Annotated in this window: 117 protein-coding genes and 2 tRNA genes (1 of these 119 only partly in view); 66 read left to right on the top strand and 53 right to left on the bottom strand. The window is 33.0% G+C overall.

Going from position 1 to position 115,343, the window contains the following annotated elements; genetic code table 11:
- Positions 1 to 93: 93 nt before the first annotated feature.
- From ABD940_RS09325 to ABD940_RS09335, 3 genes are all read left to right on the top strand, one after another.
- Positions 94 to 240: a bacteriocin-like protein gene (locus tag ABD940_RS09325; protein ID WP_156062499.1), complete on the top strand. Its 147-nt coding sequence runs from the start codon at positions 94 to 96 to the stop codon at positions 238 to 240.
- A 140-nt stretch (positions 241 to 380) separates the two neighbouring features.
- The gene (locus tag ABD940_RS09330) at positions 381 to 809 is read left to right on the top strand and encodes an energy transducer TonB (RefSeq protein WP_345202798.1); all 429 of its coding nucleotides are present in this window, start codon (positions 381 to 383) and stop codon (positions 807 to 809) included.
- A 40-nt stretch (positions 810 to 849) separates the two neighbouring features.
- Positions 850 to 1,278 (top strand): energy transducer TonB, encoded by a 429-nt coding sequence (locus tag ABD940_RS09335; protein WP_345202800.1) that lies wholly within the window; start codon positions 850 to 852, stop codon positions 1,276 to 1,278.
- A gap of 18 nt (positions 1,279 to 1,296) precedes the next feature.
- On the opposite strand, the gene mutS is transcribed toward ABD940_RS09335, so the two are convergent.
- The 4 genes from mutS to ABD940_RS09355 all read right to left on the bottom strand — a co-directional run bounded on the left by mutS (position 1,297) and on the right by ABD940_RS09355 (position 5,705).
- On the bottom strand, positions 1,297 to 3,894 hold the full coding sequence (gene mutS / locus ABD940_RS09340) for a DNA mismatch repair protein MutS (RefSeq protein WP_345202803.1): 2,598 nt from the start codon (positions 3,892 to 3,894) through the stop codon (positions 1,297 to 1,299).
- Between the two features lie 120 nt (positions 3,895 to 4,014).
- Complete coding sequence (locus ABD940_RS09345) at positions 4,015 to 4,503, bottom strand: hypothetical protein (protein WP_345202806.1); 489 nt, start codon at positions 4,501 to 4,503, stop codon at positions 4,015 to 4,017.
- A 45-nt stretch (positions 4,504 to 4,548) separates the two neighbouring features.
- The gene (locus ABD940_RS09350; RefSeq protein WP_345202809.1) at positions 4,549 to 5,433 is read right to left on the bottom strand and encodes a cupin-like domain-containing protein; all 885 of its coding nucleotides are present in this window, start codon (positions 5,431 to 5,433) and stop codon (positions 4,549 to 4,551) included.
- A 107-nt stretch (positions 5,434 to 5,540) separates the two neighbouring features.
- Positions 5,541 to 5,705: a hypothetical protein gene (locus tag ABD940_RS09355; protein WP_345202812.1), complete on the bottom strand. Its 165-nt coding sequence runs from the start codon at positions 5,703 to 5,705 to the stop codon at positions 5,541 to 5,543.
- Positions 5,706 to 5,814: 109 nt separating this feature from the next.
- Between ABD940_RS09355 and ABD940_RS09360 the strand changes: the two genes are divergently transcribed.
- Positions 5,815 to 6,696, top strand: a complete 882-nt coding sequence (locus tag ABD940_RS09360; RefSeq protein ID WP_345202815.1) for a bestrophin family protein — start codon at positions 5,815 to 5,817, stop codon at positions 6,694 to 6,696.
- A gap of 11 nt (positions 6,697 to 6,707) precedes the next feature.
- Here ABD940_RS09360 and ABD940_RS09365 read toward each other — a convergent pair whose 3' ends face one another.
- Complete coding sequence (locus ABD940_RS09365) at positions 6,708 to 7,307, bottom strand: hypothetical protein (protein WP_345202817.1); 600 nt, start codon at positions 7,305 to 7,307, stop codon at positions 6,708 to 6,710.
- 55 nt (positions 7,308 to 7,362) lie between these two features.
- Here ABD940_RS09365 and ABD940_RS09370 point away from each other — a divergent pair, with 55 nt between their 5' ends.
- The 11 genes from ABD940_RS09370 (at position 7,363) to ABD940_RS09420 (ending at position 15,676) form a co-directional block, all read left to right on the top strand.
- A complete protein-coding gene (locus tag ABD940_RS09370) occupies positions 7,363 to 7,983 on the top strand; it encodes a toxin-antitoxin system YwqK family antitoxin (protein ID WP_345202819.1) in 621 nt (206 codons plus the stop codon).
- A gap of 4 nt (positions 7,984 to 7,987) precedes the next feature.
- Entirely contained in the window at positions 7,988 to 8,518 is a 531-nt protein-coding gene (locus tag ABD940_RS09375) for an RNA methyltransferase (protein ID WP_345202822.1), read from the top strand.
- A gap of 185 nt (positions 8,519 to 8,703) precedes the next feature.
- Positions 8,704 to 9,354 (top strand): CBS domain-containing protein, encoded by a 651-nt coding sequence (locus ABD940_RS09380; RefSeq protein WP_345202824.1) that lies wholly within the window; start codon positions 8,704 to 8,706, stop codon positions 9,352 to 9,354.
- A gap of 6 nt (positions 9,355 to 9,360) precedes the next feature.
- Positions 9,361 to 10,227, top strand: a complete 867-nt coding sequence (locus ABD940_RS09385; RefSeq protein ID WP_345202826.1) for an NAD kinase — start codon at positions 9,361 to 9,363, stop codon at positions 10,225 to 10,227.
- A gap of 72 nt (positions 10,228 to 10,299) precedes the next feature.
- On the top strand, positions 10,300 to 11,370 hold the full coding sequence (gene fbaA / locus ABD940_RS09390) for a class II fructose-bisphosphate aldolase (protein ID WP_345202828.1): 1,071 nt from the start codon (positions 10,300 to 10,302) through the stop codon (positions 11,368 to 11,370).
- A 91-nt stretch (positions 11,371 to 11,461) separates the two neighbouring features.
- Positions 11,462 to 12,316, top strand: coding sequence for an acetyl-CoA carboxylase, carboxyltransferase subunit beta (gene accD, locus ABD940_RS09395; RefSeq protein ID WP_345202831.1), 855 nt, complete (start codon positions 11,462 to 11,464; stop codon positions 12,314 to 12,316).
- A gap of 53 nt (positions 12,317 to 12,369) precedes the next feature.
- Positions 12,370 to 12,882, top strand: a complete 513-nt coding sequence (locus ABD940_RS09400) for a DUF6973 domain-containing protein (RefSeq protein ID WP_345202834.1) — start codon at positions 12,370 to 12,372, stop codon at positions 12,880 to 12,882.
- Between the two features lie 242 nt (positions 12,883 to 13,124).
- Complete coding sequence (locus tag ABD940_RS09405) at positions 13,125 to 14,528, top strand: nucleoside recognition domain-containing protein (protein ID WP_345202837.1); 1,404 nt, start codon at positions 13,125 to 13,127, stop codon at positions 14,526 to 14,528.
- Between the two features lie 9 nt (positions 14,529 to 14,537).
- Complete coding sequence (locus ABD940_RS09410) at positions 14,538 to 14,684, top strand: hypothetical protein (protein ID WP_345202840.1); 147 nt, start codon at positions 14,538 to 14,540, stop codon at positions 14,682 to 14,684.
- 68 nt (positions 14,685 to 14,752) lie between these two features.
- Complete coding sequence (locus ABD940_RS09415; RefSeq protein ID WP_345204700.1) at positions 14,753 to 15,274, top strand: ATP-grasp domain-containing protein; 522 nt, start codon at positions 14,753 to 14,755, stop codon at positions 15,272 to 15,274.
- A 9-nt stretch (positions 15,275 to 15,283) separates the two neighbouring features.
- Positions 15,284 to 15,676 (top strand): hypothetical protein, encoded by a 393-nt coding sequence (locus ABD940_RS09420; protein WP_345202844.1) that lies wholly within the window; start codon positions 15,284 to 15,286, stop codon positions 15,674 to 15,676.
- A 15-nt stretch (positions 15,677 to 15,691) separates the two neighbouring features.
- Here the strand turns inward: ABD940_RS09420 and ABD940_RS09425 are convergent, their stop codons facing one another.
- The 4 genes from ABD940_RS09425 to ABD940_RS09440 form a co-directional block, all read right to left on the bottom strand.
- Entirely contained in the window at positions 15,692 to 16,576 is an 885-nt protein-coding gene (locus tag ABD940_RS09425) for a ferric siderophore ABC transporter substrate-binding protein (RefSeq protein ID WP_345202847.1), read from the bottom strand.
- A 34-nt stretch (positions 16,577 to 16,610) separates the two neighbouring features.
- Positions 16,611 to 17,009 (bottom strand): ExbD/TolR family protein, encoded by a 399-nt coding sequence (locus tag ABD940_RS09430; protein WP_345202850.1) that lies wholly within the window; start codon positions 17,007 to 17,009, stop codon positions 16,611 to 16,613.
- 9 nt (positions 17,010 to 17,018) lie between these two features.
- Entirely contained in the window at positions 17,019 to 17,723 is a 705-nt protein-coding gene (locus ABD940_RS09435) for a MotA/TolQ/ExbB proton channel family protein (protein WP_345202852.1), read from the bottom strand.
- A gap of 173 nt (positions 17,724 to 17,896) precedes the next feature.
- A complete protein-coding gene (locus ABD940_RS09440; RefSeq protein ID WP_345202855.1) occupies positions 17,897 to 18,358 on the bottom strand; it encodes a hypothetical protein in 462 nt (153 codons plus the stop codon).
- 337 nt (positions 18,359 to 18,695) lie between these two features.
- Here ABD940_RS09440 and ABD940_RS09445 point away from each other — a divergent pair, with 337 nt between their 5' ends.
- The 4 genes from ABD940_RS09445 (at position 18,696) to ABD940_RS09460 (ending at position 22,164) form a co-directional block, all read left to right on the top strand.
- Positions 18,696 to 20,492, top strand: coding sequence for a DUF885 domain-containing protein (locus tag ABD940_RS09445; RefSeq protein WP_345202857.1), 1,797 nt, complete (start codon positions 18,696 to 18,698; stop codon positions 20,490 to 20,492).
- A 164-nt stretch (positions 20,493 to 20,656) separates the two neighbouring features.
- Complete coding sequence (locus ABD940_RS09450; protein WP_345202860.1) at positions 20,657 to 21,046, top strand: DUF1398 domain-containing protein; 390 nt, start codon at positions 20,657 to 20,659, stop codon at positions 21,044 to 21,046.
- A gap of 63 nt (positions 21,047 to 21,109) precedes the next feature.
- A complete protein-coding gene (locus tag ABD940_RS09455) occupies positions 21,110 to 21,715 on the top strand; it encodes a hypothetical protein (RefSeq protein WP_345202862.1) in 606 nt (201 codons plus the stop codon).
- 5 nt (positions 21,716 to 21,720) lie between these two features.
- Positions 21,721 to 22,164: a DinB family protein gene (locus tag ABD940_RS09460; RefSeq protein ID WP_345202865.1), complete on the top strand. Its 444-nt coding sequence runs from the start codon at positions 21,721 to 21,723 to the stop codon at positions 22,162 to 22,164.
- A 42-nt stretch (positions 22,165 to 22,206) separates the two neighbouring features.
- Here the strand turns inward: ABD940_RS09460 and ABD940_RS22895 are convergent, their stop codons facing one another.
- From ABD940_RS22895 to ABD940_RS09470, 3 genes are read right to left on the bottom strand one after another with little or no spacing between them, the layout of a single operon-like run.
- Positions 22,207 to 22,290: an SDR family oxidoreductase gene (locus ABD940_RS22895; RefSeq protein ID WP_425550367.1), complete on the bottom strand. Its 84-nt coding sequence runs from the start codon at positions 22,288 to 22,290 to the stop codon at positions 22,207 to 22,209.
- Positions 22,281 to 22,946, bottom strand: a complete 666-nt coding sequence (locus ABD940_RS09465) for an SDR family NAD(P)-dependent oxidoreductase (RefSeq protein WP_345202867.1) — start codon at positions 22,944 to 22,946, stop codon at positions 22,281 to 22,283. Before ABD940_RS09465 ends, ABD940_RS22895 begins: the two co-directional genes overlap by 10 nt.
- 22 nt (positions 22,947 to 22,968) lie before the next feature.
- Positions 22,969 to 23,952 carry a quinone oxidoreductase family protein gene (locus ABD940_RS09470; RefSeq protein ID WP_345202870.1) on the bottom strand — a complete coding sequence of 328 codons (984 nt, stop codon included), beginning with the start codon at positions 23,950 to 23,952 and terminating at the stop codon, positions 22,969 to 22,971.
- Positions 23,953 to 24,114: 162 nt separating this feature from the next.
- Here ABD940_RS09470 and ABD940_RS09475 point away from each other — a divergent pair, with 162 nt between their 5' ends.
- The gene (locus ABD940_RS09475; RefSeq protein WP_345202872.1) at positions 24,115 to 24,711 is read left to right on the top strand and encodes a Crp/Fnr family transcriptional regulator; all 597 of its coding nucleotides are present in this window, start codon (positions 24,115 to 24,117) and stop codon (positions 24,709 to 24,711) included.
- A 137-nt stretch (positions 24,712 to 24,848) separates the two neighbouring features.
- Complete coding sequence (locus tag ABD940_RS09480; RefSeq protein WP_345202875.1) at positions 24,849 to 25,205, top strand: hypothetical protein; 357 nt, start codon at positions 24,849 to 24,851, stop codon at positions 25,203 to 25,205.
- Positions 25,206 to 25,224: 19 nt separating this feature from the next.
- On the opposite strand, the gene ABD940_RS09485 is transcribed toward ABD940_RS09480, so the two are convergent.
- Positions 25,225 to 25,848, bottom strand: a complete 624-nt coding sequence (locus tag ABD940_RS09485) for an endonuclease III domain-containing protein (protein ID WP_345202877.1) — start codon at positions 25,846 to 25,848, stop codon at positions 25,225 to 25,227.
- Between the two features lie 33 nt (positions 25,849 to 25,881).
- Here ABD940_RS09485 and bcp point away from each other — a divergent pair, with 33 nt between their 5' ends.
- Positions 25,882 to 26,331: a thioredoxin-dependent thiol peroxidase gene (gene bcp, locus ABD940_RS09490; protein ID WP_345202879.1), complete on the top strand. Its 450-nt coding sequence runs from the start codon at positions 25,882 to 25,884 to the stop codon at positions 26,329 to 26,331.
- An 87-nt stretch (positions 26,332 to 26,418) separates the two neighbouring features.
- Here the strand turns inward: bcp and ABD940_RS09495 are convergent, their stop codons facing one another.
- From ABD940_RS09495 to ABD940_RS09515, 5 genes are read right to left on the bottom strand one after another with little or no spacing between them, the layout of a single operon-like run.
- Positions 26,419 to 26,964 carry a GNAT family N-acetyltransferase gene (locus ABD940_RS09495; RefSeq protein WP_345202881.1) on the bottom strand — a complete coding sequence of 182 codons (546 nt, stop codon included), beginning with the start codon at positions 26,962 to 26,964 and terminating at the stop codon, positions 26,419 to 26,421.
- Positions 26,924 to 27,598: a hypothetical protein gene (locus ABD940_RS09500; protein ID WP_345202883.1), complete on the bottom strand. Its 675-nt coding sequence runs from the start codon at positions 27,596 to 27,598 to the stop codon at positions 26,924 to 26,926. Before ABD940_RS09500 ends, ABD940_RS09495 begins: the two co-directional genes overlap by 41 nt.
- Before the next feature lie 33 nt (positions 27,599 to 27,631).
- Complete coding sequence (locus ABD940_RS09505) at positions 27,632 to 28,717, bottom strand: mannose-1-phosphate guanylyltransferase (protein ID WP_345202885.1); 1,086 nt, start codon at positions 28,715 to 28,717, stop codon at positions 27,632 to 27,634.
- 2 nt (positions 28,718 to 28,719) lie between these two features.
- Positions 28,720 to 29,310, bottom strand: a complete 591-nt coding sequence (locus ABD940_RS09510; RefSeq protein ID WP_345202886.1) for a SprT-like domain-containing protein — start codon at positions 29,308 to 29,310, stop codon at positions 28,720 to 28,722.
- 1 nt (position 29,311) lies between these two features.
- Positions 29,312 to 30,634, bottom strand: a complete 1,323-nt coding sequence (locus tag ABD940_RS09515) for a TolC family protein (RefSeq protein WP_345202888.1) — start codon at positions 30,632 to 30,634, stop codon at positions 29,312 to 29,314.
- Between the two features lie 98 nt (positions 30,635 to 30,732).
- On the opposite strand from ABD940_RS09515, the gene ABD940_RS09520 reads away from it, so the two are divergent.
- The 7 genes from ABD940_RS09520 (at position 30,733) to ABD940_RS09550 (ending at position 37,730) form a co-directional block, all read left to right on the top strand.
- Positions 30,733 to 31,977, top strand: coding sequence for a bifunctional folylpolyglutamate synthase/dihydrofolate synthase (locus tag ABD940_RS09520; protein ID WP_345202890.1), 1,245 nt, complete (start codon positions 30,733 to 30,735; stop codon positions 31,975 to 31,977).
- Positions 31,978 to 32,024: 47 nt separating this feature from the next.
- Positions 32,025 to 32,099: transfer RNA gene (locus ABD940_RS09525), tRNA-Val, on the top strand.
- 33 nt (positions 32,100 to 32,132) lie between these two features.
- Positions 32,133 to 32,207 (top strand) — tRNA-Val (locus tag ABD940_RS09530).
- 327 nt (positions 32,208 to 32,534) lie between these two features.
- Entirely contained in the window at positions 32,535 to 33,728 is a 1,194-nt protein-coding gene (locus ABD940_RS09535) for a site-specific integrase (protein ID WP_345202892.1), read from the top strand.
- A gap of 52 nt (positions 33,729 to 33,780) precedes the next feature.
- Positions 33,781 to 36,249 carry a DEAD/DEAH box helicase family protein gene (locus ABD940_RS09540; RefSeq protein WP_345202894.1) on the top strand — a complete coding sequence of 823 codons (2,469 nt, stop codon included), beginning with the start codon at positions 33,781 to 33,783 and terminating at the stop codon, positions 36,247 to 36,249.
- Between the two features lie 51 nt (positions 36,250 to 36,300).
- Positions 36,301 to 37,173: an AAA family ATPase gene (locus ABD940_RS09545; protein ID WP_345202895.1), complete on the top strand. Its 873-nt coding sequence runs from the start codon at positions 36,301 to 36,303 to the stop codon at positions 37,171 to 37,173.
- A 197-nt stretch (positions 37,174 to 37,370) separates the two neighbouring features.
- Positions 37,371 to 37,730, top strand: a complete 360-nt coding sequence (locus ABD940_RS09550; RefSeq protein ID WP_345202896.1) for a hypothetical protein — start codon at positions 37,371 to 37,373, stop codon at positions 37,728 to 37,730.
- 295 nt (positions 37,731 to 38,025) lie between these two features.
- Here ABD940_RS09550 and ABD940_RS09555 read toward each other — a convergent pair whose 3' ends face one another.
- Positions 38,026 to 38,259, bottom strand: coding sequence for a helix-turn-helix domain-containing protein (locus ABD940_RS09555; protein ID WP_345202898.1), 234 nt, complete (start codon positions 38,257 to 38,259; stop codon positions 38,026 to 38,028).
- A 96-nt stretch (positions 38,260 to 38,355) separates the two neighbouring features.
- Here ABD940_RS09555 and ABD940_RS09560 point away from each other — a divergent pair, with 96 nt between their 5' ends.
- The 3 genes from ABD940_RS09560 (at position 38,356) to ABD940_RS09570 (ending at position 39,995) form a co-directional block, all read left to right on the top strand.
- A complete protein-coding gene (locus ABD940_RS09560; RefSeq protein ID WP_345202900.1) occupies positions 38,356 to 39,099 on the top strand; it encodes a hypothetical protein in 744 nt (247 codons plus the stop codon).
- Between the two features lie 72 nt (positions 39,100 to 39,171).
- Complete coding sequence (locus ABD940_RS09565; RefSeq protein WP_345202902.1) at positions 39,172 to 39,549, top strand: hypothetical protein; 378 nt, start codon at positions 39,172 to 39,174, stop codon at positions 39,547 to 39,549.
- On the top strand, positions 39,546 to 39,995 hold the full coding sequence (locus ABD940_RS09570; protein ID WP_345202904.1) for a JAB domain-containing protein: 450 nt from the start codon (positions 39,546 to 39,548) through the stop codon (positions 39,993 to 39,995). The genes ABD940_RS09565 and ABD940_RS09570 overlap by 4 nt, the downstream gene beginning before the upstream one ends.
- Positions 39,996 to 40,207: 212 nt before the next feature.
- On the opposite strand, the gene ABD940_RS09575 is transcribed toward ABD940_RS09570, so the two are convergent.
- The 4 genes from ABD940_RS09575 to ABD940_RS09590 are packed head-to-tail and all read right to left on the bottom strand — an operon-like array spanning position 40,208 to position 42,976.
- Complete coding sequence (locus tag ABD940_RS09575) at positions 40,208 to 41,176, bottom strand: glycosyltransferase family 9 protein (RefSeq protein ID WP_345202908.1); 969 nt, start codon at positions 41,174 to 41,176, stop codon at positions 40,208 to 40,210.
- Positions 41,177 to 41,178: 2 nt separating this feature from the next.
- Entirely contained in the window at positions 41,179 to 41,598 is a 420-nt protein-coding gene (locus ABD940_RS09580) for a SufE family protein (protein WP_345202910.1), read from the bottom strand.
- A 47-nt stretch (positions 41,599 to 41,645) separates the two neighbouring features.
- Positions 41,646 to 42,752 (bottom strand): glycosyltransferase, encoded by a 1,107-nt coding sequence (locus ABD940_RS09585; protein WP_345202912.1) that lies wholly within the window; start codon positions 42,750 to 42,752, stop codon positions 41,646 to 41,648.
- The gene (locus tag ABD940_RS09590) at positions 42,752 to 42,976 is read right to left on the bottom strand and encodes a uroporphyrinogen decarboxylase (RefSeq protein ID WP_345202915.1); all 225 of its coding nucleotides are present in this window, start codon (positions 42,974 to 42,976) and stop codon (positions 42,752 to 42,754) included. The genes ABD940_RS09585 and ABD940_RS09590 overlap by 1 nt, the downstream gene beginning before the upstream one ends.
- A gap of 152 nt (positions 42,977 to 43,128) precedes the next feature.
- Here ABD940_RS09590 and ABD940_RS09595 point away from each other — a divergent pair, with 152 nt between their 5' ends.
- Positions 43,129 to 45,666 (top strand): ATP-dependent Clp protease ATP-binding subunit, encoded by a 2,538-nt coding sequence (locus ABD940_RS09595; RefSeq protein ID WP_345202918.1) that lies wholly within the window; start codon positions 43,129 to 43,131, stop codon positions 45,664 to 45,666.
- A gap of 177 nt (positions 45,667 to 45,843) precedes the next feature.
- Here ABD940_RS09595 and ABD940_RS09600 read toward each other — a convergent pair whose 3' ends face one another.
- Positions 45,844 to 46,371 (bottom strand): hypothetical protein, encoded by a 528-nt coding sequence (locus tag ABD940_RS09600; RefSeq protein WP_345202921.1) that lies wholly within the window; start codon positions 46,369 to 46,371, stop codon positions 45,844 to 45,846.
- A 116-nt stretch (positions 46,372 to 46,487) separates the two neighbouring features.
- Here ABD940_RS09600 and mnmA point away from each other — a divergent pair, with 116 nt between their 5' ends.
- Together mnmA and ABD940_RS09610 are read left to right on the top strand one after the other, a co-directional pair.
- Positions 46,488 to 47,675 (top strand): tRNA 2-thiouridine(34) synthase MnmA, encoded by a 1,188-nt coding sequence (gene mnmA, locus ABD940_RS09605; RefSeq protein ID WP_345202924.1) that lies wholly within the window; start codon positions 46,488 to 46,490, stop codon positions 47,673 to 47,675.
- Positions 47,676 to 47,974: 299 nt separating this feature from the next.
- Positions 47,975 to 48,280 (top strand): hypothetical protein, encoded by a 306-nt coding sequence (locus tag ABD940_RS09610; RefSeq protein WP_345202926.1) that lies wholly within the window; start codon positions 47,975 to 47,977, stop codon positions 48,278 to 48,280.
- 58 nt (positions 48,281 to 48,338) lie between these two features.
- Here ABD940_RS09610 and ABD940_RS09615 read toward each other — a convergent pair whose 3' ends face one another.
- Together ABD940_RS09615 and ABD940_RS09620 are read right to left on the bottom strand one after the other, a co-directional pair.
- Positions 48,339 to 48,689 carry a hypothetical protein gene (locus ABD940_RS09615; protein ID WP_345202928.1) on the bottom strand — a complete coding sequence of 117 codons (351 nt, stop codon included), beginning with the start codon at positions 48,687 to 48,689 and terminating at the stop codon, positions 48,339 to 48,341.
- A gap of 13 nt (positions 48,690 to 48,702) precedes the next feature.
- Complete coding sequence (locus ABD940_RS09620) at positions 48,703 to 49,461, bottom strand: glycine-rich domain-containing protein (RefSeq protein ID WP_345202930.1); 759 nt, start codon at positions 49,459 to 49,461, stop codon at positions 48,703 to 48,705.
- Between the two features lie 114 nt (positions 49,462 to 49,575).
- Between ABD940_RS09620 and ABD940_RS09625 the strand changes: the two genes are divergently transcribed.
- Positions 49,576 to 50,472 (top strand): hypothetical protein, encoded by an 897-nt coding sequence (locus tag ABD940_RS09625; protein WP_345202933.1) that lies wholly within the window; start codon positions 49,576 to 49,578, stop codon positions 50,470 to 50,472.
- 40 nt (positions 50,473 to 50,512) lie between these two features.
- Here ABD940_RS09625 and ABD940_RS09630 read toward each other — a convergent pair whose 3' ends face one another.
- From ABD940_RS09630 to ABD940_RS09670, 9 genes are all read right to left on the bottom strand, one after another.
- On the bottom strand, positions 50,513 to 51,256 hold the full coding sequence (locus ABD940_RS09630) for a LytR/AlgR family response regulator transcription factor (RefSeq protein WP_345202936.1): 744 nt from the start codon (positions 51,254 to 51,256) through the stop codon (positions 50,513 to 50,515).
- Positions 51,257 to 51,313: 57 nt separating this feature from the next.
- Positions 51,314 to 51,589, bottom strand: a complete 276-nt coding sequence (locus ABD940_RS09635; protein WP_345202938.1) for a 2TM domain-containing protein — start codon at positions 51,587 to 51,589, stop codon at positions 51,314 to 51,316.
- Between the two features lie 27 nt (positions 51,590 to 51,616).
- Complete coding sequence (locus ABD940_RS09640; protein ID WP_345202940.1) at positions 51,617 to 51,910, bottom strand: 2TM domain-containing protein; 294 nt, start codon at positions 51,908 to 51,910, stop codon at positions 51,617 to 51,619.
- A 383-nt stretch (positions 51,911 to 52,293) separates the two neighbouring features.
- On the bottom strand, positions 52,294 to 52,863 hold the full coding sequence (locus tag ABD940_RS09645; protein WP_345202943.1) for a methyltransferase family protein: 570 nt from the start codon (positions 52,861 to 52,863) through the stop codon (positions 52,294 to 52,296).
- A gap of 22 nt (positions 52,864 to 52,885) precedes the next feature.
- Positions 52,886 to 53,191, bottom strand: coding sequence for a 2TM domain-containing protein (locus tag ABD940_RS09650; protein WP_345202945.1), 306 nt, complete (start codon positions 53,189 to 53,191; stop codon positions 52,886 to 52,888).
- Between the two features lie 5 nt (positions 53,192 to 53,196).
- Entirely contained in the window at positions 53,197 to 54,519 is a 1,323-nt protein-coding gene (locus tag ABD940_RS09655) for a 2TM domain-containing protein (RefSeq protein ID WP_345202948.1), read from the bottom strand.
- A gap of 135 nt (positions 54,520 to 54,654) precedes the next feature.
- Positions 54,655 to 55,308 (bottom strand): tetratricopeptide repeat protein, encoded by a 654-nt coding sequence (locus ABD940_RS09660; protein ID WP_345202950.1) that lies wholly within the window; start codon positions 55,306 to 55,308, stop codon positions 54,655 to 54,657.
- Positions 55,309 to 55,379: 71 nt separating this feature from the next.
- The gene (locus ABD940_RS09665; RefSeq protein ID WP_345202953.1) at positions 55,380 to 57,617 is read right to left on the bottom strand and encodes a TonB-dependent receptor; all 2,238 of its coding nucleotides are present in this window, start codon (positions 57,615 to 57,617) and stop codon (positions 55,380 to 55,382) included.
- 206 nt (positions 57,618 to 57,823) lie between these two features.
- Positions 57,824 to 58,726, bottom strand: a complete 903-nt coding sequence (locus ABD940_RS09670) for an AraC family transcriptional regulator (protein ID WP_345202956.1) — start codon at positions 58,724 to 58,726, stop codon at positions 57,824 to 57,826.
- Between the two features lie 145 nt (positions 58,727 to 58,871).
- Between ABD940_RS09670 and ABD940_RS09675 the strand changes: the two genes are divergently transcribed.
- A complete protein-coding gene (locus ABD940_RS09675) occupies positions 58,872 to 59,375 on the top strand; it encodes a superoxide dismutase family protein (RefSeq protein WP_345202958.1) in 504 nt (167 codons plus the stop codon).
- Positions 59,376 to 59,450: 75 nt separating this feature from the next.
- Here the strand turns inward: ABD940_RS09675 and ABD940_RS09680 are convergent, their stop codons facing one another.
- Positions 59,451 to 61,580: a carboxy terminal-processing peptidase gene (locus ABD940_RS09680; protein ID WP_345202960.1), complete on the bottom strand. Its 2,130-nt coding sequence runs from the start codon at positions 61,578 to 61,580 to the stop codon at positions 59,451 to 59,453.
- Between the two features lie 874 nt (positions 61,581 to 62,454).
- Between ABD940_RS09680 and surE the strand changes: the two genes are divergently transcribed.
- A complete protein-coding gene (gene surE / locus ABD940_RS09685) occupies positions 62,455 to 63,225 on the top strand; it encodes a 5'/3'-nucleotidase SurE (protein WP_345202962.1) in 771 nt (256 codons plus the stop codon).
- Between the two features lie 162 nt (positions 63,226 to 63,387).
- Here surE and ABD940_RS09690 read toward each other — a convergent pair whose 3' ends face one another.
- The 3 genes from ABD940_RS09690 to ABD940_RS09700 are packed head-to-tail and all read right to left on the bottom strand — an operon-like array spanning position 63,388 to position 65,900.
- Positions 63,388 to 64,791, bottom strand: a complete 1,404-nt coding sequence (locus tag ABD940_RS09690) for a radical SAM protein (RefSeq protein WP_345202964.1) — start codon at positions 64,789 to 64,791, stop codon at positions 63,388 to 63,390.
- A gap of 9 nt (positions 64,792 to 64,800) precedes the next feature.
- Positions 64,801 to 65,037 carry a hypothetical protein gene (locus ABD940_RS09695; protein ID WP_345202967.1) on the bottom strand — a complete coding sequence of 79 codons (237 nt, stop codon included), beginning with the start codon at positions 65,035 to 65,037 and terminating at the stop codon, positions 64,801 to 64,803.
- A gap of 2 nt (positions 65,038 to 65,039) precedes the next feature.
- Positions 65,040 to 65,900 carry a prolipoprotein diacylglyceryl transferase gene (locus ABD940_RS09700; RefSeq protein WP_345202970.1) on the bottom strand — a complete coding sequence of 287 codons (861 nt, stop codon included), beginning with the start codon at positions 65,898 to 65,900 and terminating at the stop codon, positions 65,040 to 65,042.
- A gap of 339 nt (positions 65,901 to 66,239) precedes the next feature.
- On the opposite strand from ABD940_RS09700, the gene ABD940_RS09705 reads away from it, so the two are divergent.
- Both ABD940_RS09705 and ABD940_RS09710 read left to right on the top strand, forming a co-directional pair.
- Positions 66,240 to 67,280 carry a GMP reductase gene (locus tag ABD940_RS09705; protein ID WP_345202972.1) on the top strand — a complete coding sequence of 347 codons (1,041 nt, stop codon included), beginning with the start codon at positions 66,240 to 66,242 and terminating at the stop codon, positions 67,278 to 67,280.
- 3 nt (positions 67,281 to 67,283) lie between these two features.
- The gene (locus ABD940_RS09710) at positions 67,284 to 68,018 is read left to right on the top strand and encodes a DUF1835 domain-containing protein (protein ID WP_345202974.1); all 735 of its coding nucleotides are present in this window, start codon (positions 67,284 to 67,286) and stop codon (positions 68,016 to 68,018) included.
- Between the two features lie 16 nt (positions 68,019 to 68,034).
- Here ABD940_RS09710 and ABD940_RS09715 read toward each other — a convergent pair whose 3' ends face one another.
- The 5 genes from ABD940_RS09715 to ABD940_RS09735 form a co-directional block, all read right to left on the bottom strand.
- The gene (locus tag ABD940_RS09715) at positions 68,035 to 69,354 is read right to left on the bottom strand and encodes a DUF6056 family protein (RefSeq protein WP_345202977.1); all 1,320 of its coding nucleotides are present in this window, start codon (positions 69,352 to 69,354) and stop codon (positions 68,035 to 68,037) included.
- Positions 69,355 to 69,359: 5 nt separating this feature from the next.
- Entirely contained in the window at positions 69,360 to 70,103 is a 744-nt protein-coding gene (gene fabG / locus ABD940_RS09720; RefSeq protein WP_345202979.1) for a 3-oxoacyl-[acyl-carrier-protein] reductase, read from the bottom strand.
- 187 nt (positions 70,104 to 70,290) lie between these two features.
- On the bottom strand, positions 70,291 to 71,766 hold the full coding sequence (locus tag ABD940_RS09725) for a WG repeat-containing protein (RefSeq protein WP_345202982.1): 1,476 nt from the start codon (positions 71,764 to 71,766) through the stop codon (positions 70,291 to 70,293).
- On the bottom strand, positions 71,767 to 72,441 hold the full coding sequence (rsmI, locus tag ABD940_RS09730) for a 16S rRNA (cytidine(1402)-2'-O)-methyltransferase (RefSeq protein ID WP_345202984.1): 675 nt from the start codon (positions 72,439 to 72,441) through the stop codon (positions 71,767 to 71,769).
- 8 nt (positions 72,442 to 72,449) lie between these two features.
- Complete coding sequence (locus tag ABD940_RS09735; protein WP_345202986.1) at positions 72,450 to 73,964, bottom strand: hypothetical protein; 1,515 nt, start codon at positions 73,962 to 73,964, stop codon at positions 72,450 to 72,452.
- Between the two features lie 61 nt (positions 73,965 to 74,025).
- On the opposite strand from ABD940_RS09735, the gene ABD940_RS09740 reads away from it, so the two are divergent.
- The 6 genes from ABD940_RS09740 to ABD940_RS09765 all read left to right on the top strand — a co-directional run bounded on the left by ABD940_RS09740 (position 74,026) and on the right by ABD940_RS09765 (position 82,744).
- A complete protein-coding gene (locus ABD940_RS09740) occupies positions 74,026 to 74,616 on the top strand; it encodes a thymidine kinase (RefSeq protein WP_345202988.1) in 591 nt (196 codons plus the stop codon).
- Between the two features lie 51 nt (positions 74,617 to 74,667).
- Positions 74,668 to 77,115 (top strand): bifunctional UDP-N-acetylmuramoyl-tripeptide:D-alanyl-D-alanine ligase/alanine racemase, encoded by a 2,448-nt coding sequence (locus tag ABD940_RS09745; RefSeq protein ID WP_345202991.1) that lies wholly within the window; start codon positions 74,668 to 74,670, stop codon positions 77,113 to 77,115.
- A 2-nt stretch (positions 77,116 to 77,117) separates the two neighbouring features.
- Positions 77,118 to 79,277: a patatin-like phospholipase family protein gene (locus tag ABD940_RS09750; RefSeq protein WP_345202993.1), complete on the top strand. Its 2,160-nt coding sequence runs from the start codon at positions 77,118 to 77,120 to the stop codon at positions 79,275 to 79,277.
- Positions 79,278 to 79,281: 4 nt separating this feature from the next.
- Positions 79,282 to 79,689 carry an rRNA maturation RNase YbeY gene (gene ybeY, locus ABD940_RS09755; protein ID WP_345202996.1) on the top strand — a complete coding sequence of 136 codons (408 nt, stop codon included), beginning with the start codon at positions 79,282 to 79,284 and terminating at the stop codon, positions 79,687 to 79,689.
- Positions 79,690 to 79,946: 257 nt separating this feature from the next.
- Positions 79,947 to 81,809, top strand: coding sequence for a tRNA uridine-5-carboxymethylaminomethyl(34) synthesis enzyme MnmG (mnmG, locus tag ABD940_RS09760; protein WP_345202998.1), 1,863 nt, complete (start codon positions 79,947 to 79,949; stop codon positions 81,807 to 81,809).
- 113 nt (positions 81,810 to 81,922) lie between these two features.
- The gene (locus tag ABD940_RS09765; protein ID WP_345203001.1) at positions 81,923 to 82,744 is read left to right on the top strand and encodes a class I SAM-dependent methyltransferase; all 822 of its coding nucleotides are present in this window, start codon (positions 81,923 to 81,925) and stop codon (positions 82,742 to 82,744) included.
- 620 nt (positions 82,745 to 83,364) lie between these two features.
- Here ABD940_RS09765 and ABD940_RS09770 read toward each other — a convergent pair.
- Positions 83,365 to 84,555, bottom strand: coding sequence for a phosphoglycerate kinase (locus ABD940_RS09770; RefSeq protein WP_345203003.1), 1,191 nt, complete (start codon positions 84,553 to 84,555; stop codon positions 83,365 to 83,367).
- Positions 84,556 to 85,110: 555 nt separating this feature from the next.
- Here ABD940_RS09770 and rpiB point away from each other — a divergent pair.
- The 11 genes from rpiB (at position 85,111) to tsaB (ending at position 93,994) form a co-directional block, all read left to right on the top strand.
- Positions 85,111 to 85,545, top strand: coding sequence for a ribose 5-phosphate isomerase B (gene rpiB, locus ABD940_RS09775; RefSeq protein ID WP_345203006.1), 435 nt, complete (start codon positions 85,111 to 85,113; stop codon positions 85,543 to 85,545).
- 334 nt (positions 85,546 to 85,879) lie between these two features.
- Complete coding sequence (rnr, locus tag ABD940_RS09780; protein ID WP_345203008.1) at positions 85,880 to 88,030, top strand: ribonuclease R; 2,151 nt, start codon at positions 85,880 to 85,882, stop codon at positions 88,028 to 88,030.
- Complete coding sequence (locus ABD940_RS09785; RefSeq protein WP_345203010.1) at positions 88,030 to 88,548, top strand: hypothetical protein; 519 nt, start codon at positions 88,030 to 88,032, stop codon at positions 88,546 to 88,548. The genes rnr and ABD940_RS09785 overlap by 1 nt, the downstream gene beginning before the upstream one ends.
- A 158-nt stretch (positions 88,549 to 88,706) precedes the next feature.
- Positions 88,707 to 89,393 carry a LysE family translocator gene (locus ABD940_RS09790; RefSeq protein WP_345203013.1) on the top strand — a complete coding sequence of 229 codons (687 nt, stop codon included), beginning with the start codon at positions 88,707 to 88,709 and terminating at the stop codon, positions 89,391 to 89,393.
- Complete coding sequence (locus ABD940_RS09795; protein ID WP_345203015.1) at positions 89,390 to 90,319, top strand: S66 peptidase family protein; 930 nt, start codon at positions 89,390 to 89,392, stop codon at positions 90,317 to 90,319. The genes ABD940_RS09790 and ABD940_RS09795 overlap by 4 nt, the downstream gene beginning before the upstream one ends.
- Before the next feature lie 2 nt (positions 90,320 to 90,321).
- The gene (locus tag ABD940_RS09800) at positions 90,322 to 90,819 is read left to right on the top strand and encodes a hypothetical protein (RefSeq protein WP_345203016.1); all 498 of its coding nucleotides are present in this window, start codon (positions 90,322 to 90,324) and stop codon (positions 90,817 to 90,819) included.
- Between the two features lie 23 nt (positions 90,820 to 90,842).
- Positions 90,843 to 91,214, top strand: a complete 372-nt coding sequence (locus ABD940_RS09805) for a YraN family protein (RefSeq protein WP_345203018.1) — start codon at positions 90,843 to 90,845, stop codon at positions 91,212 to 91,214.
- Between the two features lie 2 nt (positions 91,215 to 91,216).
- Positions 91,217 to 92,047 (top strand): hypothetical protein, encoded by an 831-nt coding sequence (locus tag ABD940_RS09810; RefSeq protein WP_345203021.1) that lies wholly within the window; start codon positions 91,217 to 91,219, stop codon positions 92,045 to 92,047.
- A gap of 8 nt (positions 92,048 to 92,055) precedes the next feature.
- Positions 92,056 to 92,805 carry an SDR family NAD(P)-dependent oxidoreductase gene (locus ABD940_RS09815; protein ID WP_345203023.1) on the top strand — a complete coding sequence of 250 codons (750 nt, stop codon included), beginning with the start codon at positions 92,056 to 92,058 and terminating at the stop codon, positions 92,803 to 92,805.
- A gap of 1 nt (position 92,806) precedes the next feature.
- Entirely contained in the window at positions 92,807 to 93,247 is a 441-nt protein-coding gene (locus ABD940_RS09820) for a nuclear transport factor 2 family protein (protein ID WP_345203025.1), read from the top strand.
- Between the two features lie 66 nt (positions 93,248 to 93,313).
- Positions 93,314 to 93,994, top strand: a complete 681-nt coding sequence (tsaB, locus tag ABD940_RS09825) for a tRNA (adenosine(37)-N6)-threonylcarbamoyltransferase complex dimerization subunit type 1 TsaB (RefSeq protein ID WP_345203027.1) — start codon at positions 93,314 to 93,316, stop codon at positions 93,992 to 93,994.
- A 16-nt stretch (positions 93,995 to 94,010) separates the two neighbouring features.
- Here tsaB and porW read toward each other — a convergent pair whose 3' ends face one another.
- From porW to ABD940_RS09845, 4 genes are all read right to left on the bottom strand, one after another.
- Positions 94,011 to 96,602, bottom strand: coding sequence for a type IX secretion system periplasmic lipoprotein PorW/SprE (gene porW, locus ABD940_RS09830; protein ID WP_345203030.1), 2,592 nt, complete (start codon positions 96,600 to 96,602; stop codon positions 94,011 to 94,013).
- A gap of 87 nt (positions 96,603 to 96,689) precedes the next feature.
- Positions 96,690 to 97,244: a Maf family protein gene (locus ABD940_RS09835; protein ID WP_345203032.1), complete on the bottom strand. Its 555-nt coding sequence runs from the start codon at positions 97,242 to 97,244 to the stop codon at positions 96,690 to 96,692.
- A gap of 10 nt (positions 97,245 to 97,254) precedes the next feature.
- Positions 97,255 to 97,773, bottom strand: a complete 519-nt coding sequence (locus tag ABD940_RS09840) for a KdsC family phosphatase (RefSeq protein ID WP_345203034.1) — start codon at positions 97,771 to 97,773, stop codon at positions 97,255 to 97,257.
- Positions 97,763 to 98,512: a Rossmann-like and DUF2520 domain-containing protein gene (locus ABD940_RS09845; protein ID WP_345203037.1), complete on the bottom strand. Its 750-nt coding sequence runs from the start codon at positions 98,510 to 98,512 to the stop codon at positions 97,763 to 97,765. Before ABD940_RS09845 ends, ABD940_RS09840 begins: the two co-directional genes overlap by 11 nt.
- Positions 98,513 to 98,872: 360 nt before the next feature.
- Between ABD940_RS09845 and ABD940_RS09850 the strand changes: the two genes are divergently transcribed.
- The 7 genes from ABD940_RS09850 to ABD940_RS09880 all read left to right on the top strand — a co-directional run bounded on the left by ABD940_RS09850 (position 98,873) and on the right by ABD940_RS09880 (position 104,948).
- Complete coding sequence (locus ABD940_RS09850) at positions 98,873 to 99,424, top strand: RNA polymerase sigma factor (protein WP_345203040.1); 552 nt, start codon at positions 98,873 to 98,875, stop codon at positions 99,422 to 99,424.
- Positions 99,425 to 99,442: 18 nt separating this feature from the next.
- Entirely contained in the window at positions 99,443 to 100,069 is a 627-nt protein-coding gene (locus tag ABD940_RS09855) for a hypothetical protein (RefSeq protein WP_345203042.1), read from the top strand.
- A gap of 5 nt (positions 100,070 to 100,074) precedes the next feature.
- Positions 100,075 to 100,593, top strand: coding sequence for a hypothetical protein (locus ABD940_RS09860; protein ID WP_345203045.1), 519 nt, complete (start codon positions 100,075 to 100,077; stop codon positions 100,591 to 100,593).
- 97 nt (positions 100,594 to 100,690) lie between these two features.
- The gene (locus ABD940_RS09865) at positions 100,691 to 101,725 is read left to right on the top strand and encodes a hypothetical protein (RefSeq protein ID WP_345203047.1); all 1,035 of its coding nucleotides are present in this window, start codon (positions 100,691 to 100,693) and stop codon (positions 101,723 to 101,725) included.
- A 96-nt stretch (positions 101,726 to 101,821) separates the two neighbouring features.
- Complete coding sequence (locus ABD940_RS09870) at positions 101,822 to 102,820, top strand: hypothetical protein (RefSeq protein ID WP_345203050.1); 999 nt, start codon at positions 101,822 to 101,824, stop codon at positions 102,818 to 102,820.
- 51 nt (positions 102,821 to 102,871) lie between these two features.
- Positions 102,872 to 103,918, top strand: coding sequence for a hypothetical protein (locus ABD940_RS09875; protein ID WP_345203052.1), 1,047 nt, complete (start codon positions 102,872 to 102,874; stop codon positions 103,916 to 103,918).
- Positions 103,919 to 103,931: 13 nt separating this feature from the next.
- Positions 103,932 to 104,948: a hypothetical protein gene (locus tag ABD940_RS09880; protein WP_345203054.1), complete on the top strand. Its 1,017-nt coding sequence runs from the start codon at positions 103,932 to 103,934 to the stop codon at positions 104,946 to 104,948.
- Between the two features lie 35 nt (positions 104,949 to 104,983).
- On the opposite strand, the gene ABD940_RS09885 is transcribed toward ABD940_RS09880, so the two are convergent.
- Complete coding sequence (locus ABD940_RS09885; protein ID WP_345203056.1) at positions 104,984 to 107,272, bottom strand: GH92 family glycosyl hydrolase; 2,289 nt, start codon at positions 107,270 to 107,272, stop codon at positions 104,984 to 104,986.
- Positions 107,273 to 107,462: 190 nt separating this feature from the next.
- Between ABD940_RS09885 and ABD940_RS09890 the strand changes: the two genes are divergently transcribed.
- Together ABD940_RS09890 and lepA are read left to right on the top strand one after the other, a co-directional pair.
- On the top strand, positions 107,463 to 109,262 hold the full coding sequence (locus ABD940_RS09890; protein ID WP_345203059.1) for a hypothetical protein: 1,800 nt from the start codon (positions 107,463 to 107,465) through the stop codon (positions 109,260 to 109,262).
- A gap of 137 nt (positions 109,263 to 109,399) precedes the next feature.
- The gene (gene lepA / locus ABD940_RS09895) at positions 109,400 to 111,196 is read left to right on the top strand and encodes a translation elongation factor 4 (RefSeq protein WP_345203062.1); all 1,797 of its coding nucleotides are present in this window, start codon (positions 109,400 to 109,402) and stop codon (positions 111,194 to 111,196) included.
- 75 nt (positions 111,197 to 111,271) lie between these two features.
- Here lepA and ABD940_RS09900 read toward each other — a convergent pair whose 3' ends face one another.
- The 3 genes from ABD940_RS09900 to ABD940_RS09910 all read right to left on the bottom strand — a co-directional run.
- Complete coding sequence (locus ABD940_RS09900; RefSeq protein WP_345203064.1) at positions 111,272 to 113,131, bottom strand: transthyretin-like family protein; 1,860 nt, start codon at positions 113,129 to 113,131, stop codon at positions 111,272 to 111,274.
- A gap of 173 nt (positions 113,132 to 113,304) precedes the next feature.
- The gene (locus ABD940_RS09905; protein WP_345203067.1) at positions 113,305 to 113,946 is read right to left on the bottom strand and encodes a DUF1579 domain-containing protein; all 642 of its coding nucleotides are present in this window, start codon (positions 113,944 to 113,946) and stop codon (positions 113,305 to 113,307) included.
- A 140-nt stretch (positions 113,947 to 114,086) separates the two neighbouring features.
- Positions 114,087 to 115,343, bottom strand: partial view of a glycosyl hydrolase family 28-related protein gene (locus ABD940_RS09910; protein WP_345203069.1) — the 3' portion only. The gene runs 867 nt beyond the window's last position; 1,257 of the gene's 2,124 nt are visible here — the last part of the coding sequence; its start codon lies beyond the right edge, outside the window; it ends in the stop codon at positions 114,087 to 114,089.

Raw genomic sequence — 115,343 nt, forward strand, 5'->3', positions numbered from 1 at the left:
GTTAAAAAAATATAAATTAAATATTTTATTCACATAAAAAGGATTTATTAAAATAAATATGTATTTTAGCTCAACAAATTAAAATATATTATCATGAAAAATCTAAAAAAATTAACGAAAAAAGACTTGAAAGAAATCAACGGAGGATCGGGAAATGATTGTGTTGTAGAATGTTTCTGTTTTGATCCAAATTCAGAGCCGTATATCGGAGTTTGCACGATCAAAGGAGCTTGCTGCTAAACAATTTTTCCAATAAAAATCACCTGACATCAATTTATTTGATGTCTTTTTTATATAAACTTTCTTTAAACTTATCTAATATAAATGAGCTTCGGCTTTCTTTTTGCTTTCCAAAGAAACATATCCTATTTTTGTAAAATATGAAGAAGATAATATTTTTTTTAAGCTTGTTTTTAAGCATTTCTTTATTTGCACAAACTGATTTCAGTTCGGTTTCAGAACTTCCTGATTATGCAATTTTAAAAACAAAAATGAAATTGGATGACGTCTATACCAAAGCAGATACTCCTGCAGAATTTCCCGGCGGAATGGAAACTTTTAAAAGAAAATTCGCTGAAAGTATGGATGTAATTGACGTAAAATCTAAAAAAATCAATACCCGTGTTTATTTCATCGTTGAAAAAACAGGATATGTACGATATGTAACTGCAACAGGAGACGATATAAAACATTCAAAAGCTGCAGAAGTTGCCGTCAGAAGGCTTTTTGTGAAGTGGAAACCGGCTACAATCAATGGAGAGCCCGTTCGTTATCTTTATACTTTCCCTTTGACTTTGAAAAAGTTTTAATGATTGTATGATTAAAGCTTATTTTTATTAAACGTTATTTGTGAAAATACTATTATTACTTTGTTTAGCATTGAGCGGATTGCTTTTCGGGAAAAATCTTCTTTCAGTTCCATCAATACAGAAAGAAGTTGAAAAAGTGCCAACAGCTACAATATGCTATGATTCTCCCGATCACGAAGCCTATTTTCCAAATGGTATGAAAGTTTTCACAAAAAAAATTGAAAATTATATTACACTCAAATCTTTGAAAGTCAAAAAAGACGAAAAAATTCTTACTGCGATGCTCAATTTTATCATAGAAAGAGATGGAAGTATTATAGAAATTCAGGTTTTGGGTTCAAATGTAAGCTTTAATAAGTCCGTAGAAAAAGCCACAAAGTATATCAATAGTAAATGGATTCCAGCAAAACAGAATGGTTATTTTGTAAGAAGTAAAGTTCAAATTCCTTTAAGCATGAATCTTAAATAATTTATGAACAAATTACACTTATTTTCCAATCATCTTTTTTATCGAATTCAGCTTCATTAGAGCTTCAATCGGCGTTAATGTATTAATATCAATTTTCGTCAGTTCCTCACGGATATTTTCCAAAACAGGATCATCTAACTGGAAAAAAGATAATTGCATATTTTCTTCCGTCACTCTTTTAATGGTATCAGTTGCACCAGTACCTTGTCCACGACTTGCTTCCAACGTTTTTAGAATTTCATTCGCTCTGTTGACTACTTTCGAAGGCATTCCAGCCAATTTCGCTACATGAATACCAAAACTGTGTTCACTTCCACCCGGAATTAGTTTTCGTAAAAAAATAATATTTCCCTTATTCTCCTGAATGGAAACATGGAAATTTTTCACCCTTTCGAAGTTCACCGTCATTTCATTCAGTTCGTGATAATGCGTTGCAAACAAAGTCTTTGCCTGAGTCGGATGTTGGTGAAGATATTCTGCAATCGCCCAAGCTATTGAAACCCCGTCGTAAGTGGAAGTTCCACGCCCAATTTCGTCTAATAAAATCAAACTACGCTCAGAAATATTATTCAGAATATTTGCAGCTTCATTCATTTCCACCATAAAAGTCGATTCTCCGGCAGAAATATTATCTGTTGCTCCAACTCTTGTAAAAATTTTATCTAAAACTCCGATTTCAGCATGTTTTGCAGGAACAAAACTTCCGATTTGTGCTAAAAGGCAAACAATCGCAGTCTGACGAAGAATAGCCGATTTACCCGCCATGTTCGGTCCCGTAACCATGATAATCTGTTGAGAATCTTTATCTAAAAAAATATCGTTTGGGATATATTTTTCACCTAAAGGCAATGCATTTTCTATAATCGGATGTCTCGCTTCTTTTAAATCAATCGAAAAAGTTTCGGTCAAAACAGGTTTTGTATAGCTCTCAGAAACAGCCAGTTCTGATAAACCAACAGCAACATCCAATTGCGCAATAATATTTGAGTTTTCCTGAATTTGATCAATATAAATCATTGTTTCAGCACAAACATTTCTATACAACTGATTCTCTAGTACCCCGATTTTCTCTTCGGCTCCAAGAATCTGACTTTCGTATTCTTTTAATTCCTCCGTGATGTAACGTTCTGCATTTACCAACGTCTGCTTTCTCAGCCAATCACTCGGAACTTTATCTTTATGTGTATTTCGAACTTCAATATAATATCCGAAAACATTATTAAAATCAATTTTAAGACTTGTAATTCCCGTTCTTTCGATTTCTCTTTGGCACATTTCGTCTAAGAAACCACGACCTTTCGATTGTAGCCCCCTTAATCTGTCTAATTCCTCAGAAATACCTTCTTTAATGACATTTCCTTTTGCAAGACTGACAGGAAGTTCATCATTTAAATGATTTTGAAGGCATTTAATCAGTTCATCCTGATCGTACAAAGGTTCCAACCAAGCCAGAACATCGGCATGAGGATGAAGTAATGCTTTGATTTTATGAATATTAATCAAACTCTGACGCAGATATCCCAATTCTTTTGGTGAAATTTTTTCCGCCGCCAGTTTTCCCATCAATCGATCCAGATCGGAAATTGATTTTAAAAGTTGGGAAATTTCATATTTAAGATGATCATTTTCGTTTAAGAAATCAATTAAAGAAAGTCTTCTTCCAATTTCGCTGACTGACTTTAACGGCAAAATAATTCTTCTTCTCAACAATCTTCCGCCCATCGGAGTTGAAGTTTTGTCAATTATATCGAGTAAAGATTTCCCTTGTGGATTGCTTGGATAAACAATTTCAAGATTTCTCAGCGTAAAATTATCCATCATCAGAAAATCCTCCTGCGGAATAATCTGAATTTTGGTAATGTGAGCCAATAAATTATGATGTGTATCTTCAACCAGATAAGCAAAAATTGCTCCCGCTGCAGTAATTGCCAACGGTTGATTTTCAACTCCAAAACCTTTTAATGAATTGGTTTTAAAATGATTGGTTAGTTTATCGTAAGCAAAATTATATTGATATGCCCAATCTTCAAGTTTAAAAGCATTTTTATTTTTAATCTGCTCCGGAATCTGAACACTTCTCTGATAAATAATTTCACTTGGATCAAAAGTGTTGACGATATGAAGCAATTTTTCTAAATTTCCTTCACTCACCAAAAATTCTCCCGTAGAAATATCCACCAAAGCAATCCCGAATTTCTCTTTTTCTTTATGTAGAGAAAGCAGGAAATTATTCTTTTTTGAATTTAAAACCTGATCGTTGAATGTAACTCCGGGTGTCACCAGTTCCGTAACTCCCCTTTTTACAATTCCTTTGACCATTTTTGGATCTTCCAACTGGTCACAAATCGCAACTCTCATTCCGGCTCTCACCAATTTTGGCAAATAAGAATCTACAGAATGATGTGGAAATCCAGCCAATTCAATATGACCTTCACCGTTTGCTCTTTTCGTCAGAACAATTCCTAAAATCTGAGACGTTCTTACTGCATCCTGCCCGAAAGTTTCGTAAAAATCTCCCACTCTGAAAAGCAAAAGCGCATCAGGATATTTCGCCTTGATGGTATTGTACTGCGTCATTAACGGGGTTTCTTTCTTTTCTTTCGTCGCCTTTGCCATTAAAATCTTTCTTAAGAATTAGGTCGGTAAAAGTATGAAATAAAATAGAAGCAGTAAAATGCTCGTTTATTTTCTCACAGATACATCCAAATTTTCAATAAAATTACTTTAAATAAAAAATTACAATACGATGATTTGTAAATTACTTTCTACTACTTGAGTTTTAGTTTTATATTGAGTTTCATTTACAATTTCATTAAGATTATTAATTAATTCTGTTTCATCCTCCAAAGTCATTATTATTTTGGTCGCTGATTTATTATTGGCTTCCAAATTATTAATCATAATTCGCATTATTTCTAAACCAAATTTATCTTCAACTTTCTGAAACTCTTCAAAAACAAAAAGGCAATTGTTTTCGGAAATCCAATCAATATGAAAATCTAAAATTTGATTTAAATTATATTTTCTTTTGGTTTCGTAAAATGGGGAAAAAAGTTTTTTAGACTGAATTATATGCAGGTAATCAGAAAATGACTGCATAGATGTAGGAAATCTAATACATTCAAGATTAGAATATTCAAGCATGTGAACCAAATTTTTTTGTCTTTCTATTTGCGTCTTTCCAACAATCAGAATATGTTTCTGAAAAGTAAAATTCTTATCCATTATTTTTTATAAATCTTCAGTATCCGTAAATCTTTATAAATGACATTAAATTTTCTTTTTCCTCCTCTCAAATTTCTCCAGTGCTTCCGTCGCTTTCTCATATGCCCATTTCTGCTTATAATTTACCCATTTAGCTTTAAAAATCTTTCGCATTAATTTATCTGTATATCTCATAATAAAAACGTGATACAGCATATTCGCAAAAACATTCGGTTTATTAGGAAGCGCACGAAGCGACATCGAAAATCCCGGTTCTAAATATCTGTTAAAATGCCAAAAAGCACCCGGAATAAAAAGTGCATCACCATGCTCCATGAAAATTTCAAAACCTTTGGCATATTTCAAAGCCGGAAATTTTTCATAATCAGGATTTTCGTAATCTAAATCGTAAATGGTGTGAACCGATAATGGAACTTTATATAAAAATGCAGACTGTTTTTGGTCAAACAATAAAATTCTCTTTTTTCCTTCAAAATGAATATGAAGAAAATCCCCAAGATCAACATCGTAATGCATCAAAACATGAGCTTCGCTTCCTCCGAAAAATAAAGTTGGGAGACGTTTAAAAAATTTCATTCCCAAGTCAGGATAGGTGAAATTTTTCAACAATTCCGGAAGTCGGTCGGTGATGATGTAAAAGAAAATTCGAAGATCTGAAGGTTTACTTTTAATAGTATCAATATATTCCTTCATTTTCATTTTGGTAACCGGAGCATCCGTACTTTTATTGGCATCGGCTGGTTTATTATCGTATAACGGAACTTCCTGTTCGCCGGCTTTTTCCTTAATGAAGTCAAAATTCCATTTGTCGAAAGCTTCCCATCGGCTCGCAAAATTTTTTATCAGAAGAGGCTTATGTGTTTTGAAATAATTTTTCTGAAAATCTTCCTTATTAATATCTGTTACAACATCTACTTTTTCGAGAATCATTTTGTTTTGGTATTTAAAATGCGAAATAAAAATAGTGTTTTTTTGAAATTCAGAAAAATTTCAGCATTAATATTAATCTCATCCTATAAAAAGTAAACTGTAAATTTTTAACTCAAAAGATATATTAACATTGAAATGAGTCCCCCGAAAATAATTACAACACAACCTTGCGGATTTTTAGATTTTCTTTTACCGCCCCCAAATGTACTCACATAATGTCCGCTTACCCAAGTTCCGTCTTTTTTATAGTGACCTTTTCTATAATAGCCCATTTTGATTATTTTTTTAACAAAGAAAGAATGAACACAGCAGAAAAATTTATGGTTTCCCGTAAAGTCAGGATAAAATGAAAAAATTATATTTGTAAGACCAACGAAATTTATGAGAGTTTACAACACCAAACATTTCCTGAAAATCCTTTTCAGCTTACATAAAAGTGATACATTAAAGATCTTGTTCCCAAGTATGATTCTTGTCGGACTATATTCTTGGGGAGTTGAATATCTGGAACTTGAATATTTTCATTTAACTTCAAAATCAGGAATCAGCAATGTTGGGTTATTTCACACCTTACTCGGTTTTGTTCTTTCTTTGTTATTGGTTTTCAGGACAAATACTGCTTACGACAGATGGTGGGAAGGAAGAAAATTGTGGGGGAAATTAGTTAATGATACTCGAAATTTTGCCATTAAAATCAATACAATTTTAGGCGATGACAGACAAACTGCCGAACAAATTGCAAGATATTTAAAATTCTTTCCTCACTTTTTAGCAAAACATTTATCTAAAGAATCAACAAGATTGGCACTGGATGAAGATTATTCCGAAATTGAAAAAGAATTGAAACATCACGGTCCAAGTGAAATTGTAATTCTGATGAGCCATAAATTAAATCAATTAAAAAAAGAAGGAAAAATTTCTGATATCGAAATGCTGTATTTGGATAATCAATTGTCCGGTTTTCTGGAAGTTTGCGGAGGATGTGAAAGAATTAAAAACACTCCGATTCCATATTCTTATTCTTCTTTCATTAAAAAATTCATCATTCTTTATGTTTTTGCCTTACCAATCGCTTATGTGATTAATATTGGAAATTTCATCATTCCGTTGACGGTCTTCATCTATTATGTTCTCATGAGTCTTGAATTGATTGCAGAAGAAATTGAAGATCCTTTTAATAATGACGAAAACGATATTCCGATGGAAACTATCGCTCAGAATATTGAGAAAAATGTTCATCAGATCATGGGAATAAAAAAATAAAAATCAACCTGTTACAGATTGATTTCTTTTAATTCGCCGTCTTGTTTTATTTCTACAAACTTACTTTCACGGTTTCCGGAAGAATAGCCGTAGAAAAATGTTTGATATATTGGTGTCGAATACAAATATCCTCCATAAGCGTTATAAGCATCCGATTGTCCGGTTTGTTGTTGATAACTTGCTGTTGCTGTGAAATTAACGATGGTTTCCAAATAATATTTTCCGGGTTTTAATTTCTCAAATTTAAATCTTCCGTGATCATCTGTTAAGGCTTCAATTCTGTATTTGAAGGCTTCCTCAGACATATAAACCGTGGTTTTTTTGTTTTCATACTTCTTTCTCATTTTGTAAAACTCATCAAAATAAGGCGTTACAGGAAAAAGCATGACTACAGTTCCTTTTGGAGCATAATGTTTTTCTGCAAGAAGAGGTTTTATTCCCCAATTGTTTTTTTGTTTTGTGGAAGCTACTCCTTCAATATTGGATTTTCCGTACCCGATCATGTCCTGAGCAAGTTTTTTATCAAAGAAAGCTTGTGGATAGTAGGTGTTTTGCGCTTTAGAAAAAGTAAAAGCTGATACCATTGTCATTAAAACGAGTGCATTTTTCATAGCTAATATTTTAGCCAAATATAAGTATTTTGCTATTTTTGAGGTAAAAATTTCTATGAAAAACATTTTTTGTCTATTAATATTCTCTTCTTCATTCATTTTCGCTCAAAAACCTTGCGGATTTAAAGACGGATTACAGGAAGGAACCTGCAAACAATTTTACGAAAACGGACAGGTAAAAGAAATCGCTGACTGGAAAAAAGGAAAACTGGAAGGTGACGCTGTTTTTTATTTTGATAATGGAAAAATTCAGGCAAAAGGGGAATATAAAAAAGATTATAAAGTAAAAGAATGGCAATATTTTGACAAAAACGGAGTTCTAACATCAAAAGAAGATTTCAGAAACGGTGATAAAAACATTTATGATAATAGCATGACCGCAACTTTTTATAATCCTTCAGGTGTAATTACAGAGGTTTCAAATTATAAATTTGGTAAATTGCAGGGCGAAAGTAAACTTTTCTACGAAAACGGAAAATCTGTAAAGCAGATTGGAAACTATGACAACGGAATTGCTATAGGAAAATGGAAAGCCCTTTATCCATCAGGAAAAATCCAAAGAGAAACGGAATTCGTAAATGATAAATGGAACGGAACCAGAGTGCATTACCGAGAAGACGGAAGCGTAGAGAAAACAGAAGTTTACAGAGACGGAAAATTAATCTCAACAAAATAAGACATTGGTACACAAATTAAAACTGGAAGAACTCAACAGAATTGACGTAGAAACTTTTAAATCGGTTGAAAAAATTCCTTTGATCGTGGTTTTAGATAATATAAGAAGCATGCACAATGTTGGTGCGACTTTCAGAACGGCGGATGCATTTTTGGTTCAGAAGATTATTCTTTGCGGCATTACTCCACAACCTCCGCACCGTGAAATTCATAAAGCTGCATTGGGTGCTACAGAAAGTGTTGACTGGAGCCATGAAAGAGATATTAATGTAACAATTAATGATTTAAAGGAACAAGGATTTGAAATTATTGGGATCGAACAGACTTCAAACAGTGAGATGATCTCAGATTTTACGATTGATAAATCTAAAAAATATGCTGTAATTTTAGGAAATGAAGTGGAAGGAATCAGCGATGAAGCTTTGCCTAATATCGATACTTTCTTAGAAATTCCTCAATTAGGAACAAAGCATTCTTTGAATGTAAGTGTTTGTGGAGGAATCGTAATGTGGGAGTTTGCAAAAGCCCTAAAATAAAAAAACTGCATGTGTCTAAAAGACAGTGCAGTTTGAAATAAATCTAATAAAAAGTAAAAATGAAAGGCGACAAAGGTACTTTTTTTTTCGACACAAACAAATTTTTGACCCTACTTTTTATTTTTTAAGAAAAAAAACTTCGGTTTTCAGAAAAAGTTTCGTTTAATTTTTTATAAATTAGCACAATGTTTATCAAGGACTATATCTCAAAAGATTTTCCGTGTTTCCATCTTACTGACTCGATAGAATCAGCAAGAGAGACCTTAGAAGCATTTGGATATTCTCATATTTTCATTAAAAAATCCCATCATTTTCATGGTGCAATTGCCAAAGATTTCCTTTATGAAGAAGAAGGAACTCTGAAAGATCTGGAACATCAGATCGAGCGATTTGCGATTCTTGAGGATAACAATATTATGGACAGCATCCGATTGTTTTATACATTCAATTCCAATGTTGTTCCTGTAATCAATAAGGCGGAAAAATATTTGGGATATATAAGTTGTGAGGATATTTTCCAGGATTTATCTAAATATCCGTTGTTTTCGGAATCGGGAGCTATTCTTACTGTAGAAGTTCCTTCCAGAAAATATTCAATGACGGAAATTGCCAATATCGTGGAAAGCAATAATTCTAAATTTTACGGAGCATTTATCAGCCTCATGTCAGATGAAGCGATTCATGTTACCATAAAGATCAGCAATGAAAATCTGAGTTCCATAGATGAAACATTCGACCGATACGATTATAGAATTGTTCAGAAGTATTATTCTGATGAAAAATCAGATTTGTTTCAGGACAGATTCGGATTTTTCCAAAAATTCATAGAAATATAAAAACTAATGAAGGCAGCCATATATTCTCAGAAAAAAGATCTTGATACTTTTTTATATTTAAGCAAATTTATTTCCGAACTGGAAAACAGAGGCGTAAAATCTGTTTTGTATGATGAGATGGCTGAAGCACTTCAGTTTTCAAAAATTTTCGAAACCTTTAATAACAAACAGGATCTTCTAGATAAAGAAGTCGATCTTTTCTTTACTTTCGGAGGTGACGGAACAATCGTAAATTCTTTAACCTTTATCGAAGATCTTGAAATCCCGATTGTTGGTGTAAACACAGGAAGATTAGGATTTTTGGCGAGTTTTACGAAAGAAGAAGCTTTTAAAGAATTGGATTCTATCTTAAAAGGTGATGTTAAAACAAGCCGTCGTTCTGTAATTCAGGTTGTTTCACCAGAACTGGAAGATTTTTTTCCGTATGCCTTAAATGATGTTACCGTTTCAAGAAAAGAAACGACATCGATGGTAACGGTGGATTCTTATATTAATGATGAATTTTTAAATGTTTTTTGGGGAGACGGCGTTATCGTTTCGACTCCGACAGGTTCTACCGCTTATTCTTTAAGTTGTGGCGGACCGATCATTTCTCCGAACAACGAAAATTTCGTCATCACTCCTATCGCTCCTCACAATTTAAATGTAAGACCTTTGGTTGTGAACGACAGCGTGGAAATTAAATTTAAAGTTGAAAGCCGAGTTTCACAATATTCGCTTTCATTAGACTCCCGATTGATACATATAGAAACAGATAAAGAAATTGTTGTAAGAAAGGCAGATTTCCAGATTTTGCTGGTTCAGCCAAATAATTTAAGTTTTTATGAAACCATCCGCCAGAAGCTACTTTGGGGAAGGGACAAAAGAAATTAAGAATATCTTAAAAATTATTACCTTTACAGGAATTTTAGAAACACCCTAATAATTTATACTAAAAAGTAAAACATGAGCAGAATTTTCCCGGCAGGAGTTGCCACAGGTCAATTAGTTACTGATATTTTTCAGCATGCTAAAGAAAACAAATATGCATTACCAGCAGTAAACGTAATTGGTTCTAGCAACGTAAATGCGGTTTTGGAAACTGCAGCAAAACTAAACTCACCTGTTATTATTCAGTTCTCTAATGGTGGAGCTGCTTACAACGCAGGAAAAGGATTAAGCAATGACGGACAAAAAGCTGCTATTTTGGGAGCAATTGCCGGAGCAAAACATATTCATACTTTGGCAGAAGCTTACGGAGCAACTGTAATTCTTCACACAGACCACGCTGCAAAGAAATTATTGCCTTGGATCGACGGTTTGATGGATGCTAACGAAGAATTCTACAAGCAGACAGGAAAATCTCTTTACTCTTCTCACATGCTTGATCTTTCTGAAGAATCTTTGGAGGAAAACTTAGAAATTTCTGCTAAATATTTTGAAAGAATGGCTAAAATCGGAATGACTCTTGAAGTAGAAATCGGAGTTACAGGAGGGGAAGAAGACGGTGTTGATAATTCAGATGTTGATAATTCTAAATTATATACTCAACCGGAAGATATCGCTTACACGTATGAAAAATTGAAAGCTATTTCTGACAATTTCACAATTGCAGCAGCTTTCGGAAACGTACACGGAGTTTACAAGCCAGGAAACGTGGTTCTTACACCAAAAATTCTTGACAATTCTCAGAAATACGTTCAGGAGAAATTCGGAACTGCTGAAAAGCCAATCAACTTCGTATTCCACGGAGGTTCTGGATCTACTTTGGAAGAAATCAGAGAAGCGATCGATTACGGTGTAATTAAAATGAACATTGATACTGACCTTCAGTTTGCTTATACAGAAGGAATCAGAGATTATATGGTAAACAATATCGATTATTTAAGAACTCAGATCGGAAACCCTGAAGGAGAAGAAAAACCGAATAAAAAATTCTATGACCCAAGAGTTTGGGTAAGAAAAGGTGAAGAAACTTTCTCTGCAAGATTGGTTCAGGCATTTGAAGATTTAAATAACGTAAATACTTTAAAATAAAATTATAAATGATAAAAGATGAATGATAAGTGATTTTTATAATCCGCTGTCTTCATCTTTTATCGTTTATCACACATCAATTATATACAATATGGCATTCGAGTGGTTTAAGAGAAAAGCACAAAATATTACGACATCTACTGATGAGAAAAAAGACGTTCCAAAAGGTCTTTGGCATCAGACTCCGTCAGGAAAAGTAGTGGAACATGACGAATTAAAGAGAAACAACTACGTTTCTCCTGAAGACGGATTTCATGTAAGAATAGGAAGTGCAGAATTTTTTGACATCCTTTTTGATGAAGGTAAATTCACCGAACTGGATGCTAATGTTGAAAGTATAGATATCCTAAACTTCAAAGATACAAAGGCTTACGCAGACCGTCTGAAAGAAGTAAAAGCAAAAACAAAGCTTACTGATTCTATCAGAAACGCTGTAGGAAACGTAAAAGGAACTGAAATGGTGGTTTCTTGTATGGATTTTGCATTTATTGGAGGATCTTTGGGTTCTGTGATGGGTGAAAAAATCAGAAGAGCGATTGATTATTGTATTGAAAAGAAACTTCCTTATATGATTATCTGTCAGTCTGGTGGTGCGAGAATGCAGGAAGCAACATATTCTTTGATGCAGTTGGCTAAAGTTCAGGCTAAATTGGCTCAGCTTTCAGAAGCAGGACTTTTATACATCGCTTATCTATGTGATCCTACATTTGGAGGAATTACAGCTTCTTTTGCAATGACAGCAGATATCATCATGGCTGAACCAAAAGCGTTAATCGGTTTTGCAGGACCAAGAGTTATCCGTGAAACGATCGGAAGAGATTTACCGGAAGGTTTCCAGACATCTGAATTCTTGCAGGAAAAAGGATTCGTGGATTTCATCGTGAAAAGAACAGAAATTAAAGATACAGTTTCTAAAACAGTAAACTTATTGGCTGTAAAAGCTTAGTAATTTTAATAAAAAACAACAATCTCTCTCTAATTCGGGAGAGATTTTTATTTATGAGAACTTTCAGAATATTTTTTAATACGATCCGAAGCATGAGCTTTAAAAAGATAATGCGTCTTTTATCGCTTGTTCTCCCACATCCTATTTTCTCTTTATTAAGTTTTCATGCTACAGCTCAGGCTTTTACCATCGCTCAGAAAAAGTTCCCTGAAACAGCTTCCAACAACGGTATTGGAAATGCTTTCAGACATGCATTATGGTGTTGTTTTATCTCTATGTATTGCTCTAAAGTTTCATCTCCCGAAAAAGCCCTTGATTTCTGCAAAAGAATCACGGATCTGCACGAAGAACTCTTCCCAAACAAACCTTTAGAAACCAAAATGGATCTTCATAATAATAAATTCGGAATGGATTATTTTAAAGAATTATTACCTGGAATTCATCGTCAGTTTTTTGAGAAAAGCTTTTTCATTGATGGTTTAGAGAAAAAAATGAAGGATGCTAAAGTTTTGAAAAATCTGGATGATGATTTTGATGGATTTTTAGTTTACCTTGATGAAAAATAATAATTTTCTTTAAAAATTAATCATTTTTCAACGCTCATTTGTCATTCTGTACGAAGCAAAAGCGGAGTGAAGAATCTATAAAAACAGATTTCTCCTACGTCAAAATGACAAACTTCTGTTATGATTCATTATTGTTTCCTAGATTGCTTCGTCATTTCATTCCTCGCAATGACTTAAAAACCTTCTGCTTCTTTGTAATCTGAACTTTTTTTGATAAGTTTAAACAATTATAAATTAATCAAATGGTTCTCAGCAGAATTTGGTCGGCATTTATCATTGTTGCCATTGCGATTGCAAGTATAAAATACGTTTCATCAAGTCATTACAAAACCATATTCAACGATATGGTGGTTGGAAAAGGTGGTGATACAGTGCAGATTGCAACACAAAAAATGAATACTCTCGCTCCGATTGTCCGAGACAGTTTGATGAAAAAACCAAATTTTGAAGACAGCCGAATTTATTATAAAACAGATTCTTTACGACAAGATGTAAAAGTTTACCGCGTTCAGGAAGCAGACGGTGTGATCGGAACTTCCGAAACGGCAGTAAAAATATGTCTGGGTTTAATCGGAATTATGGCTCTATTCATGGGATTCATGAGTATTGCGGAAAAAGCAGGAGGAATCAATCTTTTAAGCCGATTAATTCAACCTTTTTTCTCGAAATTATTTCCTGAGATTCCTAAAAACCATCCCGCTTTCGGACATATGTTGATGAATTTCAGCGCCAATCTTTTAGGTTTGGACAACGCTGCAACACCTTTTGGTTTAAAAGCAATGGAAAGTCTTCAAACTTTAAATCCAAATAAAGATACAGCAAGCAATTCTCAGATCATGTTCCTTTGTCTTCATGCAGGAGGAATGACTTTAATCCCGGTTTCTATTATTGCCTTGAGATCTTCTGCGGGTTCTAAAAATCCAACAGATATTTTCCTTTATTGTATGATCGCAACATTTGCGGCAACTTTAGCGGCAATGATCATCGTCTCTTTATATCAGAAAATCAATCTCTTAAAGCCAATTGTTTTAGCTTATGTTGGTGGAATTTCTGTACTTGTCGGACTTCTTGTATGGTATTTGACTGGTCTTAGTAAAGAAGCTTTGGATACTTTTAGTCAGGTTTTGAGTAACGGCTTGATTCTCTTTATTTTCTTTGCTATTGTTGTGGGTGCAGTTTATAAAAAAATCAATGTTTTTGAGGCGTTTGTTGAAGGTGCAAAAGAAGGCTTTACAACGTGCGTGAAGATTATTCCTTATTTAGTCGGAATGTTGATTGCCATTTCTTTATTAAGAACTTCAGGAGTTTTTGATGTTATTATTGATGGAATGAAATGGGTCGCCTATGCTGCAAATCTCGATGCACGATTTGTTGACGGACTTCCGACAGCTTTAATCAAACCTTTATCCGGTTCCGGAGCAAGAGGAATGATGGTGGACACAATGGCAACTTTCGGTCCGGACAGTTTTCAGGGGAAATTAGCGGCGGTTCTTCAGGGAAGCTCAGATACTACGTTTTATGTGATCGCAGTTTATTTTGGAGCCGTAGCCGTGAAGAATACAAGATATACGGTAATTGCCATGCTTTTGGCGGATTTGGTGGGGATTATCATTTCTATTTTGTTGGCTTATTGGTTTTTTGCTTAATCAGAAGTAATGAAAGCTTATATCCAAACTGATAAAGACGGAGAATTTTATAATGTAAATGCTTTTATAGCTTATGAAGGTTTCAAAAACTTTGGCTATGAAATAGAAAGTTTTTTGATGCAGATAAAATTTCAGAATATAATCCAGAACACATAATTGTCGGGGGAATTGGGAATGTAAGGAAGAGATTAAAAAATTTAAATATCATTCGCCCCAATAAAGAAATTGACTATCCTGAAGAACTACAACCTTTTTTAAAAAGAAAAATTTGGGAATCATCCATTAATGAAGTTTTCAATAAAAAAGAATGGAATATTTTCATTAAACCTAAAACTGAAACAAAATTATTCACTGGAAAGGTCATCAAAAACGAAATGGATCTTTTAGGATTACTTTATGAAGAAGATGACATAAAAATCTGGTGTTCTGAAATGATTGATTTTAAAACAGAATGGAGATGTTTCATTCGGTACAAAGAAATTTTAGATATCAGAAGATATAAAGGAGATTGGGATACAAAAATAGATGTAAAAGTTGTAGAAAACGCGATTGATTCTTTTATCTCTCAGCCGAATTCTTATGCTTTGGATTTTGGTATTAACAAAAGTGGAGAAACAATATTGGTAGAAGTAAATGATGGTCATTCATTAGGAACTTACGGACTTTCATCGGCTCATTATGCCAAATTCCTTTCAGCAAGATGGAGCGAATTAACCCAAACAGAAGATTATTTAAACTTTAATTAAAATAAAGATATGATAACAGATAAAGAATTTACACTAAGATTAATACGTCAGTTAACTCAAGCATTAGAAAAACTGATTTTAGACAAACCTGAAGAAAGTTTAATGCAGAAAGAACTGGATTTTGATACGTTGATGAAAGATATTTTCAAATTCGATTTTACGACACTTTCATCTAAATCAAAAGAAGAAATCATCGAAATCGTCAACGAAAGACAGGAAAGAGATCACAAAGATTATTACGAAATGCTGGGAAATCTTTTCTATTTTAATGGTAAGGCACATCAGAATAATGATTTTTTAGACAAAGCAAAAACTTTCTACGAACTGTATCTCCAAACCAGCGGAATTTTTGCACTTCCGGTAATCAACAGAATTTCAGAAATAAAAAAAGCACTTGAATAAAGTGCTTTTGTATTTTTAGAATGTGATTTTATAAGTTCCGGTGGAAGAAACACTCGCTTTTTCAGCTTTTACATATTTCTTAACCCAAGATACAGCATTTGAACTGATACAAGGATCAGAAGTTCCGCCTGATCGTCTTGCAGAAACCACATTTCCGGCTTTATCAACTGTATAAGCAACTGTAATCGTTCCACTTGCGGTACAACTGTTTGCTGGTTGCGATCCGCCTCTTCCCATCGTTCCCGGAATAAATCGGACTAATCTTCTGTCGATTCCGACTTTACTGTCTCCATTTCCATCTCCGCCTAAAGGATCTCCATTATTTCCGATTCCTTCACCATCGCCTTGGCTTCCTGCTTTTGTTCCACGACCTCTAATAAGGTTTCCGATCGCTGCAGTTCCTTTTCCATCACCATTTCCGGTTTTTGAATTGGCAGTCGTTGCTCCCGATTTTTTAGTATTTTTTGTTGCGCTTGTACTTGCAGCTGTAGCTTTATCAGATTTTTTGGATTCTTCTTTTTTAGGAACAGAAACTTTAGCGTTATTTCCTGTGATAATTTTCTCCTTTGCTTCCGATTTTTTGGTTTCAGGTTGTGGCTCAGGTTTTATCACTGTTTTTGTTTCAGGAACTGCTGTTTCTACAGGTTCAGGAGTTACTTCTTCTGTCGGTGCAGCTAAACTTCCCGGCTGATCGGCTGGTTCTTCTACTCCATTTCCGTTTCTATTGTCGCCGAAATTCACCAACATTGTGGTGACAACTTCAGGTTCTGTCTCAACTTCGGGTTTTAATTTATATAAAAAAACAAATAACAAGATCGCAGACCAAATCAGGATCGAAAGCAATGCGCTTTTTACCCTGTCTCTGTTTTCCTCGTCTTTGTTTACAATATAGCTTCTCATCTTAAAATGATCTTTTCCGATATTTTCGGAGGTACTATTTATCTTTAACCGTTGCAATGGCGATATTGAATTTATTTTTTTCAGCAATTTCCATTACAAAAACCACATCTTTATGCATTGTGTTTTCATCTGCCCTGATTGTAAAAGATTTATTAGCCTGATTGGTTAATTTATTCACAATCACTTGTTCCAGCTCACCTTTGTTTACCGGATTATCGTCTACAAAATACGATCCGTCAGGTTTTATGCTTACCGTCAAAGGATTCGGAATATTATCATCCACCGCTCCGGCTTTTGGTAACTTTACATCAATAGCGCTTTGATTTGCTGCCGATGAAGTTATCATAAAGAATATCAGCATCAGCAAGATAACGTCTGTCATCGCCGCCAAACTGAATTCCGGATTTGCTTTATTTCTTCTCTGAATTTTCATAAGAAAAAATTATAATGGTTTATTGATAAGATCTAAAAATTCTCCTGACATATTCTGAGCCTTTAATACAAATTTATCAATTCTCGTTAACAAAATATTGTAAAAAAAGTTTGCCGGAATCGCTACCGCAAGACCAACCGCAGTTTGTCCTAATGCCGTATAAATACCTTCAGATAACGTTTTTGGAGAGAAAGATCCACTTGCGTGAGATAAATTAAAGAACGCAATAATCATCCCGATAACCGTTCCCAACAATCCCAACATCGGAGCAATACTCGGAACAACCGCCAAAAGGTTTAAGTTTTTCTCCATGTTTGCCACCTCAACCTGAGCCTGAGATTCCATTGCGCTTACAATATCAGAAACAGGACGACCCAGTCTTGAAATTCCTTTTTCTAAAATTCTTCCTTCCGGTGAATTCTGTCTTTTACAATAATCTGCAGCGGACTCGATTTTACCTTCTTTGATAAAATCTTCAATATTATCCATGAAATTAGAATCTGTTTTAGAGGTTAATCTTTTAATAAAGAAAAAACGCTCAAAGAAAAGATAGACGGAAAATACACCAAGAGCCAACACAGTTACCATCACTATCTTAGCGAAAGCCCCTCCGTGGAACATGATCTTCCAAAATGAAAATTCTAAATCTTCTGCAGCAACTGTAGGTGCAGCTACCTGTGCAAATAACATCTGAGTAAGTTCCGTTAACAGCATTAATGTTTATTTTATAAAAGTTTTAACGACAAAAGTAGTGGAATATTATTAATCCCTATCTTAAAAATTGCTTAAAAACAACTTAAATTTTGTTATTTTTCATAAACAGCAAATTTCTCTCCAAAAATATTTGAAAAGAAATTTACTTATAAAATCGAAAGGTGAAGATCTTATTAATCCTCGTCTATCTCAATATCGTCTTGCTTGAATTCGCATTTAAGCCTAAAAGGAATCGGGGTTTCAGATCCTGTATAGAAATCATCGATGGTTCCTTTCCAGATGACCTGCAGCTCACCGTCTTCACTTTTCTCGAATAAAAGCTCATTATCATAGATAAACGCCTCTTCATCGTCGAAAAGATCTACTTCCGTGTAGGTATCTTCATCAGAATCGTTGATTGTAATGGTTTTTCCTTCTATTTCTGCAGAATCGATAGGAAAATCGAAAATCTCCAGTGAGAGTTGCGGAAAATTGTATTGTAATGAATCATCATCTACGTGATCCAAACTGTCATCCGTAATGATTTCAACCTCTAAAAAATGCTGCTGGTTGCTGTAAACTGCTTTACAATAAGTATTTCTAATATTGTACTTTAGCGTTTCCTCCGGATGGTAAATTTTTAAAATCCCTTTCATTATTTCTTAAAAAAAGAACTGTAATAATATGATTGTTAAACGTTTTCAACAAAGATAAAAAATAGATTGGTTGTGTAAAATTTTTTGAAAATTATTTTTAAAAAATTGTCAATAATTAATAATGACTTTGTCTAAAAACCATATTTTCATGATGAAATAAGGGGAAATTTTGAAATGTTAGAAAGATTGAGATTATTATTTGATTTAATTTTTCGAAAAACTATGATCAAAAAACCCGACTGTTACTATTTTAAGAAATTATTCTTTCAAAAAACAATCTTTTGCCACTATTCTACTTTTAATATTTACATTTGTTTTTATATAAGAATTCTGGAAAATGAAAAACATTTTATCGAAAAGTATTTTGGGAGTTGGTCTCATGATAAGCCTCGCTTCCTGCAAAAAATCTGATTCTCCATTAACGAAAGTAACGCCGTCAAATATGGATTCCATTGCCGCAAATTATTACGAGCAATATTTGAAATTATATCCTTTGGATGCGACTTCACAAGGAGATCTAAGGTACAACGATCAGCTTCCTATTAATATTGACAAAGATTTTATTTCCGGAGAAGTTGCCTTTTATAATTCGGTGGAAAAACAACTGGAAAATGTTGATTATAAAAATCTTTCCGACGAAGATAAGGTAGTTTTTGATGTGTTGGATTATACTTTAAAAGATAAAATTCAGGCATATGCTTATCATCCGGAATATATTCCTTTTACACAATTTGGCGGTCTTCCACTGAATTTCCCTTTGTATGGAAGCGGAGAAGGAAGTCAGCCTTTTAAAACAGAAAAAGATTATACCGACTGGCTGAAAAGAATGGAGAAATTTCCGGACTGGATGAATGCTGCAACTGATAATTTCCGCGAAGGAATTAACAATAAAATGGTTTTGCCTAAAAAACTTGTTGTAAAAATGATTCCTCAAATGAGAGCGGAAGAAATTACAACGGTAGATTTAGATAAAAACATTTTCTACGGACCGATAAGAAAATTCCCGAAAAACTTCACAAAAGAGCAAAAAGATAGATTTTCAGCACTTTACAAAGACGCCATTATACAAAAAATCATTCCGGCTTATACTAAAATGGGCAATTTCTTAGAAAAAGAGTACCTGCCAAAAGCCAGAGATACAGATGGCTACAACAGTTTACCAAATGGAAAAGAAATCTATCAATACTACGCAAAAAGCTGGACGACAACCAATAAAACTCCCGAAGAAATCAATAAAATCGGACTTCAACAGGTTGCGATGCTTCGCGGAGAAATGGAGAAAGTAAAACAAGAAGTTGGTTTCACAGGAACGTTGGAAGAATTCATCAATTTTGTAAAAACAGATCCGAAAGCAATGCCTTACAAGACTTCAAAAGAAGTTTTGGCTGCATTTAATGGAATTTTAACGAAAATTACTCCAAAGCTGAAAACCATGTTCTCTGTAACGCCGAAAACAGGATTTGAGATCAGACAAACTGAAAAATTCAGGGAAGCGAGCGCGAGTGCAGAATATATTCAGGGAACACCGGACGGAAAAAGACCGGGAATTTTCTATGTTCCGCTTCCGGATCCGTCGAAATTTAATGTGACTTCAGGAATGGAATCTTTGTTTTTACACGAAGCAATTCCGGGGCATCATTATCAGGTTTCTCTTCAACAGGAAAATACAAAACTTCCGAAATTCATGAGGTTCGGCTGGTTTGGAGCTTATGGTGAAGGTTGGGCACATTATTGTGAAACTTTAGGTCCTGAATTCGGATTGTATACGGATCCTTACCAAAAAATGGGGTATCTGAGTGATCAAATGTTAAGAGCCGTGAGATTGGTTGTAGATACAGGTTTGCACACAGGAAAAATGACGAGAGAAGAAGCTATCAAATATTTCCTAAGCAACATTTCTTACGACGAAGCGGGAGCAACTGCCGAAGTGGAAAGATATATGGCGATGCCGGGACAAGCTTTAGGATACAAAATCGGTTCTTTGAGAATTCGTGAATTGAGAGAAAAGTATCAGAAAGAATTGGGCAATAAATTTAGTCTGGCGAAATTCCATGATGAAATTTTAAGTCAGGGATGCCTTCCTTTGGATGTTCTGAACAGAAAAATGGAACTTTGGGCGAAGAAACAGAAATAATATTTTAACCGCAAAAGAGGCAAAAGATTTAGATAAATTTTTAAAGATAATGAAAGAAGGCATAGGCTTTTGAAAACTTTTTTAATCCTTTTTTTATTTATTTAAAATGATCTTTTGTTCCTTTTGTAGTTAAAATTTAAATTAATAAAAAATACAACGAAAAAATGTTTACAGTAGAACAAATCGAAAACGCTCACAGCAAAGTACAATCGGGCGCAGATTTTCCGAATTATATTCAGGAAATTAAAAAACTAGGGGTAAAATCTTTTGAAACCTGGGTGAAAGACAGTCACACAGAATATTTTGGAGAAAATGGTTTCACCACGAATTCCCAACCTAAATATGATGATTTACTCATTGAAAATCAAACCGATAAAGATAAATTCAGTCAACAGCTGAAAAGTCATCAAAGAGGAGAAACGGATTATATTAAGTTTTGTAAAGATTGTGCAGAAACAGGAATAGAAAAATGGATTGTTGATCTGGATAAATTCAGTTGTACATATTATGATAAAGCCGGAAATGAAATTCTGGTGGAAGAAATTCCTCATTAAAATAATGAAGTCACAAATTAATTTTTGTGGCTTTTTTGTTAGCTTTATACTTTAAATCAAACCATGATAAAAGCGCTGCGTTTCATTATAATTTTCATTGTAGGGTTATGTTTTTTAAGCTGTAGATCCGAAAGCAAGAAAGTCGAACAGTTTGAAAAAATTACGGTTGATAAAAATTTAAGTAAAAACAAGACATTTAAGCTTCTTTCAAAATATCCTGAACTGCAATTATTTAAAAGTGAGAAAGTTGAAAGCTCAACGAGAACAGCAAATATCATTCAGGAAGCTGGATTTTATACTAGATTTTACGGAGGATTTTATTCTTTGGAAAAAAAATACAGATTTTTTCAGTTCGATGATTATAAATGTAAAACGATATACAATGGAGATACCATCAACATTTGGCTTAATAATCACAATGGATATTTTGGAAACGGTGTTTTGGTAAAGGTTTTTAATAATCAGTTTTTAATTAAAGATATTGATCCGAAAACGTTAAAGGGTGAAATTAAATTTATTAAAACTCATCCCAATTCTCAGAAACTGGTTCTTAATGGTACTAAATTTCAGAAGAATGACAGCATTTATGGATTTATAGATTATAACACAGATCTGGATTCCTTAGTCACGAAAAATTTTAAAGGATATTTTAAAACAAAAATTAAATAGAAAAAATGGTAGAAAGTATAAAATCACTTTTCACAAGAGATTTAAACAAATTAAAAACAGAAATAGAATCGTATCAGAGCGAAGAAATTATCTGGAAAATCGATAAAAATATTCTGAATTCTGCAGGGAATTTAACGCTTCATCTTGTGGGAAATATCAGTCATTTTATTGGTGCAATTTTGGGGGAAACAGGTTATGTAAGAAACAGAGAACTTGAATTTTCTTTAAAAGACATTCCAAGACAAGAACTTATCCTACAAATAGAAAAAACCATTGAGGTGGTGAATTCTTCCGTTGAAAAATTATCCGAAGAAGACCTGAAAAAAGAATATCCTCTTGAACCTTTGGGATATACAATGACAACCGAATATTTTTTAATTCATTTGATTGGGCATTTGGAATATCATTTGGGACAGATCAATTATCACAGAAGATTATTAGACATTTAAAATCAATAAAAACCGAAGAAATTTCTCCGGTTTTTATTTTAATTATGTTGTTTGTCCTCCGTCAACGTTTAAAGTTACACCAGTAATATAACGCGCTTCATCACTTGCCAGAAAAGCTACAGCCATTCCGATATCTTTTGGCTCTCCATAATGTCCCACGCCACAGATTGAAGCATTTGCGAACTGAAAGGTCCATCAGAAGGATTCATGTCTGTATCGATAAGACCCGGCTGAATAATATTAACCGTAATATTCCTGGCTCCCAAATCTCTTGCCCAACTTCTGGTATAAGCTGCTAAAGCCGCTTTAGTTGCCGCATAATCGCCAATTCCGGGATAAGGTGAGCGAGTTCCGCCCGTAGAACCAATTGAAATGATACGACCTCCGTTTTTCATGAAGGGCAAAACGTTTCGTACTGTATGTGCAACACCGTGTACATTAACTTCCCACTGAAGTTTCAACGCAGGCAAATCGCTTTCTTTATTATCAATCTCTCCTGTTACAAATAATCCTGCATTATTCACTAAAATGTCAATTCCCCATTCAGAAGCTTTTTTGATGGCTTCGTTTATATCTTCTTCATTTCCTGTATCTGCTTTTATGGCCATACTTTTTACTCCTAAGGCTTCTATTTCCCGAACAAGATCTTCTGCTTTCTGTTCTGAATTCACATAAGTGAAAATAACATTAGCGCCTTCTGAAGCAAGCTGTCTTACAATTCCCGCTCCAATTCCACGACTTCCACCCGTTACAAACGCTGTTTTATTTTTTAATTTTGACATAACTATTTTGATTTTTTACTTATTAAATATGAAATATGATTGAACCTTTTGTATTTCCCGATTCAATATCCTGATGAGCTTTTGAAGCATCTGATAAGGAATAGACTGTAGGATTGATCTCTCCTAATATTCCGTTTCTCAGTGCATCAAACATTTCTTTTGCAGCCAATTGTACACTTACTTTATGCGGGAAATAACTTCCAAGATTAGGGCGAATCAAATTGATTTTTCCGGCATTCAACACTTTATCATCAAGATTGGGAGCTCCAGAAGACGAACCGAATAATATAATTGTTCCTCCTTTTTTAATGACATTGAGAGACTCATTAAAAGTTGCCTTTCCGACACCATCAAAAACGGCATCTACTCCATTTCCTTCGGTAAAAATCTTTACATATTCAGTTAAATTTTCAGTATCCAGCGAAATAACATGGTCAATTCCGTGGCTTAGAGCATACGATTTTTTACTGCTGTTTCCCACTGTTCCGATCACATTTGCTCCCAAAGCTTTTGCCCATCTGCTTACTAATGAGCCAACTCCTCCTGCGGCGGCATGAACTAAAATTGTATCGCCCTTTTTCACAGGATAAGCTTGCTTGATGAGCATTCTTGCGGTAAGACCTTTCGCCATAATTGCCGCAGCCTGATCAAAAGAAACATCATCTGGAATTTTTATAAGTTCGGAAGCTTCTATTAACCTGCGTTCTGTATAAGCTCCAAGAGCGAAAAAATATCCTACTCTGTCTCCTGTGGTAAATTCATTCACATTTTCTCCAACAGATTCTACAATACCCGCAGCCTCCACCCCAATGGTCACTGGAAAATTATTAAGCGGAAAAGTTCCGTTTCGGAACATCACATCTACAAAATTTAAGGCAATTGCTTTTTGATTAAGCACAACTTGATTTGCACTTGGTTTTCCGATGGTCTCTAAACTATATTCAAGAACTGAAGGTGCACCTTGTCTGCTCATTCGGATCACTCCGGTTTCACTATTTTTTTCCATTTTCTTTTAGATTTTGGTTAAACTTTTTGATGTGACAAAGTTGCGACAGTGTAAAAACATACACATTGACAAATGCAGTAACTTATTCTTGACATTTATCAAGTGATTTGGAAAATATTCTGTACTTTCACGTTATTATTTAACTTTTAATACAATTTTCCGGTGGCTTCCGTTCCATTTGAACCTCTTTTTAAGTATATTGAATCCAAATCGGCACTTACATTGAGTGATGATGAGAAAATTTTTGTTCAGACTGCATTTAAAGCAAAACATTTACGCAAAAGACAATATCTTTTACAGGAAGGAGACGTTTGTAAGTATATGTCTTTCATTGTAAAAGGTTCCGGACGAATGTATTCGGTAAGTGAAAAAGGACAGGAACATATCATTCGTTTTGCCATTGAAAACTGGTGGTTGGGCGACTATGAAAGTTACAATTTCAACACGCCTTCTGTTTATAATATTGAAGTATTGGAAGATTCTGATGTACTTATGATCGAACATGATCAGATTCAGGAACTGATGGCTAAAATTCCCGCAATAGATTTAATGGTAAAAGAAATTGACAGAAAAGGAACCGTGGCAACTCAAAAACGTATTCATTCCTCGATCAGCTTAAGTGCGGAAGAACGTTATGATAATCTTGTGAAATCGTACCCTGAATTTTTAAACCGTTTTCCTCAAAGTATGATTGCTTCTTATCTGGGAATTTCTCCTGAAACTTTAAGCCGACTCCGAAAAAACATTTTAAGGAAATAATTAGCTGAAAATTTTCTCTTGATAAAAGTCAATATTATTTCTTAATAAATATCATCGTTTAGGATTTCAGATAATTATAATTTTACCAATGTAATCTTAAGGTTACAATTTAAAATTAAAATTAAAAATTAATTATTATGAACTCATCAATTCTTTTACAAGACAGCTTATTGCTAATCTGGAACAACCGTAATGCAGCAGAAAGACTTGCATTAATGGAGAAAATCTATTCTTCAGACATCAAATTTTATGAAAGTGACAATAGTGAGCCTTTCGTGGGATTGGAATCGATTAATAACCTTATCCAAAAACTACAACAGGACTGGGCTCCGGATTTTGAATTTGTTCTTACAGAAAATCCAAAATCCAACCATAACATTCAGCATATCAGTTGGAAACTAGGATCAAAAGATCACACTGTTGCTACAGGATCTGATGTTGCAATTATTGAAGAAGAAAAAATAAAAGCCTTGTATCTGTTTTTAAATAACTAAATAGCGCTTTGCTATTTAGTTATTTTTTCTCAAACATCATTTTTGTAATAAAATCTTTCTCGCCATTTCCTCTTGCCGGAGAATATTCTCTTCCGTAGAAAATGATCTGAAGGTGAAGCTTGTTCCAAACTTCTTCTTTCCAGATATTTTTGGCATCTTTTTCTGTTTCTACGACGTTTTTTCCGGAAGTGAGCTTCCATTGCGTCATGAGTCTGTGAATATGTGTATCGACAGGAAAAGCGGGAAATCCAAAAGCCTGACTCATCACGACTGAAGCCGTTTTGTGACCAACACCAGGAAGTGCTTCCAATTCCTCGTAGGTTTGCGGCACCACTCCATTGTGTCTTTCCAGGAGAAGTTCTGCCATTCTTTTCAGGTTTTTGGCTTTTGTATTTGCTAACCCGATTTCTTTAATCAGTTCTTTGATTTCAAATACTTCCAGTTTTGCCATTCTTTGCGGAGTTCCTGCAACAGCAAAAAGATCCGGAGTCACCTGATTCACTTTTTTATCCGTTGTTTGTGCAGACAATGCCACCGCAACCATTAAAGTATAGGGATCGGTATGATCCAAAGGAATCGGAACTTGAGGATATAGTTTTTCTAATTCTGCCTGAACGAGCTCTGCTCTTTGTTTTTTTGTCATTTAACAACTAAATTTGAACAAAATTAAATCATTATGTTGAAAGTCGGAGATAAATTACCACAATTTGAAGGAACAAATCAGGATGGAGAAACAGTAAATTCTGAAAAATTAATCGGGAAAAAGCTGGTTATCTTCTTTTATCCTCAAGCAAATACACCAACTTGTACGGTAGAAGCGTGTAATTTGAGTGATAACTACTCGCAATTAGAAAAAGCAGGATTTCAATTGTTGGGAATCAGTGGAGACACTATAAAAAAACAGAAAAATTTTCATAGCAAATTTGCTTTTCCTTATGATCTTATTGCCGATGAAAGTCATGAAGTTCTTGAAAAATTCGGAGTTTGGCAGGAGAAAAAGACTTTCGGGAAAACGTATATGGGAATTGTAAGAACTACCTTTATTTTCGATGAAAACGGAGTTTGCACAAGAGTCATTGAAAAAGTAACTTCTAAGACTGCGGCTGAACAGATTTTGGAAGGGTAATTTTTAACACAAAAACACGAATATTTTCACAAATGACACGAATTATGGAGTGTTTGTTATTCGTGAAAATATTCGTGATATTAATGTTTAGTCTTCCGTTTCATAATACATCAACTCTTCGGGATCTCCCGGAATATTGACAAATTTCTGGAACGTCAATCCTAACTTTTCAATTAATCTTTGAGAAGAAAAATTATCTTTCGTGGTAATCGCAGAGATTTTCTTTAAGCCAAAATCATCCATTCCAATAGATTTTACCTTTATAGCAGCTTCATAAGCGTAGCCTTTTCCTTCGAATTCATCCAACAGAGAAAAGCCAATATCAACAACATCAAGACCTTCCCTTTCGAAGATTCCGACAGCTCCTACTTTTTGATTTTCATCTTTTGTAATCATCAGATAATTTCCAAAACCAAGTTTTTCCATCTGTGGAAGAAACCTGTTTTGAATATAGTTTTCTGCATCGGTAATCGTTTTTAAATTACGATCTCCAATAAATTGAATGAATTTCGGTCTATTATAAAGATCAAGAATAAATTCGCCATCTTCCAAAGACATTGGACGAAGGATCAAGCGTTCTGTTTCGTAAAAATTATTTTCGCTTTGTAGATCTTGCTGGTTTCTTTTTATCATCTTTTGGTTCTTCTTTTTTCTCGATTTTTAGAAGCCTCGGATTATTCGCACATTTTTTATTATAAAGCTCAATATAAGCTCCGTTATCTTTAACATTTGTAATTGTACCCGTTGACTTACTGATCGTTAAAGTAAAATGTTTTTTCTGATAAGGACATTCAGTAGAGGTTAGTTTCCCTAAATCCAAATAATAATTAGCTTTATCTTCATAATAATTTCCTGCCATATCTCTGAATTCCTCATCAATAATATATCCTTCAGTCGCAGCAAAAATTGCAGCATCCTGAATATCATCTACTTTTCCGACAAACTTTTTCAAACCATCAAGGGTCGTAATATAGTCCGTTTTTCCTCCTGAAGAATACACGATGTAATAGAACTCATCTTCTTCAGCAATTCCAATGTTAAATCCTGAAGATTGAGAAACATAGTCTTTTACAGCTCCCGATTGTTTTATAATATTATCTTTTCCGTAGCTTTTATGAATTAAAACCCAATTATCTGTTTTAATATTTGGAATAATATTCTGCAAAATACTAGAAACATTAGAAAACTGTTTCTTCTCCTGAGAATATGAAAATATTCCTAAAAATATGAAAATGAATACACTGAATTTATATGTAAATTTTACCATAGTTCAAAGAACGCAGAAAGCATACCAATTATTTTACATGAATTTGTCTCCCTTTTTGAAGCTTTTAAGGTCAAGAACGTAATCTTTTATCAACTGATCATGATCTCTCGGGCAAATTAATAATGCCTTATCTGTATCAACGATAATATAATTTTCCAAACCATCAATCACAACAGCCTTATTATTATTCTTCATACGGATTACATTTCCTTTTGAATTATATGTAAGAATTGGCTGCTTGGATTTTACTGCATTTTGATTTTCATCTTTATCTGCATTTTCATAAACAGAAGTCCATGTTCCAAGATCGCTCCATCCAAGATCGGCAGGAATAACATAGACGTTTTTTGCCTTTTCTAAAATTCCGTTATCAATAGAAATTTTCTGAACTTTAGGATAAATAAGTTCGATACAGCTTTTTTCACTATCCGCATTGTATTCGCAAGCCATAAAATGCTGTGTCATTTCCGGAAGATAAGCCTCAAAAGCATGATGAATACTTTTCGCACTCCAAATAAAAATTCCGGCATTCCAAAGGAAATCGCCGCTTTCAAGGAAGCTTTTTGCAATTTCAAGAATCGGTTTTTCTGTAAATGTTTTTACTTTATAATAATCTGAATCATGCTTATTTACAAACTGAATATAGCCATAACCCGTATCTGGTCTTGTTGGTGTAATCCCCAAAGTGACAAGATATTCGTTTTTAGAAGCAATATCAAAAGCCAACTCTACCTTTTCCAGAAAAGTTTGTTCTTTTAAAATAAGATGATCCGCCGGCAACACAATCATTGTAGCATTGGGATCTATCTCTGCAATTTTGTTGGCCATATAAAGATTACACGGAGCTGTGTTTTTCAACAACGGTTCACCCACAATATTCTCCTGTGGGATTTCCGGTAACTGTTGATGAGAAAGCTCAATATATTCTTTATTTGTAATTATAAATATATTTTCACGAGGAATGATCTTGCTGATTCTGTCATAGGTTTGCTGAATCATGGTACGTCCAACTCCTAAAATATCCTGAAATTGTTTTGGAAATTTCTGCGTGCTCATAGGCCAGAATCTACTACCGATTCCTCCTGCCATAATTACACAATATCTATCTGATTTTGACATTCTTATGTATATTTTTCCACCCGCGCTAAAGGCTTGAAAGAATACTTCCTTCCTGTAGCCAGGTTCTTACAAAGATAGTTTTTTTTAATTAGACCTTCTAATAGATACTTTTCATTTCTGTAAATAAAAAAGTCTCCTTTTTGAAGCTTTTCAATAAATACAAGTTTATCATCCTGTTTTTCAATATGAAAATATTTTACCAGATCCGGACTTGCCATAAAATTGGCTTTCGGAGATTTCGAAAATTTAACAATGATCGGCTTTAAATTTTCTTCATATACATCAAGACTCTGTAACAACATTTGCCTGAAAGTTTCTTTCCATTCATTTCCATGTGGCGAAATTCTCCTGCCATATTTTTCAAAAGCAATAAGATGTGCCAATTCATGAGTAAGCACAAAGAAAAATAACTGCGGTACTAAAGTAGAATTAATCGTAATTTCATGAGACTTATCAGAAAGTTTACGATAATCTCCTAACTTAGAATCCCTATTGCGAGTAATTTTTATATGAATATAATAATCTGCAAACCAGATTTTTAAATATTGAAGTGTATTTTGCGGTAAATATTTTTCTAATGATTGGATAGACATTTTATAAACTCAACGGAATTCCTGCGTAGAAATTCAATAATTTAAGACTAAAAACATAATTAAATTTAGCCTGAGCTACAGAACCCTGCGCATTAGCATAATTATTTCTGGCAACGTTTACATCGTAGATCGTAGATCTTCCTGCTGCGTAGCTTTTATCTGCAAAATCCAAAGCCAGTTTTGTACTTTTTTCTGCCTGAAGTGAAGATAAATAAATTTCATAATTGGCATCTACATCAAACTGAGCTTTCTGAACATTTTGTCTCACAGTCTGCTTCTGCTGCTCTAAAGTCGTTTTAGCAATCGTTTCATTTAATTTTGACTGCTCAACTTGGATTTTAGTAATTCCTTTATTAAAAATCGGAATATTTACAGAAAGTCCAACATTTTGTCCAAACTGATCTTTATATTGCTCAAAAAAAGTTCCTTGTACAACTCCAGGAAGAACGTTAAATGATTTATTGTAAAAAGTATTAAGACCAGCACTGGCTGTTAATGTAGGCCAAAACGCAGTTTTACTAACCTCAGTCTGTGCTTCGGCAGATCTTATTCTACTTTCAGCTGCTTTTACCTGTGGCTGAGTTTCGTAAGCCGTTGTTAAAACCTCATCAACAGACTTCAACTGTGGGGCTAATTGATCCGGAACGTCCACATTTTCAACATCAAAGTCTTTATACTCTTCAAGTTGTAAAAGCTGAGCCAGAGCAAATAAGCTTCTTCCGACATTAATTTCAGCTGTTTTTAAATTTTGTTTTTCTCTTGCCAGACCCGATTCAGCTTCAGCCAAAACTGTTTGTGCAGTAGTTCCTACATTTGTTGTGATTTTTGATCTGTCGTATTGTTTTTGAGCATTTTCAACAGCAGCTTCAGAGATTTTTACAATTTCTTTATTTAATAACGTTGTTAAATATTGTTGTGCAATCTGAAGAGAAATATCGTTTTTAATTGTTTCTATATCGTACTGGCTTGCTTCTACATCAAATTCGGTTTTTCTAATGGTTTTTTCCAGTCTTCCATTGTTATAAACCAAGATATCTGCTCCAAGATTGGGACTGTTATTGAACCTATCGTTTCTATAACTTCCTGCTCCTAATGATCCCTGTCCGAAGCTCACGCTGTTTCCAATACTTGCAGATACAGACGGAAGATAGTTTCTCTTCGCAGTTTTCAGGTTCAGATCCTGCATTTGTTTCGAGTATTCATTTTGGATAACCTGAAGATTATGTTTGGTCGCATAATCCACACATTCTCTCAAAGACCATTTTTTCTGGGCATTGACAGCCAGGCAAGATAATCCCAAAACAATAGTCAAAACTTTTTTCATATAAATATTTTTCCCTATTAGACGAAGCAAATATAAAAAAGTTACAGTTTTAAAAAATTATTGTTTCATTTTAATCAAACTTTTGAGAATTTTGTACCATGACAAACGAACAATATCAGGAAGCCGTTGATTGGCTCTTTGTACAGGCTCCTAATTATCAGATCGATGGGCAAAAAGCCTACAAACCGGGCTTGGATAATATCACAAAGCTTTGCGAATTTTTTGGAAATCCCCAGGAAAAAATAAAATGTATTCACATCGGAGGAACCAACGGAAAAGGCTCTTCAAGCAATATGCTGGCTTCCGTTTTACAAGAATCAGGTTACAAAGTGGGTTTATACAATTCTCCGCATCTTATAGATTTTACAGAAAGAATTAAAGTAAATTGTAAAAATTGTGATAAAGAATTTGTTTTTAATTTTATTCAAAAACTGAAAAATCTTCCGGAAGATATTCGTCCTTCATTTTTCGAATTTACCACAATCATGGCTTTTGAATATTTTTATCAAAAGAATGTTGATTTTGCGATCATTGAAGTTGGATTGGGTGGAAGATTGGATTCGACAAATATTATTAAACCTTTGATTTCTGCGATTACAAATGTCCAGTTGGATCATCAGAACATTTTGGGAGACACTATTGAAGAAATTGCGGCTGAAAAAGCAGGAATTATTAAAACTCATATTCCAATCATTTCCGGAGATGAAAATGAGGTTGTAAAAAATATTATTAAAAATAAAGCCGAAGATGAAAATGCTACTTTTGTTGATGCTACTTTATTAAAAACAGATTTAAAATCTGACTTAAAAGGAAATTATCAAGCAAAAAATATCAAAGTTGTTTTAAGTTTGATTGAGGAATTAAAAAAATTAAATTTCACTATTTCTGATGAAAATATTGAAAAAGGACTTTTAAACGTTTATCAAAATACTGGATTTATCGGTCGCTGGTTTGAATTTTCAAAAAATCCACTTATAATTTGTGATACAGGACATAATCAGGCTGGTTTAGAATACGTTTTTGCTCAACTAAATTCAATTGATAAACATAAACATATCATTTTAGGTTTCGTCAATGACAAAAAAATCGATGAAGTAATGAAAATTTTGCCTGAAAATTCTGAATTTTATTTTACAAAACCAGCCATTCATCGAGGAAGACACCCTGAAGAGTATGAAAATCTGCTAATCGCGGCAAAAATTTCTTATAAAATTTTTAATTCTGTACAGGAAGCGTATCTTTCTGCAAAAGAGCAATCTACAAACGAAGAAATGATTTTTATTGGCGGAAGTAACTTTGTTGTTGGAGAATTTTTAGAAAAAAATTTGGAGATTTATAAATAAGTCGTATATTTGCACCACTCTAATCGAGGAAACAATAACGATAAAGAGGGTTCTTAGCTCAGTTGGTTCAGAGCATCTGGTTTACACCCAGAGGGTCGGGGGTTCGAATCCCTCAGGACCCACAAAAAAGGAAACGAAACCTTTCAAAAAAATTAGGGCTCTTAGCTCAGTTGGTTCAGAGCATCTGGTTTACACCCAGAGGGTCGGGGGTTCGAATCCCTCAGGGCCCACAAAATCTCTCTTTTTAAAGGGAGATTTTTTTTGTTATATACTACATCTATCCTATTCATGGTCTTTCTAAGTGTTTTGATCATTCTTTCAGAAACTTAATTTTAATCATCATTTTCCAATTTTAAGGCAGACTTTTAGGTTACCCACTTTTAATCTAGGTTACCCATTTATGTTTTTAAACAGTTTGCATTCATTTTTATCTTAAAATTAAGGTTAAAAAAGAGGAAAACCCTACTTCCAAAAATCACAAAACAAATTAGACTCAGGTTACCCATTAGGTTACCCACTTCTAGTCTAGGTTACCCACTCAATCCCCCATTAATACTATGAAATTATCAATACTATTTTTACTAAGAAGAAACAAAGCTAACATAAAAGGACTTTGTCCTATTGAGTGTAGAATCACTTTAGATAGCCAAAGAAAACCTTTTTCAACTGGCATATTTATAAATCCAGATTATTGGAATGCTTCAAAACAGAAAGCACATCCTCCCAATAAAGGAAACACTCAAATCAACACCCAACTAAGCCTGATTAAACAAGACATTAATCAGGCTTTTTTGTTCCTACAAGTTCAGGAAAAGGATTTTGATGTAGATGATATCTACAGACAATTCAAAGGAGAGAATATCAAGCAGGATAAGTCCATTAATGAAATGTTTCATTTACATATCTCTAAACAGGAAAAACTGATTGGTATTTCTACCACTAAAGTATCAGTAGCTAAATTTTATCAGACACAGACTCATGTAAAGTCTTTCATAAAACATCAGTATAAAAAATCTGATTATCTTCTGAAAGATATGACTATGGCATTTATCACAGAGTTTGAGTTTTATTTAAAGGCAGAAAAGCAGTTTAAACAGAATACAATCTACAAGACCATACAAAGGTTTAAACAAATAGTTAAATTGTCTGTAGGATTAGATTACTTAGCCAAAGACCCTTTCCTACTCTACAGGAACAGGAAACCTAAAAAGCAAGTTGTATTCCTATCTAAAGAAGAACTTGAGGCATTAGAGAAACATAATTTTGCTTCTGAAAGACTACAACAAGTAGCTGATATGTTTATTTTCTGCTGTTACACTGGATTAGCTTATACAGAAATGTCAAAACTTAAAGAAAGTGACATTCAAAAAGGCTTTGACACCAATAAGTGGATACACATTCACAGGCAGAAAACTAATAAGAGTTATGAAATTCCTCTACTATTAAAAGCTTCAACTATTTTGAATAAATACAGAACTGAAAACCTGTTATTACCTATAGTTTCAAACCAAAGATTTAACTCCTACCTAAAGGAGATAGCAGAGATTGTAGGAATCAACAAAGTTCTCACTCATCATATAGCCAGAAAGACCTTTGCTTCTACTATCCTACTTTATAATGATGTACCTATGGAGATAGTTTCAGAATTACTTGGGCATTCTGAGATAGGAATAACTCAACAACATTATGCTAAGGTTGTAAAGGAAAAGGTTAGTACGGAGATGAGTAAGCTAAATTCTAAACTGAAATAATATCTATTTAACTGCTTTGTATTAATTTTACAGAGCAGTTAATATAATGCTAATGAAAAAAAAACATGTTACACCATTTAATAATACCCCTATAAACTTTAAACAAATAAATGCCTCAGATTTTGAGGGATTTTATGTCGAAGGTAATGGGAAAACTATAATTGAGCCTCGAAATGGATATATCTCAGAGCCACTACTTGAAAATATTGATTTGGGCAAAAAGGATACTACTATAATTAATGCAAGTGTTGGTCAAGGAAAAACAACAGCAGTAATAAAGTTTGTTGAATGGTATTACAAAACTCAAGATTATATTATCGTTATAGCTGCACCATTCAAGTCTCTTATAGAACAATATGAGTCTAAAATAAAAAAAGAAAGTGGCTTAGACAATATTATTTTTAATTATCAAAACTTTGAAGATGGTTTGGTAAATAGAAAAAACTTCAACTCTCTCCATCAGAAACCTATACAGATACTTACAATAAACAGCTTATTGGGAAATCCTGGTAAAATTGCTCTGAAGCAATCTGACATAAAGAGAGAATACTTTGAATCTTTAATTAATTATGCTGAAGATAATGGAAAAAAGATAGTATTAATTTTAGATGAGATTCATGAATCAATTCATAATTTCAAAGAAACTCTAATATTTAATTTATTTAAATGGAATTCTGTTGTTCACAAAACTATTGTATTAAGTGCAACATTTAACGAAGCCTCAAAAGTTGTTATAAAATATCTTGCAGAAATGACAGATAAAAAGATTAAAATAATTGAATCTGCAAGACATCATGTAGAAGATGAAAGGTTAAGTGATTTGCATTTATGCATATATGATAGTTATCATTACAAAGCTAATTCTCAAATTTTTGAATCACTTTTTATTGATGAGGGAAAAAAGTTTGATAAAATACATATTTTGTCATACTCTCAAAGTTTAGCTGAAGATATACACAAATCAGATTTAGGTAATAAGCTGAATGAAACATTTGGTGAGTTTAACCTCTGCATAAGTAAAAACAATCAGCCATTTGATGAGACAATTTGTAATATTGGAACTGTTTTTAAAACAGGAATCAGTATAGAAGATGAAAATTGTGGTTATTTTATAATTTTACCTCCCAAATCAGCACAAATAAATAATAATAACACGGGGAGGTTTGGTATTTTCACTGAAGGCATATTTAACATCATTCAAGCTGTTGCCAGACCAAGGGTTAAGGCAAATATTTATATAATAATGCCATCACCACAAAAGCTTATAAAAGTCCCTAAAATTCCTGAAAATTATATTAAGGTTACCAGTTTAGATTATTTGCCTTTTGATGATGAAAATAACCATTCACCCTACTATGACATCAATTCTCAAGATGCTTTGCTAAAATCTTTTTATTTTAATTTAAGAGAAAATCAGGATAGCGGAGAACAATTTGTTAATTCAAAAACACTGGATATTGTTCCCATTTTTCCAGAATATGAAAAATACAAGCTAACCGAGGGAGAAAAATACTATAGAAACTACTATGAAATATTTGGCAAAAACCTTTCAGACTATGTCTATTGGGCAGCTTGGAATAATCAGTTTGTAAACTGTAAATTAAGAACTATATCCAAAGTATCACTATTATTATTTTCATATGGTAATGTTCAAAATATGCTAAACAATTATTATGGCAAGACATTTTCAAAGAGCAGTTTTTTTGTTTTAAATTCTGACAAAGATTGTTATATAAAATTCAGATCATCCCTCTATTCTAATAATATAATCTATAAGCCAGAGGGGGAAACAGAATACAAATCAATCACACCGTACAGAAATTCAAATTTTGAACAACAAATAATTGCTTTTATACAAAGAAATAAGAGAGTGTTTAACTTTGATTTTAGAAAAAAGATTTATCCTCCTGATGGCGATATGGCAATTTACAAAAATGGTTCATTTATAGCTTGGAAAACACCTATTGATATTGATTCTATGCATAAAGAAACTTACCTCAGATTAGCGATGCTTTATTCAATTCAGTTAGAATATATCCCAAAAATCCTAACAACAGAAGAAACAGCCCTTATTAATGCTTATAAAATTTTATATAGTTATAAGGATATTCTTCTTTCTCAATATACTATTAAGAGTAAAAAAGGTGACTTACATTTACCAATAGATAGTAAAATAGATTTTAGAATAGAACATCAAATAGAATTGAATGCAACAATAGAAAATCTAAGAAAATATGACAAAAACCTCAAGATATTTAGTTTTTTACAAAAAAGTAAAAACTTAGTTCCTATTTATAAATTACTTAAAGATTTATTTTTTGTGCCTAAAACTACTACAATTACACCAGAAAATAGTACTAAAAAAATTAAAGTCAATGGTATAGAACTTATAGATTTTCCTAAAAAAAATGATTATATCAATCTTATATATTCTATTGATGATGCATGGATTTTACAATCAGGAAATGGAAATGTTACAGAAGAACATTCTAATGATCCATTATATTGGAATTTTGAATAATAATCCAATTTTTAAGAAATATCATATATGATCTAACAGTAAAATTTGGATATGAAAAACCAATCTTATTTCTATAAGGTTGGTTTTTTTGTTTTTAGTAAACCACCAGTAACAGAGTTATATTCATTTTCAAAATTAAATAGTAAACCAAAAATATTAACAATTAAATTTAAAATAATGAAATTAAAACAATCACAAAGACAACAAGTAAAGCTTAGATTAGGATTATCTGGAGCATCTGGATTTGGAAAGACGAAATCAGCCTTATTATTAGGCTATGGAATGACACAGGACTGGAGCAAAATTGCAGTTATAGATACTGAAAACTCTTCTGCTTCTCTGTATTCAGATTTAGGAAATTATAATGTTCTGGATTTACAAGCACCTTACTCACCTGAAAGATATATTCAAGCAATTGAGTTATGTGAAAAATCTGGAATTGAAGTAATTATTATTGACTCTGCAAGTCATGAGTGGAATGGTACCGGTGGGTGTCTTGACATTCATGAAAAAATGGGAGGCAGATTTCAAGACTGGGCTAATGTTACTCCAAGACATCAATCCTTTATCAATAAGATATTGCAGTCAACTTGCCATGTTATTACCACTACCAGAAGGAAGATGGATTATTCATTAGATATTGGTAGTAGAGGTGTCTCTTCCAGATGCTATATTATCATCCCCTTCAATTTCTATATCCTTCATCTTGTAACATTTGAATCTCTTCCTGAGGTTATGTTTTTGTCACCTTTAACCGTTTGTTTACTGTTAATCTTATTTTCAATTTTAGTGACTTTAGCTAAAACTATAAGTGATAATATGAATGATCCAATTGTAGCAAAAGCAGCAATAATGTTTAAAATTTCCATAGTTTTTAATTTAACCACTAAAAATAAGAAATTTTTTCAGAAAAAAAATTTTTAGACTATGAAAATTTATTCACTTTCAAATCCCCCTGTAAAAACCCTCACCCATCCTTGGGAATGGAAAATATCCCCCCACCAGTAATAATAAAGAGAAAAATTTTGCAGACAGTAATACAATCAAGGTGATAGTTGATGTACTATTGCTCCCAATTCTTTTGTTTCAGGTGCTTTTATCTAACTCAAAAATCAAAAACAATGGTAACAATTATCAACTACAAAAAAAGAGAAAAAGAAGATGGAACAAACTTCTTTGTTTTGGAAGTTCAAGGAGGAATTGAAATGGTTATGAGCCAAACCACCAATCAGTTCTATGCTACATCTAAAAAGGCTTCAATCACATCCACATTTGATGAAATTACATGTCAAGCATTAATTGGTACTCAAATGCAAGGTAGTATCATTAAGCAGCAATGTGAGCCTTATGAATATACTATTAAAGATACTGGAGAAATTGTAATTCTTCAACATAGGTTTATCTATGTACCTCAAGAGCAAGAAGGAATTAATGTACATCAACAAGAATCAGTAAAGAATAATCTTGTTACTGGTAATTGATAAAACTAAAGCAAAATATCCAAATTTTACTGTAATATCTTATATAGATTAGGGTGCAATTTGGATTTTTTTTTGCACAGTTTTTCCTTTTACTTATATACACACAAAGAAAATCTGTGAATTTTTGGTTAAGTTCATCAAACAGTAGAAATGTTCATTACTGGTGGTCAGAAGAATTTTGCAAAAAATTGAGAATCACCAGTAAGTGTGTAAGTTTAACTATGGTTTAATTAACAGATATTTAAAGTTTTTCTGAGCTTTAAAATAAGAATAGATTAGTATTAATAGCCAAATTCTAAGTTAGGCTGTTACTATTAAAGTTTAGTATTTCAAAGACTTCAACTTCTAACTTTTGAGCAATAATATATAATGTGTAGGCTGTAGGATTGGTATTGCCAGCTTCAAGTCTACTCATGTTAGATTTTTCAAAGTTACATAGTGCAGCCAATTCAACTTGTGATATTTTCTTATTCTCACGAAGTTGTTTAATTCTTTTACCAACAGCAATTTGAAACTCCTTTTTATCCACACTTTTAGATTAGTGACCAAAAGTGGTCATTTATGATAATTAAATGGTTATCATAAATGATACATTGATTATATTTGAACTTTAAAAACTATAAATATGAATGATATTAACAAATTAGGAAAAATGACAGAGATTATTGGTAAGTTTTTATTTGGCTTACTGGTAGCTATAATTATTGTAGTTGCTTTTGCAATGCAGTTAACAAAATATCAGAACAATGGGTTGTCTGAAAAGATAGCAGTTATGATTGGTACATTACTTTGTATGGTAATTTTGATTTTTATTTTAAGATTAATATTTAAACCAATATATAATTTAAACAGTGAGATACAGCTAATAAAAGAAGGCAAGTTAGACCCTCAAAGCTTTAAAACAAAATGGTTAATAAGTTTGATTTGTTCAGCTATTGTAAGCATTTTGCCTATTCTACCAAGTTTTGGATTGTCAATAATTATTATGTTACCACAGTTTTTATTACTGTACAAGTCAAATAAAAGTCTAAATCAGCAAAGTAATCTATCTTATTTTAAAGATGCAAGTAATCAAGCTGGTAGATTTATTCATAATAAAAGTTCATTCAGAGTTAATTTTAAAAATATGACAAAACAAGAATATTTAGTACTAATCCTTATAGTTGGTATAGTGATAGGTCTCTTTTTGGGATACATAACAGGGGAAAATCAATATTTTAATGCAATAGGAAACAGAATTAATGTTAGCAATGTAAATGATAATTCTGTAAAGGTTTTCAAATTTAATTATTTGCTTTTTTTCTGTGGATTTATCATTAGTAGTGGTTTAAGCTATCTTTTAATTTCAATAAAATCTAAAAAACAATAAAATATTACCTATCAATTTCTTAAATAAGACCATTGACCACCTTGTGTGGTTTTTTTTATAACTATAAACTAAATGAAAAAAGACATATATGACTTCTTAATTTTTAAACTCAACAGTGAACATTCAGATTATGAATTTGATTTAATTGCTATACCACCTTATGAAATTATTGAACAAGGATTATCATTAGAACCTTATGAGTATTTTGGTACTATAGTTGAGATTCTACATCAAAAAACAAAGCACATATTATTATATTTTAATGCTGATGTTTTAATGAGAGTGGAATTTCTGTTTAAAGGAGATTTGATAAACTCCCTAAAACAACAATTAGACAGTATCAATGTAGAGCTACCAGATTATTTAATGTTAATACTAAGGAAGAACAGAAAATACACAATCTTAATGTATCAGAATAAAGTATTAAATAAACCTCTTAAATTAAAATGAACAATATTAATCAGCAAGTTTCTGAAATAACAGTTTCTTATAAACCTGTTAGAAATACCAATAATCAAATAACTTCAAGTTTTGATGCTGTTAAATTAGTAAGGAAAGTTTGGAATGAAGATACAATAGAAATGCAGGAAGAAGTAAAAGTGATTTTATTGAATCAGTCTAACTTGGTATTAGGAGTTTATAGCTTATCCATAGGAGGAATGACAGCTTGTTTAGTTGATGTAAGACTGGTTTTATCAGTTGCATTAAAATGTTTGGCTACTGGTATTATATTAGTCCACAATCATCCAAGTGGAAATATAAAGCCAAGCTCCTCAGATCTAAGTATTGTACAGAAATTAAAAGAATGTTGTAAACTTTTGGAGATAGCTCTTCTTGACAATCTCATCATCACGAAGTATAATTATACAAGTTTTGCTGATGATGGACTATTATAGATTCCTATCAAAAAGGCATACTTTTAGGCAAACTCAAAATCAATAAAGCTTTGAAACCACTATGAATAAAGATAAATTAAAGGTTATGGAGAATCCCTCAGGGCCCACAAAATCTCTCTTTTTTAAGGGAGATTTTTTTTGTCTTAAATTTCTTGGGTTATATTTTCAAGATAGATTCCAAAAAAAAATCTCTCAAACTGAGAGACCATATATTATAAAATTTTTTCTACAATTTTTTGAATATTAAGCTCTTCCAAACAAGCCCAATCCCCACGATAACATTCTTTATCACCAAAAACAGAGCATGGTCTGCAGGTAAGATCATTTACCTGAACAACATCATTTTCACTTTGTCCGAAGCCTAAAAATCCAGCATAAGGATGCGTCGAACCCCAAACAGAAACACATCGTGTCCCCATTAGACTTGCCAAATGCATATTGGCAGAATCCATGGAGATCATCAATTCCAGTTCAGAGATTTTATTTAATTCCTCTGTAAGATTTAATTTTCCAGATAAGCTTTTTGTATTCGGAATTTCGTTTTCCCACTTTTCAAGAGTTTCTGTTTCCTGTTTTCCTCCTCCAAAAAAGTAAATTTTATGTTTCTGAGCTAAAATTCTTACTAATTCATATGATTTTTCTAAAGGAAGCATTTTTCCCTGATGTTGGGCAAAAGGAGCAAAACCAATTCCTGATTTATTAGAAGAAGTTGGTCTCAATTGATGTGACAATTCCACTTTAAAATCCATTTCACGGAAAACATCGGCATAACGCTCCACTGTTCTCCTCAATTGAACTTTATTAAGATTCCAAACATCTGTCAGGTGCTCTTTTTCCTCTTTTCCTTTATTGATTTTGAATACTTTAAGTCCTTTTCTCCTGTAAATTTTATCTAAAATTTTTGTTCTGATCACATCATGAAGATTAGCAACCAGATCCGGATGAAACTCCTTAATTAATTCATTCGCTAATCTTGTTAATCCAAAAAAGCCTTTATAATCATCAAGGTTAATTCCTTTGAATATAACATTCGGAATATCAGCAAATAAAGCCTCAAAATTACTTCTGGAAACCATCACGATCTCCACATCAGGATTTTGTTCCAAAAACTCACGGAAAACCGGCGCTGTCATCGCAACATCACCAAAGGCAGAAAAACGATATGCTAAAATTCTTGTCAAACCTAAGACTTAAGTTGATATGCGACTGCGTAAAATTTAATTTGCTTTGTCATCGCCATCAATCCGTTGGCTCTTGACGGAGAAAGAAACTCCTGTAAACCAATTTCTGAGATAAATTCGAAATCAGAATCCAAAATTTCCTGCGTAGAATGACCGCTGTAAATACTTACCAATAGAGAAACGATTCCTTTTGGCAAAATACCGTCAGAATCTGCATCGAAAAACAATTTTCCATCCTTAAATTCAGCGTCGATCCAAACTTTACTTTGGCAGCCTTTGATCAGATTTTCTTCAGTTTTTTTATCCTCAGAAATTCCCTTCAGCTCTTTTCCAAGATCGATAATATATTCATATTTCTGTTCCCAATCTTCAAGAAACGCAAATTCGTCGATAAGCTCCTGCTGTTTTTCTTTAATGGTCATTTTAAACTAATTTCTTTCTGCAAAGATACTAAATTATGCTTTAGACTTTAGGCAGTAGTAGAATTTGCCTTTTCAAAGACCTGCAACAATTTCACTTCTTCATTTTCCCAACAAAGAACGTTCGCCGCTTTTTCAAGTTCAGGTTGGTAATTTTTTCTTCCTTTATCTAAAATTGACTGAATTGCTCCAGCAATATCTTCAGGTTTGTGGCTTTTAATAATTTCGCCAATGTCAAATTGTCGCTTAATATTCTGCATTTCAGGAAGATTTGACAGAATTATCGGAACTCGTGCCTGAATACAATCCAAGACTTTATTAGGCAAAGAATAAAAGTAGCTTTCTCCCCCATTCTCTTCAATGCTCATTCCGCAATCGACAGTTGGAGTAATTTTTCTTAAATCTTCCGGCAATAATTTTCCTAGAAACTGAACTTTATCTTGAAGGTTTTCTTTCAAAACCAATTCTTCATATTCTTTTTTCATAGGACCGTCACCTGCAATTTTAAAAATAACATTTTCTAAATGATGCATTGCTAAAATCGCTTTATCGATTCCACGAAAAGGATTAATTACTCCTTGATATAAAATAATTTTCGGTGAATTTTCAGGAATTTCAAGGTTGAAATCTAATTTTCTGGGTGAATTTTGAACAACAACCGGATCAATTTTATATTTATTTTTAAACCAATTGGCATATCCCGAACTTGCCGTAATCATGAATTTAATATTCGGAATTAATTTTTTTTCAAGATAACGCCATAATTTTTGTGACATTTTGCCCTGAATTGCAGGCATTTCGGAAAAAATTTCATGGCTGTCAAAAATTAACGGGATATTTAATTTTTTAGCTATTAAATAGTTCGGCAGTAAAGCATCCAAATCATTGGCATGAAGAATCGTGTTTTTATCAGCTTTTTTCTTTAATTCATGGTATAATTTCCAGTTGAATTCGAAATAAGCGGTTTTTAAACTTGTCGAATTTAATTTAATTCTGGAAAAAGAATAAGGTCTCGACATTTCTTCGGCTCCATTCCAATCATTTCCAATTAATTCAATATCAAAACCGTTTTTATATAAAGTCCTGCAAACCTTTTCTATACGCTGATCCGTGTATAAATTGCTGAATGCAGAAACAATGATTTTTTTCTTCTGCATTATTTCTTTTTATCTACTAAAAGATAGTAAATTTGTATAAGACAGATCATTCCGTTTGGAATAATTACCGGCCAAAGCATTCCGCTGAATATCCCGTAGATGACAAAACAGATACATCCTATCATATTTACGACCCTTATTTTTCTTATATCTTTCAATATAAAACTCAATACAATGAAAAGTGAGGCGGAATATCCGATATAAGTAGCAAATTCGGGATTCATGAAAAAAAATTTGAGGATAACAAACTTAATCATTTTCAATAAGATAATAAAATTTTTTCTGCCATAAAGTCATTTATTGATTTTTGGTAAAATATTTGTAATTTAGATAATGGATAAATGGCAATGTTGCTTTTATTCTAATGAGATATATTATGGATTATAAGTTTTCACAAGGTTTGAGCCAAGTGTTCAAACAAAGCAAAAGCGAAGCTAAACGGCTGAAAAGTGAATTTCTTAATACAGAACATCTACTTTTAGGTATTATAAAAACGGAAAACTCTGCAAAAGAAATCCTTCAAAACCTTAATGCGGATTTAACACAAATCAGAAGAAAAATTGAAACTCTAAATACAGCAAGTCTTAATCCTATTTCTGAGGAGGTTACTAATATTTCTTTCACGAAGATGGCGGATCACGCGATCAAACGTGCAGAGTTAGAATGCAGACAATATAAAAGTAATGAGATTAATACCGTTCATTTGCTTTTAGGCATTCTTTATAAATATGAGGACCCTACTTCAAGTATTTTAGGAGCTTACGATATCGACTACGAAGGTGTTTCAAAAGAATATCAAACTATGCTTAAAAATTCTGGACAGGCGCCACAAATGAGTGCTTATGACGACGACGACGAAAGAGAGGATTTTGAGCAAATGAGAAAGCCTACAGGAAATTTAGGCTCTGCAAAAAGTAAAACTCCGACTTTGGACAACTTTGGTAGAGACTTAACTTCTTTGGCAAGAGACGGAAAATTGGATCCTGTCATCGGTCGTGAAAAAGAAATTGAGAGAGTTTCTCAAATCTTATCAAGAAGAAAGAAAAACAATCCGTTGCTTATCGGTGAACCTGGAGTTGGTAAATCTGCCATCGCTGAAGGTTTGGCTTTAAGAATTCAACAGAAGAAAGTTTCAAGAGTTCTTTATGGTAAAAGAGTGATCACTTTGGATTTGGCGAGTTTAGTTGCCGGAACAAAATACCGTGGTCAGTTTGAGGAAAGAATGAAGGCGATCATGACGGAACTGGAAAAAAACAGAGATGTCATCTTATTTATTGATGAGCTTCACACTATTGTTGGTGCAGGAAGCTCAACAGGAAGTTTGGATGCATCAAATATGTTTAAACCGGCTTTAGCAAGAGGAGAAATTCAATGTATTGGTGCAACAACTCTTGATGAGTACCGTCAGTATATTGAAAAAGATGGAGCTCTAGAAAGAAGATTCCAGAAAGTAATGGTGGAACCGACTAACATCGAAGAAACCGTTCAGATTTTGAATCAGATTAAAGATAAATACGAAGAGCATCATAATGTAGTGTATACAGATGAAGCAATTTTAGCTTGTGTCAATTTGACATCAAGATATATTACAGACCGTTTCTTACCAGACAAAGCGATTGACGCGATGGACGAAGCCGGATCTCGTGTTTATATTAAAAATATGAAAGTTCCTACTGAGATCATTGATTTTGAAAAGAAAATCGAAGACATCAAAGAAATGAAGCAGAAAGCCGTAAAAGCTCAGGATTATCTTGAAGCAAGAAAGTTGAAAGATGAAGAAGAAAGACTTCAGATGGAACTGAATTCGGCTCAGGATAAATGGGACAAAGATGTAAAAGAGAAGAAAGAAACCGTAACTGAAGAAAATGTAGCTGAAGTAGTTTCTATGATGAGTGGCGTTCCTGTAACGAAAGTTGGTAAGAACGAGCTTGATAAATTGGCTCAGATGGATGAAAAACTGAACGGAAAAGTGATCGGTCAGGAAGACGCTGTGAAAAAAGTTGTTAAGGCAATTCAAAGAAACAGAGCAGGTCTTAAAGATCCAAACCGTCCAATCGGTACATTCATCTTCTTGGGAACAACTGGAGTTGGTAAAACCGAGCTGGCTAAAGTAATGGCAAGAGAATTATTCGAATCTGATGAATCTTTGATCAGAATCGATATGAGTGAATATATGGAAAAATTCGCAGTTTCAAGATTGGTTGGTGCGCCTCCGGGATACGTTGGATACGAAGAAGGTGGACAATTAACTGAAGCTGTAAGAAGAAAACCTTATGCTGTGGTTCTTTTGGATGAGATTGAAAAAGCTCACCCGGATGTATTCAATATCTTGTTGCAGATTTTAGATGAAGGTCACGTTACGGACAGTTTAGGAAGAAAAATTGATTTTAGAAATACAATCATTATCCTTACTTCAAACATCGGTACGAGAGATCTTAAAGATTTCGGAGACGGTGTAGGATTCGGAACTTCGGCTAAGAAAACAAATACAGATTCTAGAGCAAGAAGCACAATTGAAAATGCCCTTAAAAAAGCATTTGCACCTGAATTCTTAAACAGAATTGATGATATTGTAATCTTCAACTCTCTTGAAAAAGAAGATATCAAGAAAATTATTGATCTTGAATTGAACAAACTTTACAGCAGACTTGAAAAATTAGGATATAAAGTTGAATTGACTGAAGAAGCAAAAGACTTTATTTCTGAAAAAGGATGGGATAAAGATTTCGGAGCAAGACCATTGAAACGAGCTATCCAGAAATATATTGAAGATTTATTGGCAGAAATGTTGGTAAACAAACAATTAAATGAAGGAGAAACTGTAGTTCTTGACGTGAATGAAGCGAAAGACGGTTTGACAGGAAAAACTTCAAAGCCAAAGAAATCAGCGGCTGAAAAGTCTTCTCAATCATAAATAAATAATTTTGTCATATAAAAAAGCATCGGGAATTTTCTCGATGCTTTTTTGTTTTTTATAATTTAAAAATCAACATATGTCATTCCGACGAAGGAGGAATCTAATTAACGGAATAGATTCTTCACTACGCTCCAGCTTCGTTCTGAATGACAAATGACTGTTAATTATAAACCCTTAAAGCCCAACCACAAATCCAATATTCGGAACCAGTCCACTCGAAAAAATACTGGAATTCTCTTTCCAAAGAACATTATACATCAAGCCGATCTGCATGTAAGAATTATTACCGATTCTTTGCATATAACCTCCTCCAAGATACAAAGCATCTTCGTCCGCATTTGCTTTAAAATCATAAAATTTATCTTTATAATTGATGAAATAATGCTGATAATTAGCACTTATAAAAAACGTTCTTGCAATATAATAATTCAGAAAAGGACCAACTCCAAACATTGTTGAACTATAAGAATTTGATTTCTGCCACGAAACACTTCCCAAAACTCCGCCTTCAAGATCATCAGTAAGCCTGTATCCTACTCTTGGAGCTGCTGAAATATTAAAATAATTATTGCTTCCGAAGCCAAAGCCAATTCCGCCACCGAAAGTCCAGCGGTTGTTATTTTCTGGAGAAGCCCCGACTGTAACTTGCGAAAACACCGCTCCAGAAATCATTAAAAATAAAGGAATAATAAATTTTTTCATATTAAATTGTTTTTATCGATGTTTAAAATTATGGTTTTTTTGCGAATATATTTAGTTGTATTTTTGCCGCGTCAAACTAAGAACTCCCGTTAAGAGTTTCGTAAAATTGAAATAAAATGAAAGTAGTAGTAGGATTATCCGGAGGCGTAGATTCCAGTGTTACAGCACATTTGCTGCAACAGCAAGGTCATGAAGTTGTGGCTTTGTTTATGAGAAACTGGAATGATGCGTCGGTGACGCTGGAAGATGAATGTCCTTGGATTGAGGATAGTAATGATGCTTTAATGGTCGCTCAAAAACTTGGAATTCCGTTTCAGGTAATCGATATGAGCGAACTTTACAAGGAAAGAATCGTTGATTATATGTTCGATGAATATCAGAAAGGAAGAACTCCAAATCCCGATGTTCTGTGTAACAGAGAAGTAAAATTCGATGTTTTTATGAAAACGGCAATGTCTTTAGGCGCAGATAAAGTAGCGACAGGACATTATGCGAGAGTAGACTCAACAGTTGATGAAAACGGAAAAGAAATCTTCCATTTATTGGCTGGAAAAGATAATAATAAAGATCAGTCGTATTTTTTGTGTCAGTTGAATCAGGATCAATTGTCAAAAGCATTGTTTCCGATTGGAGAACTTACAAAACCTCAGGTTAGGGAAATTGCAAAAGAAATCGGATTGGTAACGGCTGATAAAAAAGATTCTCAGGGATTATGTTTTATCGGAAAAGTAAGCCTTCCACAGTTTTTACAGCAACAATTGGTTCCAAAAGAAGGTGAAATTGTAGAAATTTTTAAAGATTCACCTTTATTTTCACAAGAAAAGCCTGAGTTTACATCAAAAGAAGAAGAATTAGAATTTTTAAGTCAAAAAATCAATTATAAAAAAGCAGACGGTAAAGTGATCGGAAAGCATCAAGGTGCCCAATTTTTCACGATCGGTCAAAGTAAAGGATTAGGAATCGGAGGACATAAAGAAAGCTGTTTTATTGTGTCCAGAGATATGGAAAACAACATTATTTTCGTTGGGGAAGGTCACAGTTTTCCCGGGTTACACAAAAAAGCCCTGAAAGTTGATAATGCTGAATTGCATTGGGTACGTGAAGATTTAAGGCTAAAAAATGGCGAATCTATGGAAGTAATGGCGAGATTCCGTTACAGACAGGAACTTCAAAAAGCGACGATCTATCAATTTGAAGATGCTTTTTATATGGAATTTGAAGTGCCACAATCTGCTATTGCGGAAGGACAATTCGCTTCGTGGTATATCGGTGAGGAACTTTTGGGAAGCGGGGTTATTTCCTAATTGAAAACAATTACTGTAAAACCGACAAATTCCTAGCCCCGATTGCAACGACATCCTTTTTCTGAGACAGGATTCGCAGAAAAGCATTGGCGAAAAAGATACAGTGGAAAGCGGGATAAAGCTCCTGAAAAAATTAAAAACAGAAAGAAATTCTATTCGTCGATTAAATTTTATCATTCATCTATAAAAAAGGCTTATACTTCTATAAGCCTTTATTTGTGCCCATTTCAGGCATATCTATTGTTTATTCTAAAGTAAGAAAAACAAAAATAGAATATAAATCTTAAAATTTAATTATTATGAAAAAGTTAGTTTTAGTAGCAAGTTTATTTATCGCATTCGCTACAAATGCACAACAGAGAAAAGAAGGTTTCAGAGATACTAAAGTAGAAGTTTACCAAAACCAAAGAGGCTTTGAAGGAGGTTTGAAATTATCTCCGCGTCAGGAAAAAGAGATCTTTGCTCTTTCAAAACAAAGACTGACAGCAAGAGAATATGATGCAAAATTGAGAAGAATTCTCAGCCGAGAACAATATGCGCAATACCAGAGAAATGATTTTCATAAAGACAGAGAGGTTGCGATAAACAAACCTTTCAGAAGATAAAAATTTAACCAATAATAAGCCCGAAGCGTTTTGTTTCGGGTTTTGATTTTTTTAAATATTACTTGATCTTATTATTTAATTGAGATAAATTAATAAAAAGTATTAAAATTAATTCCAATAGTAAAATCATGATTAAAAATCCGACAGGTTTTCCTAAGAAAATTCCTCTGATTAATTTTATAATTCCCAAAAGAAAAATGGAAATTACGAAGTAAAAAGTTGTTTTTGAAATAGCTTCATTGAATAATTTTAAGGCAAAAATTGAAGCATAAAATCCGAAAATTAGAAGTAAATAAAACTTTAGAAAGTCTGGTCCTTTTAAAGAAATCGGATTAAAAGTATGGTTGATTACAATAAGCCAGATAAAACTTATCACAACCGGAACTATGTGAATGATCGTTTTTTTCATTGCTTTTCTTTTTTTAACTACCTCCACAACCACCACAACCACCGCCACATCCGCTTCCACAACTACTTCCGCAAGAACTTCCGCAAGAACTTCCGCCACTACAGCTACTTCCGCCACAACTTGATCCGGAGTTGGTTCCGTCGTCTTTTTTGTTTTTAGAATCATTGTTTTTATTCATAGCCTGAGAAGAAAAGCCAATTATGAAAAGTATTATTGGAACTATTATAAATATGATTGACAATAAACTACCCATTGCATCTGAACAAGAGCTTAAAATAAAAATGATTGAAATAACAGATAAGATTTTAACACCGTTCAACCAAAATTTTCGCTGTTTTGGCTTTTCTTTTTTATTGAGCCAAATTTCTATCGGCACTTTTTCTTTAAAAATTTCTTCGTAGTTTCTTATAGTTTCCTGAAACCAGTTTTTGTGTTTTTCATTTTCATTTAAGCCTCCGTTTGAAGGATGATGATGAAGTTTTTGCTGTAGAATGTTCGGACAAAATTCTTCCCAGTAATTTTGAGTGTAGATCAAATGCATGTGCCAAACTTTGTCTACAATTTCGCTCGGTGACGCTCCGTTTGGCAGAACACAACAGAGATAAACGAATTTTTTATACTCTTCTATTGCTTTCGCTGTAAAATCCAAAGTCCAGTTTTCTTCTTTTGCCAGTTTTTTTGAGAAAGGAAAATCTACATTCGGACTGTCTATTGAAAAACTCTGAAGTCTGTTCCAAAGAGAATCATTTTGTAATAAGATTTTTGTTTTCATTGTTTTAACTTTTATTTTTCTATTCAAATATGGCTTTGATTTAAAATATAAAAGTCTTGCAACAGTCTTTTTTGGATTTAAAATAATCTTATATTAGTCTTACGAAATAAAACTATGAAAAAAGAAGATATTCTGCATCTGGAAAAATTGATGAATTTCCTAAGTCTGCACTTTTTAAAGAAAAACAATTGGGAAGATGTTTCAAAAACCGAATGGTCCTACATTGTTGCAGAGCTTAATGATTTAATTATCAACGAAAATGCAGAGAAAAGCATAAAAAAAGAACCTGATTTGTTGGGCTCAAATTATCTATACGAACATTTGATAATCAATAAATTAAAAAAATATTATCAAAACGAAAATGCCGTTTTAAGTAAACCGAATCTGGCAAAATTGAGTCTGATTGTCAAAGTTTTAGGCTATTCAAATTATATTGATTTTATTAATTCAAATACGGAATCATTTAATTTTAATGATCTGAAAATTGATATGAATAATGTAAAACAGAACACGGAATTACTTGACAGACTGGTCGGCTGTTGGTATTCTTACAACAGAAATCTTCCGGATAATCCTTTACAGGCGAAAGATGACCGAATCTGGCGTTCTGCAACAGAAGTTTACAAATCCGAAACTTCGGGTGAATATTTCGTAGAAAGAAGCGGTGGTGACCGTCACAAGTATTTTGGGAAAGTAACTGCCTATTCAGATTATATTTTTATCATCATGAACAGCAATACGTTTATTCGTCAACGCCATTTTATTTCAAGAATAAAAGACATCAAGGAAAAGTTGAAAAATCCAGAATATAAGCTCCATGAGTTGCATTTTATAAGTACATGTATCAGTTTTAATCAAGAGCCGATTGCTCTTTTCGAAATCTTCCAGAAAGCGGAGAGAAAAAACTTTATTCCTGACTCCATAAGCTTTCCGATTGACAGCGATGAGATTCCAAAATCAATTATAAAACAACTTGAAGATACGGAAGCTAATCGTATAGATTATAAATAGTTAATGGTTTTTAGTTAATTGTTGTTGGTTTAATTCAAAATTAACTTACCAACCAATCTTTAAAATCTTTTACGCGATCACGACTCACTGTGATTTCCTCTTCAGGCTGAAATTCCAATTCAACTTTATAATTGGGTGAAGTGTGAATGTTTTTGATGTAATCCGAATTAATGATAAACTGTCGGTTTGCGCGGAAGAATTTTTTTTCATCCAAAACATCTTCCAGTTCATCTAAAGTGAAATCCGACGGATAAGTTCGTTCTTGAGTCTGCAGATAAACAATTTTATTTTCACTAAAAAAACAGCTTACTTCATGCGTCTGAACAATTTTTAGATTATACCCAATTTTGACTAAAATCCTGGAAAGCGTTGTTTTATCTTTTTTAATTAATTGTTTGATTTCCTGTGAACTGACAGAATTATCCGAAGGAAGAAATGACTTGAATTTTTCAATTGCTCCACCCAAATCTTCATCCAAAATCGGTTTTAAAAGATAATCGATACTGTTTAATTTAAAAGCTTTTAAAGTATATTGATCGAAAGCTGTCGTATAGATAATAAAACCCTTCGAAGGAACTTTCTCAAAAATATCGAATGACAAACCGTCTCCCAAAACAATATCCGAAAAAATAAGCTGCGGATGTTCGTTTTCAGAAAACCACTGAATGCCTTCTTCCACCGATTCTATTTTCGCAACCACTTCGATTTCAGGAAATTCACTAAGCATTCTTTCCAATTTCCTTGAAGCCGGTTTTTCGTCTTCGATAATGACTGTTTTGATCATTGAGTTCCCGATTTTAGTTTTAAAATTTCGAATAAAATTAGTTAAAAATCAGCAGTTTTAAAAATTAAGCGGATCTTTTGATTTTCTCATCTCTTTTTCCATTACATCTCTTTCCCATTCAGAATCCAGAAAGAATAATTTTACGGCTTTTACAGTCAAAATAATTCCCCAAATCACTAAAATAACCGATCCGTTCCAAAGTGAAAAATTAAAGATTCCTTTTTCAAAAATATCATCAAAGAAAATGATAAACGCTACGATTCCAAACCATAAAACGCTTTTATAGAATTTTTTCAGGTCGTGTACTCTTTGTTGTGCTTGATTGTAGTTCATTGTATTAAGTTTTTAAAGTTATTTTAATTAAAGTGTTTTTATATTTTTTCTGTCTTCCTCCATCAATTCTTTGATCTTTTTTTCTTCCCAAGATTTTCCGATTCCGAATGTAGTCACTGCGTGAGCTGCAATTCCCATTCCCCATCCCATCATTGGCCATAAAAACCATAAATATCCCGGAGCTGTCAAAAGATTTAGTACTGCCAAAAACGGAATTACTAAACAATATGAAGTAAGATTTCCGTAAAATCCTTTTAATTCTTTTACTCTTCTTGATGCTTTTCTGTAAGCTATTGTTTCTTTGTTGATGTAAGTTTCCATATTTTTAATTTTTAAAGATTAATTGTTTGTTTTTGTTGAGACAAATGTAGGTCAACAATTACCCTCAAATCAATTTTATATTACCGAACCGTAGAATTTGAATACTGAATTGTAAAAATCCCGACTCAACTGAGAATCGGGATTTTTGGGTTTCTTAAATCTTCTTTATTTAAAGCTCTTTGTCATTCAGAACGGAGCGATAGCGGAGTGAAGAATCTCTGTTTATTTAAAGTAGATTTCTCCTTCGTCGAATTCTTTATCACTCCTAGATTTAGCATAGATGCTTCGAGAACCTCAGCATGACAATTCTAATACTAACCGTTTGTTTTAGATATAATTTTTAGCGGTGTCATGCTGAAGCTCTCAAAGCATCTATATAATTATCAATAAACAAAAGGAATCAATTTCTTAGTTTTCCTTCTGTATTCTAAATACTCTTCTCCAAATTGCTCAATTAATGCTTTCTCTTCCACTTTAATTCTATAACTGAATGCAATAAATGTTGGAACAAATGCCAAAAATAATGACAGCCAATTATTCAAATACAATCCAAGACCTAAAGAAGTCAATAAAGAAAAAGCATAAGAAGGATGCCTCAAATATTTGTAAAAGCCTTCTTTTTTAATTTTATGGTCTTCTCTTATCGTCACATCAACGGTAAAATATTTTCCTAAAGATTTGATAATGATATATCTGAAAACAATTCCAACAACAATAAAAATCACTCCCAAATAGTAGATCCAAACCTCATCAGAAATCGGAAGCTTTGTACAATAAGAAACCCAGATAGAAGTAAAGATTGAAAAAGGAATGGCAATCCAAAGAAGATTCAAAGTAGATTTATCTTTGTCTTTTTTATCTTTTTTGGTTGATTTTAATATGTTTTTATAAAGAATTTCGGTTAAAAACCAAGCGAACATCGAAATGGTGAAAATAATTTGTAATGTTTTCATTTTGTGATTTTTAAATTAACATTTAAAGCTCTTTTTCTTTTTCCATCAGTTCTTTAATCTTCTTTTCTTCCCAGTTGCTTCCCAATATAAAACGCGGAATAAAAACTCTCATCGCATAAAAAACAACTCCAAGTCCCCAAAAGAAAGGAAGTGAAAAATATTTCAGCTGCCAAATCGTTTCGTTAGGCTTTAATTCTCTGTAATTCAGATATAAAATAAAAATATTTACTGCGAAATAAATGAAGGTAAAAACATAGAATTTCTTGATTTTATTCACTTGTCTTTCTGCTTCTCTGTATCTGATGTCGTCTTTGTTAATATTTTCCATAATAATTATTTTAAGTTTCTGTTTTGTTTTTCTAAAATTTCTCTGATCTTTTTTTCTTCCCAGCTTTTTCCTATGGCAAAAGTGCTCATTCCGTGAGCTGCAAGTCCTATTCCCCATCCTAACATCGGCCAGTAAAACCATATATCGTGCGGACTTGTCATTAAATTAACAATGATCAAAAAAGGAATCACGATACAGTAAGAAATCAGGTTTCCGTAGAAACTTTTTATTTCTTTTACACGTTTTTGCGCTCTTTCGTAAGCTTTGTCTTTATCTTCAATTTTAATACTGACTTCATTAGGTTTAGATGAAAGAACCGGAAGTATTACTTTAAAATAATCTTCTGATTTTTCGATGAAAACGTTTCGTTTCGTCAATAAAGAATAACGCTGAACAATATTCGACAAACCGATTCCCGAACTTTCTTTGATCTGTTCTCTTACCTGCAGATTATTTTCTATACAAAGCGTATCATTTTCAGAGAAGATTTTAATAATTAAAGGTTTCGAAGAAGTCGCAAAATTATGTTTGATACAGTTTTCCAAAAGCAACTGCAGCGACAACGGAACGACAAATCTTTTGTAATCTTCTTTTTTAACATCAAAAACAAAATCTACACTGTCCTCGAATCTTGTTTTTAACAAATCACAATATGTTTTTGCAAATTCAAGTTCATCTTCTACGGTTACCAATTCTTTGTCCTTCTGCTCCAAAACGTATCTGTAAATCTTTGACATTGAAGCAGTAAACTTATGAGCCTGTCTTGGGTTTTCATCAATTAAAGAGCTTAAAACATTTAAAGAATTAAACAAAAAATGTGGATCCAATTGATTTTTAAGACTTTCAAATTGTGCATTTGCAGATTTTGCAATCAATTTCTGTTCTACGACTTCTTTCTTGGATGTTTTTTTCAGCTCTTCCATGAAACCTTTTGCATGGAGAAAAGCCGAGATCAATAACGCAATATTGATCATAAACCAATTCGAAGTATTGTATTTGCTTGAGAAAAACTCTTCTGTTGTCGCCGCTTTTTGGATAATCACAAAATTCATATAGTTGCAGAAATACACCAAAATAAAATTAGCAATCAGAATTGAAACAATACTTAAAATTGCTCTTAATCTAGTAGTTTCAGACCACGGAAACTTTCTGTTGAGGAAGTCGTTTATAATCCCATTTCCAAGTCCCAAAACGAATGAATACATCGTGGAAACCAAAAGAGTGATCGCAAAATTCTTGAATGTCTTTTCGTCATTAAATGCAAAAAAGAAAAACAAAGCCATTCCCAGCGATACCCAAAGTAATATTATTATGCCTTTACGTTTCATTATCAGTTTTCTTGGTTCAAAAATAGTCGATATTAGAAGTATTAAAAATTATTTTTCGCCGAATCGTCATTTTTCCTGACTGAACTGCATAAAAAAACCTTCACATTTCAGGAAGGTTTTATAAAATTTTATTGATTATTTAGATGAAGTCTGACTTAGGAAGTATTCAGCTTCAGCTTTTCCCCAGTTTGGATCTACAGCTGTTTTTGGTTTAAAAGCATTAAATTTTTCCAACGCAGTTTTGAATTGTTCCAAGCCTTTTGTTTTGCTTCCTCCATATTGTTCCGGAGTGAAATAGGTGTCTTCAGCTTTAATTAAAGCCACTCTTGGATTACTTGGATCAAGAGATTCTGCCTTTTTAAGTTCTTCCATCGCTTTCATTCCGTCTGTCATATATCTTTCTGCAGGATTTTCCATCATTTTCAAAGAAAAAGCCATTTTTTTAAGCAAATGGATCTCAGAATTGTCTTTTCCTGCAATTGCTTCTGCCTGTTCAAGATATTTTTCTGCAGAATTTGCCTGTGTAGACAGTTCAGTCATTTTTCCTTCTCTCATAAGCATTCTCCCTTTCTGAATATAAGCGAAGGCGGCATAATAAGAAGGTTGCCATTGTTTAGTTTCTTTTCTCCCGATTCTGTCGAAATCATTTGCTAAAATCTGGAAATCATCCAAAGATTTACAGGCTTCAAGCTTAGTAATTCTTTCAGACATTATTGTTTCGTAATCTGTTTGAGCAAAAGCTGTTAAGCTCATCATACTTAAAGCAAAAGTTAATAGGTATTTTTTCATTTTTTCTAATTTTTTAAAGTTAGTATTTGATTTAATAAAGATAGATTTTTAGTTGAATTGAAATTAATTTTTTATAAATTATTGTTGATCGCATCCTGTGTTTTATCTACTCCGAAACTAATAAAAGCTCCGACAAAAACAAAAGTATTTACCGGTGGAACGACTGCCGAACTTCTTGCTCCGTCCATCGAAAAATTGTAACCGTAAACATTTTTTGATCCTAAAATATTCGAAACACTTAAAACCAAAACGGTAAATGCTTTTGCATCTTTTTTGCCGAGATTCGGAAGATAATTAACACTGAAATTTAAGGCATTATAATCTCTTAAACTCCCTTCTTTTCTTACAAAATATTCAGGTTTTCCATTAATATCCTGAGTTGCAATATCGTAATAAGGACGACCTTTTGCGTATGTGTAAGAAAAATTAAATCCTGTTTTCCATTTCGGAACAAATCTTTTTGCAACAGCAGAAATTGTATGTTCCGATGCGAAATTCGGTTTTAAACTTATCGGATAATTTAGAAAATCTCTTTTTGAATCCAGAAACGAATAACTGATCCAATAATCGATATTTTCAAATGTTTTTTTGTCTCTCCAGAATAATTCCATTCCTTTTGCGTAACCGTAACCACTGTTATTATCCGCAGTCTGAACGTATTGATTCTGTCCGTCTACATAAGGAAGATTTTTAACTTTCAACAGATCATCATATTTTTTGTAAAAAGCTTCCATTCTCAAACTTCTTCCGTCCGTCGTTCTCTGCACCTGAAAAATATAATGCTGCGATTGCTGAAAATCTAAATTTGCAGGTCCGTTGATGTATTTACTTTCAGGATTTTGATAGAAAAGTCCGTAAGCGAATGACGTTGTCCAGTCTTTTGCAAAACGGTAAGCCAAGGCAACACGCGGTGCAATATTGCTCTTTCCGAGATAAGATGAATTTTCCGCCCTCACTCCTATTTTTGCCGATAATTGATTGCTAAATCCTAAATCTGTTTCCACAAAAGCCGCCGAAATCAAATCTTTGTAATGTTTTTCTACGAAATCATTAAAATTCAGTTTTTCGCTTGTACTATTTAATTCAAAACCACCACGTAAAGCGCTGATTTTATTAATTTTCCTTTCTAAAACAGCTTTAAAATTGATATAATTTCCATCTGATAACAGTTTCGTATTTCCGGTTTCAATATCATTTTTCTGCGTTGAAAAATCAAGATCTGATTGATTGTAAGAATAAGAAGTTCCTGCATTTAACAGATATTTCCCGAATTTTTGCTTGAAAGATAAATTGTGATACGTGTTTTTTCCTTTTAAATTGACAGAAGAAAAATCATTTTCAGGTTCCAGACTCGGTACCGTCACTCCCATTCTATTGGAATCATACATTCCATAATATTTAAAGAAACCGCCAGATTTTGTTTTAATTCTGAAATTAAAATCACCATTCAGACCTGAAGGAGCTTCTGAAAAATTAGTATTAAAATTAAAAGCTTCCTGCATTAATTTTAAATTTGAATATCCTAAAGTTGCTCCAAAAGATGAAGTTTTACTGTCACTTAGCTTTTGAAATCCTGCATTTAAAAATATCGGAGAAATACCGAAATCATAAGAACTTTGGTCCGGAAGATCAACGCTTTCCAACATTAACGCACCGGAAAGAGCTTGTCCGTAAAGTGCAGAATATCCACCACTTGAAAACACATTCCCTTTAAAAAGCGATGTGTTGAAACGATCTCTTCCTGCAATTCCCGGAACCGAGCTTGAGAAATAATTGTTGATCAAACTTCCATCCATGAAAATTCTGGATTCCGTTCCTGTTCCACCTCTCACGAAAAGTCCTTCTGTTTCGCCAACTTTTTGAACTCCCGGAAGATAATTTAATGCTGAAGAAATTTGTCCATCTGCTCCGGCTGTTGTGTAAATATCAATTGGTGTCAACAATGCGGTTGCTCTTTTTCTGTCACTCGCTTCGATAGAACCTGCAGAAACTACCACTGCATCAATCTCGTTGATTTGTTCTTTTAGTTCTGCATTGACAGAAACTTCCTGATTTTCAATCGTAATTGGTTTTTCAACATCAATATATTTCGGATGAGTAAAAGTTAAGACTTTACTTCCTTTTTCGGAGGTTTCAAAAGAGAAATTTCCATTGGCATCTGTTGTTGCGCCGTCGTAAGTATCTTTTAATGTTACATTTACTTCTCCTACTCCTTTATTTCTAAAAGTTACCTTTCCGGAAATTTTTGTCTGAGCAAAATTCAGAGCAAATAGGAAAAAAGAGAAGAGAAATAATAATTTTGTTTTCATAGCTGTTTTATTTCGATTCAAAAATAGGATGAATTTTTATTGCTTTTAAATTTTTGTTGCTGAGTGGTAGATTTTGGATTCTGAACCGTTGGTTTTAGTTTTTGGAGAAAAATACCATTTGTCATTCTGACGAAGGAAGAATCTATTTTCCGCATAGAGATTCTTCCTTCGTCAGAATGACAAACGTAACGCCTTAAATGATTCTCTTAATTAATTGGAATGCAGAAATCTACAATCATTTTTCCTTCGGGATGTTCTTTGAAATTGCTATGGTAAATTTCAAAAGGAAAGGCTTTTCTTACGGAATAATTGTTTTCATTCATCCATAGAAAGAGAGAAACCCAACATTGTTCAAAATCATTCAATGTCATTTCACCGCTTCCGATGATGAATTTTCCGGCTTCAATGGTTTCAGGGAAAACCTGCCTTTCCTGTTGCTTTAATCTTTCATCCAAAAGCATACATGCGTGAATTCTGACTTTGTCAGGTGGCGTAACTTTAAAACTGTCGTGGTAAACGGAAATCATTTTTACATTCTCTCTTGGAAAAAGCTTTTTTTCTTTTGCCCAATCAACTAAAATATTGAAAGAGGGTTCAACATTAGCAATTCCAAGGCTCATAACGGCCGCCAAATTCATTTCCGGAAGATCGGTTACTTTAATTTTTAAATTCATTGTAGTCCAATTTAATAGGTTTTCTATATTGCAAATGTATTGTTGAAAAACCGCATCAATTTGTCCGTTCTTGCTTTGTTTTAATTGAATTGTATGAAACTTTTCGGGAGCCGATTTTCTGAATTCGGAAGGAGATTTTCCATAATATTTTTTAAATGTCTTACTAAAAGTAGAATGATTTGAAAATCCAAGTTCAAGATAAATGTCTTTTAAACTTATATTCTTTTTTACAGCTAAATAAAAGGCACTTTTTTCAATTCTTTTTCTGATTATATAATTCTGAACCGTTTCTCCTGTAATCAACCTGAAAATCCTGTGAAAATGAAATGGTGAATAAGCAGCAATTTCTCCAACTTTTTCTAAAGAAAGCTCCGTATCGAGATTATTATCAATATATTGAATAGCTTTCACCATTCTTTTTTTGTGCTCTTCCAAATCAAAAATGTTTTTGGCAAAGGTATCAAGATCCAATGAAAATGATTTGTCTTTTATTGCTATTTGTGAAAAAATACAGGAATCATAAGGCGCTTTGAAAAATGTTGTTTAAATTTAACATAAAATCACTTTAAATCATTTAAAAATGAAAGGTAAAACATTAGCACTATTGGCAGGATGTGCGCTGTTTGCTGTTTCTTGCGGAACAACGAACACGTACCATGTCTTATCTAAAAGCAACACACAGACAGGAGGAACGGCAAAGTTTACTCAAAAAGGAGATGAAGTTGTTATGAAACTGGATGTAACAAACCTTACTCCGGGAATTCATGCAGTACACATTCACGAAAAAGGAGACTGTTCCGCAGCGGATGGAACTTCAACAGGAGGACACTGGAATCCTTCTAAAAACGACCACGGAAAATGGGGTGCTGAACATTTCCACATGGGAGATATTGGGAATTTAGTAGCAGATCAAAGCGGAAATGCAACTTTGACTTTTAAGACAAATAAATGGTGTCTTGGATGCTCAGACGAGTCTAAGAACATCATCGGAAAAGGAATGATTGTTCATGCTGCAGCGGATGATTTTCATACTCAGCCGACCGGGAATGCAGGAGGAAGAGTTGGATGTGTTGAGATTAAGTAATAATTCAACAATTTAATTTAAATAAAAAAGCCGCTAATTTTCATTAGCGGCTTTTTTATGTTTTATCATTGATCATTAAGATTTTGCACCCATGTCTGCAATAATGTTCATTGCTTCCTGAAGGTAAAGATCTTTCTTAAGATTTTTGATCCAGATTTCAGATTTTTTCTTGAAAGCTTCGTCTTTTTTCTCTCTTTCAACTTCATTCTGATACATTGAGAACTGAAGACCATTTTCAAATTTCGTTAATGATTTGAATTTCTCGATCTGAGATTTTCTTTGCTTCATCACATCATTAAACTTATTGATATTAAGCGTAATCGTCTCTTCTTTATCCAATTGTTCTCTCCATTGAGCTGACTCTAAGAGTAATTGATATTTAGCATTTTTAGCCATTCTGTCGTTGCTAGCTTTTTCTAGAGCCTGAATGTTGAAAATATTCAATTTTTGGAAATTTGCAGTAGGAATTTTATCCCAAGCCAAAGCAAAATCATCATATCTTTCCCCAACCTCAGCATAAGTAAAGAAATCTTTCATCTGAATATCTGAAACAATTCCTTTTCTTTGGTTAGATTCACCTGTAATTCTGTAGAATTTCTGGATTGTCAGTTTTAAGGATCCAAAATCATCTTCTGTATTTAAGAATCTATTCAAATCAACAAATGTCTGAACTGTTCCTTTTCCGAAAGACTGAGGCGAACCAACGATCACCGCTCTTCCGTAATCCTGCATTACTCCTGCCAAGATTTCTGAAGCCGAAGCAGAAAGTTCGTTCTGCATAATTACCAAAGGTCCTGTCCAAACCGGAGTTTCCTGCTTATTTTTTAAAGTCTGAATTTTACCATTTCCGTCTTTTACCTGAACATAAGGTCCTGCATTCATGAAAAGTCCCATAATATCACCAACTTCCGTTAATGAACCTCCTCCATTATTTCTCAGATCTAAAACGATTCCTTCAATTCCCTGAGCTTTCAGTTTAATGATTTCATTTTTGATGTCATCAGAAGCGTTTCTTCCTTTTTCATCTTCGAAATCTGCGTTGAAGCTCGGTAAATTAATGAATCCATATTTTTTACCGTTTGTAGAATTTACTACGATACTTCTTGCGAATGTATCTTCAATAGCAACTTCTTCACGGATCATAGTAACATCTTTAGTTGTTCCGTCTTTTTTCTGAACCGTCAATGTAACCGGAGTTCCTTTTTCCCCTCTGATCAAACGTACTGCTTCATCAGAAAGCATTCCTACTACATTTACTGCATCTTCTTTTGGTTTAGATTTTACTTTTAAAATTTTATCACCTTCCGAAAGCTGCTTAGATTTCCATGCCGGAGCTCCAATCGTTAACGCTCCTAAATAAAGATATCCTTTTTTCTCTTGAATAATTGCTCCGATTCCGATTACTTTTCCTTTGAATTGAGTGTCAAAATCGTCTTTATCTTTTGGAGAATAGTAGTTCGTGTGAGGATCGAAAACTTCCGTATAAGCATTCATATACACAGTGAACCAATCCATTTTCTTTCTCTTTTTAAATCTCGTAAATGTTTCTTTTACAAGATCTTTCACCTCATCGGTCGCTTTTTTAAGCTTTTGATCCGGATTTAAAGGCTGATATTTGATGGTATCTTTAAGATTGTATTTCTGAACAGAATCTTTTTTCTCCTTCTGATCTTCTTCTTTGCTGTTCATCGATTCAATTTCCTGAAGAATATTGTATTTGATGAATTTTTTCCATTCTGTATACTGTTCCTGTTTGTTGGCAGGTACTTTTTTCAGTTTTGGCTCAAGAGTCAAAGATTCATCTTCATTCAGGTTGATTGGTTTGCTGAAAATATCCTGAGTGATTTTATCAATTTCATCTACTCTTTGATATAATCTGTCGATGGTAAGTTTATAAAACGTAAGATCTCCCTGATTGATATAATCATCTAGCTTCGTTTCGTGTTTTGCAAACTCATCCATATCCGACTGAACGAAATATCTTTTTCCCGGATCTACCAACTCGAAATAATGTTTGTAAACATCTTTTGAATAAGCATCATTAATAGGTTTTGGACTGTAATGTAAGTAAGAAAGTGTGTTTTTTACACTCACCATTATTGTCTGCATCTTTTCGTCATCATCTTTCGGCGAGTTGAAACAAAACATTAGACTTGTTAATGGAATTAGGAGTAAAAATTTATTTAGCTTAAAATTTTTCCACATAAATCTGTAATGTATTTTATTAAATTTTTTTTTAAAGTATTTGAATTAGTAGTAGTTTTTAATTTACTGTTACAAACTATCAAATTTAATACCTTATTTGTAAACATCGGATAGTTTTGTCACACAAATTTAGTATTATAAAAGACCCTGATAAAATATTTATCACATCTTAAGAGTTTTTTAAAGAAAAAATACAATTTTAAACTCGATATGTTAAATATCTATTCTTAAAATTAACAGTTTTATAATTCTAAATTCAATTTTGTAGGGAATTTTACCAATAATTTATCAAAAATAATTTTCATTTAATTCAGTTCTAACGATTCTTTTTATACTTAAAGTAATAGATGTAAATATAGAGTGGCGAAAATGTCAGTAGAATATTTCCGGTTACAAAAGATGAATACTCCAAAGCATCAAATGAAGTAAAAATAAAAACAATAAATGCTGCAATTGTTGGGAAAAAGAAGAAATATTCTTTTCTATTATCCGGTTTTATAAAAGCTATTAATGAACTGATCACATTAAACACAATATATGCGATCCAATTTAAAAAATATAAAAGAAGATCTCCTTTATAACTAGAATAGTTTGGTGAACTGAAAAATTCTATCTTGATCAAAAGAAGAATTATTATTAATCCTAAGAAAAAGTTGATTAATATTTTACTTCTTATACTTATTTTTAGAAATATCGGAGTTATTAATAAAGCTAAAATTATGATGATGCGAAAAAATATACTCATGAATGGATTTGAAATTAGTTTTTGCAAAAATGAATAAAAAAAGCAATAAATAATTCAAATAATATTTAAATGCAAAGGTTTTTTAAAGAAAGTCTTTTATAGTATATTTGTTACAATTAAAATTTTTATATGGAAAGACCACTTATTCTGGTTACAAATGACGACGGAATTACAGCACCTGGAATCAGAAATCTTGTCAGTTTTATGAACGAAATCGGAGAAGTAGTTGTTGTAGCACCCAACTCTCCACAAAGCGGTAAAGGTCATGCCATTACTATCAATTCTACCTTAAGCTATGAAGAAGTACAGCTTGAAGGTCCGCAAACAGATTTTTCGTGCAGCGGAACGCCTGTTGACTGTGTAAAAATGGCTCTTGATAAAATTTTGCCAAGAAGACCGGATATTGTAGTTTCAGGCATTAATCACGGAGCAAATTCTTCAATTAATGTAATTTATTCAGGGACGATGTCTGCAGCGGTTGAAGCGGGTGTAGAAAGTCTTCCTGCTATTGGATTTTCTTTATTGGATTTCAGTTGGGAAGCAGATTTTACGCAGGCTAAAGAACATATTCAGAATATTGTAAGAAGAACTTTGGAAAACCCAATGCCAAAGGGAATTGTTTTAAATGTAAACATTCCGAAACTTGCAAAAGAAGATATAAAAGGTATAAAAGTCTGCAAACAGGCTAAAGCAAAATGGGAAGAAAGTTTTGACGAAAGGGTAAATCCTCACGGCAAAAAATACTATTGGTTAACAGGATATTTCAACAATATGGATGATTCTGAAGATGCTGATGAAACTGCTTTGGCAAATGGATATATCTCAATTGTTCCTGTAAAGTTTGATCTTACGGCTTACGAATACATGAAAACGTTGGAAGAAGTAATGAATTTTGATTAAAATTAAATATTGAGGCGTAAGTTTTTTACGCCTTTTTTAATAAAATGTCCTTTTGTCTTGAAACAAAAGAACGAAAAATTCAAGACTTGGAAACTGAAGCGTTATTTACATGCAAATAATCCATAGACATCTGTGCAAATCTGTGGTAAAATCAAAAGAAATTTAAAACAAAACTTTATCATCTCTTCTTAATTCCTCAAGATATTTACTTTTATCATCCCTGTAGAAAAGATTCATCGTCTCAAAAGGAATCAATTTTAAATCTTTATTTACGATATGAACACATGATTTTTTCACCGCACGAACATCAAAATCATGAGCATCCATAAAATTCATAATAATGATTCTGAAAAGATTATCATAATCTAAATTCGGCGCGGAAACTTCTGGAAGACAGCATAATAATTGATTCACTTTAGGTTGTACTTTATCCACAGAAATTCCGGTACTGAAAATATCTAAAAGCTGCATTTGAAGTCCTGTATCCTGTTCGTAAACAATTGTATTTCGAGTTTCATTATTCAGTAAATCAGCTGGATTGATATATCTTGTTAAAGGAATAATTTCACCTTCAAGCTTTAAAATATATCCCATTGCCAAGGCATCCGGATTACACGGAACGGGAATAATATCATCCGAATTCAGCAACGGAAACTGGTTTAAAATTTCCTGTCTTACTTCCGTTAATGTTATTTTTTCGTGCGCAGAATCGTCTCTGTTTCTTCCGGCAATTTCTACAGGCTGAAAGGTAATTCCACGGACACATTTTTGTTTTAAGGCAAAATCGATGATCTTCCCTATTTCATCAATATTTTTATCTTTTTGAAGGACAATAACGAGCGTTGTAGAAAGGTTTAAAGCATTTAATTTCTCCAAAGCCTTCATTCGGATATCCGTAAGATCTTTTCCTCTGAAATCCTGCAACACTTCCGGTTTAAAAGAATCAAACTGAAGATAAATTTCAAATTCCGGAGCATAGGTTGCTAATTTTTCGGCAAAACCGGGATCATTGGCGATTCGTACTCCATTGGTATTTAACATCAAATGTTTAATCGGCTTTGTCTTCGCAACATCCATTATTTTGAAAAACTCGGGATGAATTGTCGGTTCTCCTCCACTGATTTGTACAACATCTGGTTCACCTTCGTTTTTAACAATAATATCAAACATTGCTTCGATTTCTTCCAACGTTCTGTGACTTCCATAATGTGGAGAAGACATTGCATAACAAGTCGGACACGTTAAATTGCAACGATCTGTCACTTCCACAATAGAAAGGCAGCTATGTTGCTCATGATCAACACATAAACCACAATCATAAGGACAGCCATATTCCACATCTGTTCCAAAGTGATGCGGCATTTCCGAAGCTTTATTATAGTTTCTGATGTTTTTGTAATAATGAACGTCTGAAGCAATTTTTGTCTTAAAAAATCCATGATCGGGACATCTTTTTGTCATAAAAACAGCTTCATCTTCAATGATGATTTTTGCTCCGACCCTTTTCAGGCATTCCGGACAAAGACTGATTGTATAGTCGTAATAGGTATAATTTCTTACAGGCATAATTTTATTTTAAAGTCCACCACCACAAATAGCACCACTTATCAAGCCACAAATAAGCATTGAAATAAGCATTGTCAGCCAAAACTGTTTTTTAGAAAATTTTCGCCCGTCTTTGCTTTCATAAATCAGCTTTACAAATACTGTAATCACTAATGATACAACTGCAGCTATTCCTATAATTATCAGAATAATCATAGCAACTAAACCTTCTAATCCACCTACTTCTAATAATGTAAGGATTTTCATAATTAAAATGTTTCTTGGTTAAACTTTTGTGTCTGAGTGTTTTTTATTTTATAAATGTAATAAATAATTACACAAATACACACAAGCTGAATTGTTCCTAAATTTCCAACCAATTCCAATCTTGGTTTTATAAAATCCAGCAAAAACCGGAACGTAAAATAACTCAACATAAATATTTGAAAAACAAATCCTGAAGGATATATTCTTTTGCGCTGAATTAATTTTAAAACAATCCAAAGAATGATTAAAAATGCTATTTCATACAATGCAACAGGATGTCTAAGATATTGATCTCCCAGATGCATTCCGAAAATAAAATTGGTTGGAATTCCATAAGTTTCTTCATGAATTCCGGTAAGAAAACAACCAATTCTTCCGATAATCATTGCCAATATTAAAGGATAGACAATTAGATCTCCTGTACTTTCTTTATGTCCGACAATTTTTTTAGCAAGCTCAACTCCAATCAAACCAAAAGCAAGTCCGCCAACAATTGTATTATTTGTCCAGATTGTTTTAATATCAAAATGTTCGAAAAGTTTGTATGGATTTTCCAGGTTTCCAATTAATTTTGACCCCAATAAAGCTCCGGCTGTTGCTCCAATTAAAATTGCCGCAGAAGTATTGAACGAAGTCTTTTCTTTAGATTTTCGTTTTAAATAAAAATAATAACGCATCCCGATAAACATTCCCAAAGCTTCAAAAAGCGGATGCGCCAAAATTGTTTTACCGAAAATGTGAAAAGTAACTGGGAAATCCATGGTTTCAAAAGTATTGTTTTTAATTATATTTTTGATATTTTTTCTTACTACAGATTGATTGTCCTTTTGTCTTGAAACAAAAGAACGAAAAATTGCCTCCATAAAGTCGGCGAATGTTATTTCAAGACCTGGAAACTGAATGCTAAAAATTAAAACTCAATCCTAAAATTCCCAAAACTTGCGCGAATTCAATATTTGTTCTTCGATTTTAAATTTGTCTCGCGCTTCAAACAGTGGGAATTTTTTAACGGATTAAATTTTAATTTTCTTAACGCTTCAGCTTCCTATGTCGATTTTAAGGACGTTAAAAAACTGTAATTAAAGATATGCGTAATCTGCAAAATCCGAGAGACAGAACTATTAAAAAATTTATAAAATCCTTTTAAATCAAATTTGCAATCAATCTTTTCCTTAAATTTAATTAAAATATTTTTCCAAATTATGAGAATAGAATATGATATAAAACTGGGTTTTAAAGACGTCATGTTTCGTCCGAAACGTTCTACGTTGAAATCCCGTTCGGAAGTTGATCTAGAAAGAGAATTCACTTTTAAACATACCCAAAAGAAATGGAAAGGAACACCCATCATCGCAGCGAATATGGATACAGTGGGAACTTTCGAAATGGCGGTGGAATTAGCAAAAGATAAAATTATTACGGCTGTTCACAAACACTATTCCGTAGAAGAATGGAGTGAATTTTTAAATTCTCAGCCTGAGGAAATTCATCAATATATCGCTTTAAGTACCGGAACAGGAAAAGCTGATGAAGAAAAAATAAAAACGATCCTCGATTTACACCCAAAAATCGAATTTCTCTGCATTGATGTAGCCAATGGTTATTCTGAGCATTTCGTGGGATTTGTGAAGAAAGCAAGAGCCAATTTTTCTGATAAAATTATTATTGCGGGAAACGTCGTAACCGGAGAAATGGTTGAAGAATTACTTTTGGTAGGCGCAGACATCATTAAAGTCGGAATTGGACCTGGTTCTGTGTGTACAACGCGTGTGAAAACCGGAGTCGGATATCCTCAACTTTCTGCGATTATCGAATGTTCTGACGCAGCTCATGGCCTGGATGGTCATATTATTGCAGACGGTGGCTGTAAAGTTCCGGGAGATGTTGCCAAAGCTTTTGGTGGCGGTGCAGATTTTGTGATGTTGGGCGGAATGTTTGCCGGTCATGATGAAAGCGGCGGAGAAATAGTAGAAGAAAACGGCAAAAAATATAGACTTTTCTACGGAATGAGCTCAAAAACAGCAATGGATAAACATTCCGGAGGTGTTGCGGAATATCGAGCTTCGGAAGGAAAAACTGTAAGAGTGGCTTACAAAGGTCCTGTTTCAGAAACAGTAAAAGATATTTTGGGAGGAGTTCGATCAACCTGTACTTATGTGGGAGCTTCAAAACTGAAAGAGTTGTCGAAAAGAACAACTTTTATAAGAGTTCAGGAACAAGAAAATCAAGTATTTAAAGATTAATAATTGAACAAAAAATTTAATATAGTAAATGGTGATTATCTCGCTGATCAATTGAAAAGAACAACAATTGACGGCGAGATCATTATTTGCAGAGAAGCTTTAATTAAAGGTAACTTAAAAGCTGATAATCTGAAAGATTTCTGGAAAATAAGAGCCGAATCTATCTCAAAAGATTATGATGTAAAAAAGGAAAGTTATTATACAAAAGTAGTTTCCGAGTTTGAAAAAATCTTACATATTCCTCAGAATTCTGAAGTGAATCTTTGGTTTGAAGATGATTTGTTTTGTCAGGTGAATTTATGGTTTTGCCTGACTTTAATTCCGAAAAATAAAGGTTTAAAAATCTACAGGATATTTCCGAAAACGACAAAAGAGGATAATTGGAAAGGCTTTTCTGTTTCAGATCAATTTGATTTGGAAGATTCTTTACGATCAAGAGTTTTGTTTCAGGAAAAAGATATTGAATTAGGAATCAATCTTTGGAAAGCTTATCAAAATAAGGATACTGAATCTTTACAGCAACTTTCAGAAAATCAATCAGAATGTTATCATTTTTTAAAGGAAATTATTGATTCTTATTTGAATATTAAACCTGAAGCTTTCATTAAAAATTTAATTAAAAATGGAACAACAGATTTCAGTGAAGTCTTTGAAAAGTTTCGGGATGAGTTGGGAATTTTTGGTTTTGGAGACCTGCAGGTGAAATCGATTTATGATACAATTGTAAAAGAAAAATAAGATTTAAAAAGATGCCTTATTTTATCCTGATGTATTTTTTGTGAAAATACTTTTCAAGCTGATCGTTTACATATTTTTTTTCTTCATGTACCGAAGATAATTCATCAAAATACAGAATTTTAGGTACATTTTTTATTTTATCTATACAAATTGAATCTTTTTTTGAGTTTTTAAGCAAAGAGACTCTGTTTTCTATTTCCTGATCATATTCTCCAAGATCACTAATAAAAATTTCTTTGACAAAATTATTCATATTGTAATCGATGTTGTAATTTGAATAATCTTTACGAAATAAATCTGTTTCCGGTAGGAAAATGACAATGATACTTACCCACCAAAATTTGCGGATATTTCTGTATTTGTACATGAAGACAACTGATAACGTAACCAAATAAAAGAAAATGATATTTTCAAACTGTCTACCAATGACATTTAAAATATACGCCAATAAGAGTAGCGGCAAAAATGAAATAATCCAGACAATAAATGCTTTTTTAAAAGTGGTTTTTTCTTTTATACAATTCAGTTCTTTTTCAAAAACAGCTATAAAAAGTGGTATTAAAAATATTACTTTAACGAAAATATAAACAGCGTTAAAACCGAAGAATGCTATCTTTTTTAGCCATTTTATATAAAACACATCGGTAGATTCTGCCATCCTGTTAAAATTTCCGGGAGCCAAAAAGCTTACTAAAAGTCCCGCAGTTCCTATAATAAGGAGAATCATGTTTTCTTTTGATGAATTCTGAGAATATAAAAACACTAATATTCCCAAGAGAAGTAATGCTAATAATTCATTTGATCCCATTAAAATCATGATCAATAAAATACTTAAGACCAACCACAATTTATTCTTATTTTCCAGATATTTACCATAAAATAAAGACAAAATTACTGATAAAATAACCGGCAAGAAATAAACATTAGAGCCGGTAAACCAATAATAATGTTCCGGTAAACTTACTAATGCAATACTATAAAAGAAAAACAGCAAGAGACTTTTTTTGAATGATTCCGAAAGAGAATAGTTGAAATACCGCTTGAAATTTAATGTTACGACTGTAATAAAAGAAGAAAGTAAAAATAAAGGATAAATCTTCGGAACAATATTATCGGGATCATAAGATACCGGATTGAACATATTGATGGTATATCCAAAATATCTTCCACCCCACTTCATATAAAAATCCTGAATATTTTTTATTAATCCAAGTTTTTCTGTGCTGTATGAGAATATATAATCATCGGTCTGATATACATTAAAAAAAGAAATGTAAACCAGACCGATTAATAATAAAACCGACAAGAATAAAATGATATTCTGTACTGTTTTCATGTTTTTTATGTCAATAAACCTCCGTCAACATTTATTGTTTGACCTGTAATATAAGAAGACATTTCACTTCCTAAAAATACACAAGCATTGGCAATGTCTTTTGTCTGACCCAATTTTTTCATAGGAATTGCTTCATTCCATTTTTCTTTTGCCTTATCATCTAAAGCATCCGTCATTTCTGTCTGAATGAATCCCGGAGCAATGGCATTGCAACGAATATTTCTTGAACCTAATTCAAGTGCCACAGATTTTGTAAAACCGATTACCCCTGCTTTAGAAGCTGCATAGTTTGCCTGTCCTGCGTTTCCGCTGATTCCCACTACCGAAGTCATATTGATGATAGACCCTTCTTTTGCCTTCATCATCGGCTTAATTACCGCTTTTGTAAGATTAAATACAGAATCTAAGTTTACTTTTATTACTTTATCCCAATCGTCTTTTGACATTCTCAACAGCAAATTATCCTTTGTAATTCCTGCATTGTTTACCAAAATATCGATCTTCCCAAACTCAGCAATTACTTCATCTACTAATATTTGAGCCGCATCGAAATCCGATGCATCAGATTGGTAACCTTTAATTTGAGTTACAGAACTTAAAGTTGCTTCTAATTCCTTCGCTTTGTCTACAGATCCGGCATAAGTAAATGCTACTTTTGCTCCCTGTTGAGCATACATTTCAGCAATTCCTTTTCCGATTCCTCTTGTAGCTCCCGTGATTAGCGCTACTTTTCCTTCTAATAGTTTCATATTTATGACAATTATTTTCTTTACAACTTATTAACCGTTTTTGAAATTTGGCTAATATACTCTATTTAAAATTATTCAAATTAAACGGTGCGCAAAGATATTATAAAATGTTATTCAATGCATTTTAAATCACTTTTTTAGCAAAATTTTATAACTGTTTTTTGTCATAAAATTTATCAAAAATTGTTTAATCGATAAAATTTCTGTCTTTTTGTTCCGTAAAATAAATAAATTCCGATTCTTTTCCTCTCGTAAGTTTAATTCCTTTTTTATCCTGAATAAATTTATCAAAAGTCACTTCCGTTAAAGGCTCATATTTATCATTTGTAACCCCTAATTTGTTGTCTTTTTTTACAATAAATTCATTGGCGCCAAGAAAAGTGATGATATCATCGTAGATAAAAGGAACCACCTCATTTCCGTCTTCATCCAAAACTCCGTAAAAATTATCTACATTTTTTCCTACCAACATCGGGTACATTTCAAGAGGCTTCATTTCCTTAAAACCTTTCAATTCTTTGTATTTTCCGTTTTTTGGAGAAAATGTATAATGAACATCGTCTTTGGCTAAAATTAAAGTATTAGGAAATATTTTTTCGATTTCGTAATCGTCGTTCAGTACATTTTTTAAATTTTTATCCAAGATCTTTTCTTCATCATCTTTTCTGAGATACAGATATTTATCACCTGCAATACTCAATCCTTCTACTCTGTCATATTCTTTTGGAAAAACAACTTCTCCGTTCAGTCGGACAACTGCGGTTTTAGGATTTTTCTGATCCTGAGAAGTTTTAAACAAACCATTAAAAAGTGGGTTTACATAATGATAATCAAGATCATACACCTTCCCTTCTCTCTTTGAAAATATGCTTACTTTATCTTCTCTTGTAAGGTAAATATATTCTCTTCCCACGAAAGCCTGTTCATAGATTTCATCCGAAATTACATTTTCTTTGTCATCTACAATTCCGTATTTATTTTTTACTGTATCAAGTGTAACTAAATAAGGAAAAGCATTGATATTGTCGATGTTATGATTGGAAATTGTACTTAAGGTTTTACCATTATTATCGATGATTTCGCCTGATTTTTCACCTTTTGTAAGGAAAGTTCTGCCTTTGTAGAAGCGGAGATCATCCGTAAATTCTCTGTCGGAAATCTGTTTTCCATTAAAATCATAAATAAGCCAAACTCCATTATTTTTAACAAAAAATCTATTTTCACTGGCAAATACAATTTTTTCTGAAAAAGGAATGAGTTGTTTTCCATTAAAATCATATACACAATCTCCTCCTTTTTTTGAATAAATAAGCCTGTCTTTATTCTCCCAAGTCCTGAACTTGAAATTCTCCAGCGGAATTAATTCCTTGCCTTTTTCGTCAATTAAAGCAGTTTTTCCGTTAGAATTGCCCGATTTTACTCTTAAAATAAACCTTTGTTTCCATAAATGCGAAATTTCACTTTTAAAAGGATAATCAAAGGTAATGTTGCCCAACGAATCTACAATTCCGGACTTTCCGGTTTTGGTGTCGGTAACCATTCCGTAACCTTTCGAGTAGGAATGTACTTCTTTGCCCAGCTTTTTTGTTAAAAGTATCTGTCTATACTGATCCGTCTGTCCAAGACAAACTGACGAAAACAGTACGAAAATTAATTTTTTCAATTAAATGGAATTATTTACGATGAGAACAATCTCACCTTTTAAAGTTTTGCTTTTTGAGAATTCAATGAGTTCAATAATTGTTCCGCGTTTGGTTTCTTCGAATTTTTTGGAAATTTCCCTGCTCAGACTCACTTTAGTTTCTTCGCCAAAGAATTCTTTGATCTGTTCTAAAGTTGTATTGATTTTATGCGGGCTTTCGTATAAAACGATGGTCTTTTTTTCTTCTGCAAGTTGTTTCAGCTTCGTCTGTCTTCCTTTTTTTTGAGGCAAAAATCCTGCAAAAAGAAATTCATTATTCGGCAATCCGGAAACGACCAAAGCCGGAACAAAAGCTGTTGCACCTGGAAGGCAGATCATTTCTATATGATTATCTGATCCAGCTTTGCTCAATAAATAACCGGGATCTGAAATTCCGGGAGTTCCTGCGTCAGTAATGATGGCGATATTCTGACCGCTTTTAAGATCTGCAATCACTTTTTCCGTTGCCTGGTGTTCATTATGTAAATGATAAGATTTCAGAGGCTTAGAAATCTCAAAATGCTTCAAAAGAATTCCTGAAGTTCTTGTGTCTTCACACAAAATATAATCTACCTCTTTCAAAACATTTACCGCTCTGAAAGTCATATCTTCCAAGTTCCCGACCGGCGTAGGAACAAAATATAGGATTCCGCTCAAAATTTAGTTTATAAAAATTTATTTTCTACCAATATCCAAAGTCTTTGTGCATATTCATCTACTTTACTCCATTTTTTGTTGTAATAGAGATCACTCAGATATTCTTTTGCATCTTCCAAATTTGTGAAGCTGTTCAGATTATTAACGACTTCATTCAGTTCAGATTGACTTCCGCCGAATAATGTTTTGGTAAAAGCAATCCTGTCATTCAAATCAAGCTTAAATTCAGGCTTTTTCTTTTCCGCTTCCATAAATCCGGTGGGAATATTGGTTTTTAAAATGCTTCCTGTATCTTCTTTTTCTTGTACAGGAGCTGGTTTTTCTACCGGCAATTCTCTTATGAGATGATCATCATCAAAAAGCGATTGTACTGCTTTCATTCCTTTGATATTTGCCAGTTTTATCTTTTTCTCGTGCTGATATTCTTCGAGATTTTCGAAACTTTCATCAGACGCTAATTTTTCTTTTTCCTGAGGAATTGGTCTGTCGATATCAACAATTTTCCTTCTGTCGTTAATTTCAGCTAAAATCGACTGCTCCTGCTTTTCTTCAGCAAAAGCATCGTTTTTGATTTCGCTTATAATATTTTCAACATTGGAAGTATCCATCACCATTTCTCCCTGTTCGATAGCAACATTTGAAGCGACGAACTGGTTTTCCGTTTCTTCTATTAATATTTCCTCATCATCATCTAAAATTTCAGTATCAAAAATACTTGGAATCGTTTCCTGATTTTTTACAGATTCAAAATTATTCTGAATTTTTTCCTCCTCATCAAAATTATTTACATTTCCCTGATCGTCGGAAACTTCATTCTCAAATTCATCAATTTCGTTCAATTGATTATTAAAAATAGCTTCTTCTTCCGTTGTTTTTTCATTAAACATCTCTTCATGAATATCATCATCATTTTCAGGTTCAGAATCTGCTAAAATCATTTCTTCATCTACGAAATTCAAAGCACTCCCACTATAATCAGAAGGTTCGTTTTCATCAATTTCATTCAACTGATTATTGAAAACAGCCTCTTCTTCCGTTAAATCATTATGAATTTTCTCTTCAGAATTTCCAACGATTTGCTGTTCTTGATTTTCTTCTGCAAAATTAATTAAAGTTTCGTGAAGTTCACCCTCTGTAATTTCATTTAATTGATTGTTGAAAATTGCCTCTTCTTCAGTCACTTCATTCGAGAAAGAATCTGTGGTATTATCGCCAATTTCGTTGAGCTGATTATTAAAAATAGCCTCTTCTTCCGTTACTTCATTAGTCAAATTATTAGTTTCAGCCGCAACAGCTACAGAAGAAAAACTTTGCTGAGTTTCTGAAAACTTAGAAAAGCTTTCTCCACCGAAACGCTCAATATTTTTTTCCAGTAAACGTAGGAAAGAAATCCTGTCAGCAAGCTCATCTACAAGATTCTGCTTGGACGACAGCTCGTCTACATTGCTTATTTTGTCCAGAATAGCTATAATATTCTTGGATTCAAAAAAAATCTTTTCCTTTAAATCTTGGATGTTCTGCATACTGAAAATCTTGTTAAAATTGCTTACTTTTGATCTGAAAAATATACGGCTAATTTAACAAATGTTTTTAGAAAATACAATTAATCATTCCAAACAAAGTGGTTGGATGGAAGTTATTTGTGGCTCAATGTTTTCCGGAAAAACCGAAGAGTTGATCCGAAGGCTGAGAAGAGCAGAAATGGCGGGGCAAAATGTAGAGATTTTTAAACCTAAACTGGATACAAGATATTCGGAAGAAGAGGTAATTTCTCATAATCAGACTAAAATTCGCAGCACACCGGTGGAAAATCCTAACGAAATTCTTTTGTTGGCTTCCAATTGTGATGTGGTAGGAATAGACGAAGCCCAGTTTTTCGACGAAGGAATCGTAGATGTAGCCAATCAATTAGCAAACAGCGGAATAAGAGTCGTTATTGCAGGTTTGGATATGGACTTTTTGGGAAGACCTTTCGGACCGATGCCTAATTTAATGGCAACTGCAGAATACGTAACAAAAGTTCATGCAATTTGTAGAAGAACGGGAAATCTAGCCAATTATTCGATGAGAACTTCCGCTGGAAAAGACCTTGTAGAACTCGGAGAGACAGAATCTTACGATGCAGTGAGCAGAATGGTTTTTATTGAGGAAGTTTTAAATAAAAAAAATAATTAAATTAGCGTAAAAGCCAAAGAAGGCTAAAAAAATAAAGCAGAAAGGGTACCAATGAATTACACAGTAAATCAAATTGCAAACATCACCAATTCAAAACTTATTGGAGACGGAAGTTTAATGATTAAAAACATTGCTTTCGATAGCAGGATTATTTATTCTACCAAAAATACTGCGTTTATTGCCATTAATACTCATAAAAATTCTGGTGAAAAATTCATTGAAGCTGCTATTGACAGAGGGATCAAAGTTATTATTTCCGAACATCAATTTCCTCAGTTTGAAAATATAACATGGATTATCGTAGAAAATTCCGTGGAGTTTCTTCAAAAATTAGCGAAATATCATTTTGAAAATTCTCGTTTAAAATCTATTGGAATTACAGGAAGTAACGGAAAAACTATTTTAAAAGAATGGTTGTATCAATGTCTTTGGAATGAATTTCCAACGGTGAAAAGCCCGAAAAGTTTCAATTCTCAGATTGGTCTTCCACTTTCTTTGCTCCAAATTAATGATTCTCATGAGTTGGGAATTTTTGAAGTCGGGATTTCCAAACCTGATGAAATGGAAAAACTCGAAAATATTTTCCATCCACAGATAGGTTTGCTTACCCACATGGGAACTGCTCACCTCGCGAATTTCAAATCGGAAGAAGAATTAATTGATGAAAAAATTAAATTGTTCAAAGATTCTGAAGTAATCATTTATAATGGTGACAATTCTTTAGTTGAAGAAAAAATAAAGAAATTATATTCTAATAAAAAATTAATTTCTTACGGATTTAAAAATCACAATAAAGTTTTCTTCAAAAACAATATTTCGAAAAACGAAGATGTCATTATACAATATTTTGATGAAAAAATTTCTTTCCCCGTTCATCAAAGAGACGAAGCGACGTTAACCAATGCTTTAGCGCTTGTAACGGTCTTAAAAGAGTTAGGAGTCGAAAATCAAAAAATCATCGAAAAAATCAACGCTCTGAAAGCTGTTGAAATGAGACTTGAGGCAATCGAAGGAATTAAGAGCAATATTGTTATTAACGATTCTTTCAATCTCGACCTTGATTCTTTGAAAACTGCCCTTCAATTTTTGAATGAATACAATAAACCGAGAAAATCTTTGGTTTTAACAGATATTGTAGGAGTTAATTCGAATTCAAAAGAATTGTATGAAGAGGTTTCTGATTTGGTAAATGAGCAAAAATTTGATTCTGTTTTCTTAATTGGCAACGAAATATCTAAGTTTAGTGAATTATTTAAAGCTAAAACTTACACTTTCATTAATACTAAAGAATTAATTGACAGTAAACATCTTACAGAAATCGAAAATCAGATTATTCTTTTAAAAGGCGCAAGAAAATTTGAGATTGAAAAACTTAAAGATTTACTTGAACTGAGAAAACATGATACGGTTTTAGAAATTAATTTGAATGCCCTTCTTCATAATATCAATTATCATAAATCTTTGCTGAAACCAACCACAAAAATGATGGCAATGGTAAAAGCAAATTCTTATGGATTAGGAAGTTATGAGATTTCAGAATTCCTGCAGCATCATCATATTGATTATTTAGGCGTTGCTTTTGTAGATGAAGGTGTTGAACTTCGCAAAAAAGGAATTACTGTTCCAATCGTTGTGATGAATCCGGAACAGCACAGTTATGAAACTTTAATTGAATATAACTTAGAACCGGAAATTTATAGTTTCCGGGTATTGGAATTATTTTATGAAGCAGTTCAGAAATCAGGATATGATAAACAATATCCTATTCATATCAAACTGGAAACAGGAATGCATCGTCTTGGTTTCAAAGGATTTGAATTAGATCAATTGAGTGAAACTTTAAATACAATTAATGTAAAAGTTCAAAGTATTTTCAGCCATCTTTCGTCTTCAGATATACCGACTGAGAAAGAATTTACTTTAAACCAGCTGGAAACATTCGAGAAAAACTCAAGTTATTTGATTAAAAAATTAGGATACACTCCTATCCGACATATTTTGAATTCATCAGGAATTACGAGCTATACCAATCATCAATATGATATGGTGAGAATAGGCATCGGAATGCTTGGAGAATCACCAGATAGTGAAATACAAAAACAGTTACGCTCTGTTGTAAGTTTCAAAACGGTAATTTCACAAATATCGTTGGTAGAGAACGGAGAATCTGTAGGTTACAGCAGAAGATTTAAAGCTGATCATAATACAAAAATCGCCACGATCCCTGTAGGATATGCAGACGGAATTCCAAGATTGATTGGAAATCAAATAGGGAGCGTTGGAGTCAATAAAATTTTAGCTCCGATTGTAGGAAGCATTTGTATGGATATGATGATGATTAACGTCGATCATATTCCAAATGTAAAAGAAGGTGACACTGTTACCGTTTTTAATGCAAAACCAAGTCTAAAAGAATTCGCAGAATACTGCAAAACCATCACTTACGAAGTATTAACATCCATTTCACCACGCGTAAAACGGATTTATGTAAAAGATTAACTATGAGAAAACTCCTGATCATTTTATTTGCATTTCAACTGCTTTTGATTCAGTCTCAGGTGAAGAAAGATCTGGTGATTCCAAAAAATCCCAGAATCGGACTTTCACTTGCCGGTGGCGGAGCTAAAGGATTTTCTCACGTAGGAGTCCTTAAAGTATTGGATTCTTTGGGAGTTAAGGTCGATTACATTGCCGGAACAAGTATGGGTGCAATCGTCGGAGGTTTGTATGCTTCAGGGTATTCCGGAAAGGAGATCGAGAAAATTGTCATGGATACAGATTTCTATTCGTTGATAATGGATCCAAAAGCAAAACGCCAGGAAACTACATTTTACAATAAGTCTGTCGATAAATACCTTTTATCTATTCCTTTAAAAAACGGAAAAATTACTCTTCCCTCTTCTATAAGTTCCGGGCAAAAAAATGTTTATTTACTGAAAGAGCTTTTTAAGAATGTTTCAAATATTGATGATTTTTCAAAACTTCCAATTCCCTTTATGTGTGTTGCCACAAATCTTGAAAGCGGAAATATGGAGATTTTTGAAAAAGGAGATTTGGTACAATCAATTATGGCGAGCTCTGCTTTTCCTTCTTTAATGGATCCTGTGAAAATAAATGACAGCATTTATATTGATGGCGCAATGACCGTAAATTATCCTTCAAAGCCTTTAAAAGATAAAGGGATTGATATTGTAATAGGCGTAGATCTTAATCAGGATCTTTCGAAAAGAGAAGACTTAAATAATATTATTTCGATTTTAAACCAGGTTATTGATTTCGGAATTAAAAAAGATACAAGAAGACAATATAAATATACTGATATCAATATTAAGCCTAATTTGAAAGGTATGACTGCCACAAGCTACGACGATAAGAAAAAAATTCTAGACAGCGGATATGTGGAAGGTTTAAAATATGCCAATATTCTTGATCAATTACCAAAACGTCCGTTTGACCGCATTAGACAGCGAATAAATCCAATATATTCCAATGTTTATAAGATTGACAGTATTGCGATAGATGGCGGCAGAATTTACGGTAAAAACTACGTTCTCGGGAAAATGGGACTGCGACTTCCCTCCATGCAAACTTACGGAAGCATCAATAAAAAAATTGATAAGCTCGTCGCCACAAATAACTATAAGTTTATTAATTATGATATTGTTTCGGAGAATGATGCCAATTATCTCAAACTTTACGTCACCGAAGATGATGCACGACATTTCTTAAAATTCGGATTACATTACGACGAAATCTTCAAAACAGGTCTTCTTTTAAATTATTCAGCAAAGCGTCTTTTATTTAAAAATTCCAATCTTTCTTTGGATGTTATTGTTGGAGATAAGCCAAGATATTATTTAAATTATTTTATTGACAACGGGTATATTCCCGGATTTGGACTTTATTCTTCAGGAATGAGCTTTCATGTAAAAGATATAAATAATAATGATATTGATAAATGGTTCTGGTTACGCAATGAAGCATATATTCAATCTATCTGGAGAGATAAATTTGCTGTCGGTGGCGGAATTAGTCACGATTATTTTGAAGCAGAAATTAATGGAAACAATCAAAGATCAAGCAGATTTTTAAATCCTTATGTTTTCTTAAAAAGCGATACTCAAAATGATAAAGACTTCCCTACCCGCGGAATTTATATTAATGCAGAAGGAAAGGTCATAGATCTGATGAAATCCGAAGTTGAAAAAAGATTAGTTCAGGTAAAAGCAGACATCAGAGTCAATATTCCTTTGTCTAAACAATTTGCATATCGACTAAATCTTTATGGAGGAATTACAATTGGAGAATATCTTCCGCAGTTTTATCAGTATGGTTTGGGCGGAATTTTCGAACAGAATATCGTTAATTTCAGAGGTTTCTCAGGATTTTATTTTGGACAATTAAATACAAATAATGTTATTTTAATTTCCAATGATCTTCAGTTTAAATTCAATAAAAATTATTTCCTTAGCGGGAACTTTTCTTTTGCAAACCTTTCCGACGATCTTAAATTTGAAGATGCTGTAAAACTAAATTACAGTTCCGTTGGACTTACTGCAGGATACAAATCCCCTTTCGGACAAATAAAAGTAAACTTCAGTCATTCACTTAAAAATAATCAAAAAGGCATATTCAGTGTTATTTTAGGACACTGGTTTTAATACAATGATACAATTCTTTTACGAAAACTTACCCGAATCTGTAAATACAGATTATACAAAATGGCTGGAAGATATTATTCTTTCAGAAGGAAAAAAGCTTGGTGAAATCAATTATATTTTCTGTGACGACGAATATTTATTGAAAGTAAATCAGGATTATTTACAACATGATTACTATACAGATATCATTACTTTCGACTATGTAAAAGGCAAGACAATAAGCGGAGAGATTTTTGTATCTTTGCAGCGGATTTCCGACAACGCTTCTACTCTATCCAAAGAATACGAAGAAGAATTAAGGCGAGTATTGGCTCACGGTATTCTTCATCTCTCAGGATATAAGGATAAAACCGAGGACGAAGAAATGATGATGCGAAATAAAGAAGATCATTATTTAGCAAAATACAAATAAAAAACTTGGAGATTCAGAGACACAGGAATTATTTAATTTCAAAATCTCTTAATCTCTATTTTTTTTAGGAGCTATTTCCCGCTCTCCGCACTCGCTATTTTCTTTTTAAAAAAAAGAAAATGAGCTCAGACAAATGCTGCGATCAGGGCTAAATAAAGCACAAAACAAGCGATTTTAGCTTGTAAAACAAAACAATGTTTCACGTGAAACATTTGTAAAGAAGATTAAAATTTAAGGCTTAAAACAAGCAATAAAAAATGATTTCAGAAATATATGATGTAATTGTAGTAGGTGCAGGTCACGCAGGATGTGAAGCCGCAGCTGCAGCAGCGAATTTGGGTTCAAAGACGTTGCTTGTTACAATGAATATGCAGACCATCGGACAAATGAGCTGCAACCCCGCGATGGGAGGAATCGCAAAAGGACAGATCGTAAGAGAGATCGATGCGATGGGAGGTTATTCAGGAATTATAGCAGACAAATCTGCAATTCAATTCAAGATGCTGAATCTTTCAAAGGGTCCTGCAATGTGGTCTCCCAGAACACAAAATGACAGAATGCTATTCGCAGAAGAATGGCGTTTAGCGTTAGAAAACACTCCAAATCTTGACTTTTTTCAGGATATGGTAAAGCAATTGATTATCGAAAATAATAAAGTTGCCGGAGTTGTTACTTCATTAGGAATCGAGATAAGATCAAAGTCTGTTGTTCTTACAAACGGGACTTTCCTGAATGGTTTGATCCACGTTGGAGATAAGCAATTAGGCGGTGGAAGAATGGGAGAACCAAGAGCTTTTGGTATCACAGAACAATTAGTTTCTTTAGGGTTTGAAGCAGGAAGAATGAAGACTGGTACTCCACCGAGAGTAGACGGAAGAAGCCTGGATTATTCTAAAATGGAAGAACAAAAAGGAGATGAAAATCCTCAAAAATTCAGTTATTTGGACACTCCTAAATTAACAAAACAATTAAGCTGTCATATTGTTTATACTAATGAAACTGTACACGATATTTTACGTGAAGGATTCGACAGAAGCCCAATGTTCAATGGCACAATTCAAAGTTTAGGACCAAGATATTGCCCAAGTATTGAAGATAAAATAAACAGATTTGCAGAGAGAAACAGACATCAATTATTTGTAGAACCTGAAGGCTGGAAGACAGTAGAAATCTATGTAAATGGATTCAGTTCTTCGCTTCCTGAGGATGTTCAGATAAAAGCAATGAAACATATTCCGGGATTTGAGAATGTAAAAGTCTTCCGTCCTGGCTATGCTATTGAATATGACTACTTCCCTCCTACCCAATTGAAGCATACCTTAGAGACAAAATTGATTGATAATTTATACTTTGCAGGACAGATTAACGGCACAACAGGTTATGAAGAAGCAGCCGGACAAGGATTAATTGCAGGTATTAATGCTCATAATAAAGTTAAAGAAAAAGAAGAATTCATCCTTAACAGAGATGAAGCATATATCGGAGTTTTAGTAGATGATTTGATTACTAAAGGAACGGAAGAACCTTATAGAATGTTCACTTCGAGAGCCGAATATAGACTTCTTTTAAGACAGGATAATGCTGATATAAGACTTACAGAAAAAGCATTTGAACTAGGTTTGGCAAAAGAAGAAAGATTAAAAAGAGTACAGGAGAAAGTAACTAAAAGTCAGGAACTTGAAACATTCTTAAGAGAAACTTCTTTAAAACCGGGAATTATTAATCCTATATTGGAAAGTATTGAAAGTAATCCTGTAGATCAGGCTTACAGAGCTTCACAATTTCTTACAAGACCCAATATTACGCTGGATAAATTAGATGATATTGATTTTATTAAAGAATTTACTTCTCAATTTGACGACGAAGTGAGAGAACAGGCAGAAGTAAATATCAAGTATAAAGGCTATATAGAAAAAGAAAGAGAAAATGTTGCTAAGCTAAATCGTTTAGAAAATATAAAGATTCCTGAAGATTTTGATTATAAAGCAATATCAAGTCTTTCTGCAGAGGCAAAACAAAAAATGTCTAATGTGAGACCAAAAACGATTGCTCAAGCTGGTAGAATCAGTGGAGTTTCACCTGCCGATATTAATGTTTTATTAGTCTATTTAGGACGTTAAATTGAAAATGTTTCACGTGAAACATTTGTAAAATAAAAGCAAAAATTAAGGTATTTATGAGCTTATTTATAAACTCTGAATATCTTAATTTTTAATTTAAAACAAACAATTCAATGAAAATAAAAGATCATTTTCTATCCCAAGAAATATTTGAAATAAAAGAAACAGATACAAAAGGAGTTTTCAAGACCTCCCCTATTCCATCGAATATTTCTAAATATTATGAAAGTGAAGATTACATTTCTCATCATCAGGATTCAGGAAGTTTAAAAGAAAAGCTTTACAAATTTTTACAATCCTTCAATCTACAGTATAAAAAAACAATTCTTTTGGACAGAATAAGCAAAGGTTCGAAAGTACTTGATTATGGTTGCGGTGCAGGAGAATTTGTAAAATATATAGAAAATGATTTCGAAACTCTAGGTTTTGAACCTGATGCTGATGCCAGAAAAGCTGCTCAAAGTAAAATTTCAAAAGCAAAAATTTTAGACGATATTAATTTAATTGAAGATAAAAGTTTAGATGCAATTACACTTTGGCATGTTTTTGAGCACGTGGAAAATCAGGATGAGATGCTTGAAATTTTTAATAACAAACTAAAAGAAAAAGGATTATTAATTATTGCTGTTCCCAACCCTACTTCTTACGATGCAAAACATTATAAAGAATATTGGGCAGCTTATGATGTCCCAAGACATATTTATCATTTCTCAAAAAACGGAATGGAAAATTTAATTTCAAAGAAACCAAACTGGAAAATGAGAAAAATCAAACCTTTGGTTTTAGATTCATATTATATCTCAATGTTGAGCGAAAAATATAAGAAATCTCCTCTTTTTTGGCTAAAAGCGACGATCTACGGAACGATTTCTAACGTAAAAGCCCTTTTTTCGAACGAATTTTCAAGTTTGATATACATTATCGAAAAAAAGTAGAAAATAGAATTTAGAGCCATTTCTAAAGGTCAATTTTAAGCATTTTCCTTATAAAAATAAAAACTCGAGCTAATGTCTCGAGTTTTTTCATTTATAATAGACACTACCCTACTCTCTTTTTTCAAAAAAATTTAAAAAATAATTTTACTTGAAGTAAAATTCAATGACAGGTTAGTGAAAATTGTTAGTAAAAAGTTAGTAACCTTGATTAGTAAATTCACATTCAAAAAAAAATATAGTCTAAATTTTTTTGAAATTTTTATTTTCTAGAAAAATAATATTCTTTAAAATTAAATTCTTACAAAAACATATCTTTTAATGCCTTAATTGTATTTTATATATAAATACTTTAAAAAATTATATTTTAAAGTTTTAACTATATTTCTGAAAGCCATTTTTTAATCGTTTTTGAAAAAATGATTTTTAAAAGAGTTTTATGATATATGGAACGAAAACGAAATTTTTATAATTATTATGATTTTCACGATAATTGGCTCAATAGAAAAATTTTTATAACAAAATAAATTTTATAAAATTCGAAAGCTTAATTCTTACATATAGAAAATAAGAAAGTCCGCCGAAAAATTCAGCGGACTTAAAATTTATAAAAATAATATTTCTTAGTTGTTGATCGCGGCAACTCCGGGAAGTTCCAATCCTTCCAAACTTTCAAGCATGGCTCCACCACCAGTAGAAACATAACTTACTTTTTCACCGTACCCGAATTGTTTCACGAAAGCAACACTGTCTCCTCCTCCAACTAAAGAGAAAGCTCCTTGTCTTGTTGCTTCGGCAATACTTTCACCAAGAGCGATTGTTCCTCCTGCAAAATTTGACATTTCGAAAACTCCGATCGGACCATTCCAAAGAATTGTTCTTGAATTCAAAAGAACATCATTGAACTGATCTCTAGATTTTTCTCCAGCATCAAGTCCCATCCATCCTTCAGGAATCTCGTAGATATTAACTTCTTTTCTTTCTGCATCATTACTAAAACTTTCAGCGATGATCGTATCAGAAGGAAGATATACTTTTACATTATGTTCTTTTGCTTTTCCTAAAATCTCAAGAGCCAAAGGCAATTTATCTTCTTCAACTAATGAAGTTCCGATCTTTCCTCCAAGAGCTTTAATAAAAGTGAAAGCCATTCCACCACCGATGATCAAATTATCAACAGCTGGTAAAACATTTTCTATAATGGTAATTTTAGTTGAAACTTTAGATCCACCAAGTATCGCTGTTACAGGACGTTCTCCAGATTTCAAAACTTTATCGATTGCCTGCAGTTCTTTAGCCATCAATAAACCGAAAAATTTAGTTGAATGGAAAAATTTAGCAATAACAGCTGTTGAAGCATGCGCTCTGTGAGCTGTACCAAAAGCATCATTCACATAGGCATCAGCTAATTTAGAAAGTTGTTCTGCAAAACCTTCATCTCCTTTTTCTTCTTCGTTATGAAAACGTAAATTCTCCAATAAAAGGATTTCTCCAGGCTTAAGTTCCGAAGCAGCTTGTTCAGCCTTCTCCCCTATACATTCGTCAACAAATTTTACTTCCTGACCCAATACATTTGAAACTTCTTCTACAATGTGTCTAAGTGAAAACTCATCCTTCACCTCTCCTTTTGGTCTTCCCAGGTGAGCCATTAAGATCACAGAACCTCCGTCTTTAAGAATTTTCTCTACGGTTGGCTTCACTGCCACGATTCTTGTATTATCTGTAACCTTCAGCTGGTCGTCCTGTGGAACATTGAAATCAACTCTTACCAGAGCCTTCTTGTCATTAAAATTGAAATCATTGATTGTTTTCATAAATATCGTTGAATTTTCGTTTCACAAATGTAAGATTTTAAAATTTTTGAAAAGCCGCAACCCGATAAAAGTTTTCGAAAAGTTTCCCGCAGACTCAACATACATCTATCAACATATTTTCTTTTCTATTAAAAAAAGAATATGGTATTGTTGTTGAGTGTTTGTTAATAACGGGGATAAATTTTAATAAAATACTTTATAACATTTAATTTTTATTCAATTCACATTTTATATACATTATAATCTGCTGTAAATGTGAAATTTCTATACGTTACTAACAAATATGGATAACTTCTCCCCAATTCTCTTTATTAATAACTGATTTATGGAAAACCTACAGATTACTCACAAAAAACTTTTTGAAAATTGTGGGCAAAAAATTTGGAGTTATTTTCCATTACGAAATTTTCTAATGTTACGAAACATTTACTTTCAAACATTTTTCCACATTTACTAACAAGCCTTTTCACAACTAATCTTCAAAAATTTCAGAGTTATCCACATTATACTTACATTTGTGTGGAAATATATCTAAAAAGGCTTAATACAATAATTATGAAAAGAAAAATCGCTATTGCTGCTGACCATGCAGGTTACGAGTATAAGGAGATTGTTAAGAACTATTTATCAGAAAACTTTGAGGTTCAGGATTTTGGAACGTTTTCCACAGACAGTGTGGATTATCCGGACTTTGTACACCCTGCTGCAACGTCTGTCGAGAACGGAGAAAATGAATTAGGAATTTTACTTTGTGGAAGCGGAAATGGTGTTCAGATCACAGCGAACAAACATCAGAAGATTCGTTGCGCTCTTTGCTGGATGCCCGAGATTGCTGCATTAGCAAGACAACATAATGATGCGAATATGATCTCAATTCCTGCAAGGTTTATATCTAAAGAATTAGCAATAGAAATTGCAGATAAATTTCTTTCTACAGATTTTGAAGGTGGAAGACATCAGAACAGAGTTGATAAAATTCCATTTTGTTAAACATATAAAGGCTTGTAAATCAAATTACAAGCCTTATTTATTTTTTATTTTGTATCTTTGTACCGTCCAATAGAATTACCAGTCTATTATTTCCATTTAAACCTATAGAAATATAAAAACATATTTAATAAAAGGTTTTTCTCCTCTCTTCTCCATATTTGTATTAAATTTATACAAAACTAAAACTTCCGTTGTAGAATACTTGGAAGGAAAATTGATGTGTTTTATTAAAGGAAATAAGCTTTTACAATGAAATTATCTGCTGGATATTAGGATAATTTTAAAATGGTTTTAATTAAATATTGAAACTATATAATTAATTACAAAACTAAAAATGGCAAAAAAAAGAAAATATATAAGTCAGAAAAATGATCATAAACTAAGAGAAATCGGAAGATTGATTTTAAGATTTATGAATGAAAATTCCACAAAAATCTATAATTATAAGCAGATTTCAGATGGAATAGATTATAAAAATCCAAGACAGAGAGAACTTGTGATTCAGGCTTTGCATAAATTGCAGGCAGACGAAAGAATAAAAGAAACTGAAAAAGGAAAATATATCATCAACCTTAATATTAAGGGAACATTGACAGGAACTATCGATTTCAATCAATCCGGAAATGCTTATGTAAACGTTGAAGGCTTGGAAGATGATGTCTTTATTCATTCCAAAAATGTGAAAGATGCATTACAGGGCGATAAAGTTTTAATCGTAACCTATACTTATAAAGGAAAGAAATTAGAAGGTTCTGTTCTGGAAGTTTTGGAAAGAACAAGAACGGAATTTGTGGGAACTTTACAGATGGTTCCTCATAAAGATTTCGGATTTGTTGTTTGCGATAAAAAGACGATCAACACCGATATTTTTATTCCAAAAGGGAAATTCGGAGGTGCTGAAGACGGCGATAAAGTTATTGTAAAAATGACGGAATGGCGACCAGGAGACAAGAATCCGGAAGGTGAAATTATTCAGGTTTTAGGAGCTCCGGGAGAACATGAAACCGAGATCCACTCTATTCTTGCAGAATACGGCTTACCTTACACTTTCCCTGAAGAAGTTGAAAGAGATGCTGATAAAATTGATAGAACAATCAACGATGCAGAAGTTGCAAAACGTTGGGATATGCGTGATGTACTTACATTTACGATTGACCCGAAAGATGCGAAAGATTTTGATGATGCATTGTCTATGAGAAAGTTAGATAACGGAAACTGGGAAATCGGGGTTCACATTGCAGATGTTTCTCATTATGTAGTTCCGGGAACTATTTTGGATGATGAAGCGTATCAGAGAGCAACTTCGGTTTATTTGGTGGACCGTGTTGTACCGATGCTTCCGGAAGTTTTGAGTAATGATGTTTGTTCACTTCGCCCTCATGAAAATAAATTCACTTTTTCAGCAGTTTTTGAATTGGATGACAAAGCAGAAATTCAAAAACAGTGGTTTGGAAGAACGGTAATTCACTCTGACAGAAGATTCACGTATGAAGAAGCTCAGGAAAGAATCGAATCTAAAGAAGGAGATTTAGCAGAAGAGATTTTGGTCTTGGATAAATTGGCGAAAATCATGCGTCAGAAAAGAATTAAAGACGGTGCGATTACTTTTGACAGAAGTGAAGTTCGATTTAATTTAGATGAAAATAATCAGCCGATCGGTGTTTATTTTAAAATAAGCAAAGATTCAAATCATTTGATTGAAGAATTCATGTTATTGGCAAATAAAAAAGTATCTGAATTTGTTTCATTGAAAAAAGGTCAGCCAAATAGCAATACATTTATTTACAGAGTTCACGACGATCCGGATCCTGCGAAATTAGAGTCTTTAAGAGATTTTGTTTCTACTTTCGGATATAAAATGGATCTTGCCAATACTAAAAAAGTGGCGGAATCTTTAAACAAATTACTGCACGACGTAAAAGGTAAAGGCGAGGAAAATATGATCGAAACTTTAGCGATGCGAAGCATGAGTAAAGCGGTGTATTCTACCGAACCGATTGGTCACTACGGTCTTGGATTTGACTATTACAGCCACTTCACCTCTCCTATCCGTCGTTATCCGGATTTACTTGCGCACAGATTGCTGCAGCATTATCTGGATGGAGGAAAATCTCCTGACAGAAATGAGCTTGAAGAAAAAGCAAAACACTGCAGTTCAATGGAAAGATTGGCTGCTGATGCAGAAAGAGATTCTATCAAATACATGCAGGTGAAATTCATGGAAAAACATTTAGGAGAAACCTTTACAGGTGTTATTTCTGGAGTTGCAGAGTTTGGTTTTTGGGTAGAAATTCCTGAAAATGGTGCAGAAGGTTTAATCAAATTGAGAGATTTGATGGACGATTCTTATAGTTATGATAAATCGACTCACGCTGTATACGGTTCGAGAACAGGAAATAGATATCAGTTGGGAGATCAGGTACAAATTAAAGTAGTAAAAGCTAACTTGATTCAAAAACAATTGGATTTCAAGATTGTTGATTAATGACCAAAATAGATAAGTATATCTTTTTTAGTATACTTAATGCCGTCTTGGTTTTCTCAGTAATATTCAAGACGGTAGTTAATTTTTATTGGTTTGTTGCCATTATTAGTATTCTCGTTATTATAAGTAATATTTTAATTAATAAGAATATTCTTAAAATAGGAAGTTTAGGAAAAAAATATTTTTTTGGAGTTACTTTTCCGATGATAATTAATGTTTTCTTTTTGATTAATTATATTACAGGAATGAATCCAAGAAAAGAAACTTATTGTTTTAAAAATATGATGGCCGAAGTTGGTGGAAGAGGCAGCCATGAACGTGGAAAAACAACTTACATTTATTTGAGTGATAACGCTTATGAATATTCATATATGACAAGAAGTTTTTTTATTGATTATAAAAGAATGTTGTTTAAAAATCAAATTACGTATACTTTTGAAAGAGGTATATTTGGGCTGAAAATCAGAAAAGATTATCAGTTCATTTACAATGAAAATTGTTTAAATAAACCATATTAAAACAATAAAATATAAATTATTTAAGCCGCTGTTGATAGCGGCTTTTATTTTTAATAATATCTTCAATGAGATCAAATCCATTTTCTTATTGAATTTTTAAAACATAAAAACTAACTTTGTATAAATAGATGAAATTTTTTCATCGAAAACACCACTGAATGCTTGAACTTATATTATCTGCTGTCATATTAGGATTCATGTTGAGTCTGGTTTTTATAGGACCCATTTTTTTCCTTTTAATTGAAACCAGCTTTTCCAGAGGTCCGAAACATGCCCTGGCTTTGGATATCGGAGTGATTTCTGCCGATTTGCTGTGTATTTTGGCGGCTTATTATGCAAGTGCAGATATTGTAACGTTGATCGACAAACATCCCGGATTTTACAGGATTACCTCCATTCTCATATTTGTGTATGGAATTGTCATGCTGGTCACGAAAACCAAAATGCATATGCCCGGAGAAGAGAAAATCATCAATCAGAATTATCTGAAGACTTTTATGAATGGTTTTTTATTCAATCTTTTGAATGTTGGAGTTATTCTTTTTTGGTTGGTAACGGTGATTTCCGTGAGAAATCAATATCCGGATACAGGCAATTTTATATTATACATCGGAATTGTCATCGGAACTTACCTCTTTATTGATTTGATCAAAATCTTTCTGGCGAAACAGTTTCACGATAAATTGACACAAACTTTAGCCAACAAAATCAGAAGAATTGTTGGTGGAATTCTTATAGTATTCAGTTTCTTTATCTTTTTACAGAGCTTTAAAAAATTCAATCAATTTGATAAACGATTAGAAGAAGCTGAAAAAACTGAAGTGAAATATCAAAAAAACAAATGAAAAAAATAATCTTTCCAAAATCACTGAAAAAAGGTGATAAAATAGCTGTGATTTCCCCTGCAGGAGCAGTAGATGCGACTCAACTTGAAAAGGGCATAGAAATGATAAAAAGTAAAGGCTACGAACCTGTTTTAGGCGAACATCTTTATACTAAATTTTCCAATGGCTACAATTACGCAGGAACAGAGCAGGAAAGAATTAAAGATATTAATTGGGCGCTTAATGACAATGAAATTTCAGCAATCTGGGCTTCAAGAGGTGGTTACGGATGTCAGCATTTGATTGAACATTTAGATCTTAAAAATTTTACCAAAAATCCTAAATGGTACATCGGATACTCTGATAACACAGTGATCCAAAGTTATTTGCTGAAAAAAGGTTTTGCTTCGATTCATGGACAAACAATTAAAACGTCAAGTTTTGGAGTAACGGGAGAAAGTTATAATCTTATTTTTGATATTTTAAAAGGGCAAACTCCAAAATACAGCCTTAAATCGCATCAATTTAATAAGCAAGGAAATATTGAAGGAGAATTGGTTGGAGGGAATTTAGCGCTTATTTATGCCCTTCTGGGAACAAAATATTCTTTTGACTTTAAGGATAAAATTTTATTTATTGAAGATATTGGCGAAAATTTCTATGCACTTGACCGAATGATCATGAGTTTGGAATTGGCTGGAGTTTTCAATAAAATTTCCGGATTAATTATCGGTGGAATGACCAATATGGGTGATGAAAAAGAAAACAAGCAATACGAAGAAAGTTTCGATGAGTTCGCTTATAAGTTAATTTCAGATAGAATTTCAAAGTATAATTTTCCTGTAGTTTTCGGGTTTCCGAATGGTCACATTAAAGATAACAGACCGTTGATTATTGGTGGAAATGTGAAATTAGAAATGAAAGATAAGGTTAAAATCGAGTTCTAAAAGTGAAAAATCTATTAGTCGAATATAGTTTCTCTCCAGGATTGTACGATGAAATTCGAAGAATGGAATTGGAGGTTTATGATGATTTTAGTTATAAATTAATTTTTAATTGGTATAAAAAATATCGAGAAGGAGATATTTTTGATATTGAAGATGCTAAAACATATAGAAGAGAAAATATTTTTAATGATTTTATTCCAGAACAAATAAAATATACATTAGAATCTTTAATTTCTTTTTCTAATTTTGAGCTTAAGACCTTTTATCCTGAATTAACAGAAAGCCAGAAAAAAGAATATACACCTCTCGATGTGAGGCATGAAAATTATCATTTTCACAGACTTGGAAATAGGTATTGGATTAATGTGAGTCCATATATTTTCAAGAAAGAATTCCTGAAAACAGAGCAAGAATTATTGTTTGGAAGATTCCATGAAGAAATTACAATATGGTTAGATGGAGTTTATGATAAACTAATTCAAAATGACGGTGCTTTATAAATCAAAAAATTCTCAAATAAAATATGGCAGATCACAACGATTTCGGTAAAAAGGCAGAAGATTTAGCAGTTGAGTATTTGCAGAAAAACGGCTATAAAATCTTGGTCAGAAACTTTCGGTTTCAAAAATCTGAGATTGATATTGTTGCCGAAAAAGATAACTTAATCATTGTAATAGAAGTGAAAGCACGTTCTACAGATGCTTTTATGCTGCCTCAGGAAGCGGTTACCAAAACTAAGATCAGATTGATCGTTTCTGCAACGAATCATTATCTGGAGGAGTTTAATAAAAATCAGGAAGTAAGATTTGATATCATTTCTGTTCTTCCCGACGAGAAAAAGAATTTAATTATAGAACATATAACCGATGCTTTCGAAGCATTTGATGCAAATTGACCATGCAAAATATAGACTGGGAAACAATTTATTCTGTAGTACTTTATGTCATAAAAAATTATCCGTTTAAAATAATTTTATATTCAACTATATTTTTAGTTTTAGGATTTGTAGTAAGTTTAATTTTAATTCTGGTCTTAAGAAAGTATAAAGTTATTTCCCGAGAACAGAAATATTATAATTGGTTCGTAAAACTTTATATTCCTACAATTTTTGTCATCAATATTATTTTTTCTTTGAAGATAGGATTGTTTTTTGGTGTTTATGAAGCCTTGAAAAAAGACAGTTATGCTATTTCTGAACAAGTTTATGATTCGAGTGCACAATACATTTTTAAGGACAAAAATTCAAGGATAGAATTTATTAAAGATGTAAAGGTAATTGTCTCAGAATTAAGTCAAAATAATAAAAATGTAAAGATTCAGATTGTTGATATTGCTAAAGCTTACGATACAAAACATAATGTTGTAGATAAGCCGAAAAACTGGTTGGTTTCCCTATTTGCAGATAAATATGGAGATAGAATTCATACTTTGGTATTGTACGGAATGTTGAATTCAATTCCTCATGCAGATGTTACTAAAGATCTTTCTTATGAAGAATTTGATAATTTAACTCAGAAATTACTACAATTGAATCCGGATGATCTTGAAAAATCTGTGGTTGAAAAAATTCAGAATTTGTTTTTGATGGTTTTAAAGTCTCAATTTAAAACGATTGTAAAAGGAATTTTAATTATTTGGGGGCTTCTTATGCTGATTCCCTGGATTGAATTTGGAATCTATAAATACGTGATGAAAAGAAGAATAAAAAATAAAACAATCAACGAATAAAGTAAATAATGAAAACAATATTAATAACCGGAGCAACTTCCGGAATAGGAAAATCTACAGCTGAACTTTTTGCGAAACAGGGAAACAAAATTATCATTTGTGGAAGGAGATCTGAAGTTTTGGAATCATTAAAAACAGAGCTTTCTGAATTCACCGAAATATTTAGTTTAAAATTTGATGTTAGAGATTTGAAAGAAGTTGAGACAGCTATCAATTCGCTTCCTGAAGAATGTAAAAATATTGATGTCTTGATCAATAATGCAGGAAATGCTCATGGTTTAGATCCTCTTTCTGCTGGAAAAACAGACGATTGGGATTCTATGATCGACGGAAATGTTAAAGGACTTTTATATGTTTCTAAGATGATTATTCCGGGAATGAAAGAAAGAAATTCTGGTCATATCGTAAATATTAGTTCAGTGGCAGCAAGACAGACTTATGCAAATGGAGTTGTTTATTGTGCAACTAAAAAAGCCGTTGATGTAATTTCCGAAGGAATGAGAATAGAATTGACTGAATTTGGGATTAAAGTTACCAATATTCAGCCGGGTGCCGTGGAAACAGATTTTTCTATGGTAAGATTTAAAGGGGACAGTGAAAGAGCCTCAACAGTTTACGCAGGATATGAACCTTTGAAAGCAGAAGATATTGCGGATTCTATCGCGTATTGTGTAAACGCACCAAAACATGTCTGTGTTTCTGATATGACGATTTATCCTACAGCGCAAGCGGAACCGAGAACGATTTACAGAAAATAAAGTGAAACGATTTTTATCATTAATTCTTTTATTTTTAATCAGCTTTTGGAATTGTCAAACTAAAGAATTTTCTTTAGCTGAACCAAAATTAGCTGAAAGTATTCGTCTTTTGGATCAGTTTATGAAAAATAATGATGAAAGAATTGCTGATGTTTTATGCTCTGATGTTTCTTTTGGTCATTCAAATGGATGGATTCAGAATCCGGAGGATTTTAAGAAAGATTTTAATTCCAAGAAAGTTGTTTATAAGAATATTAATCAAATTGAGATTTCTGAAGTTAAAAAACAAAAGAATTTTTATTCTGTACGAAGAAAAATAAAAGTTTCAGGAATCTACAAAAACCAGGATTTTGAAATGATACTCGCTTTACTGGAAATCTGGAGAAAAGAGAAATCGGTATGGAAACTCTGGAGTCGCCAAAGTGTAGAAATAAAGCCATAAATTTGCATTAAATTAAAAGCAATTTTGTCATTTTACGAATTTGCGATCTGTCTTAAAATTAAAAAAATGAAAATTTTATATCTCGAAACCTCTTCAAAAAACTGTTCGGTAGCTATTTCTGATAACGAAAAGCTGTTGTGTTTAACCGAAGAAGTTTCTGAAAACTATAAACAATCCGAAAGTCTGCATACTTTCGTAGAATGGGCTTTGGAAGGAGCCGGAATTTCTATGAAAGATATTGAAGCGGTTTCTCTTGGAAAAGGTCCCGGTTCTTATACAGGATTGAGAATTGGTGCTTCTTCAGCGAAAGGTTTTTGTTATGGATTAAAAGTTCCTTTGGTTGCAGTGAATTCTTTAGAAAGCATGATAGAGCCTTTTTTAGACAAAAACTATGATTTTGTAGTGCCATTGATTGACGCCAGAAGAATGGAGGTTTATACGGCTGTTTATGACGGGAAAACCGGTGAACAAATATCTGTAACAGAAGCCAAAATTTTAGATGAAACTTCTTTTGAAGAATTTAAAGATAAAAAAGTAATATTTGTAGGAGATGGAGCAAAAAAAGCACAGGAAATTTTACAACTTCCGAATGCTGATTTTAATGACAACGTCTACCCTTCTGCACAATATTTAATTAAGAAAAGCCTTGAAAAAATAGAGAGAAAAGAGTTCGAAGATATTGCTTATTTTGAACCTTTCTATCTCAAAGATTTTCATGGAGTAAAGAAAAAGAAAAGCGAAGATTAATCTTCGCTTTTTTATTTTATTGTGGTTTTGCAGGAGCTGAATTGGCTGGTTGCAAATTATTGTTTGGTTTCCTTGGAGTTTTATTTCCGTTCGATGGCTGTTGAGGATTGCTCATCATTTGGTTTGTAGGCTGTTGTGGCGGTGCTCCTGTAGCATTGAACTGTTGTGTCGGTTGTTGCTGCGGAACATTAGCCATATTCACGGGGTTTTGAGGCACTGCATTTCCCTTATTATCCGTTGGCTGGAAACTCAGGTCGCTTTTCAGGTAATTCAGCATTTCTTTTGCCTTTTCGCCTTCCGGAGTTTTAGCATAATTTAAAACAATCTGTTCCAGTTGGAGAATCATTACCTCTTTCCCACTCGATTTTCCTGAATTAAATGCATTGAGCAGATATAATTTAGGAACCAGGGCATCTTTAGGATTTTTCTGAATAGTTTGATCGATTACGTCTTTACTTTCTCCAAATTTCTCAGATTCATACAACGCAAAAGCCTGTTTATATTGATTTTCTACATCTTCAGAAGATTTTACGAAAGTATTATTTTTAGGATTTCTCGCAAATTCTGCGTAGGAAGTATAAGGATAATCTTTTAATAAAATCTGTTTCGCTCTTTCTGCGATTTGAGGATTTTTCTCATAATTCATGGCGAAAATTTCATACAAAGCCTGTAGCATTACTTTTTCTTCAGGTTTTACATCAACCAAATCGTATAAAGTTTTTGTTGCTAAAGGTGTATTGGTAAAATAATTCTGATACATTACTCCTAAACCTAAAGAAGCTGTATCTCTGTCCTTTTTCAATTGATCCAATTTTGCCACTTCTGTAGGAATCTGTTCAATATAGAAAGCGGGTTCAAAACGTCTTGGATTCGGTGCTGCAGTTGTTCCCAAAGCATCGTTTTTCATATCCTCGATTGTTGCCATTTTCTTAGAAAAACGCCAGTTATCAACCAAAGCTCTGTCTCCCCAAGTTTGCTTAAAGGTCTGAGTTCCTTTTGAAACAGTTCCGGTATTGCCAAAGTAAAAACCTTTTGTTGCCACCCCAAAATCTTCAAATTTGTTTGAACTGTTCGCGAAGATTGATGTTGAGCTGTAATCTCCCGTATCGAAGCCTTTTGCTCTTTCAGCACGTCTTCTCTCAAGCTCTTCTTTCTCTTCTTTTACCTTAAGTTTTGCTATATATTTCGAGAAAAAATCGGTTTTCTGTTCTGGAGACATTTTTGCCAGATTCAGGATACTGTCATTTTTCTTGATCAAATAATAATTTTTTGAGATCTTCTTGATATAAACAGATTGATCTGCCAAAAGAACTTTTGAAGGTTCATACGTCATTACAGCCAATGCAGAATCATAATAAGCTCCTGCTCCGATGTAATCGTTTTTATCTAAATATCCCTTCCCGATCTCATAATAAGCCAGTCCGCGGATTTGGGCATCTGAAACTTTTTCCTTTAAAGATTTTCTGAAATATTCCTGAGCTTCATCCTTTTTTCCGGCTTTGTTTGCCATTAAACCTAAAGCATAGTAGAATTCATTCTTTCTTGATCCGTAAGTTCCTTTTTTACTGATATCTTCAAGATATTTTCTCGCCCCACTGTAATCTCCGTTTCCGTTAAAAGTTTTTGCAATCTCAATCTGAGATTTTACCTCAAATTCGAAATCATTGGCATACTTATAAGCTGCCATAAAGCTTTCTCTCGCTTTTTCATTTTGATTAAGCCCTTCAAGAATCTGACCTCTTAAATAAGCAATTCTACTTTTCAGTTTTCTGTTGCCATTTAATTCAAAAGCATTATCTAATTCTTTTACAGCTTCTTCTTTTTTTCCTGCATCCAAAAGAGATTCAGAATAATAGATACTTAATAGTTTTTCATACTGTTTCCCTATCTTTTCGCTTTTTAATTTAGCAAAAGTCTCATGAGCTTTATGATAATTTTTGATCTGATCGTACGCCAAACCCTGATAAATTCTAGCCAAAGGTAGCCTTTTATCATCTTTCATGTGGGTAAAAACGTAATTCAAAGCATCTAAAGCATCTAAAGATTTTCCTCGGTAAATTCTCGCCTGAGCAAGGATCATGTATGCGTCGAAAATTTGTTTGTTTTGCTCTTCTCCGTGCCTGATCACAGAATATTTATTGATCGCTTTTAAAGCTTTTGCTTCAGAGATTTCCAGTGTTGTTGCGCCTTTCTGTTCAGTCTGGTTAGGATCTCCGGTTGCAGATCCGGGTCCGCCGGAAGTTGGATTTCCTGGCATTCCGGATGGCATTCCCGGAAGACCGCCTCTCTTGTCGTTGTTTTGTGCAGGTCTGTTAACTTCCGCCATTTTCATAGAATTCTCTGCAAAAGCGGCAGATTGTCCGAGATCACTTCCCAAAGGTTGATCTTCGTAGGTAAGAATAGGAATATAAGGCGCATAAAAATTGTCTTTATGTGCTTTATCCCTTGTCTCAAACTCGTTATTCAACGCATCTTTTGCATTAAAAAGGGTGTTGTAATATGTCGAAAATCCTTTCATAAACTTCGATCGCTGCTCCGGTTTCTTGACCTTGTTGGCACAAGAAGCAACAATACACAGTATTAAAAGGAATAAAATATTCTTTTTCATTATTCAATATAACTCGCTAATCTACTTTTTATTATCAAGTAGGTTTGATGATTTTGTAAAAATAATAAAATTTTACATGGAAACTCATTATATTTCTTTCAAAATTTTGTAAACCAAATGGGTAGGAAGTCCCATAATTGTATAAAAGCTGCCATTCATTTTTTTAATTTTAGCCATTCCAAGCCATTCCTGAATGCCATAACTTCCTGCTTTGTCGAAAGGTTTATAGTTTTTTATATAATATTCTATTTCATCATTTGTAAGTTCATCAATTTCTACATCTGCAACATCAGTTTCTGTGATGGTTTTATCTGTAGTTTTAATTGTGATTCCGGTATAAACTTGATGTATTTTCCCTGAAAGCAATTTCAACATGTTTTTTGCGTCCTCTTCATCTTTTGGTTTTCCAAGGAATTGATTGTCAATGGCTACGACAGTATCTGCAGTTAATAAAACTTCGCCTTCTTCCAGTTTTCGGAATGCATCGGCTTTTAATTCAGACAGATAAGCTGCAGACTCTCCTACTTTGATATGTTCTGGAACAATTTCTTCACAATCGATTTTTACGACTTCAAAGTCAAAGCCTAAATTTGCTAAAAGTTCTTTTCTTCTGGGAGATTGTGATGCTAATAATATTTTCATTTTCAATTAATTAAACAGATTGTGTGTCATCATCATGCCAATTTCCCTGAATTTTCATTACCTGCTCAATAACATCACGTACAGCGCCGCTTCCGCCTTTTATCGGAGAAATATAATCGGAAATATTTTTTACTTCAGGAACTGCATTTTCGGGGCAGGCTGCAACCGCAGAACTTTTCATGATGTGAATATCCGGCAAGTCATCTCCCATCGTTAAGATTTCATTGTTTTTAAGATGATTTTTCTTTTTGAAATCCTCAAAGTCAGCCATCTTATTGTGAGATTTCGGATAATAATCTTCAATTCCGAGGTAATTGATTCTGTGTTTTACCATTTCATCGTTTCCTCCAGTAATAACTCCGATTAAATAATTGTTTTTTAAAGCTTTAACGACTGCATAACCATCCAGAACATTCATTACTCTCGACATATTTCCGCCGGGCATCAGATAAACGCTTCCGTCTGTGAAAACGCCATCTACATCGAATACAAATGCTTTAATATCTTTTAGTTTCTCTTTATAACTCATACATTTTTTGAATTGAGTGATTCATAGTTTTATAGATCTCAAGACTTTCGTCTTTTAATAATTGCTCGTGTAATTCCAGAATTCTTTTGTCGTTTCTTACAGCCGGTCCTGTTTGTGCAGATTTTGGTTCAATTTCATAAATTTTCTGAACAGTTTCCTCAATTAGCGGTAAAAAATAATCAAAAGGAATTTCCTGAGAGTCCGAAATTTCTTTTGCTCTTGAAAAAAGATGATTGACAAAATTACAGGCAAAAACTGCTGTCAAATGAATGTATTTTCTCTTTTCATGAGTACTTTCCATTACATTTTTAGAGATTTTTGAAGCGATTTCAAATAATATTTTTTTGTCTTCTTCATTTTCAGTTTCAATAAAAAACGGAATCTTTTCGTATTCCAATTCTTTTGATTTCGAAAAAGTCTGTAAAGGATAAAGGCTTGATTTTCTGTATTCTCCTGCTAATATTTCTTTTGGAAGCGATCCGGAAGTATGAGCAACGAGACAATCTTTTTTAGTAATGATATTGGAAACAGCCTCAACAGAATTATCGCTCACACAAATGATGTACAAATCTGCGTCTTTCAATTTTTCTGTTGAGAAAGGAATTTTTAATTCTTCAGAAATTTTACTGAGTTCTTCTTTATTTCTGCCAAAGATTTGAGCCAATGGAATATTATTAAGAACAAAAGCTTTTGCCATGTGATAGGCTACATTTCCGGAACCGATAATTACAATTTGCATAAAACAAATATAAGATTTTTAATGATTTTTGGAAATTGCTAAAAGGTTTCGGAATAGCAGATATTTGCCTGGAATTATATTTAATTTAAAAATTAATATTTTTTAATCAGTTAATTATAATTTTTTTCGGTTAAAAAAGAAGGCTATTTTGTAAAGATTTAAACTAAAATTATATTTTCAAAATTAAATGTAACGTTGATTAATAAAAGAAATAAAGGATTCTCTATCAAAATTTTTTAGTCTGATAATATCAAAGGGTTTCAAATAATTTATATATTTAATTATGATATTTGGACTGAAAATTGAAGAAGTAATTTAACTTTCAACTATTTTTGTAATCCAAAACAATGAAAGCATCTTATGAAGATTAAAGACGCGGAAATTATTTCGTTGATGCAAGATCCACGAACTCAAGAAAAAGGAGTTCGCGCTTTAATGGATGCTTATCAGAGTAGATTGTATTGGCACATAAGAAGAATTATTGTGGACGGAGATCTTGCTCAGGACACTTTGCAGGAGACTTTTATTAAAGCTTATCAGAATTTTCACCAGTTCAAAAACGATAGCCAACTGTATACATGGCTGTACAGAATTGCTACCAACGAAGCATTACAGCAGGTAAATAAGATGAAGAAAATGCAGAAATCTGATGAAGATCCCGAATACTATATGCAGAATCTTGTTGCTGATAATACAGACGGAGATGCTGAAGAAATACAAATTCTACTACAGAATGCTATACAAAGTCTGCCCGAAAAGCAGAAACTGGTATTTATGATGCGGTATTATGATGATCTGCCTTACGAAGAGATATCGAAAATTGTAGATATGTCGGTAGGAACGCTGAAAACGAATTATCATTATGCTAAGCAGAAAATAGAAGAATATATCAAAGAGAATTACGAAAGATAATTTTTGAGAAACAACGACATGAAAGACTTTGATCTAGAAAAATTAGAACGCAAAAACATCTACAAAGTCCCTGAAAATTTGTTTGAAAATATTCAGGGGAAGGTATTGAGCGGGATTAATGATTTTGATCTGGAACAATTAGAACGTAAAAATATTTACACAGTTCCTGAAAATCTGTTTGAAACAGTTCAGGAAAATGTATTGAATAATGTGTTGCCAGCTAAGAAGAAAGCACCGATTTTTAAATTAAATTGGGCATATGCGGCTGCAGCATCATTAGCATTGATCTTTGGAGCGACTTTTGTTTTTAATAATGAAAATCCTAATGAAGATGTGAAACAGAATACTGTTAATAATCATGAACCAAAAACAGAAAGTCAGATCGCTTATGAAACTTTACAGTCCGATTTAACTTCTGTTGATAATAATAATCAAACAGTTGGAAGTCAGGATGATAATAAGTCTATTGCACAGGACAACAGTACAGAAAAGACTACGACTGAAGCGAAAAATCAAACAGTAAAACCTGTTTCAAAACAAAATGAAGTTCAAATGAACGAGTATCTGGATTCTTTCTCAAATTCTGAAATTACAGAATTGGCAAGTAATTCTACTCAGGATGTCTATTTGGACTTATATAATTAAAAAAGATGAAAAAGATATTATTTACGCTTTTTATTATTTATGGTTTTGGCTTAAATGCTCAAAAAACAGATTACGACTGGAAAAAAATGGACCCTAAACAAAGAAAAGAGGTAATAAACAATCTTTCTCCGGAAGAGAGAAAAGCACTTCTTACTAAGTTCAGGAACAATATGGTGATGGAAAATCTGGATATTGATCCAAATGATAAAACTGAATTTACACAGGTTTACAACGAATATTTAGATAGCCAGAAACAGATCAAGAGCCAGTTTAATTCCAATTTTGATCCCGAAACTTTATCAGATGATGAAGCTAAGGCAAAGTTGCAACAAAGCTTTGATGTAGGACAAAAGCTGCTAGATAATAGAAAAAGATATGCTGATAAGATGCAACAGGTAATTCCTTGTCAGAAAGTTTTGAAGCTGTTCCAATCCGAGGGAATGATGAGAGATAAGATGAATGAAAGAAAGCCTCATGGAGACAATAATGGTAATAATGCTTCGAGACCGAGACAATCTCCATAATAGTTTATTTTTTTAATGTTGGACGACTCTTGCAATTTATTGTGAGAGTCGTTTAATTTTTAAATCAAATCTATATTTTTGCGGAAAATTTTTAATTATGAAAAAAATTGTTTTGTTTTTAATGCTTTCCATTTCATTGGCTGCTCAAAGAGTAGAATTTGTGAAACTGGATCAAAACATTAAAGATAAAAGAGGATTGGCAAAATCTTTAACTTTAATCGATAACAGAACGGATAAAACAATCGGGACAATTGCCAATAAGAAAGAAACAGCAGAAATAAAGTTTGAAGACGAAAATCTGGAAAAACATTTCGGAAACTGGTTCCTGAATGATAATAAGAAAACGGGAAATACAGACTTCATCATTATGTTGGAAAAGATAAAGATATACGATGAACAGAACGAAAATAAAGATTATCCGTTTGCTAAACTTAAGCTGAAGATCTCAAGTTTTATCAAGAGAAATGACAGATATTATTTTATCGGTCGTTTTGATAATGTGATCGTTTCCAACCCGAAACTTACGCCTCATCCGCAGAGATTTTTAGCTTCTCAGATTTCTGATATCATCACAGAATTTATTAAACTTTCTTATTCTAACACAACTCTTGGGATCCTTGTTCCTGAAAATGAGATTAATAACTATAATGCATATTTAGACAAAAATTACAAAGCTTTTAATAATCCTGAGCTTAAAGATGGAGTTTATACTGACTTTAAAAGCTTTTCTAATCAAGAGCCGAATGCAGAATACTCAGTTAAAAAAAATAAAAAAGGAAGGGTTACAAATTTGATGCATAATGGTATAGATTCTTCTTATTCAGAAATGTATTGCTATGTAGATGGAGGAAAAGCGTACAAACTTACGCCCGTCGGATTTGATGAAATGAAGAAAGACAATAAAGGTTTTTATATTTATACTTCCAGAGTAAATCTTTTTACAAGTGCAAAAACCAGCGGTATTATGATAGGTGCAATCTTAGGTGGAATTCCGGGAGCTTTGATCGGAGCAGCCATTGAATCGGGAGCAAATCCTCCAAACGGAGCTATTCATGGGATTGGTTACAGATCATCGCAGGAATCTAATGTTTATATTGATTCTCTGACGGGAGCTTATGTTTTTACAAAGTAAATTTTATTTAAAATGAAAATAAATTGCCTTATATAAATTTTGTGAAAGGCAATTTTTGTTTTAAATGAATCTCTATTTTTGCCAAAAATTTTAATTATGAAAAAACTTTTGCAGGTTGTGATGACTTGCCTGATGATTATTTCGTTTGCACAGAATAAAGAATTTATAAAACTTAAAGGAGATATTCCTAATAATGGAGAAGGAGATTACAACTCACTGATTGTCATTGACAAGAGAGAAGATAAAACAATAGGGATTTTGCCTTTTGAGGACAATAAAGAAATGAAAGAAGTGTCATTTCAGAACAGTGCAGCAGAAGATCTTACAAATTGGTACCGGAAAAGTAATCTGAAAGGAGGAAAACAAGATCTTATTTTGGTTTTAAATGATTTAAAATTATCTGTAAAAGAAACGAATGAAAGGAGAAATATAGGAACGATGACTTTTTCTGTACAAAGTTTTGTAAAAGAAGGAGATAAGTATCAGTTTTTATATAAAAAAGATACCGTTTTCATGTTCAGTCATAGAGATGTTGCGGATATTATGGTGAAGAATATGCATCATATATTTTCTTTATATTTTGATAAAACATACAAATCCAAACCGGTTAATTATGATCTTACGCTTAGTGAAATTTCTGATTATCAAAACTATGTAAATAATTATCCCGCTTTTAAAAATGAAGTTCTTAAGGAAGGAATTTACCTGGATTATAATTCGTTTTTCAGGCAAACTCCGGAGGAAAACTATACTTTAGAACGGTTTGAAGATGGAAAATTGGATAGAGCAATAAAGATCGAAAATGGTAAAAAGAAAAGAATTCCTTCACATAAAATGTTTATTTATGTTGAAAACGGGAAGGCTTTCAAAAATACATTTTCAGGTTTTCATGAAGTAAATAAAAATGACAAAGGATTTTATCTTTTCATTAAACCAGACATGCTTTATCCGTCAGATTACAACATTAATTTTGGGATGATGTTCGGATTGGTAGGAGGAATTATAGATGCGATTATGTTCAACCCAAATAAGATAGATATGAAAACTGTAAGAGAAGTTTATATTGATCCGATGACAGGAAATTATGATTTTTAGCAATAAAAATTTTAAATCAAATTCATATTTTTGAAGTAAATCTATTATTAAATGAAAAAAATACTCCAAATCACCTTTATTTTAGCTTCAATTATTTGCTTTTCACAGAATCAGGAAATTATTAAAGAAAGAGGAAATCTTTCAAATTCTAAAGGAAATATCTACAAATCTCTTGAGGTAATCGATCAAAGAGAGGATAAGAAAATAGGAGAGGTGCCATTCGGTGATAATAAAGAAATGAGGGAAATCGTTTTTCCGACGACGGTAAATAATTTCCTAAGTCAATGGTACACAGACAGCAATCATAAAGGAGGGAAGTACGAGCTGGTTTTGGTTCTGAAACATCTGAAAACTTATTTAGGAGAAACTGTAGGAAAGCAGACTGAAGGAGAAATCGAATTTTCTGCACAAACTTTCCTGAAAGAAGGCGATCAGTATAAATTTTTATACAAAAAAGATACAATCTACAGCTTTGGGAGTAAAAATATTTCTGATGTAATGGTTAAAAATATTCCTGTGGTTTTTGCTATGTTTCTGAAGAAGACATATACTTTGAAACCTAAAGAAAATCCTGTGTCAATCGATGCTCTTGCAGATTATGAATCGTATGTGAGAACCAATTCTGAAGCTTACAAAAATACTCAGTTGAAAGATGGAATTTATCTTAATCATACAGCATTTATGAATCAAACTCCGGAACCGGGAAATTATGTTTTTGAAAAGAATGATAAAGGAAATGTTTTAAGGGCTGTAAAAGAAGAAAACGGAAAGAAAGATAAAATTTCGGCAAATGAAATGTTCGCTTATGTTGAAAACGGAAAGGCTTACAGAAAAACATATTCAGGATTTTTAGAACTGAATAAAAATGACAAAGGATTTTATTTAATAAGTAATCGAGGATATCTTTTACCGGCACAGAATTCTGCAGTTTTTTTAAGTGTAGGAGGAGGAACAAATGCCGGAATGTACGGTGGTGTTGCAGTAGGTCTTGTCGGAATATTAGAAAGAGGTTTAAGACAAAATAAAGCGAGAAAAGAAGAAAAATTTCCTATTTACATTGATCCGTTAACAGGAGAATATGACTTTTCTGAGGAATAATAATTTAAAAAATATGAAAAAAATACTGTTCTTTTTATTGCTTTCGGGTGTTTTATCAGCTCAGAGTAATGAAGTAATTGATTTTAAATACAGACTCAATGATCCGAAATCGACTACAAAAAGTCTTGAAGTAATTGATGCAAGAGAAGATAAAAATATCGGACAATATTCCCGAAAAGATAAAATATACACATTTTCTTTTCCGACTGATAATGCTAAATCTGACCTTGAAAACTGGTTCGAAAAAGATAATAAAAAACGAGGAAAAAGAGAACTCGTAATTGTTTTGGACAAGCTGAAAGTGTATGAAAAAAAGGGAATAGATAAAGTAGATTATGCTAAAATTTTTATCAGTGCATCATCGTACGAAAAGGTAGGAACGGAATATTTTCTTTTAAAAACTATCGATGGAACAAAGACGATTAATACTTGGGAATATCAAAATATATCCAAAACTTTGGCATCTTCAATTGGGATGAGTTTGAATAAATTTATTACAGAATCTTATTCTTTAGAACCTTCTAAAATATCTGTTCCACAAGATCAACTTCCAAATTACAGGGAATATTTAGCTGAAAACTTACCGGTTTTCAAAACGAATCAGTTTCAGGATGGAATTTATAAAGATTATTTGAGCTTTTTTAATCAAAAACCATTAACAGGTTATCAACTGATTAAAGATAAAGATGGAAATGTAATTCGTGCCGAAGGAAAGAATGAAACACTAAGACCACCACAACAGATTTTCATCTATGTTGAAAACGGAATAGCTTACAAAAGTACTTTTGGAGGTTTTTATAAAATTGATAAAGATGAAAAAGGTTTTTATATTTTTTCAGGCATAACATTGTTAAATCAAGGTCTTGCAAAACATGATTTTACTCCGCCTGGAGGAGGTGCAATTGCGGGTGGTTTAGGAGCTTTAGGAAATGTTCTCCTAAGTAATGAACAACGGAAAGCGCTTGAAAAAGAAGAAAAGGAAAAAGTATACATCAGTCCTTTAACAGGTGAATATCTTTTTGAATATTAAACAAAAAAAGAGAGACAAACTGTCTCTCTTTTGCTTTATTTTTTATCTGTAGAATAAGAATAAGGAAAATCTTTTTCGTCGGTTCCCCGTTCTTTATTCGGCTGAGAAGTCATGTCAAATTTCAAAGTTGCACCTTTCATCAATTCGTCGTGGCTTAACCAATTGGCAGAATATTTTTTTCCATTAAATTTTATAAAATTTACATAACGGTTTTCATCACTGTTATTATCTGCTTTAATTTCAATATTCTTTCCGTTTTCTAAATGTATCGTTGCTTTTTTAAACAAAGGAGCTCCCAAAACATACTGATCCGTCGCAGGAGTTACAGGATAAAAACCAAGTGCCGAGAAAATATACCAAGCCGAAGTTTGTCCGTTATCTTCATCACCACAATATCCATCCGGAGTTGGCTGATACAGACGATTCATCGTTTCACGAACCCAATATTGTGTTTTCCACGGTTCTCCGGAATAATTATACAAATAAATAATATGTTGAGCAGGCTGATTTCCGTGAGCATATTGTCCCATATTCGCATTCACCATTTCCTGAATTTCGTGAATCGTTGAGCCATAATAACTGTCATCAAAAACCGGAGGCATTTCAAAAACTTTATCTAAATTTTTCGAGAATTCTTTTCTTCCGCCCATCAATTTTGCCAACCCATCAATATCCTGAAAAACCGACCATGTATAATGCCAGGAATTTCCCTCTGTAAAAGCATCGCCCCATTTAAATGGATTAAAAGGAGCCTGAAAACTTCCGTCCTGATTTCTTCCACGAGCTAATTTTGTTTCCGGATCAATCACTTTTTGGAAATTCTGTGAACGTCTGTAGTATTCTCCCCATTCAGATTCTGGTTTGCCTAAAGCTTTTCCTAATTGAGCAATCGCAAAATCATCGTAAGCATATTCCAGAGTTCTTGCTGCATTTTCATTGATCTTTACATCATAGGGAACGTAGCCTAATTTTTTATAATATTCAATTCCCAACCTTCCTGTTGCTTGCGGACCTTCGTTATTCGCACCATGAAGTAAAGCCTGATACAATGTTTCAATATCATAACCTCGCAAACCTTTCATATAAGCATCTGCAACCACAGAAGCTGAATTATTTCCAATCATAATATCAGAATACGATGGACTCGACCATTCCGGCAACCAACCGCCTTCTTTATAATCGCTGATTAATCCTTTCTGCATTTCAACATTGATGCTCGGATAAACCAAATTTAAAAAAGGGTAGAGTGCCCTGAAAGTATCCCAGAAACCAGTTCCTGCAAAGCGATAACCAATCTCCGTTTTCCCTGAGTATGGACTGTAATGAACAACTTCTCCTGCTTTATTGATCTCATACATTTTATGCGGAAAGCAAAGCATTCTGTATAACGAAGAATAGAACGTTCGCATCTGATCGATTGTTCCGCCTGCAACTTCAACTCGTTTTAATTTTTCATTCCACGCTGATTTTGCTTTTTTAAAAGTATCATCGAAAGAATCTTTATTGAGTTCTCTTTGTAAATTTAATTCTGCCTGTTCTAAACTGATAAATGATGAAGCTACTTTTAAATTCACTTTTTCTCCTTTTTTGGTCGCGAAACCAACTATAGCTCCGCAATGATCTCCTGTGATTTCCAAAGCATCTTTCACAAAATCTTTATCCTTCCACGTTGAATATTTTGTAAATGGTTTGTCAGCATAAATCACAAAATAATTTTTAAAACCAACCAGCTTACCTCTTGAATATCTTGTTGAATATCCTGTAATTTTATTTTGAGAAGGAATAATTGTTATACTTGAACCTTTATCAAATGCATCTACCATAAACCATGAATTTTCAGAATCTGGATAAGTTAAACGTAGTTGTGCAGCTCTTTCTGTGGGTGTAACTTCTGCAGTTACATTATGATCAGCAAGATAAACGCTATAATAATATGGTTTTGAAACTTCCGACTTATGTGAAAACCAACTCGCTCTTTCATCTTCATTGAAACGCATTTTTCCCGTCACAGGCATGATGGAAAACGTTCCGTAATCGTTCATCCAAGGCGAAGGTTGATGCGTTTGTTTTATTCCGCGGATTTTATCGGCATCGTAAGTGTATTGCCATCCGTTTCCATTTTTTCCGGTTTGTGGAGTCCACAAATTCATTCCGTGAGGAACGGCAACGGCGGGATAGGTATTTCCATTAGAAAGAGAAGGTTTTGAAAGTGATCCAATTAAAGGATTTACAAATTCTTCCGGATTTTCTGGAGCTTTTTCAACCCATTGAGATTTTAAATGAGCGAAAGGAATTATTAAAAGGAGTAAAAGAACTTTTTTCATTTTAAAAAAATAAGTTTGGACTTTTGGTAGATTTTTAATGTGAAAAGGTAAAGATTTTATTGTGAAAAGTAATAGGTATTTATCATAATAATTTAATTTTTTGTTATGAATAAAGCGAAGAGAAATGATAGTTTGATCATTCTTGGCTTGTAAATTGATACTAAAAACTTTATTGAATTTTTGAAGGTTGATGAGCAGATCGATTGTAATTTTAGTTCTCTTTTTAAGTTGTTTTTCTTTTTTTAATGCACAAGAAAGAAAGGATTCTCTTTATTATAAAATTGAAGAATTTTCAGATAAAAGAAAAGTTACCAAATTCATTCATCGCTTCATCTTTCGAAGAGAGGCAGATTCGGCTTCTGTTAAAACAACAACGGAAAAAATTGCGCAGGAAACCCACAATGGAAAACATATTAGAAATATTCGGATAGAAACGATTGACCCGTTTGGATATGGTTCCGAAGATAAAAAAGAAAAATCGAAATGGTACGATTGGTTTACGAATCATCTTCATTCTAATACAAGAATTTCTACTGTTAATAATTACCTGCTTTTTCAGAAAGGAGAAGAATATAATGCTCAAAAAATATACGAATCCGAACGTTTATTGAGAACCATGCCTTTTATAAACAGGGTAAACATCAGTATTTCCGACAGTACTTCTACAAAAGATTCTATCGATGTTATTGTGAAAGTTCTTGATTCATGGAGCTTAAAACCGAGACTGAGCTATTCCGGAAGTAAAATAGGACTAGGTGTTACTGAAGAAAATGTACTGGGATTGGGACATACGTTGGATTTTCTTTATAGAAATGATTCCAAGGAAAAACAAGATTATTTTTTGGGAAGTTATACAGCCTATAACCTTTTTGGGTCTTATATCAATGCTCAGATTTTGGGAGAGAGGGATTTTGCTAAAAATGAAAGAATCAATTTAAATGTTACAAGAGATTTTTTCTCGCCATTGACAAAATGGGCAGGAGGTTTTACTTTCGAATATTTTATGCGAAATGTTTTACTTCCGACAGAATCAGAAACTACTTTTCCGGAAGTTCAGATTAAAGTATATAGTCAGGATTTGTGGGGTGGTTATCAGATTCCTGTTTCTTCGAACCCTAGCGAAAAAGTTTCCAGCAATATTGCTTTAATAGGAAGATTTCAGAATTATCAATATAAAGACAGCCCCGGAATCGATCAATATCAATATTTCAGTTCTTACAGTAGTTTTTTGATGTCTGTTGGATTTATTCAAAGAAAATTTTCGGTTCAGAAAAATATTTTTCAATATGATTTGCCGGAAGATATTGCATATGGTAATTCGGTAAATTTAACTGCAGGAGCTTTATCAAGAAGTAGCAAAGTGATGCCATACGCCGGAATTTCGGCATCTTATGGGGATTTTACGAATATTGGATATTTCAATTTGAAGGCTCAGTTCGGGAGATTTTTCAATGAAGACAAACAAAATCGTGAATCTTTCCGTCTGGATGGGACTTATTTCACGAACCTTATGGATTGGAAATTTGCTAAAGTAAGACATTTCTTTTCTCCGACTTTGGCATTGGGAAATCCTCAGCATAATTATTCTTATAAAGACAGGATTAATCTTTCAGCATCAGACGAATTTCCTGTTTTCAATGGAGATTATATTGGAACAAAAAAATTAGTTTTAAGATATCAGCTTCAGTTTTTTGTTAATAAAACATGGAAGAATTTTCATTTCAGTCCGTATTTAACTGCAGCAGTCGGTTGGTTGGGTATGCCGGATGAAAAACTTTTGAAAACAAATACAAACACAAAAGTAGGAATCGGAGTTCTTATCAATAATCCTTATTTGGTTTTCAACAGGATTCAAATTTCTTTTACTTATTATCCTCGTGTGCCTTTTGACAATAATTCTGTTTTTGATTTCAATAGCAATCGAAACAATCTTTTACCGATGAACAGTTTTGCAACAGATATACCACATTTCGTGAATTTTGGGAATTAATTAATACAAATTGATAACAAACAAAACTCTCTAAAATTAGACTTTGTTTATTATTAAAATTAAATTTTCTCTGTATAAAATTAAGAATGAGGAATTCTCTTGCATTTTCTTATCTTTGCAAATTACAAGGTTCTTAAATGAAAAACATACGAAATTTTTGCATAATCGCTCATATTGACCACGGTAAAAGTACTTTGGCGGATAGACTATTGGAATATACCAATACTGTTACCCAAAGAGAATTACAGTCTCAGACGCTGGATGATATGGATTTGGAGAAAGAGCGTGGGATTACAATCAAGTCTCATGCGATCCAGATGGATTATGAATATAAAGGAGAAAAATTTATATTAAATCTTATCGATACACCGGGACACGTAGATTTTTCTTACGAAGTTTCCCGCTCAATCGCTGCTTGTGAAGGAGCACTTCTTATTGTAGATGCTGCTCAAAGTATTCAGGCGCAAACAATTAGTAATTTGTATTTAGCATTGGAAAATGACTTAACAATCATTCCGATTTTGAATAAAATTGACCTTCCTTCTGCAAATCCTGAAGAAGTAACTGACGAAATCATGAATTTGATTGGTTGCGAATATGAAGATGTATTGAGAGTTTCAGGGAAAACAGGAGAAGGTGTCCATAACTTACTGGAGCAAATTGTAGAGAGAATTCCGGCTCCGGTTGGAGATCCGGATGCGCCGCTTCAAGCTTTGGTTTTTGACTCAGTTTATAATCCTTTCAGAGGAATTGAAGCCTATTTCAAAGTAGTAAACGGAAGTATTTCTAAAAACGAGAAAATCAAATTCTTCGCCACAGGAAAAGAATATGGAGCAGATGAGGTTGGTACTTTGAAACTGAAGCAGGTTCCGAAGAAAACAATTGGATGTGGTGATGTAGGATATTTAATTTCTGGTATTAAGGATGCAAGAGAGGTAAAAGTAGGTGATACAATTACTTCATTTGAAAATCCTGCTGCAGGACCAATCGATGGATTTGAGGAAGTAAAACCAATGGTTTTTGCTGGTATTTATCCAATTGAATCTGAGGATTTTGAAGAATTAAGATTTTCTCTTGAAAAATTAAGGCTAAATGATGCTTCTTTGGTTTTCGAACCGGAAAGTTCTGCGGCTCTTGGTTTCGGTTTCCGTTGCGGATTCTTAGGAATGTTGCACATGGAAATCGTTCAGGAAAGATTGGATAGAGAATTCAACATGAACGTAATCACTACGGTTCCGAACGTTTCTTATTTTGGATATACCAAAAAAGAACCGGAAGTTCCGATTTTGATTAATAACCCATCTGAAATGATGGATCCTTCTACAATGGATAGAGTGGAAGAACCTTACATCAAGGCTTCTATCATTACAAAATCTGATTTTGTTGGAGCTGTAATGACACTTTGTATTGAAAAGAGAGGGGAAATCGTTAATCAAAGTTATTTAACGTCAGAAAGAGTTGAATTAATTTTCAATATGCCTTTGGCGGAAGTTGTTTTCGACTTCTATGACAGATTAAAATCTATTTCTAAAGGATATGCTTCATTCGATTACCACCCAATCGGATTCAGAGCTTCTAAGCTGGTAAAAATGGATATCCTGATCAACGGAGATATGGTAGATGCATTGTCTTCATTGATTCATGATTCTAATGCATACTACATTGGTAAAAGAATGTGTGAAAAACTTCGTGAGCTGATTCCAAGACAACAGTTTGATATTGCAGTTCAGGCGGCTTTAGGAGCGAAAGTTATTGCAAGAGAAACTATTAAAGCATTAAGAAAAGACGTTACCGCAAAATGTTACGGAGGAGATATTTCCAGAAAGAGAAAGCTTCTTGAAAAACAGAAAGAAGGTAAAAAGAAAATGAAGCAGATTGGTAGAGTAGAAGTACCACAATCTGCATTCATGGCTGTATTAAAGCTTAATGACTAAAAATATAAACCGCTTCAATTGGAAGCGGTTTTTTTTATTTTCAAAAGTTTCTTTTTGAAAGTTTATCTATTTTTATTAAATCTTACAAAATGAAACGAAATCATTGTAAGAACCAAGATTACTGTCTCCTGTAGTCAGCAATGCTGTTGCGGAAATAGAAACAGTATAAGCACAAGGCAATAAATCTGCCACCGTATCAGTCGGAGGTGTAAATACCAATTGAGTTGATCCAAATGTTTCCGGCGATGACATAAGAACAATCGGATTAAATCCAAAACTTTGTCCGGGTTTGTGAGGTCCTACAATGGATAGGCTTACACTTCCGAGATTTTCATTTCTTGCTCCGTATTTTACATGCAGATCTGTTGTTATTTTACTGCAACCGCTGCTTCCGGAAATAATTTCTTCAAGATCTACAGACAATGCGATATATTGATTATCAACTGTCGCATGAGCCCAGCTTCCATATTTATTTACATTTTGATATAAAACATTATAAATCGCAATTGGTTTTGATGTTCCCGCTATTGTTGCAGAACCGCCAACTGCTCTTTGTTTCATACGAATGGCAAAGTATCTATTGGAAACATGAGGTCTTGATGCAGAGACTGTTGTATTTCCTATTCCTGACGTAGGCATGCTCATGTCAATTGAAGTGACTCCTGTCAGTTTTTCAGTATTTAATTTCAAAATTTCTGCGTCTGTATGAGCTGCAAAATTAGAATCTTGAGGCACTTGTATCCAATCTCCGTTGAAAGTAACGGTTTTTTCTGTACCAGTTCCATTAATGAAATAAGGTTCATAAGCAATTGGATTGGATGGATCTCCCGTAAAACTCCATAAATAACCAATCACCGTTTTATCGATCATATTAGGAACAATTGGATTCCACCCTGCAGGATTTAAAGCATCTGTCGGATTTGTTACTTCCTGATATTCAAAAAGATATTCCATTTGTAGATTATTAATTTTCTTACTTATTGTACCTACAAGATTAACTGATGAGAAAAAGGCGTAACCAGCCAGCGTTTTCCCTGTTGATAAATCAATGCCTGACTGGATTGGAATATGCTGGGTAAGACCAAAATGTGTAAATGAAGGAGGCGTAGAAGGATCTACAGGAATCAATTCTTTTGAACAAAGCTTTACACAAAGGCAATATCCTACATTATTACGTCTGTCAGCTTTTGTTTCCAAAGCAAAACGTTGTCCGCCGTATTCCAACTGGAAATAAACATCCGGCCCGCTTGCAAAAGGAAGTGTAACATCCGTTTCTATATTAATTAAGGGAGAAAGAAATGTCTTTTTAAATTCAACAGAAGTATAATAAATTTTAAAATGTCCATTGCTGTCTGTCGTATTTCTTCCCAGTTCATCGTCTGTAATGAAATCTGCATCCATAGCAATTACTGTAATGCCTTCAAGAGGTTTTCCGGTTTCACAGTCTGTTAATCTTCCACAGATAGTCCAAACGTCAAAATATCGACCTTTAATCAGACACCACCACTTATCAGGAATGATGTAAGAAAAATTGGCAATCCAAGTTTCCTGATCTTGTGAAGCTTTCCATTGAGGAACAAATGTTGTGATATGAAACTGTCTTTCTTTACCTTTTTTGGGAGGAAACGGAGGACGGGGAACTGTTCCGCAATAAAAATCTATTTCTAATGCAGAACGGGAATATTTTTCATCGATTTTGATTGAAAAATTTCCTTCCATATCTGTTTCTGCTTCTGCAAGAAGCTTGCTCTGCTTAGATTTAATTTCTTCTTCCGAAACTTCTCTGAAAGTATCTTTGATTTCAGCAGACGATAAAGCCGCTGCATTGGCTTCTGTAACGGGAAGATAAATACGTACTTTTACCTGACTAAGGTTCTCTGAACAATCTCTGCCGCATAGATAGGCCGCAAGATTTCCTTTAATAATATGGCTCATGGCTTTAATGAATTTAGGTGTTTTGCCTACTCTTTTAAGGTTTTCGGCGGTTTCCTTTTGTTTACATCAAAGTTGAATATAAAAGCTTAGCAATCAGTAAGTAAAATCACTGTTTATTTCCAGTGATTTCAACATATTTCAAAAAAACCGCTTCAATTTGAAGCGGTTTTCTGTTATTTCTTACGAGTATATTTTATTTCCATGGTTTTGTATTCTTTTCCCGTCTTGGAATCTGGCCCATACATTTCCATTTTTTGAGTATTATCATCAATAAATGTGAAAACTTCCCTAAAATCACATTCTTTTCCCGGTCTTGAAGGATCGGTCATTTTTCCTTTAAATTCAATAGATTTTGTTGATGGATTCCAGTCGCCTTCTCCATGCATGATTCCCGTTCCCATATTATCGATCCATGTACTTACAAATTTTTTCTTAGAATTGTCATACCCAACAATGCTCATCCCTTCAAAAGGCATTCCCATGAAATCCCCTTTATGATTGCTTATTTGATAACGTCCGTCATACATCATTTTATTGGTTGCTTCAGATTTGCTGTTCATGTGTTTTCCGCCATTTTCCATCCACATGGTGTTTTCTCCGATCCATGTGCCGTCACTTTTTGCCATCATTTTTTGCATTTCTCCCGGAGTTGCATATTCCATCCATGCTTTTGTTGCGGTTGCAGAATCTACGGGTTTCCATTCTTCTTTCGTTAAAGAATCTGTTTTATCTGATGAGGTTTTAACATCCATTTTTACTTTATCGCAAGCAATAATGAGAAAAGCAGTGCAAGCTGCAAATAATAAATTTTTCATAATCGTTTCGTTTTAAGTTGTTTATAAATTTAATTAAAATATTTAATAATAAAGAGATTAACACAATGAAAATTAATAGAATAAAAAATTATGGTCGTAAGAACAGCTTACGACCATATATTTAATAATTTAGACTTTAATTAAATTACTGATATTGTAGGAGTGCTAAAAGTAACTGGAGAATTGCTAAAACTGCTAGTTAAATTTTTATTCAGATAGAACTTTGTTCCATTTTTGCATCCAACTATTCTGTAGACATCAGGTAAGTTTCCAAATTTTAGATATTGTCCGATTGTAAACTTTTCAGAATTACTAACTGAATCCAGATATTCTTTACCAATAGTTCCAGAGGCGGTTACGTTATTTAAAAAGCTTCCACTATCTATAGTACCACTTTGTTTTACCACGTTAAAATTTCCTGCTGTATCTACAAATGTTTGCCCCTTTTCAAATGTGCCTACTTTTTCTACTACATTTGATTTTTGGTAATAAGGTAGAATATTCGGGTTATAATCATTATCGTTTTCATCATCACCCATAGTGAAATATGTAATATCAGTTGCAATTAAAGTGTTTTTTTCTTGAAGATTATACAATGATATTCCCGCATAAAATGCATTAAAATCTGATGTTGCAGAATATAAATCTGTACTTGGATAAATAAGAACAAATAATGATTTTCCTGCTTTTTGACTCAACATTCCCGTCACATATTTTGGCGTTCCTGGTGATGGAATTGTATTATTATTTTCATTATAAAAAGAGCTGAAAAAACCGTCAGCTATAAAATTACCTAGCCTCTGATTAACTTTAAATGTAGCACCTATATATTTAGATTTTCCTTTAAAGGTCATAGAATATCCACCATTAAAAAAAGCGGCAAAATTGTTATCTTTATTACCAAAACTATCGTATTGTTCTTCATCAATATATAGAGTTTTTGAGCTGGACACTTTTACTGTGCTTATATTTTTTAAAGCATTGTTAAATAGATAAGAATCACCGTCAGTATCTGAAAATTTAATTATGGTTCCATTTTTTTTCGCAAATTCATTCAGGAAAATATTAGATGTTGCAGATAAATTTTCTACAATTTCACAACTGTAAATGTAAAGATTAGAACTATCTTTATTAATTATCTGTAAACCAGAAAGATCATACTCTAAAACATGATCAGCAATCATTCCATCTGTATTATTCCCGGAAATTTCGACTCTGTTCTGATTAGATAAAGCAGTAGTATTTGAAAATGAAATATAATCGCCATTACTATTTTTTGGTAATGAGGAAATATACACAGCATTACTACGCATTGACTCAAAATGATTTCCAAAAAAGTGAACGGTGCAATTACTGATCTCAATATCAATAGCATAGGGTTTAGGTTTTTCTGAGGG

The organism is Chryseobacterium ginsengisoli, from assembly GCF_039542325.1.
Lineage (GTDB): Bacteria > Bacteroidota > Bacteroidia > Flavobacteriales > Weeksellaceae > Chryseobacterium > Chryseobacterium ginsengisoli.

Bases quoted from the DNA above. Each gene is read 5' to 3' on its own strand.
- ABD940_RS09325 (WP_156062499.1), top strand. From the start codon at position 94: ATGAAAAATCTAAAAAAATTAACGAAAAAAGACTTGAAAGAAATCAAC.
- ABD940_RS09330 (WP_345202798.1), top strand. From the start codon at position 381: ATGAAGAAGATAATATTTTTTTTAAGCTTGTTTTTAAGCATTTCTTTA.
- mutS (WP_345202803.1), bottom strand. From the start codon at position 3,894: ATGGCAAAGGCGACGAAAGAAAAGAAAGAAACCCCGTTAATGACGCAG.
- ABD940_RS09345 (WP_345202806.1), bottom strand. From the start codon at position 4,503: ATGGATAAGAATTTTACTTTTCAGAAACATATTCTGATTGTTGGAAAG.
- ABD940_RS09350 (WP_345202809.1), bottom strand. From the start codon at position 5,433: ATGATTCTCGAAAAAGTAGATGTTGTAACAGATATTAATAAGGAAGAT.
- ABD940_RS09355 (WP_345202812.1), bottom strand. From the start codon at position 5,705: ATGGGCTATTATAGAAAAGGTCACTATAAAAAAGACGGAACTTGGGTA.
- ABD940_RS09360 (WP_345202815.1), top strand. From the start codon at position 5,815: ATGAGAGTTTACAACACCAAACATTTCCTGAAAATCCTTTTCAGCTTA.
- ABD940_RS09365 (WP_345202817.1), bottom strand. From the start codon at position 7,307: ATGAAAAATGCACTCGTTTTAATGACAATGGTATCAGCTTTTACTTTT.
- ABD940_RS09370 (WP_345202819.1), top strand. From the start codon at position 7,363: ATGAAAAACATTTTTTGTCTATTAATATTCTCTTCTTCATTCATTTTC.
- ABD940_RS09380 (WP_345202824.1), top strand. From the start codon at position 8,704: ATGTTTATCAAGGACTATATCTCAAAAGATTTTCCGTGTTTCCATCTT.
- ABD940_RS09385 (WP_345202826.1), top strand. From the start codon at position 9,361: ATGAAGGCAGCCATATATTCTCAGAAAAAAGATCTTGATACTTTTTTA.
- fbaA (WP_345202828.1), top strand. From the start codon at position 10,300: ATGAGCAGAATTTTCCCGGCAGGAGTTGCCACAGGTCAATTAGTTACT.
- accD (WP_345202831.1), top strand. From the start codon at position 11,462: ATGGCATTCGAGTGGTTTAAGAGAAAAGCACAAAATATTACGACATCT.
- ABD940_RS09400 (WP_345202834.1), top strand. From the start codon at position 12,370: ATGAGAACTTTCAGAATATTTTTTAATACGATCCGAAGCATGAGCTTT.
- ABD940_RS09405 (WP_345202837.1), top strand. From the start codon at position 13,125: ATGGTTCTCAGCAGAATTTGGTCGGCATTTATCATTGTTGCCATTGCG.
- ABD940_RS09410 (WP_345202840.1), top strand. From the start codon at position 14,538: ATGAAAGCTTATATCCAAACTGATAAAGACGGAGAATTTTATAATGTA.
- ABD940_RS09420 (WP_345202844.1), top strand. From the start codon at position 15,284: ATGATAACAGATAAAGAATTTACACTAAGATTAATACGTCAGTTAACT.
- ABD940_RS09425 (WP_345202847.1), bottom strand. From the start codon at position 16,576: ATGAGAAGCTATATTGTAAACAAAGACGAGGAAAACAGAGACAGGGTA.
- ABD940_RS09430 (WP_345202850.1), bottom strand. From the start codon at position 17,009: ATGAAAATTCAGAGAAGAAATAAAGCAAATCCGGAATTCAGTTTGGCG.
- ABD940_RS09435 (WP_345202852.1), bottom strand. From the start codon at position 17,723: ATGCTGTTAACGGAACTTACTCAGATGTTATTTGCACAGGTAGCTGCA.
- ABD940_RS09440 (WP_345202855.1), bottom strand. From the start codon at position 18,358: ATGAAAGGGATTTTAAAAATTTACCATCCGGAGGAAACGCTAAAGTAC.
- ABD940_RS09445 (WP_345202857.1), top strand. From the start codon at position 18,696: ATGAAAAACATTTTATCGAAAAGTATTTTGGGAGTTGGTCTCATGATA.
- ABD940_RS09450 (WP_345202860.1), top strand. From the start codon at position 20,657: ATGTTTACAGTAGAACAAATCGAAAACGCTCACAGCAAAGTACAATCG.
- ABD940_RS09455 (WP_345202862.1), top strand. From the start codon at position 21,110: ATGATAAAAGCGCTGCGTTTCATTATAATTTTCATTGTAGGGTTATGT.
- ABD940_RS09460 (WP_345202865.1), top strand. From the start codon at position 21,721: ATGGTAGAAAGTATAAAATCACTTTTCACAAGAGATTTAAACAAATTA.
- ABD940_RS22895 (WP_425550367.1), bottom strand. From the start codon at position 22,290: ATGGCTGTAGCTTTTCTGGCAAGTGATGAAGCGCGTTATATTACTGGT.
- ABD940_RS09465 (WP_345202867.1), bottom strand. From the start codon at position 22,946: ATGTCAAAATTAAAAAATAAAACAGCGTTTGTAACGGGTGGAAGTCGT.
- ABD940_RS09470 (WP_345202870.1), bottom strand. From the start codon at position 23,952: ATGGAAAAAAATAGTGAAACCGGAGTGATCCGAATGAGCAGACAAGGT.
- ABD940_RS09480 (WP_345202875.1), top strand. From the start codon at position 24,849: ATGAACTCATCAATTCTTTTACAAGACAGCTTATTGCTAATCTGGAAC.
- ABD940_RS09485 (WP_345202877.1), bottom strand. From the start codon at position 25,848: ATGACAAAAAAACAAAGAGCAGAGCTCGTTCAGGCAGAATTAGAAAAA.
- bcp (WP_345202879.1), top strand. From the start codon at position 25,882: ATGTTGAAAGTCGGAGATAAATTACCACAATTTGAAGGAACAAATCAG.
- ABD940_RS09495 (WP_345202881.1), bottom strand. From the start codon at position 26,964: ATGATAAAAAGAAACCAGCAAGATCTACAAAGCGAAAATAATTTTTAC.
- ABD940_RS09500 (WP_345202883.1), bottom strand. From the start codon at position 27,598: ATGGTAAAATTTACATATAAATTCAGTGTATTCATTTTCATATTTTTA.
- ABD940_RS09505 (WP_345202885.1), bottom strand. From the start codon at position 28,717: ATGTCAAAATCAGATAGATATTGTGTAATTATGGCAGGAGGAATCGGT.
- ABD940_RS09510 (WP_345202886.1), bottom strand. From the start codon at position 29,310: ATGTCTATCCAATCATTAGAAAAATATTTACCGCAAAATACACTTCAA.
- ABD940_RS09515 (WP_345202888.1), bottom strand. From the start codon at position 30,634: ATGAAAAAAGTTTTGACTATTGTTTTGGGATTATCTTGCCTGGCTGTC.
- ABD940_RS09520 (WP_345202890.1), top strand. From the start codon at position 30,733: ATGACAAACGAACAATATCAGGAAGCCGTTGATTGGCTCTTTGTACAG.
- ABD940_RS09535 (WP_345202892.1), top strand. From the start codon at position 32,535: ATGAAATTATCAATACTATTTTTACTAAGAAGAAACAAAGCTAACATA.
- ABD940_RS09540 (WP_345202894.1), top strand. From the start codon at position 33,781: ATGAAAAAAAAACATGTTACACCATTTAATAATACCCCTATAAACTTT.
- ABD940_RS09545 (WP_345202895.1), top strand. From the start codon at position 36,301: ATGAAAAACCAATCTTATTTCTATAAGGTTGGTTTTTTTGTTTTTAGT.
- ABD940_RS09550 (WP_345202896.1), top strand. From the start codon at position 37,371: ATGGTAACAATTATCAACTACAAAAAAAGAGAAAAAGAAGATGGAACA.
- ABD940_RS09560 (WP_345202900.1), top strand. From the start codon at position 38,356: ATGAATGATATTAACAAATTAGGAAAAATGACAGAGATTATTGGTAAG.
- ABD940_RS09565 (WP_345202902.1), top strand. From the start codon at position 39,172: ATGAAAAAAGACATATATGACTTCTTAATTTTTAAACTCAACAGTGAA.
- ABD940_RS09570 (WP_345202904.1), top strand. From the start codon at position 39,546: ATGAACAATATTAATCAGCAAGTTTCTGAAATAACAGTTTCTTATAAA.
- ABD940_RS09580 (WP_345202910.1), bottom strand. From the start codon at position 41,598: ATGACCATTAAAGAAAAACAGCAGGAGCTTATCGACGAATTTGCGTTT.
- ABD940_RS09585 (WP_345202912.1), bottom strand. From the start codon at position 42,752: ATGCAGAAGAAAAAAATCATTGTTTCTGCATTCAGCAATTTATACACG.
- ABD940_RS09590 (WP_345202915.1), bottom strand. From the start codon at position 42,976: ATGAATCCCGAATTTGCTACTTATATCGGATATTCCGCCTCACTTTTC.
- ABD940_RS09595 (WP_345202918.1), top strand. From the start codon at position 43,129: ATGGATTATAAGTTTTCACAAGGTTTGAGCCAAGTGTTCAAACAAAGC.
- ABD940_RS09600 (WP_345202921.1), bottom strand. From the start codon at position 46,371: ATGAAAAAATTTATTATTCCTTTATTTTTAATGATTTCTGGAGCGGTG.
- mnmA (WP_345202924.1), top strand. From the start codon at position 46,488: ATGAAAGTAGTAGTAGGATTATCCGGAGGCGTAGATTCCAGTGTTACA.
- ABD940_RS09610 (WP_345202926.1), top strand. From the start codon at position 47,975: ATGAAAAAGTTAGTTTTAGTAGCAAGTTTATTTATCGCATTCGCTACA.
- ABD940_RS09615 (WP_345202928.1), bottom strand. From the start codon at position 48,689: ATGAAAAAAACGATCATTCACATAGTTCCGGTTGTGATAAGTTTTATC.
- ABD940_RS09620 (WP_345202930.1), bottom strand. From the start codon at position 49,461: ATGAAAACAAAAATCTTATTACAAAATGATTCTCTTTGGAACAGACTT.
- ABD940_RS09625 (WP_345202933.1), top strand. From the start codon at position 49,576: ATGAAAAAAGAAGATATTCTGCATCTGGAAAAATTGATGAATTTCCTA.
- ABD940_RS09630 (WP_345202936.1), bottom strand. From the start codon at position 51,256: ATGATCAAAACAGTCATTATCGAAGACGAAAAACCGGCTTCAAGGAAA.
- ABD940_RS09635 (WP_345202938.1), bottom strand. From the start codon at position 51,589: ATGAACTACAATCAAGCACAACAAAGAGTACACGACCTGAAAAAATTC.
- ABD940_RS09640 (WP_345202940.1), bottom strand. From the start codon at position 51,910: ATGGAAACTTACATCAACAAAGAAACAATAGCTTACAGAAAAGCATCA.
- ABD940_RS09645 (WP_345202943.1), bottom strand. From the start codon at position 52,863: ATGAAAACATTACAAATTATTTTCACCATTTCGATGTTCGCTTGGTTT.
- ABD940_RS09650 (WP_345202945.1), bottom strand. From the start codon at position 53,191: ATGGAAAATATTAACAAAGACGACATCAGATACAGAGAAGCAGAAAGA.
- ABD940_RS09655 (WP_345202948.1), bottom strand. From the start codon at position 54,519: ATGAAACGTAAAGGCATAATAATATTACTTTGGGTATCGCTGGGAATG.
- ABD940_RS09660 (WP_345202950.1), bottom strand. From the start codon at position 55,308: ATGAAAAAATACCTATTAACTTTTGCTTTAAGTATGATGAGCTTAACA.
- ABD940_RS09665 (WP_345202953.1), bottom strand. From the start codon at position 57,617: ATGAAAACAAAATTATTATTTCTCTTCTCTTTTTTCCTATTTGCTCTG.
- ABD940_RS09675 (WP_345202958.1), top strand. From the start codon at position 58,872: ATGAAAGGTAAAACATTAGCACTATTGGCAGGATGTGCGCTGTTTGCT.
- ABD940_RS09680 (WP_345202960.1), bottom strand. From the start codon at position 61,580: ATGTGGAAAAATTTTAAGCTAAATAAATTTTTACTCCTAATTCCATTA.
- surE (WP_345202962.1), top strand. From the start codon at position 62,455: ATGGAAAGACCACTTATTCTGGTTACAAATGACGACGGAATTACAGCA.
- ABD940_RS09690 (WP_345202964.1), bottom strand. From the start codon at position 64,791: ATGCCTGTAAGAAATTATACCTATTACGACTATACAATCAGTCTTTGT.
- ABD940_RS09695 (WP_345202967.1), bottom strand. From the start codon at position 65,037: ATGAAAATCCTTACATTATTAGAAGTAGGTGGATTAGAAGGTTTAGTT.
- ABD940_RS09700 (WP_345202970.1), bottom strand. From the start codon at position 65,900: ATGGAGGCAATTTTTCGTTCTTTTGTTTCAAGACAAAAGGACAATCAA.
- ABD940_RS09705 (WP_345202972.1), top strand. From the start codon at position 66,240: ATGAGAATAGAATATGATATAAAACTGGGTTTTAAAGACGTCATGTTT.
- ABD940_RS09715 (WP_345202977.1), bottom strand. From the start codon at position 69,354: ATGAAAACAGTACAGAATATCATTTTATTCTTGTCGGTTTTATTATTA.
- fabG (WP_345202979.1), bottom strand. From the start codon at position 70,103: ATGAAACTATTAGAAGGAAAAGTAGCGCTAATCACGGGAGCTACAAGA.
- ABD940_RS09735 (WP_345202986.1), bottom strand. From the start codon at position 73,964: ATGCAGAACATCCAAGATTTAAAGGAAAAGATTTTTTTTGAATCCAAG.
- ABD940_RS09740 (WP_345202988.1), top strand. From the start codon at position 74,026: ATGTTTTTAGAAAATACAATTAATCATTCCAAACAAAGTGGTTGGATG.
- ABD940_RS09745 (WP_345202991.1), top strand. From the start codon at position 74,668: ATGAATTACACAGTAAATCAAATTGCAAACATCACCAATTCAAAACTT.
- ABD940_RS09750 (WP_345202993.1), top strand. From the start codon at position 77,118: ATGAGAAAACTCCTGATCATTTTATTTGCATTTCAACTGCTTTTGATT.
- ybeY (WP_345202996.1), top strand. From the start codon at position 79,282: ATGATACAATTCTTTTACGAAAACTTACCCGAATCTGTAAATACAGAT.
- mnmG (WP_345202998.1), top strand. From the start codon at position 79,947: ATGATTTCAGAAATATATGATGTAATTGTAGTAGGTGCAGGTCACGCA.
- ABD940_RS09765 (WP_345203001.1), top strand. From the start codon at position 81,923: ATGAAAATAAAAGATCATTTTCTATCCCAAGAAATATTTGAAATAAAA.
- ABD940_RS09770 (WP_345203003.1), bottom strand. From the start codon at position 84,555: ATGAAAACAATCAATGATTTCAATTTTAATGACAAGAAGGCTCTGGTA.
- rpiB (WP_345203006.1), top strand. From the start codon at position 85,111: ATGAAAAGAAAAATCGCTATTGCTGCTGACCATGCAGGTTACGAGTAT.
- rnr (WP_345203008.1), top strand. From the start codon at position 85,880: ATGGCAAAAAAAAGAAAATATATAAGTCAGAAAAATGATCATAAACTA.
- ABD940_RS09785 (WP_345203010.1), top strand. From the start codon at position 88,030: ATGACCAAAATAGATAAGTATATCTTTTTTAGTATACTTAATGCCGTC.
- ABD940_RS09790 (WP_345203013.1), top strand. From the start codon at position 88,707: ATGCTTGAACTTATATTATCTGCTGTCATATTAGGATTCATGTTGAGT.
- ABD940_RS09795 (WP_345203015.1), top strand. From the start codon at position 89,390: ATGAAAAAAATAATCTTTCCAAAATCACTGAAAAAAGGTGATAAAATA.
- ABD940_RS09805 (WP_345203018.1), top strand. From the start codon at position 90,843: ATGGCAGATCACAACGATTTCGGTAAAAAGGCAGAAGATTTAGCAGTT.
- ABD940_RS09810 (WP_345203021.1), top strand. From the start codon at position 91,217: ATGCAAAATATAGACTGGGAAACAATTTATTCTGTAGTACTTTATGTC.
- ABD940_RS09815 (WP_345203023.1), top strand. From the start codon at position 92,056: ATGAAAACAATATTAATAACCGGAGCAACTTCCGGAATAGGAAAATCT.
- tsaB (WP_345203027.1), top strand. From the start codon at position 93,314: ATGAAAATTTTATATCTCGAAACCTCTTCAAAAAACTGTTCGGTAGCT.
- porW (WP_345203030.1), bottom strand. From the start codon at position 96,602: ATGAAAAAGAATATTTTATTCCTTTTAATACTGTGTATTGTTGCTTCT.
- ABD940_RS09835 (WP_345203032.1), bottom strand. From the start codon at position 97,244: ATGAAAATATTATTAGCATCACAATCTCCCAGAAGAAAAGAACTTTTA.
- ABD940_RS09840 (WP_345203034.1), bottom strand. From the start codon at position 97,773: ATGAGTTATAAAGAGAAACTAAAAGATATTAAAGCATTTGTATTCGAT.
- ABD940_RS09845 (WP_345203037.1), bottom strand. From the start codon at position 98,512: ATGCAAATTGTAATTATCGGTTCCGGAAATGTAGCCTATCACATGGCA.
- ABD940_RS09850 (WP_345203040.1), top strand. From the start codon at position 98,873: ATGAAGATTAAAGACGCGGAAATTATTTCGTTGATGCAAGATCCACGA.
- ABD940_RS09855 (WP_345203042.1), top strand. From the start codon at position 99,443: ATGAAAGACTTTGATCTAGAAAAATTAGAACGCAAAAACATCTACAAA.
- ABD940_RS09860 (WP_345203045.1), top strand. From the start codon at position 100,075: ATGAAAAAGATATTATTTACGCTTTTTATTATTTATGGTTTTGGCTTA.
- ABD940_RS09865 (WP_345203047.1), top strand. From the start codon at position 100,691: ATGAAAAAAATTGTTTTGTTTTTAATGCTTTCCATTTCATTGGCTGCT.
- ABD940_RS09870 (WP_345203050.1), top strand. From the start codon at position 101,822: ATGAAAAAACTTTTGCAGGTTGTGATGACTTGCCTGATGATTATTTCG.
- ABD940_RS09875 (WP_345203052.1), top strand. From the start codon at position 102,872: ATGAAAAAAATACTCCAAATCACCTTTATTTTAGCTTCAATTATTTGC.
- ABD940_RS09880 (WP_345203054.1), top strand. From the start codon at position 103,932: ATGAAAAAAATACTGTTCTTTTTATTGCTTTCGGGTGTTTTATCAGCT.
- ABD940_RS09885 (WP_345203056.1), bottom strand. From the start codon at position 107,272: ATGAAAAAAGTTCTTTTACTCCTTTTAATAATTCCTTTCGCTCATTTA.
- ABD940_RS09890 (WP_345203059.1), top strand. From the start codon at position 107,463: ATGAGCAGATCGATTGTAATTTTAGTTCTCTTTTTAAGTTGTTTTTCT.
- lepA (WP_345203062.1), top strand. From the start codon at position 109,400: ATGAAAAACATACGAAATTTTTGCATAATCGCTCATATTGACCACGGT.
- ABD940_RS09900 (WP_345203064.1), bottom strand. From the start codon at position 113,131: ATGAGCCATATTATTAAAGGAAATCTTGCGGCCTATCTATGCGGCAGA.
- ABD940_RS09905 (WP_345203067.1), bottom strand. From the start codon at position 113,946: ATGAAAAATTTATTATTTGCAGCTTGCACTGCTTTTCTCATTATTGCT.